Consider the following 95,234-nt stretch of genomic DNA (forward strand, 5'->3'; position numbering starts at 1 on the left):
TTTTCCAGGGACGCGTCCTTTTCCAGGGAGACGTCGCCGTCTTTCCGGAAGGCGTCGCCGTCTCTCGGGAAGCCGGCCGGGTCGGGTACGGTCGCGCATCGCGTCCAGCGCGTCACCTCGCGTTCGGCCGGATGGGCGATCTCGTCGGGGTCCGTCGTCGGGGGCGCGCAGAGCAGGCCGCGTTCCGCGCAGTAGTCGTCGTTGAAGACCGTGTCGAAGTAGCGGTGCGGACCGTCGGGGAAGATCGCCGCTATCCGGGTGTATCCGGGCAGCGTGCGGGCGAGCCAGGACGCCACCAGGGCCACCGCGCCGACGCTCCAGCCGCCGGTGGCGTACCGCAGCGAGGCCAGGCGCCGGCAGGCCCAGACCGCCTCCGCGGGCGCGACCCAGTGGACCTCCCCGAAGGCCTGGTACGCCACGTTGCGCGGGTGGATGCTGCTGCCCAGGCCGCGCATGAGCCGCGAGCGCGCGGGCTGGCCGAAGATGGTCGAGCCGATCGTGTCGACGCCGACGAGCCGCAGGTCGGGATAGAAGCGCCGGAGCGCGCGATGAACGCCGGCGCTGTGACCACCGGTGCCCACACTGCACACCAGGACGTCGATCCGCCCGAGCTGACCGGCCAGTTCGACGGCGAGTCCCGCGTAGGCGGCGACGTTGTCGGGGTTGGTGTACTGGTCGGGGCAGTAGGCGTCCGGGTGCTCGCCGAGCAGTTCCCGCACGCGCTGCCGACGGGCCTGCTGCCAGCCGCCCACCGGATGCGGTTCGGTGACGACGACGACGCGGGCCCCGTAGGCCGACAGCAACCGGTGCATCAGCGGTTCCATGCCCGGGTCGGTCACCAGCGTCACCGGGTGGCCGTGCACGATGCCGGCCAGCGCCAGGCCCAGCCCGAAGGTCCCGCTGGTGGACTCCACGATGGGTGCTCCCGGTCGCAGCAGGCCGCGCTCGCGCGCCCGCTCGACGATGTAGAGCGCGGAGCGGTCCTTGATCCCACCGGGATTGCCGCCCTCCAACTTCGCCCAGAATCCGTGCCCCAGCCCCGAGGCGATCTCGGGAACCCAGAGCACGGGGGTGTTGCCGACCACGTGCTCGGGAGTGTGGCAGGTGGCTCCGGTGATCAGCCGGCCGAGTGAGGCGGTGTCGATCTGCGGCCGTTCGGCCGCTACCTGTGGTGAATTAAGTGTGTATGTCATGATCTGTTTCCCCTGGATGCGATGTGATCAACTCGCTTCTGGGCACGCTTGAGCGACGGCTCCACCGCTCATGAGGAACTCGCGAGGAGCCTCGTGAGGAGTGCGGAGTCGTTGACCGGCGGGCCCGCGGGGCGGGCTATATACGGGAAACGGATTTGAGAAGGAGTAACACCGCGCCCGGGGGCGGGCGGACCGGTCGCGCGCGGCGCCACGCGGGCGACGGCGGGGGTGCCGGGGCCTCGTCGACGGCCACCGGGTCACCGATGACCGGGCCGGTCGGCACCGGGGCGCGCGTACCGGTGATCTGCGCTCCGGCCGCCGCCCCGCACAGGTGGTGATCCTCCTCGGTGGGTGGTGGCGCCGGGCACGGTACGTGATCCGCGGGCACCTCCGCGCCGATCGCGGTGATGGGTCCCGCGGCGGTGGTCGTGGCCGTGGTCGCGGTGGCCGGTGACCGATGGCCGGGGGCGTGGAAGTGCCCCCGGTGCGCGGGGGCCACGACGCACAGTGCCAGATGCATCAATATGACGGCGCCGAGCGCGGCCAGTCCCAGCGCGAGGGTGACGCCTCCGCGCTGCGCGACTCGCCGCATCGACACGATCATGACCACAAACGTACATTACCGTCTGCGGTCGCATGACTCCGGGGGGTTACTTTATGTCGCTAAAGGGTGCTAGATGGGTAGTTATGGGGGCAGAGGGGCCGGTGATGCCGGTGTGAGGTATCTCGGTGGATCCGCTTCGCCGACCTCGCGATGGCCGGGATCGAGGTGGAGGTCCTCGACGGGGCGGGCGAGGCGCTGGACACGCGTCCCGCGCATGGTTTCGTGTACGGATGGGCGCGGGGACGTCGCGTCACGGAGGGTGTCGTGGCAGCGGTCAGGGGGCTTGGAAACCGGCCTTGGTCAGTGCGTCCTTGCCCTGCTGTGACAGTACGAGGTCGACGAAGCGCTTCGCCGCCTCGGGGGCGGGTGCGCCGGACAGGGCCGCGATCGGGTAGTCGTTGATCGCTTTTTCGGCCTCGGGGAAGTCGATGCCCTGGACCTTGCCGCCGGAGGCGATGACGTCGGTCCTGTAGACGAGGGCGGCGTCGACCTCGCCGAGTTCGACCTTGGTGAGGGTGGCCTTGACGTCCTGCTCCAGGGTGACGGGGGTGACCTTGAGGCCGGCCGCGTCCAGGGCCTTGACCGCGGCGGCGCCGCAGGGCACCTGTTCGGCGCAGAGGGCGACCTTGACCTTCGGGTCGGCCAGGTCGGCCAGATCGTCGACCTTGGCCGGGTTGTCGGCCGGGACGGCGATCTGGAGGACGTTGCGCGCGAAGGTGGTCGGGGTCGTGGCCAGGGAGGCGTCGGTGACGGTCTTCATCGTGGCCGGGCTGGCGGCGGCGAAGACGTCGGCAGGGGCGCCCGCGACGATCTGCTGGGCCAGGGTGGCGCTGGAGCCGAAGCTGAAGCGCACCGTGGTGCCTGGGTTCGCGGCTTCGAAGGTCTTGCCCAGCTCGGTGAACGTGCCGGTCAGCGACGCGGCGGCGAGCACCGTCAACGTCGTGGTCCCGTCGCCGGAGGAGGCCGTGGTGGGGGCCGGGGCGTCGGAGCCGCAGCCGGACAGGACGGAGGCCAGCGTGAGGGCGAGGGGGACCGCGACGGCCCACCGGGGAAGACGCCTGAACAACGGGGGCTCCTTACCGGCTCACCGTGCTGAGCCGAGACATCGTGAACAACCACACTACCTTCGCATATTCCTGCTCCAATGGCTAAATCTCCTGGCAGTCATGCGCTATTGACCCCTTCTCCATCGCATGTGCGAGGGTCATCCATGTCGTCGGAGCAGCACCGGACGGACGGGGCGGACGGATCGGCGGGGTGGCGAGTGGAGGGGCCCTGCGTTCCCCCTTGGGGGGCGACGCCCTGCTCGGTGCACAGCGGTCCGGCCTCCGGTCGGCCCGAACTCCATAAGAAATGGCTCTTGGGCTTCATAAGAAGCCCTTATGGCACGCCCATTGCTCCACTGGTATTGCCGCACATAGCGTGAATATCAGCCGTGGTCATATCGAGCGAAGGAGGAAATGTGAAATTTGGGATATATCCCGCTTACATCTGCGGCCGAGATGTCACCGGCGAGAACGCCCAGCTTGTTCACACGCTCGCCGCTCGGGCCCTTATCGAGGACACCTTCCCCACCCTGGGGCTCAAGCGTGATCTCGATCTGGGAATCACCGATTCGCACACCGCGGGGGAACGTGTCGTGGGGGCGTGCGTCGTCGCCGACGAGAGCATGACGACCCTCGCCCTGGAATCGGCCGCCGCCGCCGCGCCGCAATGGAGGCGCGTTCCGCTCGGCGAGCGAATCGAGATCGGACGCCGCATCGCGAAAAGAATTCTTGAGCACCTCGACCCCCTCGTCGAGATCCTCGTCGCCGAGGGCACGCCGCGCTCCGCGGCCCAAGGCATGATCGGCGGGCTCCCGTACACCAGCTGGAGCCGGGAGACCCTCGAATGGTGCGCCGAGCAGATGGAGTTCCGCCGTTGGGACGGCGACCGTGAGATGATCCTGCGTCGCGTTCCGGACGGGGTCGTCTGCATCAACCCACCCCAGAACGCCGCGGCGGTCAACGCGCTGAACGGCCTCACCTCCCTCATCGCGGGCAACACCGTGGTGGTACGCGCACCGCGGGGGGTCGCTCTCAGCTGCATGTACGCGATGCGGGAGATCGTGGCGCCGGTGCTCGAAGAGGCGGGAGCCCCGCCGGGAACGATCAACGCCCTCTGCGGGCCGCCCATGCTCGACGCCTGGATGGCGAGCGAGCACGTCGACGACATCCTCTATTTCGGGGGCAGCAAGAAGGGGCTCGAGTTCGAGGGCGAGTGCATCGCCGCGGGCAAGAAGCCGATCCTGGAGCTCGCGGGCAACGACTGCTGCGTGGTGTGGCACGACGCCGACCTGGACGCCACGGTGGAGACCCTCACCCAGTTCTTCATGAACTCCGGACAGATCTGCAACGTGCCCAACCAGGTGGTCGTCCATCCGGCGATCGCGGACGAGATCATCGAGCGGCTGGTCGTGGCCACCCGGAGGATCCAGCCGGGATACCCGGACGAGGCCGGTGTGGTGCTCACCCCGGTTCTGGGGGTCGACTGGTTCTTCGGCTGCCTGGGGGAGGCCCTTTCCAAAGGTGCGAAGCTCGTCCACGGTGGCCGCCGCCTCGAAGTGGACGGATCACCGTCCGAGACGGGGTTCTTCGTCGAGCCGAGCATCGTCCGTGTCGACGGGCTCGGCAACGCCAGATCGCTCTCGGTGGTCCGCGACGAGACCTTCTTCCCGCTTCTGCCGATCATCGTCCCCGACGCCGGGACGGATGACGAGGCTCTCCTGGAGGAGGTGCTGGCCTTCGTGAACACCAACGCGTACGGCCTGCGTAACTCCGTCTGGTCGACCGGGACCTCGACGATCGAGCGGTTCCTGGAGGGGGTCGTCAACGGCGGCAACCTGAAGATCAATGATTCGCACAGTGGCTTCCTGCCCTTCCTGCCCAACCAGGGCGGGCCCGGTCTCACCGGCGGTGCCTTCGGAGAGGCGAGCCACCCCATGCTGCGCACCACCCGCCTGCAGGGTGTCAGCGTCATCCGCCCGGCGGACTGAGAAGGAGCATGCGTCATGACATCTCGCATTCTGAAGGCCACGGTGCCGGCGACGGCGGCCGAGGTGATCGAACGGCTCGGCGACGAGGCGACATTCCCCGCGTACGCCCGTGACATCGTCTCCGTCTCCGACACCGGCGACGGGCTCCGCCAGTGGGTGCTGGCCTTCCGCGGAGGTACGGCGCGGTGGGTGCAGCGCAGCCAGGGGCCCGGAGACGGCTCGCAGCCGTACCGCATCGAGTTCGAGCAGGTCAGCGGGGATTTCCAGCACCTCAGGGGGGTGTGGACGAGCACGGACCTGCCCGAGGGCTGCGAGGTCGTGTTCGACGTGAACTACAGCACGAGTGTTCCCCACTTCGCGGGGGCGATCGACTCGGCCGTCGGGCGGGTGCTGATCCGCAGTGCCCACCAGATCATGTTCGCCGTCGGAGGCCCGGTGCGTGTCACGGCCGGCGGTCACCACCTGCGGGACCTGCCGGAGGGCTTCGTACCGGAAGGGATCACGGACGACGCGGTTCGGTGACCTCCGGAGTCCCGGATCCCCGGAGCTCCGAACGCTTCGGCCCGGGGACGGGCCTTCGCGTTCGTCGCCACGCCGGTGTTCCGAAGCACCGTCATCGGTGGGGCGACGAAGGCGGGGCACCCGTCGGGCCCGGAGATCAGCGGGAACTGATCGACAAAGCGGTCATTGCTTGACGAAATAGGCGAATGGGGGAAATTTCGCCAGATGGTCACTCGCTTTCGCGACCCGACCGGGGTTCACAAGCAAAAAGCCTGGTCACCATTTCTGGTGACCAGGCTCTCGCTTCGGGACATTCAACGTCGGGGTGACAGGATTTGAACCTGCGGCCTCTTCGTCCCGAACGAAGCGCGCTACCAAGCTGCGCCACACCCCGGTCGCACGTCCGGACTTGCTCGTGCTTGGGAAAGTCTAGCGGACTTCGTGGGTGCTTGCGTCGCCACGGCGACGGGGCACCAGGGTGAGGAGGCTCGCCTCGGGATAGCAGGAGAAACGCGCCGGGGCGTAGGGGCTGGTGCCGAGACCGGCGGAGACGTGCAGGTAGGCGGAGTCGTGGCGGCTCATGCCCTTGACCCGGGCCCGGTCGATGCCGCAGTTGGTGACCAGCGCGCCGTAGAAGGGGACGCAGAGCTGACCGCCGTGGGTGTGCCCGGCGAGCAGCAGCTGGTAGCCGTCGGCGGCGAAACGGGTCAGGTTGCGGGGCTCCGGCGAGTGCATCACGCCCAGGCGCAGGTCGGCCGCCGCCGGGGCGGGGCCGGCGATCAGGTCGTAGCGGTCGAGGTTGATGTGGGAGTCGTGGATGCCGCCCACCGCCACGTCGAGATCGCCGACCTTGAGGCGGGCGGTGGTGTTGTTCACGTCCAGCCAGCCCTCGGCGGCCATCGCGGCGCCCAGCTCCTCCCAGGGGAGGTTGGGGATCTTCTGCCCGTAGTCGGCCTTGGAGGTGCGCCAGAGGTAGCGCGCCGGGTTCTTCGGCCGCGGCTCGTACATGTCGTTGGAGCCGTAGACGAACAGGCCCGGGCGTGACAGCAGGGGCTCCAGGGCGTGCATGAGAGGCGCGACCGCGTCGGGGTGCGCGATGGAGTCGCCGGTGTTGACCACCAGGTCGGGGTTGAGGGCGCCGAGCGAGCGCACCCACTCGATCAGCCTCCGCCTGCCGGGGGTGAGGTGCAGGTCGGACAGGTGGAGGATGCGCACCGGCCGCTGTCCCGGCTCCAGAACGGGCACGTCGAAGCGGCGCAGCCGGAACGCGTTGCGCTCGACGACCGAGGCGTACGCGAGGCCGGCCAGGCCGACGCCGAACAGGGACAGGGGCACCGCGGCTGCTTTCCTCACCTTCTCATCATGCCCGAGATCGAGCCCTCGAACGGAAACTCGGGATACGGCGGGGCTGGTGAGGCGGCAAGATGGACATCATGAGCGCATTGAAGGACAAGCTGAAGGCCGATCTCACGGCCTCCATGAAGAGCAGGGACGAGATCCGCACCCGCACGATTCGCATGGCCCTCGCGGCCGTGAACGTCGAGGAGGTCTCGGGCAAGACGGCACGCGAGCTCAGTGACGACGAGATCGTCAAGGTGCTGGCCAAGGAGGCGAAGAAGCGCCGCGAGGCGGCCGAGGCGTTCAGCGGTGCCGGCCGGGTGGAGCAGGCCCAGGCCGAGGTCGACGAGCAGGCCGTGCTTGAGGCGTACCTGCCCGCGCAGTTGTCCGACGAGGAGCTCGCCGGGCTCGTGGACGAGGCCGTCGCCGAGAGCGGCGCCACCGGGCCGCAGGCCATGGGGCAGGTCATGAAGATCGTGAACCCGAAGGTCGCCGGACGCGCCGAGGGCGGTCGCGTCGCGCAGGCCGTACGGGCCCGCCTGGCGGCGTCCTGACCTGACGATCCGGCGGAGCTGAGCGGCCCTGCCACCGCGGCTGCCCGGCTGATCCGGGTGCGGGGCCGCACCGGCGACAACCGGTTCGCCCCGAACGAGGGGTGCGGGCCCCGGTGCGGGGCCCACGCGGCGAGAGCCCTGCTCGCCGGACCTCTCGGAGATCCGGCGAGCAGGGCTCCGACGGTTTTGAGGCCGCCTAACGGGACGGCGGGGCTTCGAGGGCGTTACTACGGGACGACCGGGGCGACCGGGGCGCCGCCGAACGGACCGAACGGGTCACCTCCGTTGACCTCCCGGCCGTCGCCGCCCGGCCTGAACGGGCCGTTGCCGTTGTCGCCCCGGTTGTCACCCCGGCGGTCTCCGGGGCCGTCTCCGGGGCCGTCACCGTCGCGCTTCGGCGGAGGCTTGGGCTCGCACCGGCCGGCGGAACAGCCGCCGAAGCGCGACATGTTCACCGGGGTGAAGGGAGTCGCCTCGACCCCCTTGAGCGCGCCGAGCATGGAGTTCTTCCAGATCCGCCCGGAGATCGAGGCGCCGTACACGTAGCTGTAGTAGCGCCCGCCGATGGTCACGCCGGTCAGGTCGTGCTTGAAGGCGCCGCGCGGGTCGCCGAGGCTGACCGCGGAGGCGAGATCGGGGGTGAACCCGGCGAACCAGGCGGCGGTGTAGGCGTCGGTGGTGCCGGTCTTGCCCGCCGCCGGCCGGCCGATGCCGCCGACCTCGGTCATCGTGCCCTTGGTGAAGACCCCGGACATGATGTGGGTGGCCGCGTCGGCGACCTCCTCGTCGAGGACCTGCTTGCACTTGGGCTTGTAGGAGGTCTTCTTGCCGTCGCGGTCGGTGCTCTCGGTGATCACCATCGGGGTGCAGTAGGTGCCGCGGGCGGCGATCGTCGCGTAGGCGGCGGAGACCGTCACCGGGTCCATCTCGTTGATGCCGAGGGTGAAGGTCTCGAACTCCTTCAGCGGCTCGCCGTCGGCACGCTTGATGCCCAGGCTCTTGGCCATCTTGACCGTGTCGCAGAGGCCGACCTCCTGCGACAGGCGCATGAAGAAGGTGTTCACCGAGCCCAGGGTGCCGGTCGTCAGGGTCTTGAAGCCGCCGCCGCCCTCGCTGGAGTTCTTGACCTCGTGGTTCGTGTCGCCGACCACGTTGCCCTTGCAGTCGCGGAACGCGCTCCTGCTGGGGGCCTTGTAGCCGGAACCGGTGCCGAAGCCGTCGTTCAGCTTCATGCCCTGGTCCAGGGCGGTCAGCAGGGTGAAGGGCTTGAACGTGGAGCCCGCCTGGAAGCCTGCTCCGCCGCCGTGCGTCCTGTCGCCGACGAGGTTGTAGCTGATCTCGTTCTTCTTCTTGTTCCTGCCGAACTTGCGGCTGGCGGCCATCGCCTTCACGGCGCCGGTGCCGGGGACGATCATCGCCTGCGAGGCGACCGGCTTGTCGCTGGTCTTGACGTACTGCTTGATCGCCTTCTCCGCGGCCTTCTGCGCCTTCGGGTCGAGCGTCGTCTTGATGACGAGGCCGCCCCGCTGCAGCAGCCTCTCGCGCTGCTTGCGGGTCTTGCCGAAGTCCTCGTTCGTGGCGATCTCATGCCGCACGTAGAGGCAGAAGTACGGGTAGGGGCTCTCCTCGCAGCCGCCGGGAGCCTCGACGTTCTTGTAGCCGAGCTTCTTCTTCTTGGCCTCCTCCGCCTCCTGCGGCGTGATCTTGCCGAGCTCGGCCATCCGGTTCAGCACGGTGTTGCGCCGAACCAGCAGCCGGTCGCGGGAGGCCTTGCCCGCGTTGGGATCGGTCACGCTCGGGTTCTGCACGGCTCCGGCGAGGGTGGCCGCCTCCCACAGGGTGAGCTTCGAGGCGGGCTTGTTGAAGAAGCGCTTGGACGCGGCCTGGATGCCGTAGGCGCCCGCGCCGTAGTAGGAGATGTTCAGGTAGCGCTCAAGGATCTCCGACTTGGTGTACTTCTCCTCGATGGCCAGCGCGTAGCGCAGCTCGTTGAGCTTCCTGGAGAGCGTGGGAGCGATAGCGGCCTCCTGCTCCTCCTTGCTCTCCGCGGCGTTGACCAGCACGAGCTTGACGTACTGCTGCGTGATGGAGGAGCCGCCCTGGACGACCCCGCCGCCGGAGACGTTCTTCACGGCCGCGCGGAAGGTGCCCTCCAGGTCGATCGCCCCGTGCTCGTAGAACCGGAAGTCCTCGATCGCCACGATCGCCGTCTTCATGACGTCGGCGACCGCGTCCAGCTTCACCGACTCGCGGTTCTCGAAGTAGAACTGGGCGAACTGCTTGCCGTTGGCGTCGAGCAGGGTGGTCTTCTCCGCGAGTGGGGGCTCCTGGAGCTCTTCGGGGAGAAGGCGTAGCTCGTCCGCCGCCGCGTTCACCGTCAGCCCCGCGCCACCCACCGTCGGAAGCGCCACGGCGGCGACCAGCACACCCGTGACAGTCGCCGCGCCGAGCAGCTTCACCACGTTACCGATCGCGCCGATCACAGACCGCTGGTCTTTGCCTTGAGCTTGCACGAGTCCCAGAGTACGTCGGGCAGATGACCCATACGGTAACGGAACGCCATCTTAGTTTGGCTTTGTCCTGTATCTCGGGCAGGTGACTAGTCATTCCCGGCCAGATGGCCGTGGATGACCATGTGAGAATTTGGTCCCGCCGGGGTCTGTCGGCCCGAACGTCTGGTTGCGTACGTTCTCTTTCTGCAGCAATTGAATACCGAGGCCTGACGCCCGCGCCCGTCGGCCCAAGTCACGACTGACCACCTAAAGGGGAGTGGGGTCGAATGTGGATCACGGATTGGACCTCCCGTGCGGCCTGTAAGGGTGCGGATCCTGACGCATTGTTCGTTCAGGGCGCTGCCCAGAACCGAGCGAAGCTGATCTGCCGAGGATGCCCGGTCCGGACCGAGTGCCTCGCCGATGCGTTGGACAATCGCATCGAGTTCGGGGTGTGGGGCGGGATGACCGAGCGCGAACGCCGAGCGCTGTTGCGTCGGCGACCGGATGTCGACTCCTGGCGGGACCTGCTGGAGTTGGCCAAAGAGGAGTACGAGCGGACTAACGAGCTGATCGCCGGCTGAGTTCGCGCCGATCCCGTACGGCTGGCGCCGGGCGTCGGCCGTACATGCGTATAACGATTGTATGAAGGTCAGGGAGTGTGCCGCCGGGCGCGCTCCCTGACTCGTTTCCTCCTCCCGGAGACCGCGGAGGCCGGAGGGAGGCGCCTCCTGGCGGGCGGCCGGGAGGCGCCGGGCCGCACCGGCCGATCGGCCGATCGGTCGGCGTCCGGGCGTCCCCTAGCGGGCGGCCAGAAGCCGACCCACCTCGCGCAGTCCTTCCAGGTCGTGCACGTCCTGCGCCATCGCGGGGACCCGCGCGACGGGCACCGTGGGATGGGCGGAGACGAAGTGCTCCTCCTCGCGCTGCTCGCGGGCGGCCAACTGCATTCGTCCGGCGTGCAACCGCAGCACGGCCGAGGTGAGCTCGTGCTCGCCGCGCGACTCCAGGTCCTCGGCGGCGGCGGTGCTCCGCGCCCCGGACAGCATGGAGGCGGGTGAGCGGTGCACCCGGTTGACCACGAGACCCGCGAGGGGCATGCGCTCCTCGGCGAGCCTCTCCACGAAGTAGGACGCCTCGCGCATCGCGTCGCGCTCGGGCGAGGCGACGACGACGAACGCCGTCCCCGGGGCCTGCAGAAGCCGGTAGGTCTGCTCCGCCCGAGCCCTGAAACCGCCGAAGACGGCGTCCAGCGCGGACACGAACGTCTGCAGGTCCTTGAGCACCTGCGCGCCCAGCAACTTGGTCAACGCCCCGGCGACGATGCCGAAACCGGCGTTGAACAGCTTGAACGCGCTGCGTCCCCCGGCCTTGGCGGGAAGCATGAGCAACCGGATGAGCTTGCCGTCGAGGAAGCGGCCGAGCCGCTCGGGGGCGTCGAGGAAGTCGAGGGCGGAGCGGGACGGCGGGGTGTCGACGACGATCAGATCCCAGTCGTCCGACCGCCTGAGCTGGCCCAGCTTCTCCATCGCCATGTACTCCTGCGTGCCGGAGAAGCTGGACGACAGGGACTGGTAGAAGGGGTTCGTCAGGATCTGACGGGCTCGCTCGGGGTCGGCGTGCGCCTCGATGATCTCGTCGAAGGTCCGCTTCATGTCGAGCATCATGGCGTGCAGACGGCCCTCCCCCTCGACGTCCGTGACGGGCCTGGGGGTGTTGTCGAGCTCGGTGAGCCCCATCGACTGCGCGAGCCGCCGCGCGGGGTCGACCGTGAGCACCACGGCGGAACGACCCCGCTCGGCCGCGCGCAGTCCCAGCGCCGCGGCGGTGGTGGTCTTCCCGACACCGCCGGAACCGCAGCAGACGACGATGCGGGTGTTCGGGTCGTCGATGATCGCGTCGAGGTCGAGGAACGGGGGGGTCTTCACGCTGCTCCCTGGTTGCGGATCGCTTCCGCCAGCTCGTACAGCCCGGCCAGATCCACCCCGTCGGCCAGCAGCGGCAGGTCGTAGCGAGGGCGGGCGGCCTCGTCCAGCGCCAGTCTCTCCTGCCGCTCCAGCTCGGTGCGGTGGGCGTGCTCGGCGATCTCCTCGCTCAGGGCCTCGGCCACCGTGACCGCGGCGGAGCCGCCGTCGGTGAGCCCCGCGGCCTTGAGGCCGAGTGCCAGCTCGCCCGGGTCGAACCTGCCCTCGGCGGCGGCCTCCAGGACCGGGGCGGGGAGCAGCGACTCGCGGATCATGTTGACGAAGATCCCACCGGGCGGAAGCCCGGCGGCGCGAAGCTCGCGCAGGCCGTCCAGGGTCTCCTGGACCGGCATCTCCTCCAGGAGCGTGACGAAGTGCACGGCGGTCTCCGGGGAGGACACGACGCCGTTCACCAGGTCGGCGTGGTTCTTGATCGGGCCGACCCTCGCCAGCCCCGCGACCTCGTTGGTGACGTTGAGGAAGCGTGCGATCCTGCCCGTCGGCGGCGCGTCCAGCACGACCGCGTCGTAGACCCTCCTGCCGTTCTTGCCCTTGCGCCGGACGGCCTCGCTCGTCTTGCCGGTGACCAGGACGTCGCGGAAGCCGGGGGCGATGGTGGTGGCGAAGTCGACGATGCCGATCTTGCTGAGCGCCCTGCCCGCCCTGCGCATGCCGTAGAACAGCTCGAGATATTCGAGCATGGCCTCCTCGGCGTCGACGGCCAGCGCGTAGACGTCCCCGCCGTCGGGCGCGACGGCGATCTTGCGCTCCTCGTACGGCAGCGGTGGCAGGTCGAAGACCCGGGAGATCCCCTGGCGGCCCTCGACCTCGACCAGCAGGACCTTTCCACCACCCGCCGCGAGGGCGAGCGCGAGTGCGGCGGCGACCGTGGTCTTGCCGGTCCCGCCCTTGCCTGTGACGACGTGAAGGCGTACGCCGTCCCAATCGGTGTCGCGAGCTCTCACTCTTCGAAGGCTACCCAACCGGTACTTGACAACTCCTCGGCGCCTTCCTCCGGAGGCTCCCCGAGCGCGGGCACCCGCACCGTTCCCCACCCGAGGAGGGCGGACCGGCCCGGACGGCCACTCGCTCGGGAGTGCCGCCGCCGAGCGGGCGTGCGACCGTTTTCCGCTGGTCGCCGGGGTGAAGCGGGCCGCGGGCGTCGGAGCCGGACCCGGCGCGCGGCCCGGTGAACCGTACGCCGCCGTCTCGCTAATCGATCGGATGCGGAAAGTAAATATGCAGATTCTCACAGCCTCCCGGGGTGGACCGTCCTGATCGTCGGTCCGGGCCCGCCCGGGGACGGGTGAGGGAGGCGAGACGCCCGAGAGGGCGCGGTGGGCCGTTCGCCGCGAGCGGTCTCGCTAATGTGTCCCGCATGACGAAATGGGAGTACTCGACGGTGCCGCTGCTGGTCCACGCGACGAAGCAGATTCTCGACAACTGGGGGCAGGACGGCTGGGAGCTCGTCCAGGTCGTGCCCGGCCCCAACCCCGAGCAGCTGGTCGCCTACCTGAAGCGGCCCAAGCAGTGACAGGCGAGGAGAGACTGGCCGAACTCGGCCTGATCCTGCCGGAGGTGGTGCCGCCGCTGGCGGCGTACGTCCCGGCGGTACGTTCCGGCGGCCACGTCCACACCTCGGGGCAGCTCCCGATCGTGGACGGCAAGCTGATGGCGACCGGGAAGGTCGGCGCCGAGGTGGACGTCGAGGACGCATACGCGCTCGCGAGGGTGTGCGCGCTCAACGCCCTCGCCGCGGTCGCGTCGGCGGCCGGGGGATTGTCGAACATCGTGCGGATCGTCAAGGTGGTCGGCTTCGTGGCCAGCGCCCCTGACTTCACCGGGCAGCCGCAGGTCGTCAACGGCGCGAGCGACCTGTTCGCCGCGGTGCTCGGCGACGCGGGCAGGCATGCCCGCAGCGCGGTCGGCGTCGCCGTCCTCCCGCTGGACGCGCCGGTCGAGGTCGAGGTGATCGCCGAGGTTCGCTGAAGGTCGTCAGGGGGTCCGGAGTCGAGAAGGGCCCCTGACGGCCCGGTGGGCTTCGCCGGCGGCGGCTGAGGTCTCTCAGATGGATGAGGCTCGGCAGGGCCGTACGGGCGCGGTGAGGGCCCGTCGGAGCCGTGTGGGTGCGCCCGCCGGGCGGGGCGGCTCCGCGGGCCGGTGACAGCCCGCCGCATGCCGGTTTTTATCCGGATGAGGCTGCATCTGTCGTAGTGAGGCTGTTTTTATCCGGGTTTAGCCGGATAGAACAACGATTGTCCGAATGGTGCGGTGGTTGTCCGGGGCGGCGGCCGTGCCACATGATGGACCTGAAACCGAGTGATGTTCTGGTGGAGGGTGTCAAATGGGCGGTATCCCGCTCCCCGGTGAGCTGGGCGAACGTGCACGCGACATTCTGGCCGGGCGGGTGGCCCCCGTCCCGGCCAGGGACGCCGCCACCGTGGTCGTCCTCCGCGAGGACGCCGGCGGGCTGGAGGTCTACCTGTTGCGGCGCAGGGCGAGCATGGCCTTCGCCGCCGGGGCCTACGTGTTCCCCGGCGGGTCGGTCGACCCGCGCGACACCGACCAGGTGATCGCCTGGGCCGGTCCCCCGCCCGCCGCCTGGGGCGAGATCTTCCGCGCGGACGAGCGGACCGCGAGGGGCCTGGTGTGCGCCGCCGTACGGGAGACGTTCGAGGAGTCGGGGGTGCTGCTCGCCGGACCGTCCGCGGAGTCCGTCGTGTCCGACACCACCGGCGACGACTGGGAGGCCGACCGGCTCGCCCTGATCGGCAAGACCCTCTCCTTCGCCGACTTCCTCGACAGGCGCGGCCTGGTCCTCCGCGCCGACCTGCTCCGTCCCTGGACGCACTGGATCACCCCCGAGGTCGAGGCCAGGCGCTTCGACACCCGGTTCTTCGTCGCGGCGCTACCGCCGGGCCAGCTCACCCGCGACGTCGGCGGCGAGGCCGACCAGGTCGCCTGGGTGCGGCCCGCCGACGCGCTCGGCCAGGGCGAGACCGGCCAGATCTTCCTGATGCCCCCGACGCACCGCACGCTCACCGAGTTGAGCGCCTACGAGAGGGTGCCCGAGGTGCTCGCGGCCGAGCGTGAGATCGTGACGTTCATGCCGGAGATCGCCGAGGTGGACGGGGAGATGCGCATCGTGCTCGACGACGACTACCGGTTCGGTGCGCGATGAGCGGGTTGCGGATCCCCCTGGAGGGGCCCGACGGCGCCGGCACGGACCACGCGTTCAACCTCCTCGCCCCCAACCCCTCCGAGATGACCCTGGACGGTACGAACACCTGGGTGATCGGCCTTCCCACGGGCGCGGAGGAGGTGTTCGTCGTCGACCCGGGACCGGACGACCACGAGCACCTTTCGCGGGTCGCCGGGCACCTGGCGGGCCGCCGGGTCGCCGCGATCCTGCTCACCCACGGCCACCACGACCACAGCGGCGGCGCCGCGACGTTCGCCGGACTGGTCGGCGCGCCCGTCAGGGCGCTGGACCCCGCGCACCGGCTGGGCGAGGAGGGGCTCGGCGACGGAGACGTGCTCACGGCCGGGGACCTGGAGGTTCACGTCGTGGGCACACCCGGCCACTCGTTCGACTCGCTCTGCTTCTGGCTGCCGCAGGACCGGGCGATCCTCACCGGCGACACGGTGCTCGGCCGGGGTACCACCGTGATCGCCTCGGACGGCGACCTGGCCGACTACCTGCGCTCCCTCGACCTGCTGCGGGCGAAGGCCGAGGGGGTCGGGGCCGAGGCGCTGCTGCCCGGCCACGGTCCGGTGCTGCCCGACCCGATCGGCGCCCTCGACGGCTACATCGCGCACCGGCGGCGGAGACTGGACCAGATCCGGGAGGCGCGGCGGCGGGGCGCGACGACGCCCTCGGAGATCGTCGAGATGGTCTACGCGGACGTGGACAGGGCGCTCCGGCCCTACGCCGAGATGTCGGTCCGCGCGCAGCTCGCCTACCTCGACGACTAGAGACGGTCCTCGACGGTCGGAGACGGTCGGGCCGGCCTCGGAGGGCGGTCCGCTCCGTTGGGGGATCCCGTTCGGAACGGTCCTTTTTCCGGCGAACCACCCTCCGCGCGCACTTCCTGTCTCCGCCGGGTCAGCGCGAGCGGTTGTGCAGCCGCTCCAGGTCCATGATGACCACGGCCTTGGCCTCGATGCGCAGCCAGCCTCGCTGGGCGAAGTCGGCCAGCGCCTTGTTCACGGTCTCCCGCGAGGCGCCGACCAGCTGGGCGAGCTCCTCCTGGGTGAGGTCGTGGTGGACCCGTACGCCGTCGTCGATCCGCTGGCCGAAGCGGTCGGCCAGGTCGAGCAGGGCCTTGGCCACCCGGCCCGGCACGTCGGTGAAGACCAGGTCGGCCAGCACGTCGTTCGTACGGCGCAGGCGCTGGGCGAGGGCACGCAGCAGGTGGAGGGCGACCTCGGGGCGGCCGGTCAGCCAGGGCCGCAGGTCGTCGTGTCCGAGCCCGGCCAGGCGGACGTCGGTCAGCGCGGTGGCCGACGCCGTACGGGGACGGGGGTCGAACAGGGACAGCTCGCCGAACATCTCGCCCGGGCCGAGCACGCTGAGCAGGTTCTCCCGGCCGTCCGGCGAGGTGCGGGAGAGTTTGATCTTGCCTTCGAGCACCACGTAGAGGCGGTCTCCGGTCTCGTTCTCGCTGAAGAGGGTCTGTCCCTTGGGCAGCTCCACCTCCGAGATGCTCGTGCGCAGCGCGGCGGCGCTCTCACGGTCGAGCGCGGCGAACAGAGGGGCCTTGCCCAGCACGTCGTCGGAGTTCACAGTGCCTCCTGTTTCACGGCTCACGCAGTCATTGTGACCCATCCCGCCGCGCCACTCTCCAGAGGGCCTTGAGCGTAGGCTGTCGGAGTGCTTCGCAACGTCAGCCCCGGTGGTGAATCCCAGCTTGCCCTGGTCCGTCGAGCTCGTCGAATGGATCGGATTCTGGTGGAAACCTATCCTGACGCCCACTGCGAACTCGACTTCCGTGATCCTCTCGAATTACTGGTCGCGACGATCTTGTCCGCCCAGTGCACGGACAAAAGGGTCAATACAGTCACTCCTACCCTTTTCGCAAAATATCCTACGGCGGAGGACTACGCAGGTGCCGACCGGGCCGAGCTTGAGGGGATCATCCGGCCGACCGGCTTCTTCCGCGCCAAGACCACCAGCATCATCGGCATGGCCCAGGCCCTGTGCGAGCGCCACGGCGGCGAGGTCCCCGGCCGCCTCAAGGACCTGGTGGCCCTGCCCGGAGTCGGGCGCAAGACCGCCAACGTCGTGCTCGGAAACGCCTTCGGGGTGCCCGGGATCACCGTCGACACCCACTTCCAGCGGCTCGTCCACCGCTTCCGCTGGACCTCGGAGACCGACCCGGTGAAGATCGAGCAGGTCGTCGCCGGGCTCATCCCGAAGCGCGACTGGACGATGATGTCCCACCGCCTGATCTGGCACGGCCGCCGGATCTGCCACGCGCGCAAACCGGCCTGCGGGGTCTGCCCGCTCGCCGCGCTCTGCCCGTCGTACGGCCTGGGCCCCGTCGACGCGGCCCAGGCCGCCAAGCTGGTGCGTCCAGGGCCTTTCTCGTGATCTCCCCCCTGCCCGTCGCCGGATGACCGCCCGGCCTGCGTCTCCCGGTGTCTCCCCGTGTCCTCCGGCGCCTCCTGGGTGTCTCCCGGTGTCGGTGGATCCGCGAAGGCCGGGAAGCGCGGGGCGGGGCATCGTGTTGCAGAGAACCGGAGGTGTGCCCGTGGAAGAGGTCCCAGGGTGGTTGGAAACGCTGACGGAGCGGGTCACGGGGATGCCGCCCGCACCGCTGCTCCGCCCTCCGGTGTCCGGGGGGCGGCGGGCGGCGGTCCTCCTGCTCTTCGGCGAAGGGCCGCTCGGCCCGGACGTGCTGCTCATCCAGCGCAGCTCGCGCGGGCGTACGCACGCGGGACAGCCCGCGTTCCCCGGGGGCGGGGTGGATCCCGAGGACGACGGCCCGATCGGTGCCGCGCTGCGCGAGGCGGGCGAGGAGACCGGTCTCGATCCGGCGGGCGTCCGGGTGCTGGGGACCATGCCCGAGCTGTATCTGAGCCACAGCGACAACCGGGTGACCCCGGTGCTGGGCTGGTGGCACACCCCCTGCGCGGTGCACGCGGCCTCGCCCGACGAGGTGGAGTCGGTGGAGCGGGTCCCGATCCGCGAGCTCGTCGACCCGGCCAACCGGATCGTCCTGCGCCACCCGAGCGGTCACCAGGGGCCGGCGTTCCGGGTGCGCGGGCTGCTGGTGTGGGGCTTCACCGCGGGAGTGCTCGACGGGGTGCTCGGTGGTTCCGGCTTCGAGCTTCCCTGGGACCGGTCACGGGTCGAGGACATCCCGCCCGACGTCCTCAACCTCGCGTCCCGTTGACAGGGCGAGGCCGAGGCGGGCCCAGTCGGCCACGTCCTCGTCGGGATCGAGGGTGAGCCGCCGCAGCGCGGCCAGACCCGTCGGGTCCGGCGGGCTGCCCATGATGTTCGGCAGCGCGTACGCGGCCCCGTACCTTATCCGGGGATCGTCGTGCTCGGCGAGGGCGATCACCGACGGCAGCGCGCGGCGGTCCCTGAGATGGCCGAAGGCGATCAGCACCGAGTAGAGCACCAGGCAGTCGTCCTCCCGGACGGACATGGCCCGCAGCACCGGCAGCGTCCGGTCGACGAAGCCGAGCCGTCCCAGGATGTCGACCCCGAGCATCCGCTCGGCGGCGGTCTTCCCCGAGCACAACCTCCGTGCCGCGGTGAAGGTCTCCAGATCGCCGCGTTCCTGCAGCTGGGTGATCGCGCGCCAGCGTGCCGCACCCTCCTGATCGCGTTCTCGCAGCGCGGTCTCGATGAGAGACTCCACCGCCGCCCCTCCGATCATCGCCATCTGGCCACGATAACCGCAGAGAGCTCACGGAAGGGGTGCACGCGCGGGGCGGTGGCTGGATACCGTAAGGGAGTGAGCGGTGATCTCCTCGATCTCATCCTGATCGCCCTGATGGTGGCCTTCGCGGTGTCGGGATACCGCCAGGGGTTCATCATCGGGGCCCTGAGCTTTGTCGGTTTTGTCGGTGGCGGCCTGCTGGGCATGTTCATCGCCCCACCCCTCGCCGGGGCGGTGGTCGACGGCGAGACCGAGCGTGCCCTGCTCGCGATCGTCATCGTCTTCCTCACCGCCACGGTCGGGCAGTTCGCCTCGTCCACGATCGGCGCGGTGGTCCGCAGCCATGTCACCTGGGAGCCCGCCAAGGTCGTCGACGCGGTCGGCGGCACCTTCGCCAGCGCCTTCTCCGTGCTGATCATCGCGTGGCTGATCGGCTCGCTGGTGGCGTCGTCGCAGTTCACGCTGATCAGCGAGCAGGTCAACAGGTCCCTGCTGCTGAGCACGGTCGACCAGACGCTGCCCAGCGCGGCCAAGGACCTGCAGGTGCCGTTCAAGAACTTCATCAACACCTCCGGCTTCCCCAAGGTGTTCGACGCCATCGGGGGCGGCCAGCTCGTCGACGTCTCGCCGCCCGACCAGAGCGTGGCGAAGGGCAACAAGCAGCTCACCCGGGCACGCCGGGGCATCGTGAAGGTGCAGGGCGTCGCCACGAGCTGCCGCAAGCACATCGAGGGCACCGGGTTCGTCTACGCCCAGAACAAGATCATGACGAACGCGCACGTGGTCGCCGGGGTCAACCAGGGCCTGCAGGTCACCGACTACCTCAACAAGACCCACCCGGCCAAGGTCGTGCTCTACAACCCCGACCGGGACATCGCCATCCTCCACGTCCCCGGGCTCAACATGCCGATCCTGCGCTTCGACGGCACCGCGCAGAAGGGTGACGACGCGATCGTCGCCGGATTCCCGCACGGCCACGGCTACACCATGAACGTGGCCCGCATCCGGGTGCAGCAGAAGGCAAAGGGCCTCAACATCTACGAGCGCAAGTCCGTCGTCCGCGACGTGTACGCCATCCGCGGCCTGGTCCGCCAGGGCAACTCGGGTGGCCCGCTGCTCACCACCGACGGCAAGGTCTACGGTGTCGTCTTCGCCGCGGCCCTCGACCAGCAGGAGACCGGCTACGTGCTCACCGCCGCGGAGGTCGCGCCGGACGCCGAGGACGGCTCCAAGCTCTTCAACCAGGTCGACACCCAGGAGTGCGACCAGAACTAGCCCGTCGACGAGAACCCGCGAACGGCTCCCGGAGCCCTTCGCGGACCGTCACGGCCTCGCCCTCACCGCCGCGCGGAGGGGCGAACGTCAGAGAAGGGCCTCGATCCTGGCGATGGCCACCTCGGCCTCCAGGTCGTCGAGCTCGTGGGCGGTCCTGGCGATCAGCTCGTACGGCATCCCGTAGCGGCTGATCCGGTCGGCGCCCCGCACGAACAGCGTCGCGGCCCCGCGCCGGTTGCCCCGCTGCAGGTGGGTGAGGCCGACGCAGATCTGCGCCAGTCCCTGCCAGAGCTCGCGCTCCTCCTCAGGGGAGTTCTTCCAGCGGCCCTCAAGCACCTCGTGGGCGTGGAACGGCCGCCCCTCGCCGAGCAGGCGGCGCGCCTCGGAGATCGCCTCCTCGGCGCTCGGCGCGTAGTCGTCGGGGATGCGCTCCACGCCCTCGGCGCCGTGGGGCAGCGGGCGGCCGAACGCGTCGCGGGGGCGCTGGTTGCGCGGCCTGCCGTCGGGATCCCGGTCGCGTCCACTCATCGGTCGGGCTCCGGGTCGGACAGCCAGGCCACGAGTTCGGCGTCGAACTCCTCGGGGCGCTCCTCGTGCGGGAAGTGCCCGGCACCCTCGATGAGCCGCCACCGGTAGGAGGCGGCGACGTAGCGGCCGGAGCCCTGGGCGGTGCGCGGCAGGATGTGCCCGTCGAGCGCGCCGTGCAACTGCAGGGTCGGCGCGTTGACCTGGGTGCGCATGGTCTTCGCGTAGCGCCACCCGTCGGGGCGGAGCTGGGAGCGGCCGAACCAGCGGTGATACTCCAGCGCGCAGTGCGAGACGTTGCGAATGCGGAACGCGTCGCGATAGGTCTTCGCCACGTCCTCCTCAGGCCAGCCGGGCCCCGACCACTGATCGAGCAGCCGCCCCACCCTGGCGCCGGAGTCGGCGGTCAGACGCCGCTCAGGAAGCAGCGGCAGCTGGAAGCCCAGCGCGTAGCGGGCCGCCCTGAACTGGCCGAAGGGCTCGGTGAACAGCGTGGTGCGGAGACGCCGGGGGTGCGGTGCCGAGACCGGGACCAGCCGCAGGACCGCCTTGGGATCCGTCACGGCCATGGTCCAGGCGAGCAGCCCGCCCCAGTCGTGGCCGACGACGACGGCACCGGTCTCGCCCAGCGCCCGGATCAGTCCTGCCGCGTCGGCGGCCAGGGTGTGCAGGTCGTAGCCGCGCGGAGGCTTGTCGCTGGCTCCGTAGCCCCGAAGGTCGACGGCGACGGCGCGATAGCCGGCCGCGGGGAGCGAGACGAGCTGGTTGCGCCAGCTCCACCAGAACTGCGGGAACCCGTGGAGCAGCAGCACGAGAGGGCCCGTACCGGCCTCCACGACGTGGAAGCGGGTGCCGCCGGCGTGGACGGAACGGTGGGTCCACGGGCCCTCGATCCTGACCAGGGACTCGTCGGGCCTGCTCACTGGCTCGGTCTCACCGGGTCGCGATGGCCACCCGTCTGGCCGGCCGTGGCCACAGCCGTGTCGAGAGCGGGGTCGTGCCCGCCGCTCTTGATGGTCTTGAGCGAGCGCAGCGTCCGCTTCATCCCGGTCAGGCCCTTGAGCCGCCGTATGCCGATGAAGACCAGCAACGCGGCCACGATCAGGTAGAACACGGTGACGATCAGGAAGGCGAGCCAGGTCCACACACCTGCGGCGACCAGGGCGTAGGCGATCGTGAAGGAGGCGAGGATCAGGCACAGGTGCGCCATGAACGCCGCGGCGCCGAAGAGCCCGGCCGCCGTACCGACCCGTTTGGCGTCGAACCTGAACTCGGCCTTGGCGAGCTCGATCTCGGCGCGTACCAGGGTGGATATGTGGTCGCTGGCGGCGGCGACCAGCGCGCCCAGTGACTCCTCCTGTGGTTCCGCGGGCGGGATATGTGTCATGGACGATCTCCTATCGAGGGCCTTTGTCGAACATCATGCTGCGCGTCGAGGTGGTCGCGCACGCACACCCGCAGCGGAGCCGGCGCCGCGAGCACGCCGGGGTGATCGCGTACGTGTCATCAAATACCTGCGTCATCAAGACTTCCGACTTTAGTCCTGAGGCGGAAGGGAGGCGTGGGGCTGCACCCCTTTGGTGAGGTCTCGGCTGTTCGGTGGTGAGAACCTGCACCGCGGGTCCGCCGCCGGGCGGACGGCACGTGAAGCCGCTGCGGGACCGTCGGACCCCTGACCGGGACGGCGACCGCCGGGGCGACTCCCGCCCTCTGAGGGAAGGAGCTCCCGGTTCCCGCGGGCTACGGCGGCCTTCGGCCGTGAAGATGATGTTCAACGGGCCGGGTGCTACCCCGGCGGCGGGCCGGTGAACATCGCCGGGCCGATGAGAGCCGACGAGAAAAGGCTTCCGGGCGAGAGGGACCCCGTCACCGCGGGGACCGGCGGGAGGGCCGGGAGACGCCGCCGTCACCGGAGCCTGTTGAAGGCCCGGCGACGTCGAGGGACCACGGGGAGCCTTCCGGCGAGACCACGTGAGACCACGTGAGAGCACGTGAGAGCACGTGAGACCACGTGAGACCACGTGAGAGCACTGAAGGTCCGCGACGGCGACGTCGAGGGACCGGGAGCCCGCGTGAGTTCGCCGGAGGCTCCCGGGGAGGGCTTCTCACGAGGGCTCGGAGTGCTCAAAAGCTCCGGGTGGGCCGTGTCTTCGGCGTCTTCGGCGTCTTCGGCGTCTTCGGCCCACCCGGGTTTTCCGGTCGGCTCAGTCCTCGCTCTTGGCGCTGGGCAGCTTCTCCGAGATGAGGTTCATCACCGTGCTGTCGGCGAGGGTGGTGACGTCGCCGACGCTGCGGTTCTCCGCCACGTCACGCAGGAGGCGTCGCATGATCTTTCCGGAGCGGGTCTTGGGCAGCTCGGGGACGACGAGGATCTGGCGCGGCTTCGCGATCGGGCCGAGGGCCTTGGACACGTGGGCGCGCAGCTCGGCCGCGATGTCCTCGCCCTCCTCTGCGTTGCCGCGCAGGATCACGAACGACACGATGGCCTGCCCGGTCACCGGGTCGGTCGCGCCGACCACGGCCGCCTCGGCGACCTTCGGGTGGGAGACCAGCGCCGACTCGACCTCGGTGGTGGAGATGTTGTGCCCGGAGACGAGCATGACGTCGTCCACCCGGCCGAGCAACCAGATGTCGCCGTCCTGGTCCCTCTTGGCGCCGTCGCCCGCGAAGTACATGCCCTCGAAGCGGGACCAGTAGGTGTCGATGTAGCGCTGGTCGTCGCCCCAGATGGTGCGGAGCATCGACGGCCACGGGTCGCGGATCGCGAGGTAGCCGCCACCGCCGTTGCCCACGCTCTGGCCCTGGTCGTCGACCACGTCGGCGGTGATGCCGGGCAGCGGGCGCATGGCCGCGCCGGGCTTGCCCTCGGTGACACCGGGCAGCGGGCTGATCATGACGGCGCCGGTCTCGGTCTGCCACCAGGTGTCGACGACCGGGGTACGGTTGCCGCCGATGTGCTCGCGGTACCAGATGTAGGCCTCGGGGTTGATCGGCTCGCCGACGCTGCCCAGGATCCGCAGGGACGACAGGTCGTACTTCGCGGGGATGTCGTCGCCCCACTTCATGAACGTACGGATGGCCGTCGGGGCCGTGTAGAGCAGCGTGACCCCGTACTTCTGCACGATCTCCCAGAACCGGCCCCGGTGCGGGGTGTCGGGGGTGCCCTCGTAGATGACGCTCGTCGCGCCGTTGGCGAGGGGGCCGTACACGATGTAGGAGTGGCCGGTCACCCAGCCGATGTCGGCGGTGCACCAGTAGACGTCGGTGTCGGGCTTGAGGTCGAACACCGCGTTGTGGGTGTAGGCGGCCTGGGTGAGGTAGCCGCCGGTGGTGTGCAGGATGCCCTTGGGCCTACCGGTCGTCCCGCTGGTGTAGAGGATGTAGAGCGGGTCCTCGGCGTCGTTCGGCCGTGCCTCGTGGACGTCGGACTGCCGGTCCACGACGTCGTGCCACCAGACGTCCTTGTCGGTCTGCTCCACGTCCTGGCCGGTCCGCCGCACGACGAGGACGTGCTCGATGCCTGGGCACTCCTTGACGGCCTCGTCCACGGTCGGCTTGAGCGCGCTGGGCGCGCCACGGCGGTAGCCGCCGTCGGCGGTGACCACGAGCTTGGCGTCCGCGTCCAGGATCCGTCCGCTGAGCGCGCTCGCGGAGAATCCGCCGAACACCACCGAGTGGATCGCTCCGATCCGGGCGCAGGCCAGCATCGTGATCGGCAGCTCGGGGATCATCGGCATGTAGATCGCGACCCGGTCGCCCTTGCCGACGCCCAGCTCGGTGAGTGCGTTGGCGGCCTTGGAGACCTCGCGCAGCAGGTCGGAGTAGGTGAGCGTACGGGTGTCGCCCTCGGGCTCGCCCTCCCAGTGGTAGGCGACCTTGTCGCCGCGGCCCGCCTCCACGTGGCGGTCGACGCAGTTGTAGGCGATGTTGAGCTCGCCGCCGACGAACCACTTGGCGAAGGGCGGGTTCCACTCAAGGGTGGTGTCCCAGCGCTTCGACCAGGTCAGGCGGTCCGCCTGCTTCTCCCAGAAGGCGAGGCGGTCCCGTTCGGCCTCCGCGTAGGCGTCGGCGGTCACGTTCGCGGCCGCGGCCAGGTCGGCGGGAGGTGCGAACCGCCGGGTCTCCCGCAGCAGGTTCGACAGCGTCTCCTGGGTCTCACGCGACTTGGAACCAGGGTTCTCCGGGGCCACTACGCACTCCTCACGTACTGCTATCGACGGTCGTGTCCCACTTCACCAGGCCACATGTGTCCGCCACAAGAGGTCTAGACAGGTCTGTACCAACCGGTGATGAGGGGCCATATACGGTCAAACGCCTCATTTCTCGGGAGTTCCACCCACGGAACGCTGCGTTTTCGACACCGTAGGAATGTGGACGGCGTTGTTCAACGTGCGGCGGCGAGGTGGTGCGCCGGACGGTGCCATGCGCTCGGTGAACGGTCCGCACGCCGTGTTCCCCGAGCCGCCCCCGGTAAGCCTCCTGAGCCTCCTGAGCGAGGGCTCCCTGCGAGGGCTCCCGAGGACGGGTGCCCCGAGGAGATGTCTTCCCGGAGGTCTCGCGAAGGCGGCCTTCCGAGGAGGTCTCCGTGGGTGGTCTCTCAGCGGCGAGGTCCTCAGAAAGGGTCTTCCCGGGCGGCCTCCCACGCATCTCACGGCCTCTCAAGGGTCGTTTCCCGCGGGGGAGGCTCCTCCGGACGGGCGGAGACGCGGCCCGAAGTGCCGCATGGTCTGGCCGAAGTCCCGCCGAACGGCCCCGATAGGGTCGGGCAGCGTGAGCGATCCATTGGCTGTCATCGCGGGAATGCCCGGAGTGCCCGAGGCGGTCACCGACGCGCGCAAGGCCGTCGACCGGCTCTACGGGCACCGCGTGCTGCGACGTAAGAGTCCGGAGGTGTCGGCCAGATCCGCGTTGCGCGGCGCACGCGCGTCAGCGGCCCTGGAAGGCGTGGACGTGCCCCTCGAAGCCATCCCCGAGGTCACCGATCCCGTGGTACAGGGCGCGCTGCGGGTCTCGGCCGAACTCGGGCGACTCGGCGCGACCTGGCGGTCGGCGCCCCGCCAGGTGCTGGCCAGGCTGCATACGCTCGCGGCCTCGGGGCTCATCGGAGACGGCGGGGGCACGGGGGACCTCGGCCGCCCCAGGGCCGTCGCGGAGGCGCCCGACCCGCTCGGCCTGGGGGCCGCCCCCGGTCCGCAGGAGACGGTGGCACGGGTGGACGGGCTGGTCCGGCTGGTGACGGCCTCGTCGAAGGCCCCCGCCCTGGTGCTCGCCGCCGTCGTACACGCGGAACTGGCCGTGCTGCGCCCGTTCGGTACGGCGGACGGTGTGGTCGCGCGGGCGGCGGAGCGGTTGACGCTCGTGGAGTTCGGCCTGGACCCGAAGTCGCTGGTCGCCGTCGAGGTGGGCCACCTCGAACTCGGCTCCGCCTACGGGGAGGGGCTGCGGTCATATCTGAGCGGTACCCCCGAGGGCGTCGCCGCGTGGGTGCGGCACTGCGCGTCGGCGGTCACGCTGGGCGTACGAGAGGCCACGGCGATCTGCGAGGCCATGCAGCGCGGCTGACCTCGGACCGGCCGGCCGTGGGCTCAGCGGGTCGGTGCGAGGGCAGTGGGGTCGGCGGGGCGGCGCGAGGACACTTGCCCGCGTCCCTGAGCCCGTCCGCGCATTCGCGTCCGACCTGCCCCGGGATCGGCTCGATCGCACCCGTGGCCTGCCCGCCTACCCACTCATTGGTGCCGCTGAGTGACGACTGACCGCGCGTTCGATCACCGAACGTCACTGATTGCGGACATCCGGCGGGACCGGCCGTACATACCGACGGCGCCCCTGGTGTGGGGGCGCCGTCGCCGACATGTCCTGACTGAGTTACCAAGCGTGCACCTGATAATCGCTGAAGCGGGGCAAGCCCGATTCAGCGCGCCTCCCGCGGCTGACGGTACGTGGGTACTCGGCGGCCATGCCCGGACAACTGGTCCGTAAAACCTTTGTACGTCCGATCCGCGCAGATGGGAACCCCTGGGAGCAAGACCTTTACGGATCAGGGGACATTAATGGACGAATCCTCTCTTATGTCGTTTTATGCTTCGCTGCGCATGCCCGGTGTGGCGTCCGGCGGGTGCCGTGACGCCTCGGTGGCGATTACCGAGCGTCACCGTCGTTCGTGTGTGCGTGGCGCGCGCCTCGGCGGGACCGTGTCCGGAGACTGGACCGTTGCATTAAAAAAACTGGTGGAAATCCAGGATTACTCCTCGACGGAACTCAAGTTGATCGGGCAGCATGAGGTGTTATCTCCCCAAACCGGAGTAACTGCGCAGGTCGCAACACGACCCTCTCGCTGTGCTCCGGTCGGTTGTTGAAGGCTTTCTTCCGAAACGGGACCGGCTCTACCCCCCCAGAGCCGGACCGGTTGGCGACCCCCGCTCTCTCCCCCCCGGCGGGGGTCGCCCTTTTCTTCGAGCGCCCTCTGCCCCGGCGGCATGACCTCCCGACCTCCCGACCTTCCGGCCGACGACCGGTTATCCACAGGCTCTCCCTGTCGGCAAGGGTTATCCACAGTGCGGCGTTCGGTTTCCCCTGATGGGGAGGTCGTCGCGGAAAGTGGAGCCCCCGCACCCCAGGGAGGCATCCGTGGACCGTCCGCTGATCATCACCGAAGACCACGATCTGCTCGACGACCTGCTTCGTGTAGCCGCCGCGGCCGGAGCCGAGCTCGACGTCGCCCACGTGCCCGCGCACGCCCGGCCCTATTGGAACCGTGCTCCGCTGGTCGTCGTCGGGGGCGACGTGGCCGACGCCCTGGCCGCGACCGGTCCGCCACCTCGCTCCCGTGTCTTCCTGGCCACCCACACCTCCGAAGATCCCGACACATGGCGCAAGTGCGTCGCGGTCGGCGCTCAGGGCGTGCTGGAGTTGCCCGCCGCGGAGCGACAGCTGGTCGACGAGTTCGCCGACGCCGTCGAGCCGCCCGCGACACCCGGCTCCGTGGTGTGTGTCGCGGGAGGGCGGGGAGGAGCGGGAGCCAGCGTCCTGGCGGGTTCGCTGGCGATGGCCGCGTCCCGGCGGCGCATCCGCACCCTCCTCGTCGACGCCGATCCGCTCGGCGGAGGTCTCGACCTCCTCCTCGGCCAGGAGGAGTCCGACGGGGCGCGCTGGTCGGACCTGGTCGCCCGTGAGGGCAGGGTGAGCCATACCGCGCTCCAGGCGGCCCTGCCGACCTTCGCCGGGCTGACCCTGCTCTCCTTTCACCGGGGCGAGGTCGATCCGATCCCGGCCGAGGCGATGCGCTCGGTTCTTGAGGCGGGCCGCAGGGGCTTCGACCTGGTCGTCGTCGACCTGCCGCGCCACCTCGACGAGGCCGCTGTGGAGGCGCTCGGACGAGCCGCCACGACCCTTCTGGTCGTCACCGCAGACGTGCGCGGCGTGCTCGCCGCAGCCCAGGTGCTCGCCGGGCTGCGCGGGCACACGGGTGAGGTGCGGGCCGTCGTGCGCAGCGGGGTCCTGAACGACGACGTGGTGGCGGCCTCGCTCGGCATCCCGCACGGCGGCAGCCTCCCCGACCAGCCTCGTCTGGCCGCCGCGCTCGAGCGGGGGGACGTCCCCCCGCTCGGCCGCCGCACCTCTCTCGGGCGGTTCTGCTTCGCGTTCCTGCACGAGTTGTTCGGGCCGGACGCGTGAAGCGGGCCGACACAGCCGTGACGGTCTCGCCGGAGCTGGTGGAGGCGGTCCGCGTACGACTGGCTCGAACGGGCGTCGAGCCCAGTGCCGCGCACGTCGCGGTCGCGCTGCGAGCCGAGCGGGCGATGCTCGGTGACGCGGAGATCCTGGCGGTGGCCCGGGTCCTGTGCGCCGATCTCATCGGGGCCGGTCCTCTGGAGCCGTTGCTGGCCGAGGCCGAGGTCACCGATGTGCTGGTGAACGGCCCACGCGAGGTGTGGGTCGACGACGGCGGTGGGCTACGCCTGACGTCGATCGTCTTCCCGAGCGAAGACGCTCTCCGGCGGCTGGCGCAGCGCCTCGCCTCCGCCGCGGGCAGGCGCCTCGACGACGCGTGCCCGTACGTCGACGCACGTCTCGCCGGAGGTGTCCGGCTGCACGCCGTCCTTCCGCCCGTGGCGCCCAACGGCACCTGCCTCTCCCTGCGGCTCCCGCCCAGACGCACCTTCACCCTTACCGACCTGGTCGAAGCGGGCGCGATCAGGGCCGACAGCGTCTCCGTTCTCACGGCGGTGATCGAGTCGAGGCTCGCCTTCCTGGTCACGGGCGGTACGGGTACGGGCAAGACGACGCTGCTCTCCGCCCTGCTCTCCCTGGCTCACCCCGGCGAGAGGCTGCTGCTCGTCGAAGACTCGGCGGAGCTGAGACCGCTGCACCCCCACGTCGTCCGCCTTGAGTCGCGCCCGGCCAACCTTGAGGGTGCGGGCGGTGTCGGCCTGCGTGATCTCGTCCGTCAGGCCCTGCGGATGCGCCCCGACCGGCTTGTCGTCGGAGAGGTGCGGGGAGCCGAGGTAGTTGATCTTCTTAATGCTTTGAACACCGGTCATGAGGGAGGTTGCGGCACCCTGCACGCCAACACCGCGACCGATGTGCCACCCCGTCTGGAGGCGCTGGGGTGCGCGGCGGGTCTCAGCCGGGAGGCGGTCCACAGCCAGATCGCCGCCGCCTTGGACGTTGTCGTCCATCTGGTTCGTGACCGTGCCGACGGACGTCGCCGGGTCGCCGAGATCTGCATGCTGGTCCGTCGCCCTTCGGGGCTGGTCGAGGCCGAATCTGCCCTCACCTTCGCTCCGGACGGGCAGGTGACCCCCGGCCCAGGTCTGCCGGCCCTCGCGGCCCGAGCCCCCGGCGTCGCCGATTCATGTCAGGCGGTGTCCGCGTCCTGTCACCGCCGGGAGGCTTCCCCGGACGCGCCGGGTGATCCGGGTGATCCGGGTGATCCGGGTGATCCGGGCTTTGACGAGCCGAGGGCGTGGTCGGTGCCACGGTCGATGTCACGGCCGGCGACATGATGGCGACCGCCCTGGTCCTCGCCGCTGTGGCGACATGGCTGTGGATGGGGACGGACCTTGGCGCCGCTCGCCTGCGCCGGATGAGGCGGCGCCGCCCGATCCTGCAGGGTTCCCTCCACGAGAGGTTCATCGCGCGGGCACGGCCTTCCAGGCGTGCGGACGCCTGGCGGATCGCGTCGATCGAGCTGTGCCAGGGGCTCTCCGCCGAGCTGGCGGCGGGACGGACGGCGGGCGAGGCGCTGGCGCGGGCCGTGGGGGCGGCGGGCTTTCCCGAGCCCGTGGCCCTGCGCCCGCTGGTCGCGGCGGCGAGAGACGGAGGTGACGTCCCCGCCGCTCTGCTGGCCGTGGCACCCGAACACGGCGGCGAGGCGTTCCGGGGGCTGGCCGCCTGCTGGAAGGCGAGCGTGACCGCCGGGGCGGGTCTGGCCGTTCTCGTCGACCGTGTCGCCGGTTCGCTGCGAGAGGCCCAGGCTCATCGTCACGAGGTCGCCGCCCAGCTCGCCGGTCCCCGCGCCACGGCCCGGCTGCTGGCGGCTCTGCCCGTTCTCGGTCTGCTGATGGCAGCCGGTCTTGGCATGCGCCCGCTGCACTTCCTCTTCGGCGGCCCGGCGGGTGCGGGCTGCCTGGTCGTCGGCCTCGCGCTCGACGCCTGTGGTCTGTGGTGGACCCACCGTCTGGTCACTCGTGCCCAGCGGATCTGACAGCCGCGTGCCCAGAGGATCTGGCCGGTGAGTGCCCCGTGCGGGTTGCCCACCACCCTCGACCTGCGCAGGTCCCCCCACATCGCCCACCCCGGGTCCCAGCACGCCTTTCGGCCGCCAACAGGGAAGGAGCTCGTCGCCCTTCGTGGCACGCCTGCCGGGCAAGGTCAGACCCGCAACCTCGGGAGGGCTGAGGCCCGTGTTCAGGAGTGAGGAAGGCAGGACATTAGGCCAGGGGGTTCAGGAAGCCGTGACGTGAGGCCGACGGAGGCGAAAACCAGGACGTGGAGATGTGGGCAGAACGTGGAGACGTGGGGAGGAAAGGTAATGATCATCTTGCTGGCCGTGGTGCTCGCCGGAATCGCCGGCCGACTGTGGAGCACCCGGAGAGAACAATCCGACCGGCTCCGCCACGTGCGGAGTTCACCTCACCCGGCCGGGTTCCCCGGGGTGGGGCAGCCGACTGGGCTCCCTCGGGTGCGGCAAGAGGCGGAAGCACCCGCGTTTTCCTCTGCGGGGACGGTCCGAGGACCTGCGGAGGTGGACCGAGGACCTGCGGGGATGCTCCGAGAGCCGAGAGGAAGGACGGCCCGGGAGCCGAGGGAGAGGCGACGGCCGGGCCGGGGCGAACTCGCGACCGCCGTAGCTCCAGGGCTGGTGGCGTTCCTGACAGTGGGCGGCCTGCCGGGAGTGGTCATGGGCGTCGCCGGTTTCTGGATCGCACTGATGATCCTGCGCAGGCGGGAGCCACCCGAAGTTCGTGAGGAACGCAGGCGGTTGACCGCGGATCTGCCGCTGGCGGCCGACCTCATGGTCGCCTGTCTGCGCGTCGGTCAGCCGATCACCGGAGCCATCGATGTCACGGTGGAGGCGATCGGGGGACCGCTGGGCGAGAGACTGGCCTGGGTGAGTGGCCAGCTGAGGCTGGGAGCCGCGCCGGAGGACGCCTGGCGGGCTCTGGCCTCCGAGCGCCCGCTCGCCCTTTTGGCCCGTGCCATGAGCCGGGCCGCGTCGAGCGGCGCACCGGTGGCCGATGTCCTCACCAGACTCTCCGACGATTCTCGCCGTGTCGCCCGCGCCGCGTCCGCGGCGGCCGCCCAACGGGTCGGGGTCCAGGCCGTCGCTCCCCTGGGACTTTGTTTCCTGCCCGCGTTCGTCTTCCTGGGCATCATCCCCGTCGTGGCCGGCCTCGCCGGCGAGGTGCTGCTCCCCTGAGTTATCCACAGACTTTTCCCCGCCGAGAGGGGTTATCCACAGAAAAGTGGTGCCGCCTGTGGATAGACGTCCAGAAATTTCCTCATTGAGAACCTGGAAAGGCCTCCATCCGTGGATGGAGGCCTTTCGTGCTGTCTAAGGCCTTTTTTCGCTTCCGAGCTGTGGATAACCGAACGCCCTTTCCCCAGAACGTGGTTCGGGTCGGCGGTGTCTCGGGCGTATGGAGAACCCTGACGGTACCGATGCCGGGCGGTGGGTCCGGTGGAGATCTCCAGGAGGAGCAGATGGCTCGAACGAGTGCCGTTCACGCGGGGCGCGACCGGTGGCGCTGGTTGCGCGCACGGTGGGCGTTGCTGGTCGCCGGCGCGCACCGTGATCAAGGCATGTCCACCGCCGAGTACGCGGTCGGGACGATCGCCGCCTGTGCTTTCGCCGCCCTTCTTTTCAAGGTGGTGACGAGCTCCGAAGTCCAACAGATGATCACGGGTCTGATCAATCGAGCGCTCACCGTGGCCGGATGATCCTCCCGGCACCGTTGACCTCCTCCCGCCGGTCAGGTTCCCGCCGGTCCAGGGGTTCGGTGACAGCGGAGACGGCCGCGGCACTGCCCGCTCTCATGGTCGTTCTGGGAGCCGGGCTGTGGGCCGTGGCGGCGGTCGAGGCGCGACTGGAGTGTGTGGACGCCGCGCGAGCCGGGGCCAGGGCCGCTTCGCGCGGTGAGTCCCTTGAGCGGGTTCGAGGCGGTGTCCTGTCCGTGGCTCCGCCGGGCGCCGTGGTCACGGTGACCCGGAGTGCGGAGGTGACACGGGTGGAGGTGTCCGCGAACGTCAAACCCCGATGGGGTGCCTCGCTCCCGAGCGTGATCGTCCATGCGACCGCCGTGTCCGTCACCGAGCCAGGTCTGGAACGGTAGGCCGGGCATGGCCGACATGGGGAGGGAGAACGCGCAGCGGGGGTCGGCGACGATCTGGACGGTCGGGCTCATGGCGCTGGTCTTCGCGGTCGCGATGGCGGTCGTGTTCACGGGCATGGCCAGGGTCGCGCGCCACCGGGCACAGAGCGCCGCCGACCTGAGCGCGCTCGCCGCTGCCCGGCTCGCCTTCGCGGATCCGGGCCGGAGCTGCCTGAGGGCCTCCTCGCTCGCCGCGGACAACAAGGCCAGGATCACCCGCTGCTCTCTCAGCGAGGGGGGTGTCGCGGATGTCGAGGTGGTCATGGAGGTCTCGCTGCCTTTGAAAGGGCCGGTGGCGATCACCTCCAGGGCACGTGCGGGACCTGTTCACATCGTTGATCCAGGACCTTGACGGCTGATCGAGCAGAGCAGCGGTGAAGGGCATCGAGTAAAGCAGCGTTGAGTAAAGGCAGCGGGGAAGAGCTCATCCGCCGTCCGTCATCCTGGCGGCTCTCCCACCTGTCACATCCGAAGTGTCCTGAGTTTTCGGAGAAAGCGGGAGCACGTCCGCAGGGTCCAGGGGAAGTGAGGAGAGGTTCGCGGGCTCTTGGGGGAGCGGGGAGGTATCCGGGGGGTCCGGGAGGAGCGAGGGCATGTCCGTGTGCTTCCGGGAGAGCGGGGAGACGTTCGCCGGCTCTTGCGGGAGCGGGGGCGCGTTCGTGGGCTCAGGGAGGACGTCCGTGGGCTCGGGGAGAAACGGGGGTGTGTCCGTGGGCTCGGGGGAGAGCAGGACGGCGAGAAGCCGGAGGGCTCCGGCCTTGTCGAGAGGTTCGTTGCCGTTGCCGCACTTGGGAGACTGGATGCACGACGGGCAGCCGCGCTCGCACTCGCAGGAGGCGATGGCCTCGCGGGTGGCCGTGAGCCAGTCGCGCGCGCGGGCGTAACCGCGTTCGGCGAAGCCGGCGCCGCCCTCGTGGCCGTCGTAGACGAAGACGGTGAGCACCCCGGTGTCGGGATGGAGTTCGGTGGAGACGCCTCCGATGTCCCAGCGGTCGCAGGTCGCGAAGAGCGGCAGCAGGCCGATGGAGGCGTGTTCGGCCGCGTGCGCGGCGCCGCCGAGGTCCAGGCACTCCTCGGCGAGGGGAAGGATCGCCGAGGTGGGCAGCGTCCACCAGACGGCCCGGGTCCGTAGCGTGCGCGGGGGCAGGTCGAGAGGTTCGTCCCCCATGAGTTCACCGCTCTGGGCTCGGCGCTTGAGATAGGCCACGACCTGGCTCGTCACCTCGACCGCGCCGAAATGGAGCTCTCCCTGACCGAGAGGGTGCGAGCGAAGGGACTCGATGACCGAGATATCGGTGACATCCCTGGCGAAGGTCGTGTAGTCGGGGGTTCCCGCCTCGACCAGCGCGACCCCCGCCTCCAGGTCGAGTTCGGCCACCAGAAATGTCTCTCCCTGGTGCACGTAGACGGCGCCGGTGTGCACGGCCGAGTGGGCGGAGGGTTCGTCCACGGTGCCGAGCAGCCGTCCTGTGGACATCTCGACGACCTGAATGGGCGCGGCGCCCGCCCCTCGGATGTCGGCGAGGTCGGTGGCGCGTTCCCGGCTGGTCCAGAACCAGCCTGTGGCGCGTTCCCTGAGCAGGCCGTCCCCGACCAGATCGGCGAGCACCTCCTTGGTGGTCGGGCCGAAGATGTCCAGTTCGTCGTGGGTGAGCGGGATCTCGGCCGCCGCCGCGCACAGATGGGGCCCCAGCACGTACGGGTTGCCGGGGTCAAGCACGATCGTCTCGACGGGACGGCCGAACAGGGCTTCCGGATGGTGGACGAGGTAGGTGTCCAGGGGGTCGTCCCTCGCGACCAGCACCGCCAGCGCGTCCTGCCCGTCCCGTCCCGCCCGCCCGGCCTGCTGCCAGAGAGAGGCGCGGGTCCCGGGCCACCCCGCGATGAGCACGGCGTCCAGCCCGGAGACGTCGACACCGAGTTCCAGCGCGTTGGTCGTCGCGAGGCCGAGCAGTTCGCCGGAGCGCAGGGCCCTTTCCAGGTTCCTGCGATCTTCGGCCAGGTATCCGGCCCGATAGGCCGCGACCTTGCCGGGCAGCTCCGGGGGCGCCTCCCCGTCGATGACGAGGTCCTGGAGCTTGGCCCGGGTGGTGAGGGCCACGGTCTCGGCGGCCCTGCGGGAGCGGACGAAGGCGAGGGTCCGCACGTCGGAGGCGACGAGATCGGCCAGGAGATCCGCGCTCTCGGCGGTCGCGGGGCGCCGGACCGGGGCGCCGCCCTCGCCGCGCAGATCGGTCAGGGGTGGCTCCCACAGTGCGAAGGTGGTCGCGCCCCGAGGAGAGGTGTCCGTGGTCACCTCGGCCATCTGGAGGCCTGTCAGGCGCTGCGCGAAGACCCCGGGCTCGTTTGCCGTCGCCGAGGAGAGCAGAAACGCCGGCCGGGAGCCGTAACGCGCGCAGATCCGGCGCAGGCGGCGCAGGATCTGCGCGACGTGGGAGCCGAACACGCCCCGGTAACCGTGGCACTCGTCCACGACGACCATTCGGAGCCGCCGCCAGAAGAGCGACCACTGAGCGTGACGGGGCAGCAGGCCGCGGTGAAGCATGTCCGGGTTGGTGAGGACGTAGTTGGCGTGCTTGCGCACCCAGGCCCTCTCCTCGAAGGAGGTGTCGCCGTCATAGGTCGCGGCGCGGAGGCCGGGAGGGTCGAGCTCGCGCAGCGCGCGGAGCTGGTCGGCGGCGAGTGCCTTGCTGGGCGACAGATAGAGGATCGTGCCGCCGTCGAGCGTCGAGGAGAGTGCCGGGACCAGGTAAGAGAGGGACTTGCCCGACGCCGTCCCTGTGGAAATGATCACGTTTTGGCCACGGTGGATCAGATCCGCGGCCTCGGCCTGATGTGGCCACAGGCCGGAAATACCGAGGTTCGCCCAGCGCGTAACCAGCCGCTGGTCGACCCAGTCGGGCCATCGGGTATCACCGGCCTGACGTGCGGGAACGTGCTCCACATGGGTAACACGCGCCCGACGTGCGGGAACGTCGAGGAGGCGGCTGAGGGCGGTGCCCGCGCTGAGGGGCGAGGATGAGGGCGGGGTCACTGGTTTCCAGTCTCACATCTGTGGGCAGAGTCGCCGGGAATCGTGATTTCGTATAGACACTGAGCGTACGCATGGTTGAATGCCGCGCGTCGGGGCTTGTCGTCCGGGGGTCACCCGGTCCCAGGAAGGCATGCTCGAATCGGTACTTTCGCAGGCAAGGCGCTGGAGGATCTGTGGATCTGAAGTTGGACCACCATTCCGAGGACCGTCTCACCATCGTTGAGGTTGAGGGTGAGATTGATGTCTACACCGCGCCCAGATTGCGTGAGCTCCTGATCGACCTGGTCAACAAGGGGAATTTCCACCTGCTCGTCAACATGGAGAAGGTTGACTTCCTTGACTCCACGGGCCTTGGTGTCCTGGTCGGCGGGCTCAAGCGAGTTAGGGCGCACGATGGCTCACTGGAGCTTGTCTGCACCCAGGAGCGCATCCTGAAGATTTTCCGGATCACTGGACTGACGAAGGTCTTCGGGATCTACGCCTCGGTCGACGAGGCCAAGGAAGCTCACGGTCGAGACAAGTAGTCGTGGCTACCGTCGAGCTGACGTTCAGCGCTCTCCCCGCGCATGTGCGGACGGCACGCCTGGTGGCCACGGCCATCGCCAGGCGTACCGGCGTACAGGAGTCGTTGCTGGACGAGGTACGGCTCGCTGTTGGAGAGGCGTGCTCGCGGGCTGTGGAGGCACATCGCCTCCACTGTCCGGGAGAGCCGATCCGGATCGAGCTACGTGATGACTTAGGGCGTTTTGAGGTGACAGTCACCGACTCCGCCCCTAGTGATGAGCTGGAGCATGATCGGGCCCTTCTGGGGTTCGACGATCCGTTCGGGCAGCTTCCCGATGACCTGATGGCCGGTTTCGGCATCGCGGTCATCGCGGGGCTGGCCGACGACGTTCAGGTCTACCCAAGCCAGAAGGGCATGTGCATCCGCATGAGCTGGCCGGCGGCGACGAACGGAATGTCTCCGGTCTGAAAAGCAGACTTCGACAGCCGGGCGTGTCCATATGGACACGCCCGGCTGTTTTTGTTGGGAGTGCGCGGCCACAAGATCGTCTGTGATGACCTCCGTGCTGGGGTCGCCATCCGCCCGTCTCGCCCGTCTCGCCCGTCTCGTCTGTGTCGTCCGTGGTGTGGCGGTCATCGACCCGAGGTGTGTTCGTTGGAGACGTGTCCGGAGGCCGGATGATCTCGCCTCGCCAACGGGCCGCCGATGGCGCTCGCCGGGTCCGCCTCGCCGTTCGCCGGGGCTGAGAGCCGAGGCGGGGAGAGAGGCCGCCGAGACCCGGCGCGGCGACGTCGTTCCGCCTGCCTCGCCGTATGCCGGGGCTGCGGGTTGGGGGCTGAGGGTGGGGAGAGGGGCCGCCGAGACCCGGCGCGGCAAGATCATCCCGGCCTGCGCCGCCGTTCACCCGGCTGAGAGTTGAGGGCGGAGGGAGGGGGGCCCGGAGGATCGTCCGTGATGTCCGGTGGGCGAGCCCGGTCGTTCCCCGAGGAGATTTCAATTTCGGTCAAAACTTAACGTGGCTGTTTCTTGACTGAAACTGGGAGGAAACAGGAGCTGAGGGGTGGATGTGACGGATGAAATGACCCCATAAGCAGGTCGGCTGTCAAAGGGGGCCGCTCGTGTCGTCAATTGGGCGGGGGCAGAGGCTTCATATCCGCGTCGTCGCTGCGTAGACTCCCGGGACCGGCCAAGGTTTATCCTTCGGAGCGGCCCGTCACGCGAGCCGTACTCCGCGGGGGTCTGCAACTGGAAGCGGCACTGCCCACCATCCCGGAGTGCGCCGCCTCAGCCGCCTGACAATCACCGCAGCGCACTCCGGGCAGGACGTGTTCCCGTCTTGCCAAGGAGAGTCGGATGTCTGTGCTCCATCTCGCCGCTGCGGAGCCAGCGGTTTCCCTAAGTGGTCACCACTTCACCATCGTCATCGTGGTCGCCGCCGTCGCCCTGCTCGCACTCGCCGTCGCCGGCACACTGGTGCGGGAGGTGCTGTCCGCCGACCAAGGCACCGAACGTATGCAGAACATCGCGAGAGCCGTCCAGGAGGGGGCTTCCGCGTATCTTGCGCGACAGTTCCGGACGCTCGCGCTATTCGTCATCTTGATCCCGTTCCTGCTGTACCTTCTCCCGGCCGAGACGACCAGCGTGAGGATCGGCAGGTCGGCGTTCTTCGTCGTCGGCGCGCTGTTCTCGGCGTTGACCGGATTCATCGGCATGTGGCTCGCGGTCCGCGGCAACGTCCGTGTCGCCGCCGCCGCCCGCACGTCCGGTGAGAAGGTCGCCATGCGGATCGCCTTCCGCACCGGTGGTGTGGCCGGAATGATCACCGTTGGCCTCGGCCTGCTCGGCGCGGCCGTGGTGGTGATCGCCTACGGGGGCGAAGCCCCGGCCGTGCTGGAGGGCTTCGGCTTCGGTGCCGCGCTGCTCGCGATGTTCATGCGAGTCGGCGGAGGCATCTTCACCAAGGCCGCCGATGTCGGCGCCGACCTCGTCGGCAAGGTCGAGCAGGGCATTCCCGAGGACGACCCGCGCAACGCCGCCACCATCGCCGACAACGTCGGCGACAACGTGGGTGACTGCGCGGGCATGGCCGCCGACCTGTTCGAGTCCTACGCGGTCATGCTGGTCGCCAGCCTGATCCTGGGCCGGGTGGCCTTCGGCGTCGAGGGACTGGTGTTCCCGCTGATCGTGCCCATGATCGGTGTGATCACGGCGATCATCGGCATCTTCGTCACCGCCCCGCGCGCCGGGGACCGCAACGCGATGGCCGCGATCAACCGGGGCTTCTTCATCTCGGCGGCCATCTCGGCGGTCCTCGTCGCCGGCGCGGCCTACCTCTACCTGCCGGCCAGCTTCTCCGGTCTGACCAATGTGAGCCCGGAGATCGCCGCGGTCACCTCGGACCCGCGTCTGATCGCGATCGGGGCGGTGCTCATCGGCCTGGTCCTGGCGAGCACCATCCAGATCCTCACCGGCTACTTCACCGAGACGAACCGCCGCCCGGTGCAGGACATCGGCGAGAGCTCTCGTACGGGCCCCGCCACGGTCATCCTGTCCGGCATCAGCGTCGGTCTGGAGTCGGCGGTCTACTCCGCGCTGATCATCGGAGCCGCCGTCTACGGAGCCTTCCTGCTTGGCTTCGGCAACGTCACGATCGCGCTGTTCGCCGTGGCGCTGGCGGGTACCGGCCTGCTGACCACGGTCGGCGTGATCGTGTCGATGGACACCTTCGGTCCCGTCTCCGACAACGCCCAGGGCATCGCCGAGATGTCCGGCGACGTCGAGGGCGAGGGCGCTCAGGTCCTCACCTCGCTGGACGCCGTCGGTAACACCACCAAGGCCATCACCAAGGGCATCGCGATCGCCACCGCCGTGCTCGCCGCGACCGCGCTGTTCGGCGCGTTCCGTACGGCGGTCGAGGGCGAGCTGGTGGGTGCGACGGCGAGCGTGAAGGAGGCGCTGGGCTCGTTCAGCGCGTTCAGCCTGAGCGTCGACTCCCCGAACGTGCTGGTCGGTCTGATCATCGGCGCCGCGGTGGTGTTCATGTTCTCCGGCCTGGCGATCATGGCGGTCGGCCGCGCGGCCGGACGGGTGGTCTTCGAGGTGCGCGAGCAGTTCCGCACCAAGCCGGGCATCATGGCGGGGACGGAGCTCCCCGACTACGGCAGGGTCGTCGACATCTGCACCCGCGACTCGCTGCGGGAGCTGGCGACGCCCGGCCTGCTCGCCGTCCTCACCCCGATCGCCGTCGGTTTCGCCCTCGGGTACGCCCCGCTCGGCGCGTTCCTGGCCGGTGCCATCGCCTGTGGCACGCTCATGGCGGTGTTCCTGGCCAACTCCGGTGGTGCCTGGGACAACGCCAAGAAGCTGGTCGAGGACGGTCACCACGGTGGCAAGGGCTCGCCGGCCCACGAGGCCACCATCATCGGTGACACCGTCGGCGACCCGTTCAAGGACACCGCGGGACCGGCGATCAACCCGCTCCTCAAGGTGATGAACCTCGTGGCGCTGCTGATCGCCCCCGCCGTGGTGACCTACGCCGACAACCCGACGCTGCGCATCGGCATCACGGTGGTCGCGGTCGGCATCGTCGTCGCCGCGGTCGTCTTCTCCAAGCGTCGTTCGGCGGGCATCGCCCCGACGGAGGAGAGCAACTCCGACCGGGAGCCGGAGCAGGTCTCCAGCTGAGCGAACGTTCGACGGAAACGTTCGACGGAAACGTTCGACGGAAACGTTCGACGGAAACGTTTGACGGAGGGGTGCACGGGCCACGTGCACCCCTTCGGCGTGTGCGGGCCACCCCGGTGGGAAACTGGCCCGTATGGAACAGCAGCCTTCCGGAGGCAAGACACTCGTCCTCATCCTGCTGGCGATGGCCGCGATGTTCGCGGTGATCGTGGGTCTGGCCGTGTGGGCGTCGCGATGACCGCGCGCACGCTCGTCGTCCTGCGCCACGCCAAGGCGGCTCACACCTCCGGCCTCGCCGACAGGGAACGCCCCCTCACCGATGTCGGCGAGCGCGACGCCCTCAAGGTCGGCGCGGCCCTCGTCGGTATGGACCTCACCCCCGACCTGGTGCTCTGCTCGCCGTCGGTACGGACCAGGCGGACCGCCGACCTGGCACTCCCCGGTGCGGAGACCCTCATCGAACCGGCCATATACGAGGCATATCCCGACGAGTTGCTCACGCTGATCCGGCGGAGCGATCCCGAGGTGCGCACGCTGGTCCTGGTCGGCCACAACCCCGGGGTTCAGGAGCTTGTCATGCAGCTCACCTCGGCCGACGGCGACGCCGGGTTCCCGCCCGGCGCGTTCGCCGTCATCGGGGTCGACGGCGAGTGGGCCGAGCTCGACACCGGCCGCGGCATCGTCCACTGGACCCCCAGGAAGCACTGAGAATCCGCGCGAGAGCTGAGACACGAGCGACCGTCTCAGCTCTTCGGCGACGCCTCGGGACAGCCGTACGGTGATCGCGTTCGCGGGTGGCCCACCCCACCGATCACGGTCAACGTTCGGCGGCGGTGACACCGTCCTCGGCGTCGGCGTCCTCCACCTCGGCGCGCGGGATGCCCAGCAGGTAGAGGATCGAGTCGAGGTAGGGGACGTTGACCGCGGTGTCGGCGGCGCGGCGGACCACCGGCTTGGCGTTGAACGCGATGCCGAGACCGGCCGCCGCGATCATGTCCAGGTCGTTGGCGCCGTCGCCGATGGCCACGGTCTGGCTGATCGGGATCCCCGCCTCGCGGGCGAAGCGCTCCAGTGCCCGCGCCTTGCCCGGCCGGTCGACGATCTCGCCGACGACCCGCCCGGTCAGCACGCCGTCGACGACCTCCAGGGTGTTGGCCGCGGAGTAGTCGATCCCGAGGTCCTCGACGAGGGCGTCGGTGAGCTGCGTGAACCCGCCGCTGACGATCGCGAACCGGTAGTCGAGCCGCTTGAGCGTCCGTACCAGCGTCCGGGCGCCGGGAGTCAGCACGAGCTCCTTGCGTACCTTCTCGAAGACCTCCTCGGAGAGGCCCTCAAGCTGCGCGACCCGGCGGCGCAGCGACTCGGCGAAGTCGAGCTCGCCGCGCATCGCCTCCTCGGTGACCCGGGCGACCTCCTCCAGGCAGCCGGCGTGCGCCGCGAGCAGCTCGATCACCTCGGCCTGGATGAGCGTCGAGTCGACGTCCATCACGATCAGGCGCTTCGCCCTGCGGTGCAGGCCGGTCCGCTGCACGGCGACGTCGACCTGCTGGGCGTGCGCCTCGACGGCCAGCTCCGCCCTGAGGGTGTCGGGGTCGGCGCCGGAGAGCGAGAGCTCGATGCAGGTCACCGGATAGCTGGACAGGCGCTCGATCCGGTCGATGTTGGCACCGGCCGCGGCGATCCGCCCCGCGATCCCCGCCATGGCGGCGGGCTGCAGCGGTGAGCCGAGCACGGTGACGTCGAGCCGCCCCCTGCGCCGCTTCTCCTTCGAGTCGGAGCCGGTGGACAGCTCCACGTGGAGTCCGAGGTCCTCCGCGGCCCGCTCGACGGCGGTCCAGAGGGCCCCGAGGGTGCCGCCTGTGCCGGTCGGCGTGTCGCCCGCGTACGAGACGAGGACGCCGAGGGTGAGCCGGCCGCGGATGACGACCTGCTCCACGTCGGCGACGATGACGGGGAAGCCGGCCAGGACCGAGAAGAGGCGTGAGGTCACGCCCGGTCGGTCGGGGCCGTTCAACGTGATCAGAAGCGTGCGCTGGTTCATCGGTTCCTACGGTACTTGGCTCCGGATTCGACCGTGAATGTGGTTCATCATCCGGACGCCTGGAGTTCGCGGGCCCCTCAGGTCCCGCGTCATCTGCAAATGTCTTCATGAACCTCATGACGACCCTTCCCGTGGAGTCGCGCCTCGCCCGCTACAGCGTCGGGCTGGCCGCTACCGCCGTCGAGATGCGCGAGGCCCAGCGCCTGCGCCACCGCGTCTTCTCCGAGGAGATGGGCGCCCGGCTGGACAGTCCCATCACCGGCCTGGACGTCGATCCGCTCGACGCCTACTGCGATCACCTCCTGGTGAGGTGCGACGACACCGGTGAGGTCGTCGGCACCTACCGGCTGCTCGGCCCCCGCAGGGCCGATCGCCTCTACTCCGACTCCGAGTTCGATCTCAGCGCGCTGGCCGGTATCCGGGGGAACATGGTCGAGACCGGCAGGGCCTGCGTACACCCGGAACACCGGGGTGGCGCGGTGCTCGGGCTGATGTGGGCGGGTATCGCCCGCTACATGACGGCCGGGGGGTACGGCTGGCTGGCCGGGTGCTGCTCGGTGCCGGTGGCCGACGCGGCCGGGATCATGGAGCGGGTGCCGCTCTCACCGCCGGGCTACCGCGTCACGCCGCACCGCCCCTGGCGGGCGGGCCCGGTCTCCGGCTCTCCTCGCCGGAGAGGCCGGAGAGGGAGGTCGGGCCCCTCGGCCGCTTCCGGGTCCGTGCCGGTCTTCCCGATCGGCGCCGGAGCGGCGCGGTCGCCGCGGGAGGACGCCTCGAAGCGTACGGCCGCCACGAGCCCCGCCGCCGACCGGGGGCGGGCGACGCTGCCGCCGCTGCTGCGCGGGTACGTGCGGCTGGGCGCCTGGGTCTGCGGCCCGCCCGCCCACGACCTCGACTTCGGTACGGCCGACTTCTTCGTCCTGCTCTCGATGGCCGAGGCCGACCCCCGCTACCTGCGCCACTTCCTGGGAGCCGCATCGTGAGCCCGTGGATACCCGTGGCGCCGTGCACGCCCGCCGGCTGCCTGTTCCCACCAAGATCGAGGGCCGAGGCGCCGCGCAGGGCGCTGCGACTCGCGGCGGTCGGGCTGGTCGTCCTGGCGGGAGTGGTCCTCACGCTTGTGGCCCGTGGACTCGGTGCGACGAACAGGATCCGGCTGACGAGCGTCTGGTCCCGGCTGGTGCTGCGGGCGGTCGGCGTACGGATCGAGGTAAGGCGGGGGTTCGCGTTCATGGCCGGCTCGGTCGCCGGGCCATGTCCGGTCGCCGACGGATCGTCCGGGGCCGCTCCGCTGGTCGTGGCCAACCACGTGTCGTGGCTGGACCCGCTCGTGATGGCGGCGGTCCTGCCGTGCCGGGTGCTCGCCAAGCAGGAGGTCCGGGCGTGGCCGGTGGTCGGCCTGCTCGCGACGGGTTCGGGCGCGTTGTTCGTCGACAGGGACCGGCTCTCCGCGCTGCCCGGGACCGTCGCCGACGTGGCCGCGGCGCTCGCCGCCGGCCATCCGGTGGCGGCCTTCCCCGAGGGGACGACCTGGTGCGGGCGTGGGATGGGCTCGTTCAGGCCCGCCGTTTTCCAGGCGGCCCTGGACGCGGGGGCCCCGGTCAGACCGGTCGCGATCAGATATCTGGAGGGGGAGGACGTCCTGGCCAGCGGACCCGTCTATGTCGGTGACGACATCCTGTGGGCGTCGATCCGCCGCGTGGTGGCCGTCCGGCGGTTGACGGTGGAGGTGACGATGCTGCCCCCCGTGCGGGGACGCGACCGCGGGGAGCTGGCCTGGACGGCCGAGTCGTCCGTCGCCTCTGTGCTGGTCGCCGGGGCCGCGCACGGTGTTCCCGCCGCGGCCTGATCCGATCTCGGAGCCCTGGCCCCGGCTAGGCCGAACCCAGGTATGTGATGACGGCCGCCACCCTGCGGTGGGTGTCGGGACTGTTCTCCAGGGCCAGCTTCATGAAGATCGAGTTGACGTGTTTCTCGATGGCGGAGACCGACAGGTGCAGGGCGCGGGCGATTCCTCCGTTGGACAGGCCGTGCGCCATCTCCCTGAGCACGTCCAGTTCCCTGGGGGTGAGTTCCGCGGGCGGGGGGCCGCCGCGTACCCCGCGCTTGGCCAGCAGGCCCTCCACCACCTTGGGGTCGATCACCGAGCCGCCTCCCGCCACCGACCTGATCGCGCCGAGCAGCTCGTCGATGTCACCGACCCGGTCCTTGAGCAGGTACGCACGACCCTCGGTGCCGTCCCTGAACAGATCCAGGGCGAACATCGCGTCGGAGAACTGGGAGAGCACCACGACCCCGATGTCCCGTGAGGCGGCGCGGATGCGGTGCGCCGCGTCGATGCCCTCCATTCCCGGGCGGACGAGATCGGCCGAGCCCGGCATCCGGATGTCGGTGACGACCACGTCGGGGCGCAGCCGTCTGGCGGCGTCGAGCAGGTCGTCCGCGGTGCCCACGGCGGCGACCACCTCGATCTCGCCGGAGGTCTCCAGGAGCCTGCGGGTGCCCTCACGCACCAGGTAGTGGTCCTCGGCCAGGACGACTCTCAGTTCAGCCATGGATCGCGCACCGTCCGGAACTCGCCATGGGGAGATCCTGCACGGTGCGCGGGCGCCGTGTACATGAGGTTGCCCGCACTCGTCGCCGTCGCCGTCGCCGTCGCCGTCGCCGTCGCCGGGATCCGGGAACGGAGCCGGTGGTGGGAGCGAGCGGAACGAACCGAAACCGGTGGCGAGATCGGAACCAACCGGTTCCGGAACCGGGAACGGGAGCGGGAGAGGCGGACGGTCAGCAGGTGAGAGGTACGGAACGCGTGGTCAGCGGAGCACTCGGGTCTTCACCCGCACGTACTTGATGTCGGTGCCGATGTCGATGCCGTAGATGTCGAAGGTGTCCAGCCCGCCAGCGGGGACGTCGATCGAGACCGAGCCGAAATTGGCGGTCGCGGTGCCGCGGGCACCGTTCTTCAGCCAGACCTTGACCTTGAGGGTGGCCGTTTTGCCGGGGTTCAGGGTGTCGAGCAGACAGCCCACCTCGCGCCCCGAGATCTCGCAGTACGAGCCGGCGGGCTTGCCGACGATGCGGATCTTGGAGATGTGCGGGGAGAGACGGCCGCCGACGTAGGCGATGTCGGTGTACCACTTGCCGACGTTCTTGATCTTCAGCGTGTAGACGTACGAGTCGCCCGCCCAGGCCTTGCGCGGGTAGAAGACGGTCGTCTTCAGCGGCGCGAGCGGCGGGCCCGTGACCTTCTGCGGTGCGGCGATCGGGGGGGCCGAGGCGTTCGCGGGCGCGGGGGTGAGCAGCATGCCTCCCGCCAGGGCGATGGCGGCGATGGCGGCCAGGTGCCGGCGCATTTTTACTCCAGTCGGATTTCGTCCCGTTGATTACGTATCATCATGGGAGATCCGACTTGTAAACCTCTTGCGATTGACTATCCGCTAACCGGTGATCAGGTGGACATCGCCGAATTCGTGCCAGAGATAGCCCTCTCCGAGCGCCTCCGCGTACGACCGCGAGAGCAGATCGCGGCCGGCGATCGCCGACAGCATCAGCAGGTGGCTGGAGCGCGGCTCGTGCAGCCCGGTGAGCAGGCCGTTCACCGCCCTCACTCCGACCTCGGGGGTGACGATGTGCGAGGTCCAGCCGTCCGCGGCCCGGACACGGCCGGTGGCCAGCGCGGCCGTCTCCAGTGCCCTGACCACGGTCGTGCCGACCGCGATCACCCGGCCGCCCGACTCGCGAGCGAGCTCCACCTGCCGCGCGGTGGCCTCGGGCACCTCGAACCGCTCCGGATACGGTGGCTCGTCCTTCTCCGGAGACGCCACCCCCGTGTGCAGGGTGATCGGCGCGATCCCCACCCCGCGCGACACCAGGGAGGTCACCAGCCCGGTGGTGAACGGCCGCCCCGCGCTGGGCATCTCCGCGCTGCCCGGCCGCACGCCGAACACGGTCTGGTAGTCGGCGAGCGGCCAGTCCCTGTCCACGTACGAGTATCGGATCGGCACGCCGTACCGGCGGAGGTAGCCCGTGACCTCCCGGTCCAGCCTCGCCCGCCACAGCCGCGGCGTCTCGCGTCCCAGGAGCCGCAGGGTCGCCCCACCCGGCAGCGGCAGCCACTCCCCGTCCGCACCGCCCCGGTAGGGCTCACCGGCGGGGCCTCCGGCGAGGCCCGTCCGCTCCCTGAGCCTGCGGAGTTCGACCAGCCAGGTACCGTCCTCACGCTCGGTGGAGAAGTGCACCGCGAGCCGATCGAGCCGGACGGCCGCGGGAAGCGTGCCGGAATTGTTCACCACGAGCAGGTCGCCGGGGCCGAGCAGACCGGGAAGGTCGGCGAACGCGTGGTGCCCGATCTGTCCGGTGCCCCGCTCCGAGACCAGCAGGCGCACCCCGTCACGGGCCAGCCCTCGGGCCTCCGGGGGCTCGTGCGCCTCCAGCTCGCGCGGGAGCACGAAGTCCGCGGCCATCGCGTCCGCCGCGGGCGCGCTCACGTCCCCTCCCCGTACGCACGCACGGATTCCGTCGCCGTTCTCACAGGTCCTCCTCGTTCGGTGCCCCGCCCGTTCATCCGTGCCTCACCCGGCCGCTGTCCGGGCGGTCGGCGATCAGCCGCAGCAGGGTGGGAACGACGCTTTCCGGGGCCGGGGCCTGTTCGGCCTCCTTGGCGCCGACGGCGTCGGCGAGCATGGCGGTGGACATCTCGCCCGGATCCACCCACCAGACCGCGACGTCGGGTTCCTCGACGGCCAGCACGTGGGAGAGCCGCTCCAGGGCGGCCTTGGTCGCGCCGTATCCGCCCCAGCCCTCGTACGCCTCCACCGCCGCGTCGGAGGAGATGTTCACGATCGCGCCGCGCCGCTCCCTGAGCCCGCGCAGGTTCGCCTGAATCAGTGCCAGCGGGGCCAGTACGTTGGCCTGGAACAACTCCTGGAGCGTGTCGAGCGGGTATCCGGCCAGCGGCGGCAGCGGGACCGCGCCCAGCCCTGAGGCGTTGTTGACCAGCAGGTCCAGCCCGCCGTGTTCCTGTACGGCCCGCGCCAGCCGATCCCGGTGGGCGGGGTCGGCGACGTCTCCGGCCAGGGCGAGGGCGCCGAGCTCGTCCGCGGCGGATCGCAGCGCGTCCTCACCCCGCGCGGTGAGGACGAGCCGCCAGCCGTCGGCGGCGAGGGAGCGGGCGAGTGCCAGGCCGAGGCCGCGGGAGGCGCCGGTGATGAGTGCGGTCTTCGTCATGCCTCGACGCTAGGAGCCGCGCGCCCGCCGTACATCGGCCGCCGGACCTGGCCGGAGGTGGGCCGATGGGCTTAGGACCGATGGAGTAGGCGGCGGACCTCCACCGCCGCCTAGAGTCGTCTCGTGAACTCCGAGAGCGAGGACAGGGACGCCGTGCTGCACGCGGTGAGCTCGGCCGTCCTCGCCGTGACCAGGCATCTGTCGGTGCGGGAGGTGCTCCAGGTGATCGTGCGGTCGGCGCGGCGGTTGCTGGACGCACGCTACGCCGCGCTGGGCGTGCCCGACGACCAGGGGGCGTTCGCCGAGTTCGTCGCCGAGGGCATCTCCGACGAGCAGTGGGACGCGATCGGGCCCATGCCCCGCCAGCACGGCATGCTCGGCGCGATGCTGCGCGAGGGCACGCCGGTCCGGCTGCCCGACATCCGCAGGGACCCCAGGTTCGAATACTGGCCGCGGGCCCATCCGGTGCTCAAGGACTTCCTCGGGGTGCCGATACTCGACGGGGACGAGGTGCTCGGCATCATCTTCCTGTCCAACAAGCGGGCCCCCGGAGGCTTCACCGAGGCCGACCAGCGGCTGCTCACCATGTTCGCCGCGCACGCCGCGATCGCCCTCACCAACGCCCGCCTGTACGAGCGCGGCCGGGAGCTCACGCTGGTGGAGGAGCGCACCCGGATGGCGAGGGAGCTGCACGACGCGGTGACCCAGAAACTGTTCTCGCTGCGCCTCACCGCGCAGGCCGCCGCGTCGCTGGTCGTCGACGATCCCGTACGGGCGCTGCGGGAGCTCGGCCAGGTGGAACGGCTGGCGGGAGAGGCACTGGCCGAGTTGCGCGCGGTGATCGTGGAACTCCGCCCGGCCGACCTCGACCGGCACGGCCTGGCCGAGACGCTCCGCAAGCACGTCCGTCTGCTCGACCGGCTGCACCCGGCCTCGTTCTCGTTCGAGGAGTCCCCGGTGTGCGAGCTCGAACCGGTGATCGAGGTGGCCGTCCTGCGGGTGGCCCAGGAGGCGCTGCACAACGCCTCAAGACACTCGGCTGCGCGTGCGGTCGAGGTGCGGCTGGGCTGCGAGGGCGGGCGCGTGGTTCTTGAGGTGAGTGACGACGGGGCCGGTTTCGACGTGACCGCCGCCGCGGGGAGAGGGCTGGGAATCGCCTCGATGGGCGACAGGGCGCAGGCCGTCGGCGGCGACGTGCGGGTGACCTCGGAGCCGGGACGGGGCACACTCGTCCGGCTGGAGGTGCCCGCGTGACCCGTGATGCGGAGAAGGATGATCGTTCGACCCGGCGTCCGGGGGAGTCTGCCGTAGGTGGTCCCGACGGTGGTCGTCCGGTCCGTGGCCCGGGTGAGTCGCCGGAGTCTGCCGTACGCGGTCCTGACGGTGGTCGTCCGGTCCGTGGCCCGGGTGGGTCCTCGGGGTCGGCCGTACGCGGTCCTGACGGCGACGACCGGGTGATCCGCGTCCTGATCGCCGACGACCACCCGGTCGTGAGGCAGGGCCTTCGCACCTTCCTGGACCTGCAGGAGGATCTCGACGTGGTCGGCGAGGCCGCCGACGGCGCCGAGGCGGTCGCCCTGGTGGATTCTCTCGCCCCCGACGTGCTGCTGCTCGACCTGAAGATGCCGGTGCTCGACGGGCTCGGCGCGCTGCTGCTGCTGGGCGAGCGAGGGCTGTCGCCGAGGGTGCTCGTGCTGACCTCGGTGAGCGACAGGGGCGACGTGGCTCCGGCGATGCGAGCGGGTGCGGCGGGCTTCCTCTACAAGGACGTCGAACCGGCCGCGCTCGTGCGCGCGATCCGGGCGGTGTACGGCGGCCAGGTGCTGCTCGCCCCCGAGGCGGCCGAGGCGATGCTGGCCGGTCCCGAACCCGTCCGGGCCGCGCGGGAGGGCGGACAGGAGGACAGGTATGTGGCGCCGCTGACCGATCGGGAGCGCGAGGTGCTCGCGTTGATCGCCTCGGGCCGTTCCAACCGGGAGATCGCCAGGCAGCTCGCGGTGGCGGAGAAGACGGTGAAGACCCACGTCTCCAGCGTGCTGATGAAGCTGGGCGTGCAGGACAGGACCCAGGCCGCTCTCTACGCGGTGAGAAACGGTCTGGCCTGATGGCGGTGTCCGGATGAACCGGACCCTCGGAGCAGCCCTCAGACCAGCTCGGTGATGGCGTGGTGGGCGACCACCCTGGCCCGGCGCACCGCGCGGTCGAGCTCACGCAGGGCCCCACCGCGTACGGCGATCTGGCCCGAGGTGAGCCCGCGGTCGTCGGCGACGCGGAGCACCGCGGCGAGGCGGGCGGCGAGGGCGGCGACCCGGTGGGCCCTGGCGGGGTAGCCGGGGGCCAGGCCGTCGTCCACGATCTCCAGCCGCCGGTGGCCCTGGGCCGGCCCCTCCACGCCGAGCAGGGCGTCGGTGGCCACCCGCATCGCGCGGGTCAGCTCGTGCTCGGCCTCGGCGAGGGAGGGCAGGGCGGGGGCCGTGGTACGGGCCTCCAGCACGGTCCAGCGAACCCCGGCGTACGATGACCCGCGGCGGTCGTTTACCGGGATCAGGCCGAGACATCTGTCGGGAAGCACGGCTGTCGCCGCCTGCCCGGCCTCGATGGCCGCGGAGTTGAAAGGGGGCGGTCCGGTGAGACCGAGTGGGTCGCCCGCGACGGGAAGGGCCAGTCGCAGCGATTTCATGCCCTCGATCCGCAGGTCGGCGAGGAATCCGCGGAGGGCGAGGTCGCCGGTCTCACCGGCGACGAGTTGGGGGCCTGCCTGCCGCTCCACGCGGTCGGCGGCCTCGTCGAGGCCGACCTGTCCGGCGAGCCAGGCGTTGCCCCAGCAGACCAGGGTGGCCGAGATCGGTGAATCAGGGTGCACCGATCCACGATATGCGCTTGTCCTGCAATAGGTTTTGTTCGAGCGATTCACAAGGAGGCGTAAGGGATGGGCGGTCAGGTGCTTCGGCTACAGGACGTCACCGTCCGCAGGGACGGAGCGGTCCTGCTGCGGGAGATCGACTGGACCGTTCACGAGGACGAGCGGTGGGTCGTCATCGGCCCCAACGGCGCGGGAAAGACGACGTTGCTGCAGGTGGTCGGGGCGATGCTGTTCCCCACCGAGGGCGTCGTCGAGATCCTGGGCGAGCGGCTCGGCCAGAGTGACGTCTTCGAGCTGCGGCCCCGCATCGGGCTCGCGAGCGCCGCGCTGGCGGAGAAGGTGCCACCGGACGAGAAGGTCATCGATCTGGTTCTCACGGCCTCGTACGCCATCCTCGGCCGCTGGACGGAGGAGTACGACTCCCACGACGTGACGCGTGCCGTCGAGCTGATCGACCAGCTCGGCTGCGCCCACCTGATCCGGCGCCGCTTCAACACGCTGTCGGAAGGGGAGCGCAAGCGGGTCCAGATCGCCCGCGCGCTCATGCCCGACCCGGAGCTGCTGCTGCTGGACGAACCCGCCGCGGGCCTCGACCTGGGCGGGCGCGAAGACCTGGTGCGCCGCCTGGCGACCTTCGCGCACGACCCGAAGGCGCCGACCATGGTGCTGGTCACCCACCACGTGGAGGAGGTGCCCAGTGGGTTCACCCACGCCCTGCTGCTCCGGCACGGCTCGGTGGTGGCCCAGGGCCCGATCGACCAGGTGATGACTGCGGAGAACCTGTCGCACACCTTCAGCGTCCCGCTCACCCTCGATCGGGGGCGCGAGGGCCGCTGGTACGCGCGGGCGCACCAGCTCTGAGGGGAACCCGAGAGGTTCCGAGATCGTTTCGGTCGTTCAAAGGCCGTTGAAGGGAAAAGCAAATATCCTGCCGGGTCAAGAGTTCCACGTGACTCGACCGCCCGGGGTGGTTCATGGAAGCGCTTGTCGCCGCACTCGTCATCGTGGTCGTGGCGGCGTTCGCCGTCCATCGGATGGTTCGCGTCGTGCCGCACGCCACGGCGGGTGTCGTGGAGCGGTTGGGGCGCTACCACAGGACGCTCGGTCCCGGGCTGAACCTCGTGGTGCCGTTCATCGACCGGATCAAGGACATGGTCGATCTTCGTGAGCAGGTCGTCGCCTTCCCGCCGCAGGCGGTCGTCACCTCCGACAACCTCGTCGTCTCGGTCGACACGGCCGTCTCCTTCCAGGTGACCGACGCCCGCGCGGCGACCTACGAGATCGCCAACTTCCTGGTCGCCGTCGAGCAGCTCGTCGCCACCACGCTGTGCGATGTGGTCGGTGGGATGGATGTGGACCGCGTGCCGGGCTCCCGCGAGGAGATCGGCGCCGAGCTGCGCCGGGCGCTCGACGACGCGGCGGGCGGGTGGGGGCTGCGGGTCGGCCGGGTCGAGGTGAAGACGATCGACCCGCCCGTCTCGATCCAGGAGGCGATGGAGAGGCACTCCCGCGCCGACCACGACAGGCGGGCCGCGCTGCTCGCGGCCGAGGGGGAGAAGCAGGCGGCCGTCCTCGCCGCCGAGGGGCGGAGAAAGGCCGCCGTACTGGCCGCTCGCGGCGAGGCGGAGGCGACCGTGCTCAGGGCGCGGGCCGACGCCGAAGCCAGGGCGACGCGGGCCAGGGCGGAGGCCGACGCGATCGACATGCTTTTCCGCGCCGCCCGTGACGGCAGGCCCGACCCGGAGCTTCTCGCCCACGAATACCTGCGGGCGCTCCCCGAGCTCGCCAAGGGGGACGCGGGCAAGCTGTGGATCGTCCCGCCGGACCTGAGACGGACCCTCGAAAGCCTCGCGGACCTTCTCCCGGACAGGGACGAGCCCTCCGGAGAGTTCGACGGAGGTGTGTCTTCGGGCGGTTCGGTCAGGGAGGACGGGCCGGGCGGACACCAACCTTCGGGCGAGGAAGAGGTGCCGGGCACGTGGGAGCCCTCGGTCAAGGGAACCTCGGTCAAGGGCGGTCCCGTTAAGGACACCCCCGCCACCGGGTGATCTCGATCTCCTCCTACCATCCGGTGAGGGCCGTGCACCTGCCTATGGGCGCGAGCCTGACGAGTGAGGGGAAGCGCATGACACCGTGGGAGGCGGTCGCGATCTTCGTGGCCGGCGTCGGGGCGGGGGGCATCAACGCCGTCGTCGGTTCCGGGTCTCTGATCACGTTCCCGACGATGGTCGCGCTGGGCATGCCACCGGTCATCGCGAACGTCTCCAACACCGTGGGCCTGGTCCCGGGGTCGATGACCGGCGCGTTCGGCTACCGGGAGGAGCTGAGGGGGCAGCGCCCGCGGCTGATCAGGCTGGGGGTTCCCGCGCTGGTCGGTGCGCTGATCGGCGGGGTGCTCCTGCTGTACCTTCCCGCGGAGACGTTCGACGTCGTCGTGCCCGTCCTGATCGCCCTGGCGTGCGTGCTGGTGGTGATCCAGCCGAGGCTCAACGGCTGGCTGAGCGCCCGGCGGGAGCATCCCCATCCGCACGGCGGCCCCTGGCTCTGGGGCGGCGTTCTCGTGTGCGGCATGTACGGCGGCTACTTCGGCGCGGCCCAGGGGGTGCTGCTCATCGGGCTGATGGGCAGCTTCCTCGACGAGGGCCTGCAGCGGATCAACGCGGCCAAGAACGTACTCGCGCTGCTGGTCAACGCGTGCGCCGCGCTGCTGTTCATCGTGGTCGCGGAGGTCGACTGGCTGGCGGCCCTGATGGTGGCGCTGGGCGCCGCGATCGGCGGTTTCCTCGGCGCGAAGATCGGCAGGCGACTGCCGGCCCCGGTGCTGCGCTGGTTCGTGGTGTGCGTCGGGATCGTGGCGATAGTCAAACTGGTGTACGGGTGAACCTGCCTGCTACCGGGTACTTATTCAGGTATGAAAGGTGACAAAGTCGAGGTTGTCATCGACGCAGGAGACAGTTCCCGTACCTACGAGGTCAGCGCCACCAGAGCGGGGCGCCGCGTTGAGGTGGCCAACGCCCGAGGCGGCGTTGTCGAGGTGAGCGAGGTCACCCGGAGCGGAACGGCCGTGCGCACCGCCCGCTTCATGTCCAGCCGTATTCTCGCCCTGGTCGAACACCCCGCCGACGGCAAGCCGGCCTAGGCCGGGCCGACGGCGGTAGCCGGTTCTCGTCACGCCCGGGTGGGACGTACGGTCACACCTGGGCGGGACGGACCTGGAGCACCCCGTCGCGGCGGATCCGGGTCTCGAAGGACGGCTGGGGGGCGGTGGCCGGGCCGTGTACGACGGCTCCGTCGGAGAGCCTGAAGGTGCTCCCGTGCCACGGGCAGACCACGCAGGCGGTCCCCTCCTCCGAGATCAGACGCCCCTGGTGGAGCGGGCCCGCCAGGTGCGCGCACTGGTCGGCGAGCACCGTGACGTTCGCGCCGACGCGCAGCACGAACAGATCGATGTAACCCAGCCTCCGCGTCACCGGGCGCCCGTCCGGCAGGTCGCCGACGTCGCACAGGTCGTGCCAGCCCAGCGGGACCAGGTGGGCGACGGATTCGGCGTGGTTCGCCCCGGCCGCCTGCCGGTAGGCGAGGTGGCCGCCGAGGTAGCCGCCCACGCTCGCGGCCCCCAGGCCGGCGAACGACAGCACCCGCCCGGTCCGGTCGCGCCCGGCCATCCGCAGCACCAGCGAACCCGCGTAGAGCCCGAGAGCGGTCAGGTTGGCGATCGCGTGCACGAACCCCACCCGTTGCTGCTCGCGGTGGAGCGCCGACCAGTCGGTGATGCCCGCCGCCATCGCGGGCATCGCGGCCGCGAGCCCGCCCGCGACCAGCATCCGCGACGCCCGCGGATCGGAACGGGTCACGTCGAGCACCGCCGTCGCCGTCCAGAGACCCAGGCTGACGTTGGCGAGCGGTGGATGCAGCGGTTTGCCGATCGGCACCCCGTGCAGCAGGTCACGCAGCGGTCCTGGACCGATCCGCCGGCGCACGGCCTTGGCGAGCACGCGGATCGGTCTGTCGGCCTTGGGCGAGCGTTCGATCCGATCGGTGAGCTCGACCCCGGGCACCAGACGCCTGGTCCGACGCCCTGTTTTGACAGTTTCCTTCACCATTGCCCCCTCCTAGACCATAGGGACCTACCCGAGAACGGCGTTATGCACGCGCCAAATGCCCTCGGCTGACGGAGAGGGCGATGATCTCGGTGGCGTAGGCGCCCAGTGTCGCCGATCCCTCCTCGATGATTTTCACCTTCTCCAGCACCTGCTCGGCCGTCACCTTGTACAGCGACCAGGTGCCGCCCTCGTTGTGGTGGTTCGCCATGATGGGGGCGATCCGGTCGAGGGCCTTGGCGAATTTGGCCTCCGGCGTCCTGCGTTCCTCGAACTCGTCCCAGAGCTCGCGCAACCGCGCGGCCTGGTCGCAGGGGAGCAGCCCGAAGATCCGGTCGGCGGCCTTGCGCTCGATGTCCAGCTGGGCCTCGACGGCCGAGGCGTCGTAGATGAACGTGTCTCCCGCGTCGATCTCGACGATGTCGTGGACGAGCAGCATCGCGACGACCCTGTCGAGGTCGGTGCCCGGTGGCGCGTGCTCGGCCAAGACCATCGCCAGCATGCCCACGTACCAGGAATGCTCGGCGTCGTTCTCACGCCGCGACCCGTCCATGAGGGTGTTGCGGCGGACGATGCGTCTGAGCTTGTCGATCTCCATGGCGAAGGTGAGCTGAGCGTGCAGACGGTCCTGTGCTGGAGGGGTGGTCACGCGCGCAAGCCTAATGCGCGTCGATCCCGCTTTTCCGAGCGATCATGGGATCACGCCCGGCCGAGGGTGACGGGAACCCCGTTGAACACGGCGTTTCCCGAGGGTATGTCCACGACGGAATCATCTGTCAGCGTGTTCGCGTTCACTCCCGCGTGCTTGGCGGCCACCGGTTGCGAGGTGCCGGAGTGCCCCCATCCGTGGGGCAGGCTCACCACCCCCGGCATGATCGTGTCGGTCGGCTCAAGCGGCACGACCAGCTCTCCGGCGGCCGAGCGCACCACGGCGTGCTCGCCCAGCCCGAGCCTGCTCACGTCGTCCGGGTTGATCTGCAGGGTGCACCGGTTGGTCCCGCCGACCAGCGGCCCCACGTTGTGCAGCCAGCTGTTGTTGGAACGCAGATGGCGCCGCCCGATCAGCACGATCTCCGCGGGCGGGACGGCGAGCCGCTCGCGCAGCCGCGCGGCGTCCTCGACCAGCTGCGGCGGGGCGAGCTCCACCCGTCCCGAGGCCGTACGGACGATCTCCGCCAGCCGGGGCTCCAGCGCTCCCAGGTCGATGCCGTGCGGGTTCGCCAGGAGAGTGGCCAGGGAGAGTCCGTACGGTCCGAGCCTGAGCATGGCGTCCAGCCGCCTCTCCGCTCCGCTGCCACCGTCCAGGGAGGCGCGCAGCTCGGCGGGGTCCGCGCCCTCCACCGGAGATCCGGGCGTCTCGACGGCCCTTCGGAGCATCCGGTCGAGGATCAGCTCGTCGAGCAGGGCCGGATCGGCGTCCGCGCCCTGACCCGAGGCGATCATCGCCAGCCGTGCCATGATCTCGGCCTCCGACGGACGTCCCGGCTCCAGCGGCAGGACCGGCGGGGAGAACCTCGCGTAGTTGCGGACCGCGAAGGCGAGCAGCGTCAGGTCGTAGTGCGGCGACTGCGTCACGCGCGGCGGCGGCAGGATCACGTTCGCGTGCCGGGTGGTCTCGTTCAGGTACGGGTCCACGCAGACCATGAACTCCAGGTCGCGGAAGGCCCCCTCCAGCCGTGGTCCGCCCGGCGCCGACAGCACCGGGTTGCCGGCCACCACGACCAGCCCCCGGACCTGCCCCTCTCCCGGCGTCTCGATCTCGTCGGCGAGGGTGGCCACCGGGATCTCGCCGTTCGCCTCCGGCAGCCCCCGGACGCGGCTGTGCCAGCGTCCCGTGACGTACGGCCTGCTCCGGCGGCCGTTCTCCACGGCGGTCTTCGCGAACATCACCCCGCCGGGACGGTCGAAGTTGCCGGTCAGGATGTTGACGACGTCGACCAGCCACTGCGCGACGGTGCCGAACTCGGCGGTGCAGGTGCCGATGCGGGCGTAGACGGCGGCCGTCGGGGCCGCCGCCAGCTCACGTGCCAGCCGTACGATCTCCCCGGCCGGTATCCCGCACATCGGGGCCACGACCTCGGGGGCGAAGTCCCGCGCCAGCCGCCGTACCTCCTCCAGCCCGTCGATCCCGATGCCGCCGATGTCGGCGCCGACCGAGGTGAGGTCCTCGGCGAGGAGGGTGTGGACGATGCCGAACAGCAGGTAGGCGTCCATGCCCGGGCGTACGAACAGGTGCTCGTCGGCGAGGGCGGCGGTGCGGGTGCGGCGCGGGTCGACGACCACGAGTTTGCCGCCGCGCCCGCGCAGCGCCTTGAGACGGCCGGGGAAGTCGGGGGCGGTGCAGAGCGAGCCGTTGGACTCCAGCGGGTTGGCGCCGAGCATCAGCAGGTGGTCGGTACGGTCCAGGTCGGGCACCGCGATCGCCATCGGGTCGCCGAGCATCAGACCGCAGGAGACGTGCTTGGGCATCTGGTCGACGGTGCTCGCGGAGAAGACGTTGCGGGTGCCGAGGGCGCGGATCAGCGGCCCGCCGTACAGGGCTCCCGCCATGGAGTGGGCGTTCGGATTGCCGAGGTAGACGGCGAGCGAACCGCGGCCGTGGGCGTCGATCACCCTGCCGAGGCCCTCCTCGACCGCGCGGAACGCCTCCTCCCAGGACGCCTCGCGCCACTCCTCACCCGTACGGATCATCGGGACGCCGAGCCGGTCGGGGTCCTCGTCGAGGCGGCCCAGGCTCGCCCCCTTGGGGCAGACGAACCCTTTGGAGAAGGGGTCGTCCGGGTCGCCCTTGACCGAGGTGACGTGTCCGGCGTCGTCGAGGGTGAGCCGGAGGCCGCAGACGGCCTCGCAGAGAGGGCAGGTCCTGTGAGCTGTTCTCATCGGCGCTCCTGGGTTCGGCGAATGAACTCATCATGGCCGTCGGTCCGGCACGGGGAAAGCCCCGGAGCGTGGCTTGGATTCAAGGGGGCGTCGCGACATCTCGATCCGAGAAGTCGCGACGACCCCTTGAAACCGCCTGGGCTCCGGGGCTTTCCTTCGCGGCCGGGTGGAGGTTCACGCGGCCTGTCGGCGCCTCCCGGGAAGCTCGCCGGGTCCGGGGAACTCGCCGGGTCCGGAGAACGGGACGGTGGCGCGGTGGATGTCGGGCTCCTCCTCCGTGGTGCGGCGGGCCTGTCGGGGGTGGCCGGTCTCCGTGGTCCGACCGGCCCGCGGGGCGTGGCCGGCCTCCACGGCACGGTGGGCTTCTGCCGTATGGAGGGCGGCCTCTGTGGCACGGTCGGTCTCCGTGGCGTGGCCGGCCCGCAGGCACACCCAGTTCGTCCGCCCGTAGAGACGGTCGAGACCCACCGGGGGACCGAAGACCTCGCCCCCACGGACGATCTCGACCGTCAGCAGGTTCCCCCACCTGAGGTGCCGGGACACCACGGCGTCGCGGGCGTAGCACGCCGCCGCGATCTCGGCGGAGAAGGCGTCGAAGTCCTCGGCGCAGGTTCCCGCCCTGGCGAGGACGAGCGCCTTCTCCCCGGCGACGGTGGGGGTGATCCACAGGATCAGCGGCAACCGGCCGAAGCGGGTGTGTATCCCGGTCTCCGCGCACGCCCGCTGGAGGCGGTGCCGGGAGACCAGGCACCACACGTGTGCCGTCACCCACTTTCTCCCGAAGCCGGAGGCCACGGGGGTGACGGCGGCGCAGACCACGACGAGAAACGGCCACCAGTCGCCCTCGCGGAGCGAGAGGGCCACGGTGACCGTGAGGAACGAGGCGGCGGCGAGCAGCGCGACCTCCGTCCGCCAGCGCCACAGCCGGACGACGAGGCCCGCACGGCTGGGCGGCCGGCCGCCGGGGTGGCCGTAGCGGCTGCCGCGGAGGTCACGCCGCGACATCGCCGCCCGCCCCCTTGTCGTGGACGGGCGCCAGGGTGAGGGCGGGAGCGGCCGTCCGCTCGGCCTTGAGGAGGTCGAACCGCGGCTCGCGGTAGTGCCTGGCCCCGAAACCGGTCCGGGTCACGCTCCAGCCGAGCCGGTAGGCCCACTCGTCCTGGTCCATGCAGAGCTCTCGGTCGGTCACATAGATCAGGTCGAGAATGAAGGTCTTGATTCCGTGGGTTCTGTTGGTACGGTGGAAGGACATAGGAGACTCCCTTCGTGGCTTTGACGCGGAGTTCTTGTGCCAACCGGGTCGGTGGCCGCCGACCCGGTGTTTTTTGTGTCCGATCAGGACACTCTCGTGAGTGCGTGCGACTTTGGGCCGTCGCCGGCCGATTACCGCTGCTCCCCCTGTCGGCCTCCCCGTGTCAACTCCGTTTCTTCGAAGACGGCGCCGTTGCCGAAGAGCCGCGTGTCTGTTTCACACCCGCGGCTCACGAATGCCCTCGAAGACGCCCTCCGGATGATCGCCGGTGGCTCCCCCGATCTTGCGAGGACCTTCCTGTTCTGATAGTCGCTCAGCATAGATTTGGCTGCAAGACTTGCCGTAAGGAAAAAAGCAATAAACTTCCGCAGATGCACTGCAACCATCAGTGTAATTTGCACTACTATTCATCGAGTTCCTGTTGAGGCCGTGACAGCCGCTCGCCCGTCATGGTGAGGAGGTCGTGATGTCGGAACGTGGCAGTCCAGCACTCCGTCAGCGTTGGCTGGGCATGGAGCTGCGCCGGCTCCGCGAAGGCCTGAACATGACGGGCGACGAGGTGTCCGGTCGCCTGGGGTGGTCGACCGCGAAGGTCAGCCGGATAGAGACCGCCAAGACGCTGGCCAAGGAGGCGGACGTCGAGGCGCTCGCCGACCTTTACGGCGTCGACGAGCGGCTCAGGGAGACCCTGGTCGCGCTACGGCGTGAAGCCTCCAGGAAGGGCTGGTGGGAGAGATATCGAAATTCCGTTCCCGATGACTACATCACGCTCATCGGGATGGAGGCGGAGGCCACTGAGATGCGTAACTGGGAACCCCAGATCGTGCCGGGGCTTCTCCAGACGGAGGAATACGCTCGTGCGGTCATCTCGGTGGGGCAGCATGCGAGCCAGGTGCCGTCGAGTTGGTTCCAGGATCGGGTCGAGGTGCGGATGGCGCGTCAGCGTACGTTGCTGTACGACTCCAGGCCGCTGACCCTGCTGGCGGTGTTCAACGAATCCGTGTTGAAAAGTCAGTACGGTGACGCTCGCGTCATGCGAGATCAGCTGCGACACCTGATCGAGGTTTCGGAGCTGGAACACGTAGATATGAGAATTCTTTCCAAGGATGTTCCGCCACCGGTGTCCACGGGACCGTTCGTGCACCTTACCTTTTCCGATTTTCCGGACATAGTCTACCTTGAATCGCTTTTCGGTGGACGGTACGTGGATGATGTGGAAAAAGTGTACGGGTATGAGCGTGCCTTTGAGCATTTGATGGAACGAGCTCTTCCAGAGGCCGGCTCGCAGGAGCTGATCAAAGAGGTAAGCGAGCATTGGGGCAGGTAGCGACCGGTCTGCCAACCGGCGACTACCGTCATTTTTATGGAAAGAAAAATGAACGCGACTGATTTCAGCGGTGCGATGTGGAAGAAGAGCGCGCACAGCTCTCCGAACGGCAATTGCGTCGAAGTGGCGACGCTGAGCGGAGGCGGCGTAGGGGTTCGGGACAGCAAGAACGGATCCGGGCCCGTGCTGGTCTTCACTCCCGATGAGTGGAAGGCATTCGTCGGCGGAGTGAAGGACGGAGAGTTCGACATATAGCAGAAGCGGCTCCAGTGCTCACCTGGAGAAAAAGAGCCGCTCCGCTGCGATTACCGCGTTTCATTGTCTCTGCTCACCGGATGGATTGACCGCCCGCCGGTGGAGCAGGGGAGAATCATCGCACACCGGGGAAGCGCGTCGGACATGGTGTCCTATCTGGACACGTCCAATACCTTGCACGTTTTCCATCACGCCTTCATTCTTAAGGTGCCCTATGGCCACCTATGGGAGAGGAGGTGAGATGTGTCCGATATTGACCAATATGGAGTGATCTGGCGAAAGAGCAGACTCAGCGCCGCGAGTGGCAACTGCGTTGAGGTGGCTCGCCTGGCCGGCGAGGGGTTCGCGGTCAGGGACAGCAAGGACAGGCGCGGACCGGTGCTGCTCTTCGGCGGGACCGAGTGGAGCGAGTTCGTCGCGGCGGTGAAGAGCGGAGACTTCGATCTCTGAGTGACCGTCCTTTCAGGACCGGGGGCTTGCCCAACGGCGGGACAGCCCCCTTTCGTGTTCCAGGGAACAGTCCGGAACGGTCACGTGAGGCCGTAGGGCCCGCGGTCTCCGGGGAGAAACGAGTCGTGCGAGGACAGGCGGCCCCGGAACACCCTGTCCGGGGACGGCCCGCGACGCCGGGCACCGGCGACCGGCTCCGGCTTTTCGCGGGAACGAATCCGGCGGCGCGAGTTGTGACACGGGGATGGACGAGATGGCATCCTCGGATACCGATGGACACGTACACAGCTCGCCGCCTCGCCCTGGTCGCCGCGGTCACCGCCTCAGCCGTGCTTCTCGCGGCCTGCTCCGCGGCCGAGTCGGCCGCCCCCGAACCGTCCTCCGACGCCGTGAAGAAACCCACCGAACCGGCCGAGGCCACCCCCCCCACGCCCGAGCGCAAGCCGTACACCATCTCCTTCGGCGGGGATGTGCACTTCGAGGGCGTGCTGCGAAACCGGCTGAACGCCGATCCGAAGACCGCGCTCGGCCCGATCGCCAAGGTGCTGAGAAGCTCCGACCTGGCGATGATCAATCTGGAGACGGCGATCACCACCGGCGGCACCCCGGCCCCCGGCAAGCAGTACACCTTCCGTGCCCCGGCGACGGCGCTCACCGCGCTGAAGGCGGCCGGGGTGGACGTCGCCTCCCTCGCGAACAACCACGGCATGGACTACATGCAGAGCGGGCTGACGGACTCTCTCGCCGCCATCAAACGGTCCAGGTTCCCGGTCGTGGGTGTGGGCAGGAACGAGGCCGAGGCGTACAGGCCGTGGCGGACGACCGTGAACGGCAACCGCGTCGCCATCATCGGCGCTACCCAGGTGCTGGACGCGGAGTTCATCCAGGCGTGGACGGCCTCGGGCGACCAGGGCGGCCTCGCCTCGGCGAAGAACGAGGCGAGACTGCTCCAGGAGGTGCGCAGGGCGCGCAAGAACTCGGACACCGTGATCGTCCATCTGCACTGGGGTACCGAGCTGCAGAAATGCCCCAACGAGGCGCAGCGTGGCCTGGCGCCCAAGCTGGTCGCGGCCGGCGCGGACGTCGTCGTCGGCGGCCACGCGCACATCCTGCTTGGTGCCGGATACCTGAAGAACAGCTACGTCAGTTACGGTCTGGGCAACTTCGTCTTCTACAACTGGGGACCGGAGACCGGCAGGACCGGTGTGCTCACCTTGACGATCAACGGCCGCAAGGTGCTCAAGGACCAGTGGACCCCGGCCACCATCCAGGGCGGGGTGCCGGTCCCGATCACCGGGACCGGGCGGCAGCAGGCGGTCGCGGACTGGAAGGCGCTGCGCGGCTGCACCGGCCTCGCCGCCAGGCCCACCCGCTCCGAGTGACTCGGGGCGGGCCCGGCGGAGGTTCCGGACATCTCCCGATATTCCGGAGGAGGTGCGGAACAGGTTCCGGGCGTCTCGTGCGGCAGGAGGGCGTGACGCCGGTGGAGGAGCCAGGTGACGTCCCCCCGGCACTCACACACCGCCTCACATGCGGCGTTGCGCGGTTCGTCCGGTCCACCCCGGGGTGGAGAAAACTCGTGATTGGTGAATAACTACTGACCCTGACGTGTCAGAGGGGCAAGATGGTGTGGTGTCCACCATGTCCTGCGAGGAGCGCGGAGAGGCTCCACTGCGGCGCCAACCCACCCAGCGACGGAGCGCGCGACGTGTCGAGCGGATGCTCGACGCATGCGCCGACCTGCTGGACGAGATCGGCTACGACGCGCTCTCCACCACGAGGATCGCCGAGCGCGCGGGGGTCGCGATCGGTTCGGTCTACCAGTTCTTTCCCGACAAGCGAGCCATTACCCAGGCGGTGACCCGGCGGCACGTGGAGGGGTTCGTCTCCCGTATCGGCAGGCGCTTCCTGCTGGAAGACTACGAGGGCTGGTGGGACGCGGTCGACGCGATCATCGACGAGTACGTGGAGATGCACAGGAGCGTGCCGGGTTTCCGGTCCCTGCACTTCGGCGACGTGGTCGACCTCAACCTGCTCGACGCCTCGTCGGAGAACAACACGGTGATCGCCGGACGGTTGCGCGGTCTCCTCCTGCAGGAGTACGGGCTGGCCGACAGCGAGGAGTTCGACCTGGCGATCCTCGTCGCGGTCGAGGCCGGGGACGCCGTGCTCAAGCTGGCCTTCCGGCGCGATCCGAACGGCGCTCCGGAGATCGTGGCCGAGGCGAAGCGCCTCATCCGGGGCTATCTGAACCGCCAGTTCGCCCGCGTCTCGGTCTGAGAGCCATCGCCCCCCTGACGAAGCGCGAGCCGCGCGAAGGGGCGAGCCGTCACCGCGCCCGTGTTCCGGGCTGAGGGAATACGGGCTGAGGGGATACGGAAGGGGAAGCCTCGACGGGGGATGTGCCGGTGCCCTCCGGCAGGCTCTCGACGCCGAACGCGTCCGGTGCGGTGAGCGCGTCCGGCGCGGCAGGCATGTCCTCCCCCTCCCGGTGTCGTCCGCCCCGGCGTTCGAGCTGGGACCACCGCTCGGGGAAGGCGGCCTCAGGGCGCCCCTGCGCCGTCAGCCCCTGCCGCGCGGGCTCCGGTACGCCCTGCCCCGGCGTTTCCCGCCCTCGCGTGCCACGTTCCCGAGTATCCGGTCCCTGTCCCTGCGGGACGCGTTTCCTGACGACGTGTCCGCGCGCACGCGGCCGCTCGTCCTGCCGCCGTTCCGTACCCGCCACCGGAACGGGAACGACCGGGGACAGTCCGGGTGGCCGCGTCCTCGGCTCCGCGCGAGACCTCCCCGAGGAATCGCACGACTCACGGCGGGACGAGATGATCGGCTGGAGCCGCCTCTCCCGGTGGTTTCGTTCGACTTTCCTGATCCGGGCGGCGAGCCTCTCGCCACGGATGCGGTTCTCCAGGGTGACCAGCTCCCGGTGTGCCTGCCCGATCGCCTCCATCTTGACCGAGAGGTATCCGGCGGACCCGGGAACGACCACGGAGAAGGCCAGAAGGAGCATCAACGTGAACGATGTCTGCTTGGACATGCCCATCGCGACCCCTTCCCGTGACCCGCTCCTCTGTCAGTAGTCGTTGGTCATATGCCCGTTTTGCTGGGAAAAAACGCGCAGCGTAGTCGTTCGTTTGCCCAAGGTAACGTGGCCAATACCTGCCGTTGGCCGTACGCGGTCGAGCGTCGCTCGGTACTCTCGCGATGTGGCGCATGTGACACGTGAGCAACTTGATCGATTGCTTGAGCAGGCACTTCTGGCCGACGATCACGAAGACCTGGCCCGGCGACTCGAAGACCTGGTCGAGACGTACGCGTCCGGCGACATATCACGGGCGGCGATCCTCGTGCTCGCCGCCGAGGAGTGGCGGCAGGCCGGACAGCCCGCCCGGGCCTTCGACTGCTTCCAGCGGGCGGTGGACGACGGCGGCGAGGTGAGCGTCGATCCCCGGGCGGGGATCGCCGACACCCTCTTCGAGCTCGAACGGCCTGACGAGGCGAGGGAGGTGATCGCGGCGATCCGCGCCGTCGGTGACGTCACCGCGGCCACCGCCCTCACGGTCGCCGAGACCCTCGTCGCCTACGGCGACCTCGGAGAGGCCCATCAGTGGGCGACCGAGGGGGCGCACCGGGCGGTGGAGGGCAGCGGCGAGCACATCGCCCTGCTCAGAACCCGCTACCGGATTCGCGTGGACCTCGGTCTCCCGGAGGACGACCTCGACGCCCTCCTGGACGCCTCGCACTGACGGCGCCCCGGTCCCGCCGACCTGACATGCGGCGGGGGAGGGCCGTGCCCCGTGAGGCACGGCCCTCCCCCGCGATGGTTCGGCGGTGGATCTATGCCGACCCGCGGGCTGATCCGCGGATCGGAGGCCGGTCCACCTGCCGGCTCCGCATTTACTCCACGTTGAGGTTCGGGAGCGTTCCCTCGGGCGCGGGAAGAACGGGAGCCGCTTCGGCGCTCTGCACCGTGGTGCCGCTCGTGCCACCTTCCGTCGTGGCCTCGCCGGCCGCGGGAGCGTCCGGCGGCACGGGGGCCTCCGGGCGCGCGGCGGCCGGCGGCTCCACCGTGGGCATGTTCGCGGTGGGTGCGTCGGCGGTGGGTGCGTTCGCGGTCGGCATGTCCGCGGTGGGTACGTCGGCGGGCACGTTCGCTGTGGGCATGTCCGCAGTGTGGGTGTCCGCGGTGGGTGCCTCGGTGGCGGGTGTGTCCGCGGTGGGCATGTTCGTGGTGGGTGCCTCGGTGGTGGGCGCCTCGGCAGCGACCGCGTCGGCGGCGGGTGCGTCGGCGGCGGGCGTCTCGGCAGTGGACGCCTCGGTGGAGGGCGCGTCCGCGGCCGGCATGTCCGTGGTGGGTGCGTCGGCAGCGGGTGCGTCCGTGGTGGGTGCCTCGGTGGTGGCGGGCGTCTCGGCAGCGACCGCGTCGGCGGCGGGTGCGTCGGCGGCGGGCGCGTCCGCGGTCGGCAGGCTCTCGGTGACGGCCTCCGCCGGGACGAGGTCGGGCATCGGAGGCGCGGGCACGTTGACCGGTGCGTCCGAGGTGCCCGAGGTGACCGGCACCTCGACGAGCTCACCGGGTGCCGGCGGGGCCGGGGCCCGCAGCCAGCTGATGCCGTCGCCGGGAGCACCCGGCGTGCCCGGCAGTTCCGGTGCCTCGGCCATGATGCTCACCCACGAGTTCGTCCACTCGTGACCGGGAAGGCTCGACAGCCCGAAGGCCCCGGCGTCCGCGAAGTCGACCACGGCGGAGGGCTGGGAGAACTGGGGCAGACCGGTGACGCGTGCGAGCCGGTCCGCGGTGACGGACGTTTCCCCGATGTTCGCGGTCACCGGCGCCTCAGCACCGGCCACGGCCGCCGGCGCCTGCTCGCTGTTCACCGTCACCGGCGTCCCCGGAGGAGGCAGCTCCGTGTCGCTCACCGTCACCGGCGCCTCGCCGCTGGTCGCGGCCTGTGGCGTCACGGTGCTGTCCGTCGAGAGGTTCGCGGTGCTGTCCGTGGCCGGTGAGGTGACGGTGCTGTCCGTCGAGAGGTTCGCGGTGCCGTCCGTGGTCGGCGGGGTGACGGTGCTGTCCGTCGTCGACAGGCTTGCGCTGCTGTCCGTGATCGATGGGGTGACGGTGCTGTCCGTCGTCGACGCTGTGACGGCGCTGTCCGTGGTGGGAGCCCCCTCGGGCGTCGCGGCGGTTCCGGCGCCGCCGGTCTCCTCGCACGCGGGCTCCACCGGTCCGGGCGTTCCCGGAGCCGTCGCCGTGCCCTGCTCCTGGCAGGGCACGAGCTCCGCCGACGCCGGGGAGGCCATCGTGAGGCCGGCGCCGACCGTGAGCACCGCCATCGCAAGGATTCCCCGGATGTTCCGTGATGAATTCGACATTCGCATCCCCCTGTTGCGTTCGGTAATCCGACGAAAACCGAACGTAACAGGGGGGTCTCGCTCAGGGGCGGGCTTAGCTCAATGGTGGTCAAGCCATTACCGGGCCGCGTCGGAGGCGGTCAGGTCCTCACCGGCCTCCAGCCGCCCACCGTCGGCTCCCACCGACCTCCACCCGGCCTGCCGATTTCATCGCGCGGTCGCCGTCAGGCCCTCACCGGGCCGATGGACAGGGAGTCCCTCGCCTCGTCGAGGTCGACCAGCACCTCGTCGCCGTCCTGGACCTCGCCGGAGAGGACCTCCTTGGCCAGTTTGTCGCCGATCGCGGACTGGACGAGGCGGCGCAGCGGACGCGCGCCGTACAGGGGGTCGTAACCCGTCAGCGCCAGCCAGTCGCGCGCCGCCGGGGTCACGGTCAGCGTGAGCCGCCGGTCCGTCAGGCGCCTCGCCAGGTGGGCCACCTGCAGGTCCACGATCCTGGACAGCTCCTCGGTGCCGAGCGCGTCGAACTGGATCACGTCGTCGAGCCGGTTGAGGAACTCCGGCTTGAACGAGCTTCTGACCGCCGTCATCACGGCGGCCCGCTGCGCCTCCTTTTCCAGGCCCGGGTCCACGAGGAACTGCGAGCCGATGTTGGAGGTGAGGATCAGGATCACGTTGCGGAAGTCGACCGTCCGGCCCTGTCCGTCGGTGAGCCGCCCGTCGTCGAGCACCTGGAGCAGGATGTCGAAGACCTCGGGGTGGGCCTTCTCGACCTCGTCCAGCAGCACCACGCCGTAGGGCCTGCGCCGCACGGCCTCGGTGAGCTGGCCGCCCTCCTCGTAGCCCACGTAGCCGGGAGGTGCCCCCACCAGGCGCGCGACGCTGTGCTTCTCGCCGTACTCGCTCATGTCGATGCGGACCATCGCCCGCTCGTCGTCGAACAGGAAGTCCGCCAGCGCCTTGGCCAGCTCGGTCTTGCCGACGCCCGTCGGGCCGAGGAACAGGAAGCTGCCGGTGGGCCGGTCGGGGTCGGAGATGCCCGCCCGCGCCCGCCGTACGGCGTCGGAGACCGCCTCGACCGCCTGTCGCTGGCCGATCAGCCGTCTGCCGAGCTCCTCTTCCATACGGAGGAGCTTGCTGGTCTCGCCCTCAAGCAGTCGGCCGGCGGGGATGCCGGTCCAGGAGGAGATCACCTGGGCGATGTCGTCGGAGCCGACCTCCTCCTTGACCATGGGGTCCTCGGGCTGGGCGGCCTTGCTCGCCTCGGCGAGCTCGGCCTCCAGCTTGGGCACCTCGGCGTACATCAGCCGCGAGGCGGCCTCGAAGTCACCGTCGCGCTGCGCGCGTTCGGCGGAGCCGCGCACCTCGTCGATCTGCTTCTTCAGGTCGCCGACCCGGTTCAGCCCCGCCTTCTCCTGCTCCCAGCGGCCGACCAGGGCGTTGAGGTCCTCCTGGCGGTCGGCGAGCTCCCCGCGGAGCCGTTCCAGCCTCTGCAGGCTGCTCTCGTCGGTCTCCTTGGCGAGCGCCAGCTCCTCCATCTTCATCCGGTCGACGTTCCGCTGGAGCTGGTCGATCTCCACGGGACGGGAGTCGATCTCCATGCGGAGTCGGGAGGCCGCCTCGTCGACGAGGTCGATCGCCTTGTCGGGCAGGAAGCGGGAGGTGATGTAACGGTCGGAGAGCGCGGCGGCGGCCACGAGCGCGCCGTCGGAGATCTGGACCTGGTGGTGCGCCTCGTAGCGGCCCTTGAGGCCGCGCAGGATGGCGATGGTGTCCTCGACGGTGGGCTCGCCCACGTAGACCTGCTGGAACCGCCGCTCCAGCGCGGGGTCCTTCTCGATGCGCTCGCGGTATTCGTCCAGGGTGGTCGCGCCGATCATCCGCAGCTCGCCGCGGGCCAGCATGGGCTTGAGCATGTTGCCCGCGTCCATCGCGCCCTCGGCGGCGCCCGCGCCGACCATGGTGTGCAGCTCGTCGATGAAGGTGACGACCTGGCCGTCACTTTCCTTGATCTCCCCGAGCACCGCCTTGAGGCGCTCCTCGAACTCGCCGCGGTATTTGGCGCCGGCGACCATCGCGCTGAGGTCGAGGGCGATCAGGCGCTTGTCGCGCAGGCTGGAGGGGACGTCGCCCGCGACGATCCGCTGGGCCAGCCCTTCCACCACCGCGGTCTTGCCGACGCCGGGCTCGCCGATGAGCACCGGGTTGTTCTTGGTACGGCGGCTGAGCACCTGGACGACGCGCCGGATCTCCGAGTCGCGGCCGATCACCGGGTCGAGCTTGCCCGCCCTGGCCCGCTCGGTCAGGTCGATCCCGTACTTCTCCAGCGCCTGGTAGGTGTCCTCCGGCGTCTCGCTGGTCACCCTGGCGTGCCCGCGCACCTTCTCGAAGGCGTCGAGCAGCGCGTTCGGGCTCGCGCCGTTGGACCTGAGCAGCGTGGCGACGGAGCCGCCGTCGGTGGCGAGACCGACCAGCAGGTGCTCGGTCGAGACGTAGTCGTCCTCAAGTCCGCGGGCCCGCTGGGCCGCGGTGTTCATCACGGTGAGGAGCTGCCGGGAGCTCGACGGGGCGCTGACGGTGGAGCCCTGCGCCTTCGGCAGGGCCGCGAGCTGCTTCTCGGCCTCGACGCGCAGTTGCTTCCAGTCGGCGCCCACCGCTTCGAGCAGGGGCACGGCGGTGCCACCGGTCTGGGTGAGCAGCGCGGTGAACAGATGGGCCGGGGCGACCTCGGGATTGCCTTCGGCGGCCGCCCGCCTGATGGCGGAGGAGACCGCCGCCTGGCTCTTCTGGGTGAGCTTGTAGTCCATGCTTGTCAGGCCTCACTCGAAAGTGCTGTGTCATAGGGCGACGCCGGCCCGGCGGATCCTCACGGGGCGTGTGCCCCCGGCGCGTTCTCACGGCCGGTCACAGACGCGTCCTCAAGGTGTGGGACGGAGTCTCAGGCGGGGGGCAGCTGATACTGGATGAGCGCGCGGATCGTGTTCATCTCCGCGCGCAGGCGGTGGTTCTCGTCACGCAGGCGCATGGCCTCCGTTTCGAGGACGAGGATTCGCTTGATGCCCGCGAGGTTGATGCCCTCCTCCTGGGAGAGCCGCTGGACCTCGCGGAGCATCATGATGTCGCGGGTGGAGTACAGGCGTCCGCGACCGGCCGTACGGCCTGGACTGACCAGGCCGAGACGGTCGTACTGGCGCAGGGTCTGCGGGTGCAGACCCGACAGCTGGGCGGCCACCGAGATCACGTAGACGGGTGTGTCGTCCGACAGATCGAAGTAGTTGGCTTCCATGGCTACTCGCTTCTGGCCTGTTCGATCAGGTCCGCCCGCGGGTCACCACCCGAGGTGGCGTCGCGGAAGTCCTCAAGGGCGCCTCTCGCCTTGTCTTCCAGCTGTTGCGGCACCAGAACCTCGATCGTGGCGAGCAGGTCGCCCTTGGTGCCGTCCTTGCGCGCCACGCCCCTGCCGCGCACCCGGAAGGTGCGGCCGTTCGGGGTGCCCTCGGGGATGCGCAGGGTGACCGGCAGCCCCTTGAGGATCGGCACCTTGATCTCGGCGCCCAGTGCGGCCTCGGTGAAGGTGACCGGGACGGTGACCGTCAGGTTCTCTCCCGTCCGGCCGAACACGGGGTGCGGCTTGACGTGGATCTGGACGTAGAGGTCACCGGCAGGACCACCGTTCTCGCCGGGTGCGCCCTTGGCCTTGATCTTGATGCGCTGGTTGTCGCCGACCCCCGCCGGGATGCGGGCCTGGATCGTGCGGGTGCTCTTACCCCGCCCGCTCCCGTCGCACACCGGGCACGGGTCGTCCACCAGCAGGCCGCGGCCCTTGCAGTCGCGGCACGGCTCGGAGAAGGCGAAGTTGCCGAGGTTGCGGCTGGCCGCCCCGGTGCCCTCGCAGGTCGGGCAGACCCGTGGGGTGGTTCCGGCCTTGGCGCCGGTTCCTCCGCATCCGGTGCACGCGGAGGAACTGGTCAGGCGGAGCGACACCGTGGTGCCCTCCACCGCCTCGGAGAAGGAGAGCGTGACCTCGGACTCGATGTCCTGGCCGCGCCGCGCCCTGCTCGTCGTCCCCCCGGGGCGGCTCGCGCCGCCCCGGTTGAAGAGCCCACCGAAGATGTCGCCGATGCGCTCTCCGGTGCCGCCCTGGTGTTGCTGCTGGCCGGTCCCCCCGAACAGGTCCCCCAGGTCGAACGGGAAGCCACCCGAGCGCGGAGCCCCCCCGCCACCGGCGTAACCGCCGAGACCCGATCCGAACAGCGTCCGCGCCTCGTCGTACTCCTTGCGGCGCTTGGTGTCGGAAAGGATGTCGTACGCCTCGGAGACCTCCTTGAACTTCGCGGTGCTCTCGGAGGTCGCCGAGCTTCCGGGGTTGGCGTCCGGGTGATACTGCCTGGCCAGCTTCCGGTACGCCTTCTTGATCTCATCGGCCGTAGCGGTCTTGGGCACACCAAGGACGGCGTAGTAGTCCTTCTCCAGGTAGTCCTTGGTGCTCATCTACGTTCCTTCTCAGAGATCAGATGTGGGGGTGTCAGTTGTCGTCCGCGGCGGGCTCTTCTGGCTCCGCGACCGCGACGCGCGCGGGGCGGAGCACTCGCTCGCCGATCCGGTAACCGGGCTGCAGGATCTCCACGCACGTCGGCTCCGTGACGTCGGGGGAGTAGCTGTGCATCAGGGCCTCGTGCACCGTCGGGTCGAACGGCTCGCCCTTGGTGCCGTAGGTGCTCAGCCCCAGCTTCCCGGTGGCCGCCTCCAGTGATTCGCTCACCTTGGCGAAACCGCCGGTCAGCTCCCCGTGGTCACGGGCCCGGCCGATGTCGTCGAGGACCGGCAGCAACTCGGCCAGTACGCCGGCCACCGCCTGCTCCTTGACGGCCACGCGGTCTCGCTCGACCCGCTTGCGATAGTTGGAATATTCGGCCTGAAGACGCTGCAGGTCCGCGGTGCGCTCGGCGAGCTGGGTGGCCAGCTCGATCGAGGCCAGGTCGGACGCCAGGGAGGACGACGACTTGTCGGTCGTCTGCTCCCTGTCGTTCTGGCCCGTGGTCTCGGCCGGCTTCGTCTCGCGTATCTGCCCCGTCTCCGGGTCTATCTTCCGGTTGTCGCGGATCACCGGCTCCTCCTCGGAACCGTTCTCGCGCGTGCTCACGCTGGTGCTCCCCTCGGCGTTCCGGCCGTCACTTGGCGCCGTTGTCGCGCTTCGGCTCGTCGTCCACGATCTCGGCCTCGACCACGTCCTCGTCGGCCTTCTGCCCGTCGGTGGCGTCCGCGCCGGGAGCGCCGGTCGGGGTCTCGGACCCCTGCGCCTGGGCGTAGATGGCGGATCCCATCTTCTGGCTGACCGTGGCGAGCTTCTCCGCGGAGGTGCGGATCACGGACGAGTCGGTGCCCTCCAGAGCCTTCTTGAGCTCGGCGACGGCCTCGTTGACCTCGGTCTTGATGTCGTCCGGGACCTTCTCGGCGTTCTCGCCGAGGAACTTCTCGGTCTGGTAGACGAGCGAGTCGGCGTTGTTGCGGACCTCGGCCTCCTCGCGACGCTTCTTGTCCTCCTCGGCGTAGGACTCGGCCTCGCGCATCATGCGCTCGATGTCGTCCTTCGGCAGCGCGGAGCCGCCGGTGATCGTCATCGTCTGCTCCTTGCCGGTGCCGAGGTCCTTGGCGGAGACGTTGACGATGCCGTTGGCGTCGATGTCGAAGGTGACCTCGATCTGCGGGATGCCGCGCGGCGCCGGGGCGATGCCGGTCAGCTCGAAGGTGGCCAGCTTCTTGTTGTACGCGGCGATCTCGCGCTCGCCCTGGTAGACCTGGATCTGCACCGACGGCTGGTTGTCCTCGGCCGTGGTGAAGACCTCGGAGCGCTTGGTCGGGATCGTGGTGTTACGCTCGATGATCTTGGTGAAGATCCCGCCCTTGGTCTCGATGCCCAGGCTCAGCGGGGTCACGTCGAGCAGCAGGACGTCCTTGACCTCGCCCTTGAGCACACCGGCCTGCAGGGCGGCGCCGATGGCCACGACCTCGTCCGGGTTGACGCCCTTGTTGGGCTCCCGGCCCGCGGTCAGCTCCTTGACGAGCTCGGCCACGGCGGGCATGCGGGTCGAGCCGCCGACGAGCACCACGTGGGCGATGTCGGAGACCTTGATCCCGGCGTCCTTGACGACCTGGTTGAACGGGCCCTTGCACCGCTCGAGGAGGTCGGCGGTGATCCGCTGGAACTCGGCGCGGGTGAGCTTCTCCTCCAGGTGGAGGGGACCCTCGGCCGAGGCGGTGATGTAGGGAAGGTTGATGGAGGTCTCCGACTGGCTGGAGAGCTCGATCTTGGCCTTCTCCGCTGCCTCGCGCAGGCGCTGCAGGGCCATCTTGTCCTTGGTCAGGTCGACACCGTGCGCGTTCTTGAACCGGTTGGCCAGCTCGTCCACGACGCGCTGGTCCCAGTCGTCACCACCGAGGTGGTTGTCGCCGCTGGTGGCCTTGACCTCGACGAAGCCGTGGCCGTCCTCCTGGCCGACGTCGAGCAGGGACACGTCGAAGGTGCCGCCGCCGAGGTCGAAGACGAGGATGGTCTCGTCCTTCTCCTTGTCCAGGCCGTACGCCAGCGCGGCCGCGGTGGGCTCGTTGATGATGCGCAGCACGTTCAGGCCGGCGATGGTGCCGGCTTCCTGGGTGGCCTGGCGCTGGGCGTCGTTGAAGTAGGCGGGAACGGTGATCACCGCGTCGGTGATCTTCTCGCCCAGGTAGGCTTCCGCGTCCTGCTTCAGCTTCTGCAGGACGAACGCGCTGATCTGCTGCGGGTTGGACTTCTTGCCGTCGATCTCGACGGACCAGTTGGTGCCCATCTCGCGCTTGACCGAGCGAATCGTCCGGTCCACGTTGGTGACGGCCTGCCGCTTGGCGACCTCGCCGACGAGGACCTCGCCGTTCTTCGCGAACGCGACCACGGACGGCGTGGTCCGCGAACCCTGAGAGTTGGCGATGACGGTGGGCTCACCGCCCTCGAGAATCGAGACGACGGAGTTGGTCGTCCCCAGGTCGATACCTACCGCACGTGCCATGAGTACGTCCTTGTAGTCAAAGTTGAGTCGATGGGACTCATAGTGGAACCTCGTGTGAGGTTTGTCAAACGACTTGAGTCTACTGGGCTCAACCTTCTGACGCGCGGCGGCATTCCCGATTTCGGGAGGAAGGCGAAGGCGTGTCAGCGGGCGCCGTCGACCACCTTGCGCGCGCCGAGGGGCTTCTTGAGCTTGACGGTCGTCACCTTCTGGATGGCGATCTCGATGCAGGCGACGTTCTGCGCCTTGCTGCTCGGGCCCTCCCAGAGGGTGACGGTCACCCGCTTGGAGGTCTCGCGCACGGTGACCCGGTCAAGCACGTTGCACGGCTCCACCCCGGACCACCAGACGATCCGCAGGCTACGGCCGTCCTTGGACGGCTTGGCCGTCAGCCACCGCACCTTGCGGGGATTGTCGGTGTGGCCCTCGGGTTTCGTCGGTTTCGGGGTGCCGCTCGTCGTGGGCTCCTCCCGGGGAGCCACGGTGTGGGCCGCCGGCTCGGAGGGGCTGCCCGGGACGGAGGTGGTCTGACTCGCCGGACGCGAGGGGGAGGTGGTGACGGTGGCGCTGGGTTCGGTGCCGCAGCCCAGCGCCAGCAGAAGACTTCCGGCCAGGATAGAGGTCGCGATCATACGCATACCCCTAAGACGGATCGGGCTCCCGGGCGGTTCAGGACACCCCGATGTCGTCCCGGTAAGACCGCCGGGACGGATGGTCACCCGTCGCCTTCGACTCATACACGGGATGATTCCCGCCGGTGGCGGGGCCGATAGGCTGCGGGGAGTTCCGATCCACGATTTCGAGGTGCTCACATGATCGCGATTCTTGGCACCGGCAAGATGGGAGAGGCCCTGCTGTCCGGGCTGCTCAGAGCCGGGTTCAAGCCGGGCGACGTGATCGCGACGGCACGGCGTGCCGAGCGCGGCCAGGCCCTCGCGGAGCGGTACGGCGTGCGGGTCGCCTCCAACGCCGAGGCGGCGAAGGACGCGGACACGATCATCCTCGCGGTCAAGCCGCAGGACATGGGGTCCCTGCTCGCCGAGATCGCGGGGCACATCCCGGCCGACCGCCTGGTCGTCTCGGCGGCGGCGGGGATCACGACCTCGTTCGTCGAGTCGAGGCTCGGCGCCGACATCCCGGTGGTCCGGGTCATGTCCAACACACCGGTGCTGGTCGACGAGGCGATGAGCGTGATCTCGGCGGGCGCCCACGCCTCCGAGGAGCACCTCAGGCGTGCCGAGGACCTGTTCAGCCCGGTCGGCAAGGTGCTGCGCATCCCCGAGTCGCAGCAGGACGCCGCCACGGCCCTTTCCGGCAGTGGCCCCGCCTACTTCTTCTACCTGGTCGAGGCGATGGTCGACGCCGGCATCCTGCTCGGCATGCCCCGTGCCGCCGCCCTCGACATGGTCACCCAGTCGATCGTCGGAGCGGCGATCATGCTTCGTGACTCGGGGGAGCACCCCGTGATCCTCCGCGAGGCGGTCACCTCCCCGGGCGGTACGACGATCGCGGCGATCGCCGAGCTGGAGCGGCACAGCGTCCGTGCCGCCTTCCTCGCCGCCATCGAGGCCGCCAGGGACCGGGGGCGCCAGCTCGCCGAGGGCTGATCCCGTCTCCTCCCGTACGCTTTCCGCGGCCGGCCGACCGCCTGGTCGCCTCGGCGGAGGCGGCGACCCCGTCTCCTCCCGCGCGCCTCCCGCGGTCAGAGGACCGTGCGGGGTCTCCTCCACCCGACCTCCTCGTCAGGAGGTATGGCGACCCCAGGAACGTCCGCCGTTCAGGAGGGACCTGCTCAACGTGCCTGTTAAAGCAATAAATCGAGATATTTCGCTCAGATGAAAACAGGCACGTCCTCCAAGACGGCTGCGTAAACGCCATTCCGTACACGTGCGGTAACGTCGAGCCGGGAGCAGGAAGATCGGGCCGTGACGTGTGGCGTCGCGACCAGACAGGGAGTGCCCATGAGCCGGTCCGTGCGGGTTGTCTGGGACGATGCGCTCACCTCGTACGACTTCGGCCCCGAACACCCGCTCGCGCCCGTACGGGTGGAGCTGACCATGGCGCTGGCCGGGGAGCTCGGCGTGCTGGACCAGGTGGAGATGAGCGGTTGCGCGCCCGCCACCGACGACGAGCTGGCCCTCGTTCACCGGCGCGACTACATCGAGGCCGTCAAGCGGGTCTCCGCCACCGGGCGGCCCGACGTGGCCCACGGGCTCGGTACCACGGACAACCCCGCCTTCGCCGGGGTCCACGAGGCGTCCGCGCTGATCACCGGTGCCAGCCTGGCGGCGGCCCGCGCGGTGTGGAGCGGTGAGGCCGAGCACGCGGTCAACGTCGCGGGGGGCCTGCACCATGCGATGGCCGCCGTGGCGAGCGGTTTCTGCGTCTACAACGACCCGGGCGTGGCGATAGCGTGGCTGCTCTCCCAGGGCGCTTCCAAGATCGCCTACGTGGACGTGGACGTGCACCACGGCGACGGCGTGCAGGCGCTGTTCTACGACGACCCCAGGGTTCTCACCATCAGCCTGCACGAGAGCCCCCGCACCCTCTTCCCCGGCACCGGTTTTCCCGAGGAGCGTGGCGCGGAGGGCAGCGCGGTCAATGTGGCCCTGCCGGCCGGATGCGGCGACAGCGGCTGGCTCAGGGCCTTCCACGCGGTGGTTCCGCCGCTGCTGCGGGAGTTCGCCCCCGAGATCCTGGTCACCCAGCACGGCTGCGACAGCCACGCCCTCGACCCGCTGGCCAACCTCATGCTCAGCCTGGACGGCCAGCGGGCCACGTACGCGGCGCTGCACGAGCTGGCCCACGAGACCGCGGGCGGGCGGTGGATCGTGACGGGTGGCGGGGGATACGAGCTGGTGCAGGTGGTGCCCCGGGCGTGGACCCACCTGATCGCCGAGGTGGCGGGCCACCCCCTCGATCCCCGGACGGCCACCCCCGAGGCGTGGCGCACGTTCGTCAAGGAGCGGACCGGCCAGACGGCGCCGTTGACACTCACCGATGGTCGAAATCCGGAATTTCCGGATTTCTCCGCTGGTTATGACCCAGCAGACCCGATCGACCGGGCCATCATGGCGACGAGGAACTCCGTCTTCCCCTTCCACGGGCTCGATCCCCTCCCGTGACCCATGGCCCCCGATGATCGAAACCGAGGACGAAGTGCCCCTCCCAGCACCCGAGCCGCGACGCGAAGCGTCGCCGACAACGCGAGCCGAGCTTCGCGAGCACCTGATCCGTACCCGGATCGCCGGTGATGTGGCGACCAGCCGGGAGAACAACCTGGACCACTACCGGTCGCTTTCCAACCGTGATCCGCACTACATGTTCGGGCTGACGATGGACGGCGCGTGGTCCTACCGGGACGTGCTGGAGCTGATGGCGAAGTCGGCCGGGGTCGTGGCCGATCCCGGGCACCGGGAGGGGCAGGACACCATCGACCCCGATCGCACGATCGAGGCGACGGAGAAGATGGGCGACACGATCGCCGGTGTGCTCCAGGGGGAGAACCCCAGGATCCTGATCGCCACCGGGCACCCCACCGGCCTGCTCACCGTTCACATGGCCCTGGGCCGGATGCTCAGGGCACGCGGCGCGACCCTGATGGCACCGGCCGAGGGCTGGTCGTACTGGGGCAGCGGTTTCGGGCGCAGGCGCAAGATCCGTTACATGGACGACGTCGCGATGCTCGACGACAAGGGCGCCTTCGTGCACACGCACGACCCCGCCCCGATGCGTGCCATGATCGCCGAGCTGGGTGCCGACCGTCCCGATCTGGTGATCGCCGACCACGGCTGGGCCGGGGCCGCGGGCGAGGCGGGCATCCTCACGGTCGGATTCGCCGACAGCAACGATCCCGCCCTCTTCGTCGGTGAGGCCGAGGGCAAGATCGCGGTCACCGTCCCGCTCGATGACAACGTGCTACCGAGGTATTACGAACCGCTGACGCACCACCTGGTCGAGAGGGTCGTGCGAGCCCTCTGAGACGGGGGATGCGCAAATTAGGACATCCCTATACGGGCATTTCGCGCCTGCATTCCACCTACCTCGCCGCCCGTTTGCCAACTTTTTGGGGATTGTGGGCGACTCTAATGGGAGACAGTTGGTCCGTTCCAAGATCAATTCGGGAGGCACGATCAGGCTGCTGGCCAGCGTTTTCATGCGTTTCGCTGACGCGGGACTCCGAGGGCTGAGAAAATAGGGGGTTTGCGTGGCAGGGGTCCCGATTTACGCTGACGGCAGTACACGTGCGTGAGCAATGGCACCAGTGGGGATAACCCGGATACACGTGCGGAAGAGGCGTCCGATGGGTGCAGGCGAAAGACCTCTCAGCGAGGTGAAGTTCCTGACGGTGGCAGAAGTGGCCACTGTCATGAGGGTGTCCAAGATGACTGTGTACCGACTCGTGCATTCGGGCGAGCTGCCGGCCATCCGGGTCGGTCGATCCTTCCGAGTGCCGGAGCAGGCGGTACACGATTATCTCAGGGATGCCTACATCGAGGCAGGTTGAGGCAGGGCGAGCTCGACGCGTCGAGCCGGGCGGCCGGGGGGAGTGTTCCGGTCGTGAGGTGAAGGCGCCAGGCCGCTCACGGTCCTGCTCTTTTCCGGTCTGTCGGGGCACGATCTCCGGTAGGGCCGCGCGAGAGCCGGGCCTGGCCTCATCGGGGTAGCGACGTGGTCGTCACGTCGTGAGTTCATGCGCCCGGGGTCCCCCCAGGGGCGATCTACCGTGGATCGCCGGTAGTCTGTTGTGCCGGTGTGCTATCGCGCACCGGTTCGACAATCTCGGCTACCAGCTACCTGGGGGTCCCGTGGGCTCTGTGATCAAGAAGCGCCGTAAGCGCATGGCGAAGAAGAAGCACCGCAAGCTTCTGAAGAAGACCCGCATCCAGCGGCGTAACAAGAAGTAGCGCGGATCTGCGAGGCGCCGATGACCCACACCGTGCTTGTCACCGGGGTCTCGCGCCACATCGGCGCCCGAGTGGCGAGCGTTCTCGCGGATGACCCGGACATCGACCGGGTCATCGGAGTGGATACGGTGCCGCCGCCCTCGCTCTCACGTGATGGCGGCGTACCTCTCGGCCGGACGGAGTTCGTCCGCGTCGATCTGCGCAGCCCCGACATCGCCCAGGTGATCGCGGCCGCCGACATCGACACCGTCGTTCACATGAGTCTGGTGAGCGCCCCTCCCCGGAGTGGTGGCCGAGCGCTCATGAAGGAACACAACGTCATCGGCACCATGCAGTTGCTCGGTGCCTGTCAGCGGTCCGCGACGGTTCGCCGTGTCGTCGTGCGATCGACCACCGCCGTCTACGGTTCCTCCCCGCACGACCCCGCGGTCTTCACCGAGGACGCCGAGCCGGGAGAGCCTCCGAGCCGTGGCTACGCCAAGGACGCCTCCGAAGTGGAGGGCTACGTCCGCGGTTTCGCCAGACGGCGGCGCGATGTGGCGGTGTCGACGCTCAGGTTCGCCAACTTCATGGGACCAGGCGTCGACTCACCGCTGACGCGTTACTTCACCCAGCCCGTCCTGCCGACCGTGTTCGGGTTCGACCCGCGGCTGCAGTTCGTCCACGAGGACGACGCGGTCGAGGTGCTGAGGCGGATGGCGATGGAAGACCACCCGGGCACGTTCAACGTGGCCGGAGACGGCGTGCTGCTGCTGTCGCAGTGCGCGCGCAGGGCGGACCTGCTCTCGATGCCCGTCCCCTCCCCCGTCTTCCGTTTCATGGGCGAGCTCGCCCGGAGCGCGGGACTGGTCGGTTTCTCTCCCGAGCAACTCCGCCTGATGTGCCACGGACGCGTGGTCGACACCACCGCGCTGTGCACGGCTCTCGGCTGGAAGCCGAAATTCTCCACCGCCGCCGCCTTCGAGGACTTCATCCGCGCGCGTGACCTGTCAGGGGGCCTGCCCTCCGCCCTGGCGGACATGGTGTCCCGGCCGGTGCCGGGGTGAGCGATACGGCGAACGGCAGTGGGGACGGCGACCACCGGCTGGCCGAGACGCTCGCCTTCCTGCGCCGTCGCCTGACCGGAGAGTACGAGGTCGACGAGTTCGGGTTCGACGCCGAGCTCACCGACAAGGTGCTCCTGGAACTGATCCGCCCGCTGTATCACCGCTGGTTCCGCACCGAGACCTTCGGCATGCGCAACGTACCCGGTGACTCCGGAGCCCTGATCGTGGCCAACCACTCGGGCACCCTCCCCCTCGACGGGCTCATGCTCCAGGTGGCCCTGTACGACGACCACCCCGAGCGTCGCGCGCTCCGTCTCCTGGGGGCCGACCTGGTCTACCGGCTCCCGGTGCTCGGCCACCTCTCCCGCAAGACCGGCCACACCCTCGCCTGCCGCGACGACGCCGACCGGTTGCTCCGCAAGGGCCAGATCGTCGGTGTCTTCCCCGAGGGGTTCAAGGGGGTCGGCAAGCCGTTCTCCGATCGCTATCGGCTACAGCGCTTCGGCCGGGGTGGGTTCGTCGCCTCCGCCATCCGCGCGGGTGTGCCGATCGTTCCCTGCGCCATCGTGGGCGCGGAGGAGATCTACCCCAAGATCGGCGACCTGCGCCTCCTCGCCAGGGCCTTCGGCCTGCCCTACCTGCCGATCACGCCGCTGTTCCCCTGGTTCGGGCCTCTCGGGCTGGTCCCGCTCCCGTCCAAATGGATGATCGGCTTTGGCGAGCCGATCCGCACCGACGAACTCGACCCCACCGACGCCGACGACCCCATGCTGGTCTTCAACCTCACCGACCAGGTGAGGGAGTCCGTCCAGCAGCGGCTCGACGAGCTCAGGCTCAGGCGCGGTCACGCCTTCCCGCCCTTCTTCTGAGCCCTTCCGAGGTCTCACGGCACTCTCACGGCACCGCGGCTGTACCGCGAAGGGAGAAACAGTCCTCAGCGGCCGGAGCGGTAGAGGCGGCGCAGGGCGACGGCGGCGGCGATACCGCCCGCGAGGGCACCCGCGCCCGCCGCGATGGGCAGGCCGACCATGGTCGCCTTGCGTCCCGTACGGAAGTCCTTGATGTCCCAGCTGTTCTGCCGGGCGAACTCGCGCAGCTCGGCATCGGGGTTGATCGCGGTGGCGTGGCCGACCAGGGAGAGCAGGGGCAGGTCGTTGGCCGAGTCGCTGTAGGCGGAACAGCGGGACAGGTCGAGACCCTCCCTGCGGGCCAGGGCCCGCACGGCCTCCGCCTTGGCGGGGCCGTGAAGCAGGTCACCGACGAGGCGGCCGGTGTAGACGCCGTTCTCGGTCTCCGCGACGGTGCCGAGCGCGCCGGTCAGCCCGAGACGCTGGGCGATCACACGGGCCAGTTCCACCGGGGTCGCGGTGACCAGCCAGACCCGCTGGCCGGCGTCGAGGTGCGCCTGCGCGATGGCGCGGGTGCCCGCCCAGATACGGTCGGCCATCACCTCGTCGTAGATCTCCTCGCCGAGCCGGACGATCTCCTCGACCTTGTTGCCCGCCACGAACGCGAGCGCGGTCTCCCTGGCCTCCTCGATGTGCGCGGGGTTCTCGTCGCCACGGACCCGGAAGATCAACTGGCCGAGCGCGAACCTGAACAGATCCCTGCTGGTGAACAGGCCCCTGGAGGCGAGACCGCGGGCGAAGTGGTAGATGGAGGCGCCGCGCATCATGGTGTTGTCGACGTCGAAGAAGGCCGCGGACACCGGGTCGGGCTCGGCCATCGGCATCGCGACGGCGGCCGCGGCCGCGACCTCGCCGGCCGCGATCTCCCCCACCGTCGCCCGACCGGCTGTTCCCGCCTGGTCCCGCCGTCGTAGTAGCCGCCTCATAGCCACTCAGCTTAACCGCGACAGAGTGGTGAGATCGGTAGCGTCCGTGTTAGCCGGATGTGACGTCTTGGCGTCGTACGACGGTCATGCGGCATCGCGCGAGCCCGGTGGAGTCGGGTTTTCCGGCCCGGTGAGGCACGCGTCGGACGTGACGGTCGCGCGGTCGTGGACGGGCGGGACCTCTGTCCGGCTCTCCCCGCGTGAGGGGCGGCCCGGGAACCATTTTCGAGGCTGCCGCGAACCCTCGCACGTGCCGGAGACCTCGGTGAATGCCCGTTCCTGGGGGAACCGTTAATCGGGCGGGGCGAGGCCCTCGATGTAGTTGAGATAGACGTGGGCCTTGCGCTGGTTCTCCGCGCCCATCTTGGGGATCATCCCGGTGATCTGGGTGCGCTGTTTCTGGACGAAGCGCTTGAGCTCCCTGGTGCGCGTGGAGTCGCGGCGCCGTATCTGCCGCAGGGAGGTCACCGCGGAGCGGGTGGTGTCCTCCATGGCCTGAAGGGTCTCCCCGATCACCTTCTCGCCCTCGCCGGAGCCCAGGAGTTCCTTGACCTCACGGGCGCGGGTCTCGGCGTAGCCGAAGGAGCGGTCGGCCCGCTCGGCGTCGTCGCTGCTCAGGTGGAACAGTGTGTTCTCGGCGGCGCGCTTGAGCGGATAGAAGGTGTCACCGGGCATCGACCGGTAGGTCCCCATCACGGACGCGACCATCGCGACCACCAGGGCGGTGCTGAGCAGTTGCGGGAAAAGTCCCGCACGGGATCTCCGCCGGGAGTGGCGGGGGCCCGCCGGGCGCCGCTCGGCGGTGTCCTCTGCCTGAGGGGGGCGGGTGAGCTGCTCACGGAGCCTGGCGTTGAACTCGGGCCGGGGGCCGGCCGTCATGCGGGCTCCCAGCCGTGAAACACGGTTTTGGATGCGTGCCTGCGACCTCCGTGAGAATCCAGGCAGCCACTTCCCCATGAACGCTCCCTGCCGCCCCCAGCTCATGATCCATCGGTGTCACTTGCCTAACGACGACTCGGCACGGCAGGTTACGCGCTGCGCCGTATCGGCATGGGAACCTCGTCCCCGGCATGGCGGCCGCACCGGAGGGCTGGAGCCGACCGGGGGCGGCGCCGGCGTGCAGGTGTCAGCTGAGGTCCGGGGGCAGCGCGCGGGCCAGGGCGCGGATCGCGCGGAACTGGAGCGCCTTGATGGCGCCGCTCTTCTTGCCCATGATGAGCGCGGTCTCCGCCAGTGACATGCCGTGCAGGAAGCGCAGCACCACGCACTCCTGCTGCTCGGGGCCGAGATCGCGGACGGCGGTGAGCACCCGGTCGCTGATCATCGCGGTGACGACGGCGTTCTCCGGGATGTGCGGGCCGTCGAGCGGGGTGTCGACCACCTCGGCCGTCGTGACCTCAAGACGGTATCTGCCGGACTTGAAGTGATCGGTGATCAGGTTTCTCGCGATGGTCACGAGCCAGGCGCCGAAATCACGCCCCTGCCAGGTGAAGTCCGTGATCCTGCGGAGCGCGCGGAGAAAGGTCTCGCTCGTGAGATCCTCGGCCAGCGGATGTGAGCCGACCCGGAAGTAGATGTAGCGGTACACCAGGGTGAGGTAACGATCATAGAGCGTGCCAAAAGCATCCGAGTCTCCGGTCTTGGCACGCAAAACGAGCCTCCGGAGTTCTTCGGAGGCATCCTCACGCACGGTGAGGTCGCTGCTGCGGACGGGTCGGGTTACCCCGGTCGTCGTAGAGAGGTGCCCGGCGAGCGGCCACGTTTCAGGCATCCGGTATCCCTGAGGGGAGGGGGTACGGCGTGCTCGCTCACTCTAGAAATCATCTAGTAATTCCACAATCCACTTTGGAATGTCGTGACTGGGGGTAACCGCCGTATACGGTGTTGGGTCGGTCGTTTCGGACCGGCTCCGGGAGCCGACTCAGGGTTCGGCTACCGGTTGGGGGGTAATGTCCGGCAGCATTGGAGACACCATGGAAGTCCTCGTCGCTGTCATCGCCTTCGCCGGTGCATTGCTCGCAGCCATCGCCACCGGCGCTCTCATCAGCCGTCTCCGCAGTGAGCCCAAGGGCTGGCTGATCGCCTGGAGCATCACGACGGCGTCTCTCGCCGTCTCACTGGGAGTAATCGCCACCGGCTATTTGATCGGGTTTGGGACGGGCACGTTCCGGATTTATCAACTGACCGGATCCATGCTGGCGCCCCTGTGGCTGATCGTCGGGGTCATCCAGTTACTGGCCCGTAAGAGTGCGGTCAGATTCTCCTCCTGGCTCCTGGGGATCGCCCTCACCGTCATCGCAACGGTGATCCTCGCGGTCGACCCCGTCCTGCAGGAGAAGGACTTCACCAAGGCCCTCCCGCTGGGTGGTCGCCACTGGGGCCTGCCTCCGGCCTCCCTGCTCCTCGCCGTCCATGTGATCGTCGCGCTCGTGCTGCTGGGCGGGCTGGTCTTCGCGGTCGTCCGCTGGCGCGGCGGTGACGACTACGACGCCGACAACATGCACGCGCTCCTGGTGCTCGCTCCCACCGGCCTCGCCCTCGTCGGTGCCGTCAGCTTCGCGGTGCCCGGGATGTTCACCGCGCTTCTGCTCTTCGTCACCGCCGCCGCGGTCTGGTACGTCGTGCTGCGCCCGCTCGCGCCCTACGAGGACGACGACGAGGAGGAGGGCGACGAGTGGGAGGACCGCCCTGCGCCCCGTCGCCCCGAGTACCAGCCCCGTGACGTGCAGGTCGCCGGCCGTCGCGTGACCCCGGAGACCCCTCCCGCCCGGACTCCGGCCGAGGAGACGCCGCGCCGCTCCGGTCTCGGCGACCTTGTGGCCGAGTATCGGGCGGGCGAGCAGGACGTCGACTACGCTGCGCGCATGCGGCAGCAGCCCTCCCAGGGCGACGACAGGTTCGGTGGTCCGGCCACGGGGATGTTCATGGCGGGCGAGTACGGAATGCCGCCCGCCGCCGACCCGGGCAGGCGCGGCGGTGATCCCGGAAGGCAGTCACCGCCGCCGGTGACCGGTCAGTTCGGCATGTCGAGCCCCGGTCCCGCGACAGGGGAGTACAACATCCCCGCCCATGAGTTCGGCAGGCACGGTGCCCCGGGGTCCGGCAGGTCCGCGGGCCCTGGCACCGGGGAGTTCGGCAGACCAGGAGGCACCGGGGAGTTCGGCAGCCCCGGGGGTACGGGGGAGTTCGGCAGGTCCGCGGGTCCCGGCACCGGGGAGTTCGGCATGCCGGGCGTGCCGGGCGCCGGCAGGCAGGGCAGCCTCCAGCCCATGCCCGCCGACCAGGCGTTCGGCGGCGCGCCCTCCCCGGGCTCCGAGCGGGGACGCGGAGGGTCCAGGGGATATGACCGGGAGGGCTCCCCCGGCTACGAGCAGCCGTTCGGCGGCGCCTCTCCCTCGACCGGCGCCCTCTATCCGGGCGGTCCGGGAATGCCGGGGGGCGCCGGTGACCTGCCGGGCGGCTCGAACCGTCCATCACCGAGCATCTTCGGCCTGCTCACCGTCTTCACGCTGCTCGACGGCACGGGCGAGAGGTTCGACCGGCTCGCCGAGGAGACCGTCGATTCGGTACGCCGCTCCGAGCCGGACACGCTCGTCTACACCTGTCACTCGGTGAAGTCGGCGCCCCTTCAGCGCATCGTCTACGAGCTCTACCGTGACGAGGTCGCCTACGCCGACCACCAGCGCCAGTCCCACACGCAACGTTTCGTCACCGAGCGTCAGACGATGGTGCTCGCCACCAATGTGATCGAACTCACAGTGAACGCCGCGAAGGTGATGCCGCTTCCGATGGCCTTCAGGCCGTGAACGCGGGCCGGCCGCGTGGGGTCGGCCGGCGGGCGTCCGATGGTGGTGATCGGACCGATCCTCCACCGGGCCGGGGGTGATCACGTTTTTCCGGCGACGGCCGGGGGCGATCACGTCGGCCGCCCATCCGCCGGGGCGCTGCGGCCGTGTCGCGCATCGCGGGAGACTCGGGAAACGACCTTGGGGACGAGCGGCGCCGTTCAGGGACGAAGAGCGTCCTTGTCCTCAGGTGCCGAGGCCCTCAGGCGCCGAGGGCGGCGCGGAGACGGCTCTCGTCGACGCGCCAGAAGTCGTGCTGCACCCCGTCGACGAGGGTGACCGGGATCATCTCCCAGTAGCGGGCCTCATCCTCGGCGGAGGCCGTGATGTCGCGCTCCTCCCACGGGACGCCGAGTTCGGTGGCGACCCGCTCGATCACCGCCCGTGCGTCGTCGCACAGGTGGCAACCGGGTTTGCCGAGCAGGGTGATGCGATGGTCTCGCGGTGACATGACCGTCACGGTAGCCGAATCGCGGCGCCGCGCCGACTCTCGTGGCGAGCGGTGAAGATCCGGTCCGGGGCGGGGAGAGGCCCGGCGGAACGGGGCGTGTGTCCGTGGGAGGCGCGGGTCCTGGACCTGGTGAGCGGGCGAAGACGCACAGGTCCGGGCCTGACGAGCGGGTGAAGACGCGCAGGTTCGAGGCCTGGCGAGGGGGCGGGGAGAGGACCGGCGGGGGGTGCGGCCAAGATTGTGAACACTCACTTTGTGCATCGGTTCACAAAAGGACTAACCTGAATGACAGTGGTTTCACCTCGTCATCCGTCGCGTCCGGGCCGCGCCGGCCGCCTGTCCCCCTGGAGCTCCGGCACGTGATCCGCCGTCTGTCCCAAGCCCGCGACCGCGGCATCCCCGAGGCGACCGTCGCCCGGCTGCCGCTCTATCTGCGAGCGCTGAACGGCATGGCCGAGCGTGGCCTGGCGACCGTGAGCTCGGAGGACCTCGCCGTCGCGGCGGGCGTCAACTCGGCCAAGCTGCGCAAGGATCTCTCCCACCTGGGGTCGTACGGCACCCGCGGGGTCGGTTACGACGTCGAATATCTCATCTACCAGATCTCCCGCGAGCTGGGCCTCACCCAGGACTGGGCCGTCGCCATCGTCGGAGTGGGTAACCTCGGGCGTGCGCTCGCCAATTACGGCGGGTTCGTCTCCCGCGGGTTCAGGGTCGCGGCGCTGCTCGACGCGGACCCCGAGGTGGTGGGCGACCACATCGCGGGATTGAATGTGGAGCACATCGACGAGCTGGAAGCCGTGATAACACGGCGGGGAGTGTCGATCGTGGTGCTTGCGACACCGGCCACGGCGGCCCAGCAGGTGGCCGACCGGGTCATCGCCATGGGGGTCACCAGCATCCTGAACTTCGCCCCTGTCGTCCTTTCCGTGCCAGAAGGCGTGGATATCCGTAAAGTCGACCTATCGATTGAACTCCAGATCCTGGCGTTCCACGAGCAACGCAAGGCGGATCGGATGACTGGGGGGCCCGTGATGGCCGAGGAGTGGCCCGAGGCGGTGGACTTGTGAAGAGGCATGGCACACGGGTCGGCGGGCACGTCATCTCCCGGCTCCTCCGGACGAGCATGAGCACGACGGGCGTGTCGACCGCGACGTATACCGGCGGGACGAGCCCGAGAGCGGATCACGTCCTCTTCCGGAAGGCCGGTGGGGGCCGATGAGCGTTCTCGTCGTCGGCCTGAGCCACCGGACGGCACCGGTGGCCATGCTGGAGCGGGTCTCCGTCTCGGGCGACTCGCTGGTGAAGCTGCTCCAGGACGTCCAGCAGGACGCCCACGTCGCCGAGGCCATGGTCGTCTCGACCTGCAACAGGGTCGAGGTCTACGTCGAGGTCGACCGGTTCCACGCCGCGGTGACCTCGATCTCCCGGTTGCTCAGCACCCACTCCGGCGTCCCCATGGAGCAGCTGGCCTCCCACCTCTACGTGCACTACGAGGACCGTGCCGTCGAGCACCTGTTCTCCGTCGGTTCCGGCCTCGACTCGATGGTCGTGGGAGAGGGACAGATCCTCGGCCAGGTGCGTTCGGCGCTCAGGCTCGCCCAGCAGGAGGGCACGCTCGGCCCCACGCTCAACGAGCTCGTCCAGCAGTCACTGCGGGTGGGCAAGCGCTCCCACACCGAGACCGGCATCGACCGGGCGGGCGCCTCCCTCGTCGGGGTGGGGCTCACCCTCGCCGAGCGCGCTCTCGGTCCCCTGGCGGGGAAGCGGGCCCTGGTGGTCGGCGCGGGCTCGATGAGCGCCCTGTCGGCCGCGACCCTGCAGCGGGCGGGCGTCACCGACATCGTGGTGGTGAACCGGACCCACGACCGCGCGGTGCGGCTGGCGCGGACGGTCGGCGGCAGGGCCGCCGGCTTCGGCGACCTGGCGGCCGAGCTGGCGGAGGCCGACCTGGTCATCTCCTGCACCGGCGCCACCGACGTGGTCATCACGGCCGACATGGTGGCTCCCCGTGAGACGTTCCTGCTGGACCTGGCCCTGCCGCACGACATCGATCCCGCCGTACGGCGGCTGCCCGGTGTGACGCTGGTCGACCTGGAGTCCATGCAGGAGGGTGAGGCCGACGCCGGCACCGACGACGGCGGTCGCGCCGAGGCGGTCGTCGCCGTGCGCGAGATCGTCGCCGAGGAGGTCACCGCCTACCTGTCGGCCGAGCGCGCCGCGCGCGTCACGCCGACCGTGGTGGCGCTGCGGAGCAAGGCGGCCCAGGTGGTCGAGGCGGAGCTCGGACGGCTCGTGGCGCGGGTGCCCGATCTTGAGGGGCGTGTCAGGGACGAGGTGGGCCAGACCGTGCGGCGCGTGGTCGACAAGTTGCTCCACGAGCCCACCGTGCGTGTCAAGCAGCTGGCGGAGTCCCCGGCGGGTGATCATTACGCGGAGGCGCTGCGGGAGCTGTTCAATCTTGACCCGAAGGTGCCAGAAGCGGTGAGGTGCGTCGAGACGATCGATGTCGAGCCGGGTAGGAACACCGAGCCGAGCAAGAAGGAGGCAGACCTGTGAGCAGCGTTTCCTCTCCGCTCCGGCTGGGGACGAGGCGGAGCGTCATGGCGACGACGCAGTCCGGCCTGGTCGCCGCCCGCCTCACCGAGCTGACCGGCGCGGCCGTCGAGCTGGTCGGTGTCACCACCTTCGGCGATGTGACCAAGTCCGACCTCACGCAGCTCGGCGGTACCGGGGTCTTCGTCAGCGCGCTGCGCGACAAGCTGATCGAGGGTGCGATCGACTTCGCGGTGCACTCCCTGAAGGACCTGCCCACCACGCCCGACCCGCGCGTGGTCATCGCGGCGATCCCGCCGCGCGACGACCCCAGGGACGCCCTGGTGAGCGTCGCCAAACTGGCCGACCTGCCGTCCGGCGCGGCGATCGGCACGGGCTCACCGCGGCGGATCGCCCAGCTTCGGGTGATTCGTCCTGATCTTGATTACGTGCCCATCCGCGGTAACGCCGACACCCGCATCGGCAAGGTGACCTCCGGCGAGCTGCAGGGCGTCGTGCTCGCCGCCGCCGGGCTCGGCCGGCTGGGCCGCGAGGCCGAGATCTCCCAGATCTTCGAGGTCGAGGAGATGCTGCCCGCCCCCGGGCAGGGGGCGCTGGCCGTGGAGTGCCGCTCCGACCGCGCCGACCTGGTCGAGTTGCTGAGCGTGCTCGACGACGCGCGCACCCGCGCGGCGGTCACCGCCGAGCGCGCGGTGCTCAACGCCCTGGAGGCGGGGTGCGCAGCCCCGGTGGGCGCGTACGCGGCCGAGAACGGGCACGATCTGATCCTGACCGCCGCTGTCGTCGCCGTCGACGGCAGGCGAGCGGTGCGCAAGTCCACCGCCGGAAGCCCTTCCACGCCCATGGATCTCGGTCGCGACCTCGCGGCCGAGATGATCGCGGAGGGGGCCGGCACGTTGATAGGGGAGCAAGCACATTGAGCTCCGGAAGTACCACCTTCGAGCGCCCGTCCGGGTTCGTCGCCTTCGTCGGGGCCGGCCCCGGTGATGAGGGCCTGCTCACGCTGCGCGGCGCCGACCTGCTTTCCAAGGCGGACGTCGTCATTCTCGACCGGGAGGCGTACGGCCCGCTGTTGCGCCACTGCCGTGAGGGCGTCGACGTCGTCGACGCGGCCGAGGACGGCGCCGTCTCGCTGAAGGTCGTCAAGGCGGCCAAGGGCGGGAGCTGCGTCGTACGGCTGTGCGCGGGCGATCCGATGTTCTTCTCCTCGATCACCGAGGAGGTCGCGGCCTGCGCCAAGGCGGACGTGGAGTTCGAGATCGTGCCCGGTGTGCCGCCGGCGACGGCGGTGCTCACCTACGCGGGGATCCCCGCCGCGGTCTCGGTGCCCGAGTTCCGGGTCGTGGACGCGACCCAGATCGACGACTGGGCCGCGTACGCCACCGGATCGAGCACTCTGGTGATCTACAACGGCGTGGCCGAGGCCGTTCCGATCGGAAAGGCGCTGATCGCGGCGGGCCGCCCCGACTCGACGCCCGTGGCGGTGAGCAGCGCGGGCACCACGACCGAGCAGCACACCGTGGTGACCACGCTGGGCAGGCTCGCGCCCGATCTCAAGCACGCCGGGATGGCCGAGCCCGCGCTGATCGTGGTCGGCGAGGCCGTCGGCATGCGCGACCGGCTGTCGTGGTTCGAGACCAAGCCGCTGTTCGGCTGGCGGGTGCTCGTCCCCAGGACCAAGGAGCAGTCGGCCGGCCTGGTCGAGCAGCTGCAGTCGTACGGCGCGGTGCCCGAGGAGGTCCCCACGATCTCCGTCGAGCCGCCACGCACCCCGCAGCAGATGGACCGCGCGATCAAGGGCCTGGTCACCGGACGCTACGAGTGGGTGGCGTTCACCAGCGCGAACGCGGTCAAGGCCGTGCGTGAGAAGTTCGAGGAGTACGGCCTGGACGCCCGCGCGTTCGCCGGGCTCAAGGTCGCGGCCGTGGGCGAGAGCACCGCGCGGGCGCTGGTGAGCTTCGGCGTCAAACCGGATCTGACGCCGACCGGCGAGCAGTCGTCGGAGGGCCTGCTCGCCGAGTGGCCGCCGTACGACTCGATGCTCGACCCGATCAACCGGGTGCTGCTGCCCCGCGCCGACATCGCGACCGAGACGCTCGTGGCGGGGCTCACCGAGCTCGGCTGGGAGTGCGACGACGTGACCGCCTACCGTACCGTCCGCGCCGCGCCGCCGCCCGCCCCGACCCGTGAGTCCATCAAGGGCGGCGGGTTCGACGCGGTGCTGTTCACCTCGTCGAGCACCGTCCGCAACCTCGTGGGCATCGCGGGCAAGCCGCACAACGTCACGGTCATCGCCGTGATCGGCCCGCAGACCGCCAAAACCGCCGAGGAGTTCGGGCTCCGCGTCGACGTCATGGCCGACAAACCTTCGGCTTCCGCCCTCGCGGCGGCGCTCGCCGAGTATGGTGCCAAGCAGCGGCAGGCCGCGGTCATGGCGGGGGACACCCCTCGCAGGCCCTCGCAGACCCGGCGGGGAGCCCGGCGCCGCGCGAAGTAACCTTGGAAGTGGTCGCCGCCCGCGCACGACGGGCGGGCCGGCCGCGTTCGACGGCCCCCGGCGAGCGTCGCGGGCCGTGATCGGCGTTGCGGTGACAACGCGATCGGTTTCATGATCGGCGTTGCGGCCGGTCTCATGATCGGCGTTGTGGTCGGCGGCATGATCGGTGCCGCGTCGAGTGGTGAGTCAGGAACACACAACCGAGATCCTCCGGCTCGCGATTCCGTTACCGGCCGGGGGGAGGGGAAGCACCATGACGGCTCAGTTCCCTGTCGCGCGTCCGCGCAGGCTCCGTCGTACGGCGTCGATGCGCCGGATGGTGGCCGGGACCCGGCTGCACCCGGCGGAGCTCGTGCTGCCGATGTTCGTGAAGGAGGGCATCACCGAGCCGAATCCGATCGGCTCGATGCCCGGGGTGTTCCAGCACACCCGCGACTCGCTGCGCAAGGCCGCCCACGAGGCCGCCGAGGCCGGGGTCGGCGGGCTGATCCTGTTCGGCATCCCCGAGGTGAAGGACGGCCGGGGCTCGGCGGCCGACGACCCGGAGGGAATCGTCCAGCGCGCCGTCGCCGACCTGGTCGCCGACGTGGGCGACGCGCTGGTCGTGATGACCGACACCTGCCTGGACGAGTTCACCGACCACGGGCACTGCGGCATTCTGACCCCCGAGGGTGAGGTCGACAACGACGCCACCCTGGAGCGCTACGCGTCCGCCGCGGTGGCCCAGGCGCGGGCCGGATCGCAGGTCATCGCGCCGAGCGGCATGATGGACGGCCAGGTCGCGGCGATCAGGGCGGCCCTGGACGGCGACGGCTTCGAGCAGGTCCCGATCCTGGCGTACTCGGCGAAGTACGCCTCGGCGTTCTACGGCCCGTTCCGCGAGGCGGCCGAGTGCGCTCCTCAGTTCGGTGACCGCAACGCCTACCAGCAGGACGCGGCGGGACCGGTCGGTGAGGCGCTGCGCGAGGTGAGACTGGACCTCGACGAGGGCGCCGACGCCGTGATGGTGAAGCCCGCGCTGGCCTACCTCGACATCCTGCGCCAGGTGCGCGACGCCGTGGACGTGCCGGTGGCGGCGTACCAGGTCAGCGGAGAGTACGCGATGGTCGAGGCCGCGGCGGCGAACGGCTGGGTCGACCGGGACCGGGTGATCATGGAGTCGCTGGTCGCGATCCGCAGGGCGGGGGCCGACATGATCCTCACCTACTGGGCCACCGAGGTGGCGGGGAAACTGAGGTGAGACCGGCGGCGCGTGCCGAGAACTGGAGGTTCGCCGCTTGATGGAGATGCGGGTGCGTTAGAGTGCGATAACCGGTGCGGATGTGTCCCAGGTGGCGTAAACCCTGGATATTCGACGATCCGACTGACCAGAGTGTGGACAGGTCGACCGCATCCGGGGTGCACGCGGGATGCGCGGACGACGGAGGACACAATGGTCGGGGTACCGATGGTTCGTCGAAGTAGACGGCATGGCCATCCGAAGCAGATGATCAACTTTGTGCTGGAGTACGCCGCCCTGGGCTGGGCGAGCTGTCCCGGCGCGAAGCCGCTGAAGGGCGGTTCGCGCTCCTGTTCCTGCGACAGGATCGGCTGTCCCGACCCGGGGGCACATCCGCTCTCGCGGGCCTGGCAGATGCAGGCCACCACCGACCCGGCCCTGCTCACCAACTGGTGGCGGTACGAGCCGGAGGCGAACGTGATCCTCCCCACGGGACGGGTGTTCGACGTCTTCGACGTACCGCTCGCCGCGGGGCGCACCACCCTCGCGAACATGGACTCCGCCGGAGTCGCCTCGGGCCCGGTCGCCGTCAACGGCGACCGGGCCCTGTTCTATGTGGCCACCAGGAACGCCTCCGACGACGAGGACGAGTGGTGGACCTGCGCTCTGGACTTCGGGCCTTCCACCATCGAGGAGATGCCCGGCCTGCGCTGGCACTGCCGCGACAGCTACGTCCTCGCCCCGCCCTCGCTCCTGCCGACCGGTGGGTCCGGCTCGTGGTTGCGCCCGCCCGACGGACGCCCGCTGCCCGACCCGCTGCGCGTCCTCGACTGGCTCGCCGACACCTGCGAGTGACGCTTTTTCCGGGGGTCCTCCGGTGACTACTACCCTGGAGGGCGTGAGCCGTACTGAGAACTCCGAGGCCCTGTTCGCCCGCGCACGTGAGATCGTCCCCGGAGGCGTCAACTCCCCGGTCCGAGCCTTCGGCGCCGTCGGCGGGACACCGCGCTTCATGACCTCGGGGCAGGGGCCCTACATCGTCGACGTCGACGGCAACCGCTACGTCGACCTGGTCTGCTCGTGGGGGCCGATGATCCTCGGCCACCGGCACCCCGCCGTGATCGAGGCCCTTCAGGAGGCGCTGCGCGACGGCACCTCGTTCGGTACGGCGACGCCCGGCGAGGTCGAGCTCGCCGAGGAGATCGTCGCCCGCGTCGAGCCGGTGGAGAAGGTCCGCCTGGTCAGCTCCGGTACCGAGGCCACCATGTCCGCGGTGCGGCTGGCCCGCGGGTTCACCGGCCGGTCCAAGATCGTGAAGTTCGCGGGTTGCTACCACGGTCATGTAGATGCCCTTCTCGCCTCGGCAGGCTCCGGCGTGGTGACCTTCGGTCTGCCCGACACCCCGGGGGTGACCGGCGCTTCTGCTGCCGACACCGTGGTGCTGCCGTACAACTCGGTCGAGGCGGTGACGGAGGCGTTCCAGACCTTCGGCGCCGAGATCGCGTGTGTGATCACCGAGGCGTGCCCGGCCAACATGGGCGTCGTCCCGCCGCTCGACGGGTTCAACGCCACGCTGCGCGAGCTGTGCACCGCGTACGGCGCCCTGCTCATCGTCGACGAGGTGCTCACCGGATTCCGGGTGTCGGAGTCCGGCTGGTACGGGCTCGACCCGGTCGAGGCCGACCTCATGACCTTCGGCAAGGTCATGGGCGGGGGGCTGCCCGCCGCCGCGTTCGGCGGGCGCGCGGACGTGATGGCGCACCTGGCCCCCGAGGGGCCGGTCTACCAGGCGGGCACCCTGTCGGGAAACCCGCTCGCCTGCGTCGCCGGCCTCGCCACCCTGCGCGCCTGCGACGAGGGGGTCTACGACCGGGTCGACGCCGCCGCGCTGGTCATCGGCCGCGCCGCCGCCGACGCTCTGTCGGCGGCCGGGGTGCCGCACCGGCTGCAGCGGGCCGGGAGCCTGTTCTCCGTCTTCTTCACCGACGAGCGGGTCACCGACTTCGATGCTGCTCAGAAGCAGGACACCGCCGCTTACCGGGCGTTCTTCCACTCGATGCTGGAGCAGGGGGTCTACCTGCCTCCTTCGGCGTACGAGGCGTGGTTCTTGTCCTCCGCTCATGATGACGAGGCTCTTTCCCGTATCGCCGAGGCGCTTCCCGCTGCGGCTAAGGCCGCGGCACAGGCTGTCTGAGCCGTTCTGGTTACGGGTGCTCACGTGTTGCTCGGCTGTATCGGTCGATCAGGGTGTCGAGGTGGGCGGCGAACTCCGGGGAGTCGAGGACGTCGAAGTCCACGTCGAGCATGCCCAGATAGAGGGTGAGCATCTGGAGGGTGTCGGCCCCGGCCTCGATCACGCACGTGTTCTCGTCGACGGCCTCCAGCAGCACGGAGGGCGGTAGCCGTTCGGCGACGGCCTCGGCCGGGGCGTGCAGCCGCACCCGCGCTCGGTGCCGCCACAGTGCCGCCCCTACACCGCGCTGTACGTAGGCGACCAGGTCGCCGCCGGGCGGCTCCCGGGGAGCGAAGCGCGGACCGGTCGGGGTGCGCGGCCCGATCCGGTCGGCGCGGAACGTGCGCCAGTCGCGCCGCTCGACGTCCCAGGCGACGAGATACCAGCGGCGGCTCATGTGGATCAGCCGGTACGGCTCGGCCAGCCGCCGCGTCACCGTGCCGTCGTGGCCGGTGTAGTCGAACCGCAGGCTCTCACGGTCGCGGCACGCTCCCGCCAGGGTGCCGAGAACCTTGGCGTCCACGGTGGGGCCGTTGTTCTGGACGGCCACCACGGTGGTCTGCAGGGCGTCCACGCGACGTCGCAACCGGGAGGGCAGGACCTGTTCCAGCTTGGCGAGGGCGCGCAGCGACGTCTCCTCGATCCCGGCGACCGTGCCTCCTGCGGCGGTGCGCAGGCCCACGGCGACGGCGATCGCCTCCTCGTCGTCGAGCAGCAGCGGGGGGAGGGCGGCGCCGGCTCCGAGTCGGTAGCCACCCGCGGCGCCGGGGGTGGCGTGTACGGGATAGCCCAGCTCGCGCAGGCGTTCGACGTCGTTGCGTACGGTGCGGGTGGTCACTTCGAGGCGTTCCGCGAGCTGCGGGCCGGTCCAGTCCCGGGGACTCTGCAGCAGTGAGAGCAGGCGGAGCAGGCGGGCCGAGGTCTCCAACATGTCTTTCATTGTGGCTGACAATGCGGAACGGACCTTTCCGCATTGGTGTCTACGGTTCTGGCATGAGCAACGACACGGGGATCCGCCCGTTCCGCATCGACATCCCCCAGGCCGACCTCGACGACCTCGGTGACCGGCTCGCCCGCACCCGCTGGCCTCGGGAGGTGGCCGGCACCGGTTGGGGGCGAGGTGTTCCGCTGGACTACCTGAAGGGCCTCGTCGCCTATTGGGGTGATGGTTTCGACTGGCGCGCCCAGGAGGAGAGGCTGAACGCGTTCCCGCAGTTCGTCACCGGCATCAACGGCCAGGACATCCACTTCCTGCACGTCCGCTCCCCCGAGCCGGACGCGCTGCCGCTGATCCTCACCCACGGCTGGCCCAGCTCGCCGTACGAGTTCCTTGAGGTGATCGGCCCGCTGACCGACCCCCGCGCGCACGGCGGCGACCCGGCCGACGCCTTCCACGTCGTGATCCCCTCGCTGCCGGGGTACGGGTTCTCGACGCCCGTGAAAGAGCAGGGATGGGGAAACCTCTTCCGCGTCGCCCAGGCATGGGCGGAGCTGATGAGCCGCCTGGACTACGGCCGCTACGCGGTCCAGGGGACCGACGCCGGCTCGGGGGTGGCGGGGATACTCGCCATGATCGACGCGGGGAGGGTGGTCGGCACACACCTGACCGGGACGACGGCGGCGATGCCGTTCGGCCCTCCGATCGAACTCGCCGGCCTGTCGGAGGCCGACAGGGCACGCGCCGAGCGGTTCAACGCGTCCCAGGCCGACGGGTTCGGCTATCTGCACATGCAGGCGACCCGCCCGCAGACGCTCGCCTACTCCCTGAACGACTCGCCGGTGGGCCAGCTCGCCTGGATCGCGGAGAAGTTCGCCGAGTGGACCGACCCTGAGGCGAAGCTGCCGGAGGACGCGGTCGGCCGCGACCAGCTGCTCACCTGCGTGAGCCTCTTCTGGTTCACGGGCGCGGGAGCCTCCTCGGCGCATGCTGTTTACGAGGGCATGCAGGCGTATCGCGAGATGGCTGCTCGGCAGGGGGATGATCACGCCGGTGGGTGGCAGGGGCCGCCTACGGGTGTCGCGGTGTTCGCCGCTGATACGACGATTCGGAGCGTGATGGACCCTGGGGGGTTGATCGAGCACTGGTCGGAGTTCGGGAGGGGTGGCCACTTCCCGGCGATGGAGACTCCCGACCTGCTCACCGAGGACATTCGCGCCTTCTTCCGCTTGCACCGCTGACGCTTGGGGGTTCTGACGCTTGGGGGTTCGCGCGAACAGTTGGGCAGGGCGCCGAATCTCAAGCGGGGTGTGTTCTGTGTGCTCGTGTTCTGGTGAAGGCTTCGGTGAGGGGTTCGGTGGGTGCGCGCTCCGGTGGGCGGGTGTTCCGGGCGGCCGTCGTTGGTGGTCGTCTGGTGGGTCAGGCCTCCGGCCTGGCGGGCGCGTTGGTTACGGATT

90 protein-coding genes, 1 tRNA gene and 1 pseudogene (1 of these 92 only partly in view) are annotated in these 95,234 nt (G+C 69.8%); 53 read left to right on the forward strand and 39 right to left on the reverse strand.

Annotation, left to right across the window (positions count from 1 at the left end; all coding sequences use genetic code 11):
- The 3 genes from AB0B90_RS33940 to modA form a co-directional block, all read right to left on the reverse strand.
- A protein-coding gene (locus AB0B90_RS33940) for a PLP-dependent cysteine synthase family protein (RefSeq protein WP_362926356.1) crosses the window boundary here: on the reverse strand, positions 1-1,193 show its 5' portion. It extends 133 nt beyond the left edge of the window; the window shows 1,193 of its 1,326 coding nt (coding positions 1-1,193); its start codon is at positions 1,191-1,193; its stop codon lies beyond the left edge, outside the window.
- A 136-nt stretch (positions 1,194-1,329) separates the two neighbouring features.
- The gene (locus AB0B90_RS33945) at positions 1,330-1,797 is read right to left on the reverse strand and encodes a hypothetical protein (protein ID WP_362926357.1); all 468 of its coding nucleotides are present in this window, start codon (positions 1,795-1,797) and stop codon (positions 1,330-1,332) included.
- A 274-nt stretch (positions 1,798-2,071) separates the two neighbouring features.
- On the reverse strand, positions 2,072-2,863 hold the full coding sequence (modA, locus tag AB0B90_RS33950) for a molybdate ABC transporter substrate-binding protein (RefSeq protein ID WP_362926358.1): 792 nt from the start codon (positions 2,861-2,863) through the stop codon (positions 2,072-2,074).
- A 396-nt stretch (positions 2,864-3,259) separates the two neighbouring features.
- Between modA and AB0B90_RS33955 the strand changes: the two genes are divergently transcribed.
- Together AB0B90_RS33955 and AB0B90_RS33960 are read left to right on the forward strand one after the other, a co-directional pair.
- Positions 3,260-4,831, forward strand: a complete 1,572-nt coding sequence (locus AB0B90_RS33955; RefSeq protein WP_350942469.1) for an aldehyde dehydrogenase — start codon at positions 3,260-3,262, stop codon at positions 4,829-4,831.
- A 15-nt stretch (positions 4,832-4,846) separates the two neighbouring features.
- Positions 4,847-5,353, forward strand: a complete 507-nt coding sequence (locus AB0B90_RS33960) for an SRPBCC family protein (protein WP_362926359.1) — start codon at positions 4,847-4,849, stop codon at positions 5,351-5,353.
- A gap of 299 nt (positions 5,354-5,652) precedes the next feature.
- Here the strand turns inward: AB0B90_RS33960 and AB0B90_RS33965 are convergent.
- Both AB0B90_RS33965 and AB0B90_RS33970 read right to left on the reverse strand, forming a co-directional pair.
- A tRNA-Pro gene (locus AB0B90_RS33965) sits at positions 5,653-5,726 on the reverse strand.
- Between the two features lie 35 nt (positions 5,727-5,761).
- Entirely contained in the window at positions 5,762-6,685 is a 924-nt protein-coding gene (locus tag AB0B90_RS33970) for a metallophosphoesterase (RefSeq protein WP_362926360.1), read from the reverse strand.
- Positions 6,686-6,765: 80 nt separating this feature from the next.
- Here AB0B90_RS33970 and AB0B90_RS33975 point away from each other — a divergent pair, with 80 nt between their 5' ends.
- Complete coding sequence (locus AB0B90_RS33975) at positions 6,766-7,224, forward strand: GatB/YqeY domain-containing protein (RefSeq protein WP_350942474.1); 459 nt, start codon at positions 6,766-6,768, stop codon at positions 7,222-7,224.
- A gap of 227 nt (positions 7,225-7,451) precedes the next feature.
- On the opposite strand, the gene AB0B90_RS33980 is transcribed toward AB0B90_RS33975, so the two are convergent.
- Positions 7,452-9,737 carry a transglycosylase domain-containing protein gene (locus AB0B90_RS33980; protein ID WP_350942475.1) on the reverse strand — a complete coding sequence of 762 codons (2,286 nt, stop codon included), beginning with the start codon at positions 9,735-9,737 and terminating at the stop codon, positions 7,452-7,454.
- A 266-nt stretch (positions 9,738-10,003) separates the two neighbouring features.
- On the opposite strand from AB0B90_RS33980, the gene AB0B90_RS33985 reads away from it, so the two are divergent.
- Entirely contained in the window at positions 10,004-10,300 is a 297-nt protein-coding gene (locus tag AB0B90_RS33985) for a WhiB family transcriptional regulator (protein ID WP_012887233.1), read from the forward strand.
- Positions 10,301-10,516: 216 nt separating this feature from the next.
- Here AB0B90_RS33985 and AB0B90_RS33990 read toward each other — a convergent pair whose 3' ends face one another.
- The gene (locus AB0B90_RS33990; RefSeq protein WP_350942476.1) at positions 10,517-11,644 is read right to left on the reverse strand and encodes an ArsA family ATPase; all 1,128 of its coding nucleotides are present in this window, start codon (positions 11,642-11,644) and stop codon (positions 10,517-10,519) included.
- Positions 11,641-12,645 (reverse strand): ArsA-related P-loop ATPase, encoded by a 1,005-nt coding sequence (locus AB0B90_RS33995; RefSeq protein ID WP_350942477.1) that lies wholly within the window; start codon positions 12,643-12,645, stop codon positions 11,641-11,643. The genes AB0B90_RS33990 and AB0B90_RS33995 overlap by 4 nt, the downstream gene beginning before the upstream one ends.
- A 413-nt stretch (positions 12,646-13,058) precedes the next feature.
- Here AB0B90_RS33995 and AB0B90_RS34000 point away from each other — a divergent pair, with 413 nt between their 5' ends.
- The 4 genes from AB0B90_RS34000 to AB0B90_RS34015 all read left to right on the forward strand — a co-directional run bounded on the left by AB0B90_RS34000 (position 13,059) and on the right by AB0B90_RS34015 (position 15,655).
- Positions 13,059-13,214 carry a DUF4177 domain-containing protein gene (locus AB0B90_RS34000; protein ID WP_012887236.1) on the forward strand — a complete coding sequence of 52 codons (156 nt, stop codon included), beginning with the start codon at positions 13,059-13,061 and terminating at the stop codon, positions 13,212-13,214.
- Positions 13,211-13,669, forward strand: coding sequence for a RidA family protein (locus tag AB0B90_RS34005; protein ID WP_350942478.1), 459 nt, complete (start codon positions 13,211-13,213; stop codon positions 13,667-13,669). The genes AB0B90_RS34000 and AB0B90_RS34005 overlap by 4 nt, the downstream gene beginning before the upstream one ends.
- Before the next feature lie 355 nt (positions 13,670-14,024).
- Complete coding sequence (locus AB0B90_RS34010; RefSeq protein WP_350942479.1) at positions 14,025-14,861, forward strand: NUDIX hydrolase; 837 nt, start codon at positions 14,025-14,027, stop codon at positions 14,859-14,861.
- Complete coding sequence (locus tag AB0B90_RS34015) at positions 14,858-15,655, forward strand: MBL fold metallo-hydrolase (RefSeq protein ID WP_350942480.1); 798 nt, start codon at positions 14,858-14,860, stop codon at positions 15,653-15,655. Before AB0B90_RS34010 ends, AB0B90_RS34015 begins: the two co-directional genes overlap by 4 nt.
- Before the next feature lie 130 nt (positions 15,656-15,785).
- Here the strand turns inward: AB0B90_RS34015 and AB0B90_RS34020 are convergent, their stop codons facing one another.
- Positions 15,786-16,466, reverse strand: coding sequence for a Crp/Fnr family transcriptional regulator (locus AB0B90_RS34020; protein ID WP_350942481.1), 681 nt, complete (start codon positions 16,464-16,466; stop codon positions 15,786-15,788).
- Between the two features lie 87 nt (positions 16,467-16,553).
- Here AB0B90_RS34020 and nth point away from each other — a divergent pair, with 87 nt between their 5' ends.
- On the forward strand, positions 16,554-17,273 hold the full coding sequence (gene nth, locus AB0B90_RS34025) for an endonuclease III (protein ID WP_362926361.1): 720 nt from the start codon (positions 16,554-16,556) through the stop codon (positions 17,271-17,273).
- Positions 17,274-17,484: 211 nt separating this feature from the next.
- A complete protein-coding gene (locus tag AB0B90_RS34030; RefSeq protein ID WP_350943539.1) occupies positions 17,485-18,078 on the forward strand; it encodes a CoA pyrophosphatase in 594 nt (197 codons plus the stop codon).
- Here AB0B90_RS34030 and AB0B90_RS34035 read toward each other — a convergent pair.
- On the reverse strand, positions 18,028-18,576 hold the full coding sequence (locus tag AB0B90_RS34035) for a HEAT repeat domain-containing protein (RefSeq protein WP_350942483.1): 549 nt from the start codon (positions 18,574-18,576) through the stop codon (positions 18,028-18,030). The genes AB0B90_RS34030 and AB0B90_RS34035 overlap by 51 nt on opposite strands.
- 72 nt (positions 18,577-18,648) lie before the next feature.
- Between AB0B90_RS34035 and AB0B90_RS34040 the strand changes: the two genes are divergently transcribed.
- Complete coding sequence (locus tag AB0B90_RS34040; RefSeq protein WP_350942484.1) at positions 18,649-19,848, forward strand: MarP family serine protease; 1,200 nt, start codon at positions 18,649-18,651, stop codon at positions 19,846-19,848.
- A gap of 87 nt (positions 19,849-19,935) precedes the next feature.
- Here AB0B90_RS34040 and AB0B90_RS34045 read toward each other — a convergent pair whose 3' ends face one another.
- The 4 genes from AB0B90_RS34045 to acs form a co-directional block, all read right to left on the reverse strand.
- A complete protein-coding gene (locus AB0B90_RS34045; protein WP_350942485.1) occupies positions 19,936-20,376 on the reverse strand; it encodes a DUF309 domain-containing protein in 441 nt (146 codons plus the stop codon).
- Positions 20,373-21,296, reverse strand: coding sequence for an alpha/beta hydrolase (locus AB0B90_RS34050; protein WP_350942486.1), 924 nt, complete (start codon positions 21,294-21,296; stop codon positions 20,373-20,375). The genes AB0B90_RS34045 and AB0B90_RS34050 overlap by 4 nt, the downstream gene beginning before the upstream one ends.
- The gene (locus tag AB0B90_RS34055) at positions 21,293-21,760 is read right to left on the reverse strand and encodes a phage holin family protein (RefSeq protein ID WP_350942487.1); all 468 of its coding nucleotides are present in this window, start codon (positions 21,758-21,760) and stop codon (positions 21,293-21,295) included. The genes AB0B90_RS34050 and AB0B90_RS34055 overlap by 4 nt, the downstream gene beginning before the upstream one ends.
- Positions 21,761-22,577: 817 nt before the next feature.
- Positions 22,578-24,563, reverse strand: coding sequence for an acetate--CoA ligase (gene acs, locus AB0B90_RS34060; protein ID WP_362926362.1), 1,986 nt, complete (start codon positions 24,561-24,563; stop codon positions 22,578-22,580).
- 580 nt (positions 24,564-25,143) lie between these two features.
- Between acs and AB0B90_RS34065 the strand changes: the two genes are divergently transcribed.
- The 8 genes from AB0B90_RS34065 (at position 25,144) to AB0B90_RS34100 (ending at position 32,598) form a co-directional block, all read left to right on the forward strand.
- Positions 25,144-25,935: an oxidoreductase gene (locus AB0B90_RS34065; RefSeq protein WP_362926363.1), complete on the forward strand. Its 792-nt coding sequence runs from the start codon at positions 25,144-25,146 to the stop codon at positions 25,933-25,935.
- Positions 25,936-27,000: 1,065 nt separating this feature from the next.
- Entirely contained in the window at positions 27,001-28,047 is a 1,047-nt protein-coding gene (ssd, locus tag AB0B90_RS34070) for a septum site-determining protein Ssd (protein WP_350942490.1), read from the forward strand.
- Positions 28,044-29,378, forward strand: coding sequence for a TadA family conjugal transfer-associated ATPase (locus AB0B90_RS34075; RefSeq protein ID WP_362926364.1), 1,335 nt, complete (start codon positions 28,044-28,046; stop codon positions 29,376-29,378). Before ssd ends, AB0B90_RS34075 begins: the two co-directional genes overlap by 4 nt.
- Positions 29,339-30,079, forward strand: a complete 741-nt coding sequence (locus AB0B90_RS34080; protein ID WP_362926365.1) for a type II secretion system F family protein — start codon at positions 29,339-29,341, stop codon at positions 30,077-30,079. Before AB0B90_RS34075 ends, AB0B90_RS34080 begins: the two co-directional genes overlap by 40 nt.
- Before the next feature lie 657 nt (positions 30,080-30,736).
- Positions 30,737-31,294: a type II secretion system F family protein gene (locus AB0B90_RS34085; RefSeq protein ID WP_350942524.1), complete on the forward strand. Its 558-nt coding sequence runs from the start codon at positions 30,737-30,739 to the stop codon at positions 31,292-31,294.
- Positions 31,295-31,578: 284 nt separating this feature from the next.
- A complete protein-coding gene (locus tag AB0B90_RS34090; protein WP_362926366.1) occupies positions 31,579-31,815 on the forward strand; it encodes a DUF4244 domain-containing protein in 237 nt (78 codons plus the stop codon).
- A 59-nt stretch (positions 31,816-31,874) separates the two neighbouring features.
- Positions 31,875-32,207, forward strand: coding sequence for a TadE family type IV pilus minor pilin (locus AB0B90_RS34095; protein ID WP_362926367.1), 333 nt, complete (start codon positions 31,875-31,877; stop codon positions 32,205-32,207).
- Positions 32,208-32,214: 7 nt separating this feature from the next.
- Positions 32,215-32,598: an Rv3654c family TadE-like protein gene (locus tag AB0B90_RS34100; protein ID WP_362926368.1), complete on the forward strand. Its 384-nt coding sequence runs from the start codon at positions 32,215-32,217 to the stop codon at positions 32,596-32,598.
- Between the two features lie 72 nt (positions 32,599-32,670).
- On the opposite strand, the gene AB0B90_RS34105 is transcribed toward AB0B90_RS34100, so the two are convergent.
- The gene (locus AB0B90_RS34105; RefSeq protein WP_362926369.1) at positions 32,671-35,190 is read right to left on the reverse strand and encodes a DEAD/DEAH box helicase; all 2,520 of its coding nucleotides are present in this window, start codon (positions 35,188-35,190) and stop codon (positions 32,671-32,673) included.
- A gap of 263 nt (positions 35,191-35,453) precedes the next feature.
- On the opposite strand from AB0B90_RS34105, the gene AB0B90_RS34110 reads away from it, so the two are divergent.
- The 4 genes from AB0B90_RS34110 to AB0B90_RS34125 all read left to right on the forward strand — a co-directional run bounded on the left by AB0B90_RS34110 (position 35,454) and on the right by AB0B90_RS34125 (position 40,177).
- Positions 35,454-35,804 carry an STAS domain-containing protein gene (locus AB0B90_RS34110; protein WP_030916965.1) on the forward strand — a complete coding sequence of 117 codons (351 nt, stop codon included), beginning with the start codon at positions 35,454-35,456 and terminating at the stop codon, positions 35,802-35,804.
- 2 nt (positions 35,805-35,806) lie between these two features.
- Positions 35,807-36,253 carry an ATP-binding protein gene (locus tag AB0B90_RS34115; protein ID WP_350942543.1) on the forward strand — a complete coding sequence of 149 codons (447 nt, stop codon included), beginning with the start codon at positions 35,807-35,809 and terminating at the stop codon, positions 36,251-36,253.
- Between the two features lie 885 nt (positions 36,254-37,138).
- Positions 37,139-39,469 (forward strand): sodium-translocating pyrophosphatase, encoded by a 2,331-nt coding sequence (locus AB0B90_RS34120; RefSeq protein ID WP_350942544.1) that lies wholly within the window; start codon positions 37,139-37,141, stop codon positions 39,467-39,469.
- A gap of 234 nt (positions 39,470-39,703) precedes the next feature.
- Positions 39,704-40,177 carry a histidine phosphatase family protein gene (locus AB0B90_RS34125; protein ID WP_350942545.1) on the forward strand — a complete coding sequence of 158 codons (474 nt, stop codon included), beginning with the start codon at positions 39,704-39,706 and terminating at the stop codon, positions 40,175-40,177.
- A 109-nt stretch (positions 40,178-40,286) separates the two neighbouring features.
- On the opposite strand, the gene serB is transcribed toward AB0B90_RS34125, so the two are convergent.
- Positions 40,287-41,510 carry a phosphoserine phosphatase SerB gene (gene serB, locus AB0B90_RS34130; RefSeq protein ID WP_350942546.1) on the reverse strand — a complete coding sequence of 408 codons (1,224 nt, stop codon included), beginning with the start codon at positions 41,508-41,510 and terminating at the stop codon, positions 40,287-40,289.
- 116 nt (positions 41,511-41,626) lie between these two features.
- Here serB and AB0B90_RS34135 point away from each other — a divergent pair, with 116 nt between their 5' ends.
- Entirely contained in the window at positions 41,627-42,493 is an 867-nt protein-coding gene (locus tag AB0B90_RS34135) for a GNAT family N-acyltransferase (RefSeq protein WP_350942547.1), read from the forward strand.
- The gene (locus AB0B90_RS34140; RefSeq protein WP_350942548.1) at positions 42,490-43,359 is read left to right on the forward strand and encodes a lysophospholipid acyltransferase family protein; all 870 of its coding nucleotides are present in this window, start codon (positions 42,490-42,492) and stop codon (positions 43,357-43,359) included. The genes AB0B90_RS34135 and AB0B90_RS34140 overlap by 4 nt, the downstream gene beginning before the upstream one ends.
- A gap of 25 nt (positions 43,360-43,384) precedes the next feature.
- Here AB0B90_RS34140 and AB0B90_RS34145 read toward each other — a convergent pair whose 3' ends face one another.
- The 4 genes from AB0B90_RS34145 to AB0B90_RS34160 all read right to left on the reverse strand — a co-directional run bounded on the left by AB0B90_RS34145 (position 43,385) and on the right by AB0B90_RS34160 (position 46,736).
- Positions 43,385-44,065, reverse strand: coding sequence for a response regulator transcription factor (locus tag AB0B90_RS34145; protein WP_350942549.1), 681 nt, complete (start codon positions 44,063-44,065; stop codon positions 43,385-43,387).
- Positions 44,066-44,323: 258 nt separating this feature from the next.
- A complete protein-coding gene (locus tag AB0B90_RS34150; protein WP_362926370.1) occupies positions 44,324-44,863 on the reverse strand; it encodes a hypothetical protein in 540 nt (179 codons plus the stop codon).
- Positions 44,864-44,947: 84 nt separating this feature from the next.
- Positions 44,948-45,997 carry an S-adenosylmethionine:tRNA ribosyltransferase-isomerase gene (locus AB0B90_RS34155; RefSeq protein ID WP_350942552.1) on the reverse strand — a complete coding sequence of 350 codons (1,050 nt, stop codon included), beginning with the start codon at positions 45,995-45,997 and terminating at the stop codon, positions 44,948-44,950.
- A 73-nt stretch (positions 45,998-46,070) separates the two neighbouring features.
- Complete coding sequence (locus tag AB0B90_RS34160; protein ID WP_362926371.1) at positions 46,071-46,736, reverse strand: SDR family NAD(P)-dependent oxidoreductase; 666 nt, start codon at positions 46,734-46,736, stop codon at positions 46,071-46,073.
- A 123-nt stretch (positions 46,737-46,859) separates the two neighbouring features.
- Between AB0B90_RS34160 and AB0B90_RS34165 the strand changes: the two genes are divergently transcribed.
- On the forward strand, positions 46,860-47,990 hold the full coding sequence (locus AB0B90_RS34165; RefSeq protein ID WP_362926372.1) for a GAF domain-containing sensor histidine kinase: 1,131 nt from the start codon (positions 46,860-46,862) through the stop codon (positions 47,988-47,990).
- A gap of 200 nt (positions 47,991-48,190) precedes the next feature.
- On the forward strand, positions 48,191-48,841 hold the full coding sequence (locus tag AB0B90_RS34170; protein ID WP_362926373.1) for a response regulator transcription factor: 651 nt from the start codon (positions 48,191-48,193) through the stop codon (positions 48,839-48,841).
- A gap of 38 nt (positions 48,842-48,879) precedes the next feature.
- Here AB0B90_RS34170 and AB0B90_RS34175 read toward each other — a convergent pair whose 3' ends face one another.
- Positions 48,880-49,599: a hypothetical protein gene (locus tag AB0B90_RS34175; protein ID WP_350942556.1), complete on the reverse strand. Its 720-nt coding sequence runs from the start codon at positions 49,597-49,599 to the stop codon at positions 48,880-48,882.
- 66 nt (positions 49,600-49,665) lie between these two features.
- Here AB0B90_RS34175 and AB0B90_RS34180 point away from each other — a divergent pair, with 66 nt between their 5' ends.
- The 4 genes from AB0B90_RS34180 to AB0B90_RS34195 all read left to right on the forward strand — a co-directional run bounded on the left by AB0B90_RS34180 (position 49,666) and on the right by AB0B90_RS34195 (position 52,738).
- Entirely contained in the window at positions 49,666-50,460 is a 795-nt protein-coding gene (locus AB0B90_RS34180) for an ABC transporter ATP-binding protein (RefSeq protein WP_350942557.1), read from the forward strand.
- A gap of 113 nt (positions 50,461-50,573) precedes the next feature.
- Positions 50,574-51,647 (forward strand): SPFH domain-containing protein, encoded by a 1,074-nt coding sequence (locus tag AB0B90_RS34185; protein ID WP_362926374.1) that lies wholly within the window; start codon positions 50,574-50,576, stop codon positions 51,645-51,647.
- A gap of 77 nt (positions 51,648-51,724) precedes the next feature.
- Complete coding sequence (locus AB0B90_RS34190) at positions 51,725-52,480, forward strand: sulfite exporter TauE/SafE family protein (RefSeq protein ID WP_350942559.1); 756 nt, start codon at positions 51,725-51,727, stop codon at positions 52,478-52,480.
- Between the two features lie 30 nt (positions 52,481-52,510).
- The gene (locus AB0B90_RS34195) at positions 52,511-52,738 is read left to right on the forward strand and encodes a hypothetical protein (RefSeq protein ID WP_329088968.1); all 228 of its coding nucleotides are present in this window, start codon (positions 52,511-52,513) and stop codon (positions 52,736-52,738) included.
- A 52-nt stretch (positions 52,739-52,790) separates the two neighbouring features.
- On the opposite strand, the gene AB0B90_RS34200 is transcribed toward AB0B90_RS34195, so the two are convergent.
- The 5 genes from AB0B90_RS34200 to AB0B90_RS34220 form a co-directional block, all read right to left on the reverse strand.
- Positions 52,791-53,702, reverse strand: coding sequence for a Rieske 2Fe-2S domain-containing protein (locus AB0B90_RS34200; protein WP_350942560.1), 912 nt, complete (start codon positions 53,700-53,702; stop codon positions 52,791-52,793).
- Positions 53,703-53,742: 40 nt separating this feature from the next.
- Positions 53,743-54,297, reverse strand: coding sequence for an HD domain-containing protein (locus AB0B90_RS34205; RefSeq protein ID WP_350943540.1), 555 nt, complete (start codon positions 54,295-54,297; stop codon positions 53,743-53,745).
- 101 nt (positions 54,298-54,398) lie between these two features.
- Positions 54,399-56,579, reverse strand: a complete 2,181-nt coding sequence (locus tag AB0B90_RS34210) for a molybdopterin-dependent oxidoreductase (protein ID WP_362926375.1) — start codon at positions 56,577-56,579, stop codon at positions 54,399-54,401.
- A gap of 174 nt (positions 56,580-56,753) precedes the next feature.
- Entirely contained in the window at positions 56,754-57,584 is an 831-nt protein-coding gene (locus AB0B90_RS34215) for a hypothetical protein (protein WP_350942562.1), read from the reverse strand.
- The gene (locus AB0B90_RS34220) at positions 57,571-57,831 is read right to left on the reverse strand and encodes a hypothetical protein (RefSeq protein WP_350942563.1); all 261 of its coding nucleotides are present in this window, start codon (positions 57,829-57,831) and stop codon (positions 57,571-57,573) included. The genes AB0B90_RS34215 and AB0B90_RS34220 overlap by 14 nt, the downstream gene beginning before the upstream one ends.
- A gap of 466 nt (positions 57,832-58,297) precedes the next feature.
- Here AB0B90_RS34220 and AB0B90_RS34225 point away from each other — a divergent pair, with 466 nt between their 5' ends.
- From AB0B90_RS34225 to AB0B90_RS34245, 5 genes are all read left to right on the forward strand, one after another.
- Entirely contained in the window at positions 58,298-59,158 is an 861-nt protein-coding gene (locus AB0B90_RS34225) for a helix-turn-helix transcriptional regulator (protein WP_350942564.1), read from the forward strand.
- Between the two features lie 36 nt (positions 59,159-59,194).
- A complete protein-coding gene (locus tag AB0B90_RS34230) occupies positions 59,195-59,413 on the forward strand; it encodes a DUF397 domain-containing protein (protein ID WP_350942566.1) in 219 nt (72 codons plus the stop codon).
- Positions 59,414-59,656: 243 nt separating this feature from the next.
- Positions 59,657-59,863, forward strand: a complete 207-nt coding sequence (locus AB0B90_RS34235; RefSeq protein ID WP_350942567.1) for a DUF397 domain-containing protein — start codon at positions 59,657-59,659, stop codon at positions 59,861-59,863.
- Between the two features lie 272 nt (positions 59,864-60,135).
- Complete coding sequence (locus AB0B90_RS34240) at positions 60,136-61,245, forward strand: CapA family protein (protein WP_362926376.1); 1,110 nt, start codon at positions 60,136-60,138, stop codon at positions 61,243-61,245.
- Between the two features lie 259 nt (positions 61,246-61,504).
- Positions 61,505-62,143: a TetR family transcriptional regulator gene (locus AB0B90_RS34245; RefSeq protein ID WP_362926384.1), complete on the forward strand. Its 639-nt coding sequence runs from the start codon at positions 61,505-61,507 to the stop codon at positions 62,141-62,143.
- 49 nt (positions 62,144-62,192) lie between these two features.
- Here the strand turns inward: AB0B90_RS34245 and AB0B90_RS34250 are convergent, their stop codons facing one another.
- Positions 62,193-62,897, reverse strand: a complete 705-nt coding sequence (locus AB0B90_RS34250) for a hypothetical protein (protein ID WP_362926377.1) — start codon at positions 62,895-62,897, stop codon at positions 62,193-62,195.
- Between the two features lie 169 nt (positions 62,898-63,066).
- On the opposite strand from AB0B90_RS34250, the gene AB0B90_RS34255 reads away from it, so the two are divergent.
- Positions 63,067-63,606, forward strand: coding sequence for a hypothetical protein (locus AB0B90_RS34255; protein WP_350942572.1), 540 nt, complete (start codon positions 63,067-63,069; stop codon positions 63,604-63,606).
- Between the two features lie 151 nt (positions 63,607-63,757).
- On the opposite strand, the gene AB0B90_RS34260 is transcribed toward AB0B90_RS34255, so the two are convergent.
- The 7 genes and pseudogenes from AB0B90_RS34260 to AB0B90_RS34290 all read right to left on the reverse strand — a co-directional run bounded on the left by AB0B90_RS34260 (position 63,758) and on the right by AB0B90_RS34290 (position 72,887).
- The gene (locus tag AB0B90_RS34260) at positions 63,758-65,194 is read right to left on the reverse strand and encodes a hypothetical protein (RefSeq protein WP_362926378.1); all 1,437 of its coding nucleotides are present in this window, start codon (positions 65,192-65,194) and stop codon (positions 63,758-63,760) included.
- A gap of 242 nt (positions 65,195-65,436) precedes the next feature.
- Positions 65,437-68,019: an ATP-dependent chaperone ClpB gene (clpB, locus tag AB0B90_RS34265; RefSeq protein WP_362926379.1), complete on the reverse strand. Its 2,583-nt coding sequence runs from the start codon at positions 68,017-68,019 to the stop codon at positions 65,437-65,439.
- A 203-nt stretch (positions 68,020-68,222) separates the two neighbouring features.
- A pseudogene (locus AB0B90_RS34270) lies at positions 68,223-68,498 on the reverse strand (helix-turn-helix transcriptional regulator); the annotation flags it as partial.
- Between the two features lie 2 nt (positions 68,499-68,500).
- The gene (dnaJ, locus tag AB0B90_RS34275; protein ID WP_350942576.1) at positions 68,501-69,703 is read right to left on the reverse strand and encodes a molecular chaperone DnaJ; all 1,203 of its coding nucleotides are present in this window, start codon (positions 69,701-69,703) and stop codon (positions 68,501-68,503) included.
- Positions 69,704-69,737: 34 nt separating this feature from the next.
- Positions 69,738-70,355, reverse strand: a complete 618-nt coding sequence (gene grpE / locus AB0B90_RS34280) for a nucleotide exchange factor GrpE (RefSeq protein WP_350942577.1) — start codon at positions 70,353-70,355, stop codon at positions 69,738-69,740.
- 28 nt (positions 70,356-70,383) lie between these two features.
- Positions 70,384-72,255, reverse strand: a complete 1,872-nt coding sequence (gene dnaK / locus AB0B90_RS34285) for a molecular chaperone DnaK (protein WP_350942579.1) — start codon at positions 72,253-72,255, stop codon at positions 70,384-70,386.
- A 143-nt stretch (positions 72,256-72,398) separates the two neighbouring features.
- The gene (locus AB0B90_RS34290) at positions 72,399-72,887 is read right to left on the reverse strand and encodes a hypothetical protein (protein ID WP_350942580.1); all 489 of its coding nucleotides are present in this window, start codon (positions 72,885-72,887) and stop codon (positions 72,399-72,401) included.
- A 180-nt stretch (positions 72,888-73,067) separates the two neighbouring features.
- Here AB0B90_RS34290 and proC point away from each other — a divergent pair, with 180 nt between their 5' ends.
- The 7 genes from proC to AB0B90_RS34325 all read left to right on the forward strand — a co-directional run bounded on the left by proC (position 73,068) and on the right by AB0B90_RS34325 (position 79,077).
- Positions 73,068-73,862 (forward strand): pyrroline-5-carboxylate reductase, encoded by a 795-nt coding sequence (gene proC, locus AB0B90_RS34295; protein WP_350942581.1) that lies wholly within the window; start codon positions 73,068-73,070, stop codon positions 73,860-73,862.
- 354 nt (positions 73,863-74,216) lie between these two features.
- Positions 74,217-75,380 (forward strand): acetoin utilization protein AcuC, encoded by a 1,164-nt coding sequence (locus tag AB0B90_RS34300; protein WP_362926380.1) that lies wholly within the window; start codon positions 74,217-74,219, stop codon positions 75,378-75,380.
- A gap of 13 nt (positions 75,381-75,393) precedes the next feature.
- On the forward strand, positions 75,394-76,236 hold the full coding sequence (locus AB0B90_RS34305; protein WP_350942583.1) for a phosphatase: 843 nt from the start codon (positions 75,394-75,396) through the stop codon (positions 76,234-76,236).
- A gap of 322 nt (positions 76,237-76,558) precedes the next feature.
- A complete protein-coding gene (locus tag AB0B90_RS34310) occupies positions 76,559-76,762 on the forward strand; it encodes a helix-turn-helix domain-containing protein (RefSeq protein ID WP_012887307.1) in 204 nt (67 codons plus the stop codon).
- A 301-nt stretch (positions 76,763-77,063) separates the two neighbouring features.
- Positions 77,064-77,162 carry an AURKAIP1/COX24 domain-containing protein gene (locus AB0B90_RS34315; protein WP_018654693.1) on the forward strand — a complete coding sequence of 33 codons (99 nt, stop codon included), beginning with the start codon at positions 77,064-77,066 and terminating at the stop codon, positions 77,160-77,162.
- 20 nt (positions 77,163-77,182) lie between these two features.
- Positions 77,183-78,208 (forward strand): NAD-dependent epimerase/dehydratase family protein, encoded by a 1,026-nt coding sequence (locus AB0B90_RS34320; RefSeq protein WP_350942584.1) that lies wholly within the window; start codon positions 77,183-77,185, stop codon positions 78,206-78,208.
- Positions 78,205-79,077, forward strand: a complete 873-nt coding sequence (locus AB0B90_RS34325; protein ID WP_350942585.1) for a lysophospholipid acyltransferase family protein — start codon at positions 78,205-78,207, stop codon at positions 79,075-79,077. The genes AB0B90_RS34320 and AB0B90_RS34325 overlap by 4 nt, the downstream gene beginning before the upstream one ends.
- Before the next feature lie 65 nt (positions 79,078-79,142).
- On the opposite strand, the gene AB0B90_RS34330 is transcribed toward AB0B90_RS34325, so the two are convergent.
- From AB0B90_RS34330 to AB0B90_RS34340, 3 genes are all read right to left on the reverse strand, one after another.
- Positions 79,143-79,940, reverse strand: a complete 798-nt coding sequence (locus AB0B90_RS34330) for an HAD-IB family hydrolase (protein ID WP_350943544.1) — start codon at positions 79,938-79,940, stop codon at positions 79,143-79,145.
- 393 nt (positions 79,941-80,333) lie between these two features.
- A complete protein-coding gene (locus AB0B90_RS34335) occupies positions 80,334-80,921 on the reverse strand; it encodes a DUF5667 domain-containing protein (protein WP_350942586.1) in 588 nt (195 codons plus the stop codon).
- A gap of 247 nt (positions 80,922-81,168) precedes the next feature.
- Positions 81,169-81,813: a sigma-70 family RNA polymerase sigma factor gene (locus AB0B90_RS34340; RefSeq protein ID WP_362926381.1), complete on the reverse strand. Its 645-nt coding sequence runs from the start codon at positions 81,811-81,813 to the stop codon at positions 81,169-81,171.
- Positions 81,814-82,015: 202 nt separating this feature from the next.
- Here AB0B90_RS34340 and AB0B90_RS34345 point away from each other — a divergent pair, with 202 nt between their 5' ends.
- Positions 82,016-83,848, forward strand: a complete 1,833-nt coding sequence (locus AB0B90_RS34345; protein WP_362926382.1) for an antibiotic biosynthesis monooxygenase — start codon at positions 82,016-82,018, stop codon at positions 83,846-83,848.
- A 241-nt stretch (positions 83,849-84,089) separates the two neighbouring features.
- Here AB0B90_RS34345 and AB0B90_RS34350 read toward each other — a convergent pair whose 3' ends face one another.
- On the reverse strand, positions 84,090-84,338 hold the full coding sequence (locus AB0B90_RS34350) for a glutaredoxin family protein (protein WP_350942589.1): 249 nt from the start codon (positions 84,336-84,338) through the stop codon (positions 84,090-84,092).
- Positions 84,339-84,697: 359 nt separating this feature from the next.
- Here AB0B90_RS34350 and AB0B90_RS34355 point away from each other — a divergent pair, with 359 nt between their 5' ends.
- The 7 genes from AB0B90_RS34355 (at position 84,698) to hemL (ending at position 92,801) form a co-directional block, all read left to right on the forward strand.
- Entirely contained in the window at positions 84,698-85,405 is a 708-nt protein-coding gene (locus AB0B90_RS34355) for a redox-sensing transcriptional repressor Rex (RefSeq protein WP_350942591.1), read from the forward strand.
- Positions 85,406-85,553: 148 nt separating this feature from the next.
- On the forward strand, positions 85,554-86,894 hold the full coding sequence (locus AB0B90_RS34360; protein ID WP_350942592.1) for a glutamyl-tRNA reductase: 1,341 nt from the start codon (positions 85,554-85,556) through the stop codon (positions 86,892-86,894).
- Positions 86,891-87,811, forward strand: a complete 921-nt coding sequence (hemC, locus tag AB0B90_RS34365) for a hydroxymethylbilane synthase (RefSeq protein WP_350942593.1) — start codon at positions 86,891-86,893, stop codon at positions 87,809-87,811. The genes AB0B90_RS34360 and hemC overlap by 4 nt, the downstream gene beginning before the upstream one ends.
- Positions 87,808-89,388, forward strand: a complete 1,581-nt coding sequence (locus AB0B90_RS34370) for a uroporphyrinogen-III synthase (RefSeq protein WP_350942594.1) — start codon at positions 87,808-87,810, stop codon at positions 89,386-89,388. Before hemC ends, AB0B90_RS34370 begins: the two co-directional genes overlap by 4 nt.
- A 253-nt stretch (positions 89,389-89,641) precedes the next feature.
- Complete coding sequence (hemB, locus tag AB0B90_RS34375; protein WP_362896842.1) at positions 89,642-90,628, forward strand: porphobilinogen synthase; 987 nt, start codon at positions 89,642-89,644, stop codon at positions 90,626-90,628.
- 192 nt (positions 90,629-90,820) lie between these two features.
- Positions 90,821-91,462, forward strand: a complete 642-nt coding sequence (locus AB0B90_RS34380; RefSeq protein ID WP_350942598.1) for a bifunctional DNA primase/polymerase — start codon at positions 90,821-90,823, stop codon at positions 91,460-91,462.
- Between the two features lie 43 nt (positions 91,463-91,505).
- Complete coding sequence (hemL, locus tag AB0B90_RS34385) at positions 91,506-92,801, forward strand: glutamate-1-semialdehyde 2,1-aminomutase (RefSeq protein ID WP_350942599.1); 1,296 nt, start codon at positions 91,506-91,508, stop codon at positions 92,799-92,801.
- Positions 92,802-92,811: 10 nt separating this feature from the next.
- Here hemL and AB0B90_RS34390 read toward each other — a convergent pair whose 3' ends face one another.
- The gene (locus AB0B90_RS34390) at positions 92,812-93,771 is read right to left on the reverse strand and encodes a WYL domain-containing protein (protein ID WP_362926383.1); all 960 of its coding nucleotides are present in this window, start codon (positions 93,769-93,771) and stop codon (positions 92,812-92,814) included.
- A 62-nt stretch (positions 93,772-93,833) separates the two neighbouring features.
- On the opposite strand from AB0B90_RS34390, the gene AB0B90_RS34395 reads away from it, so the two are divergent.
- Positions 93,834-95,018, forward strand: coding sequence for an epoxide hydrolase family protein (locus AB0B90_RS34395; protein ID WP_350942601.1), 1,185 nt, complete (start codon positions 93,834-93,836; stop codon positions 95,016-95,018).
- The last annotated feature ends 216 nt before the right edge of the window (positions 95,019-95,234 follow it).

This window comes from Streptosporangium sp. NPDC049078 (genome assembly GCF_040648855.1).
Taxonomy (GTDB): domain Bacteria; phylum Actinomycetota; class Actinomycetes; order Streptosporangiales; family Streptosporangiaceae; genus Streptosporangium.

Bases quoted from the DNA above. Each gene is read 5' to 3' on its own strand.
- AB0B90_RS33945 (WP_362926357.1), bottom strand. From the start codon at position 1,797: ATGATCGTGTCGATGCGGCGAGTCGCGCAGCGCGGAGGCGTCACCCTC.
- AB0B90_RS33960 (WP_362926359.1), top strand. From the start codon at position 4,847: ATGACATCTCGCATTCTGAAGGCCACGGTGCCGGCGACGGCGGCCGAG.
- AB0B90_RS33975 (WP_350942474.1), top strand. From the start codon at position 6,766: ATGAGCGCATTGAAGGACAAGCTGAAGGCCGATCTCACGGCCTCCATG.
- AB0B90_RS33985 (WP_012887233.1), top strand. From the start codon at position 10,004: ATGTGGATCACGGATTGGACCTCCCGTGCGGCCTGTAAGGGTGCGGAT.
- AB0B90_RS34000 (WP_012887236.1), top strand. From the start codon at position 13,059: ATGACGAAATGGGAGTACTCGACGGTGCCGCTGCTGGTCCACGCGACG.
- AB0B90_RS34010 (WP_350942479.1), top strand. From the start codon at position 14,025: ATGGGCGGTATCCCGCTCCCCGGTGAGCTGGGCGAACGTGCACGCGAC.
- AB0B90_RS34015 (WP_350942480.1), top strand. From the start codon at position 14,858: ATGAGCGGGTTGCGGATCCCCCTGGAGGGGCCCGACGGCGCCGGCACG.
- AB0B90_RS34030 (WP_350943539.1), top strand. From the start codon at position 17,485: ATGCCGCCCGCACCGCTGCTCCGCCCTCCGGTGTCCGGGGGGCGGCGG.
- AB0B90_RS34035 (WP_350942483.1), bottom strand. From the start codon at position 18,576: ATGGCGATGATCGGAGGGGCGGCGGTGGAGTCTCTCATCGAGACCGCG.
- AB0B90_RS34045 (WP_350942485.1), bottom strand. From the start codon at position 20,376: ATGAGTGGACGCGACCGGGATCCCGACGGCAGGCCGCGCAACCAGCGC.
- AB0B90_RS34055 (WP_350942487.1), bottom strand. From the start codon at position 21,760: ATGACACATATCCCGCCCGCGGAACCACAGGAGGAGTCACTGGGCGCG.
- AB0B90_RS34090 (WP_362926366.1), top strand. From the start codon at position 31,579: ATGGCTCGAACGAGTGCCGTTCACGCGGGGCGCGACCGGTGGCGCTGG.
- AB0B90_RS34100 (WP_362926368.1), top strand. From the start codon at position 32,215: ATGGCCGACATGGGGAGGGAGAACGCGCAGCGGGGGTCGGCGACGATC.
- AB0B90_RS34120 (WP_350942544.1), top strand. From the start codon at position 37,139: ATGTCTGTGCTCCATCTCGCCGCTGCGGAGCCAGCGGTTTCCCTAAGT.
- AB0B90_RS34125 (WP_350942545.1), top strand. From the start codon at position 39,704: ATGACCGCGCGCACGCTCGTCGTCCTGCGCCACGCCAAGGCGGCTCAC.
- serB (WP_350942546.1), bottom strand. From the start codon at position 41,510: ATGAACCAGCGCACGCTTCTGATCACGTTGAACGGCCCCGACCGACCG.
- AB0B90_RS34135 (WP_350942547.1), top strand. From the start codon at position 41,627: ATGACGACCCTTCCCGTGGAGTCGCGCCTCGCCCGCTACAGCGTCGGG.
- AB0B90_RS34145 (WP_350942549.1), bottom strand. From the start codon at position 44,065: ATGGCTGAACTGAGAGTCGTCCTGGCCGAGGACCACTACCTGGTGCGT.
- AB0B90_RS34150 (WP_362926370.1), bottom strand. From the start codon at position 44,863: ATGCGCCGGCACCTGGCCGCCATCGCCGCCATCGCCCTGGCGGGAGGC.
- AB0B90_RS34160 (WP_362926371.1), bottom strand. From the start codon at position 46,736: ATGACGAAGACCGCACTCATCACCGGCGCCTCCCGCGGCCTCGGCCTG.
- AB0B90_RS34180 (WP_350942557.1), top strand. From the start codon at position 49,666: ATGGGCGGTCAGGTGCTTCGGCTACAGGACGTCACCGTCCGCAGGGAC.
- AB0B90_RS34185 (WP_362926374.1), top strand. From the start codon at position 50,574: ATGGAAGCGCTTGTCGCCGCACTCGTCATCGTGGTCGTGGCGGCGTTC.
- AB0B90_RS34190 (WP_350942559.1), top strand. From the start codon at position 51,725: ATGACACCGTGGGAGGCGGTCGCGATCTTCGTGGCCGGCGTCGGGGCG.
- AB0B90_RS34195 (WP_329088968.1), top strand. From the start codon at position 52,511: ATGAAAGGTGACAAAGTCGAGGTTGTCATCGACGCAGGAGACAGTTCC.
- AB0B90_RS34200 (WP_350942560.1), bottom strand. From the start codon at position 53,702: ATGGTGAAGGAAACTGTCAAAACAGGGCGTCGGACCAGGCGTCTGGTG.
- AB0B90_RS34205 (WP_350943540.1), bottom strand. From the start codon at position 54,297: ATGGAGATCGACAAGCTCAGACGCATCGTCCGCCGCAACACCCTCATG.
- AB0B90_RS34210 (WP_362926375.1), bottom strand. From the start codon at position 56,579: ATGAGAACAGCTCACAGGACCTGCCCTCTCTGCGAGGCCGTCTGCGGC.
- AB0B90_RS34215 (WP_350942562.1), bottom strand. From the start codon at position 57,584: ATGTCGCGGCGTGACCTCCGCGGCAGCCGCTACGGCCACCCCGGCGGC.
- AB0B90_RS34220 (WP_350942563.1), bottom strand. From the start codon at position 57,831: ATGTCCTTCCACCGTACCAACAGAACCCACGGAATCAAGACCTTCATT.
- AB0B90_RS34225 (WP_350942564.1), top strand. From the start codon at position 58,298: ATGTCGGAACGTGGCAGTCCAGCACTCCGTCAGCGTTGGCTGGGCATG.
- AB0B90_RS34230 (WP_350942566.1), top strand. From the start codon at position 59,195: ATGGAAAGAAAAATGAACGCGACTGATTTCAGCGGTGCGATGTGGAAG.
- AB0B90_RS34240 (WP_362926376.1), top strand. From the start codon at position 60,136: ATGGACACGTACACAGCTCGCCGCCTCGCCCTGGTCGCCGCGGTCACC.
- AB0B90_RS34245 (WP_362926384.1), top strand. From the start codon at position 61,505: ATGTCCTGCGAGGAGCGCGGAGAGGCTCCACTGCGGCGCCAACCCACC.
- AB0B90_RS34250 (WP_362926377.1), bottom strand. From the start codon at position 62,897: ATGTCCAAGCAGACATCGTTCACGTTGATGCTCCTTCTGGCCTTCTCC.
- AB0B90_RS34260 (WP_362926378.1), bottom strand. From the start codon at position 65,194: ATGGCGGTGCTCACGGTCGGCGCCGGCCTCACGATGGCCTCCCCGGCG.
- clpB (WP_362926379.1), bottom strand. From the start codon at position 68,019: ATGGACTACAAGCTCACCCAGAAGAGCCAGGCGGCGGTCTCCTCCGCC.
- dnaJ (WP_350942576.1), bottom strand. From the start codon at position 69,703: ATGAGCACCAAGGACTACCTGGAGAAGGACTACTACGCCGTCCTTGGT.
- dnaK (WP_350942579.1), bottom strand. From the start codon at position 72,255: ATGGCACGTGCGGTAGGTATCGACCTGGGGACGACCAACTCCGTCGTC.
- AB0B90_RS34290 (WP_350942580.1), bottom strand. From the start codon at position 72,887: ATGATCGCGACCTCTATCCTGGCCGGAAGTCTTCTGCTGGCGCTGGGC.
- proC (WP_350942581.1), top strand. From the start codon at position 73,068: ATGATCGCGATTCTTGGCACCGGCAAGATGGGAGAGGCCCTGCTGTCC.
- AB0B90_RS34300 (WP_362926380.1), top strand. From the start codon at position 74,217: ATGAGCCGGTCCGTGCGGGTTGTCTGGGACGATGCGCTCACCTCGTAC.
- AB0B90_RS34305 (WP_350942583.1), top strand. From the start codon at position 75,394: ATGATCGAAACCGAGGACGAAGTGCCCCTCCCAGCACCCGAGCCGCGA.
- AB0B90_RS34310 (WP_012887307.1), top strand. From the start codon at position 76,559: ATGGGTGCAGGCGAAAGACCTCTCAGCGAGGTGAAGTTCCTGACGGTG.
- AB0B90_RS34320 (WP_350942584.1), top strand. From the start codon at position 77,183: ATGACCCACACCGTGCTTGTCACCGGGGTCTCGCGCCACATCGGCGCC.
- AB0B90_RS34330 (WP_350943544.1), bottom strand. From the start codon at position 79,940: ATGCCGATGGCCGAGCCCGACCCGGTGTCCGCGGCCTTCTTCGACGTC.
- AB0B90_RS34335 (WP_350942586.1), bottom strand. From the start codon at position 80,921: ATGACGGCCGGCCCCCGGCCCGAGTTCAACGCCAGGCTCCGTGAGCAG.
- AB0B90_RS34340 (WP_362926381.1), bottom strand. From the start codon at position 81,813: ATGCCTGAAACGTGGCCGCTCGCCGGGCACCTCTCTACGACGACCGGG.
- AB0B90_RS34345 (WP_362926382.1), top strand. From the start codon at position 82,016: ATGGAAGTCCTCGTCGCTGTCATCGCCTTCGCCGGTGCATTGCTCGCA.
- AB0B90_RS34350 (WP_350942589.1), bottom strand. From the start codon at position 84,338: ATGTCACCGCGAGACCATCGCATCACCCTGCTCGGCAAACCCGGTTGC.
- AB0B90_RS34360 (WP_350942592.1), top strand. From the start codon at position 85,554: ATGAGCGTTCTCGTCGTCGGCCTGAGCCACCGGACGGCACCGGTGGCC.
- hemB (WP_362896842.1), top strand. From the start codon at position 89,642: ATGACGGCTCAGTTCCCTGTCGCGCGTCCGCGCAGGCTCCGTCGTACG.
- AB0B90_RS34380 (WP_350942598.1), top strand. From the start codon at position 90,821: ATGGTCGGGGTACCGATGGTTCGTCGAAGTAGACGGCATGGCCATCCG.
- AB0B90_RS34390 (WP_362926383.1), bottom strand. From the start codon at position 93,771: ATGTTGGAGACCTCGGCCCGCCTGCTCCGCCTGCTCTCACTGCTGCAG.
- AB0B90_RS34395 (WP_350942601.1), top strand. From the start codon at position 93,834: ATGAGCAACGACACGGGGATCCGCCCGTTCCGCATCGACATCCCCCAG.